Origin of the sequence: Collinsella sp. AM28-11LB (assembly GCF_003469895.1) — a bacterium.
Classification (GTDB): Bacteria; Actinomycetota; Coriobacteriia; order Coriobacteriales; family Coriobacteriaceae; genus Collinsella.
Genome location: NZ_QSKJ01000005.1, coordinates 57672 through 162863, shown reverse-complemented (window position 1 = coordinate 162863; position 105192 = coordinate 57672). Strand labels below are relative to the sequence as shown.

Annotated in this window: 95 protein-coding genes, 7 tRNA genes and 1 riboswitch (1 of these 103 cut by a window edge); of the genes, 80 read left to right on the top strand and 22 right to left on the bottom strand. The window is 59.9% G+C overall.

From position 1 onward, the window contains the following. The first annotated feature begins 250 nt into the window (after positions 1-250). Positions 251-443: riboswitch (FMN riboswitch) on the top strand. 5 nt (positions 444-448) lie between these two features. The 9 genes from DW732_RS05200 to DW732_RS05160 all read left to right on the top strand — a co-directional run bounded on the left by DW732_RS05200 (position 449) and on the right by DW732_RS05160 (position 9949). Beyond that, the gene (locus DW732_RS05200) at positions 449-1039 is read left to right on the top strand and encodes an ECF transporter S component (protein ID WP_118098990.1); all 591 of its coding nucleotides are present in this window, start codon (positions 449-451) and stop codon (positions 1037-1039) included. Continuing rightward, positions 1036-2940: an energy-coupling factor transporter ATPase gene (locus DW732_RS05195; RefSeq protein WP_118098989.1), complete on the top strand. Its 1905-nt coding sequence runs from the start codon at positions 1036-1038 to the stop codon at positions 2938-2940. Before DW732_RS05200 ends, DW732_RS05195 begins: the two co-directional genes overlap by 4 nt. Further along, positions 2940-3740, top strand: coding sequence for an energy-coupling factor transporter transmembrane protein EcfT (locus DW732_RS05190; RefSeq protein ID WP_118098988.1), 801 nt, complete (start codon positions 2940-2942; stop codon positions 3738-3740). Before DW732_RS05195 ends, DW732_RS05190 begins: the two co-directional genes overlap by 1 nt. A gap of 30 nt (positions 3741-3770) precedes the next feature. Next, positions 3771-4217: a pyridoxamine 5'-phosphate oxidase family protein gene (locus tag DW732_RS05185; RefSeq protein WP_118098987.1), complete on the top strand. Its 447-nt coding sequence runs from the start codon at positions 3771-3773 to the stop codon at positions 4215-4217. Positions 4218-4393: 176 nt separating this feature from the next. After that, positions 4394-4804 (top strand): pyridoxamine 5'-phosphate oxidase family protein, encoded by a 411-nt coding sequence (locus DW732_RS05180; protein ID WP_117743817.1) that lies wholly within the window; start codon positions 4394-4396, stop codon positions 4802-4804. Between the two features lie 259 nt (positions 4805-5063). Then, positions 5064-6134, top strand: a complete 1071-nt coding sequence (gene argC / locus DW732_RS05175; RefSeq protein WP_118098986.1) for an N-acetyl-gamma-glutamyl-phosphate reductase — start codon at positions 5064-5066, stop codon at positions 6132-6134. 134 nt (positions 6135-6268) lie between these two features. Further along, complete coding sequence (gene argJ / locus DW732_RS05170; RefSeq protein ID WP_199569754.1) at positions 6269-7534, top strand: bifunctional glutamate N-acetyltransferase/amino-acid acetyltransferase ArgJ; 1266 nt, start codon at positions 6269-6271, stop codon at positions 7532-7534. 81 nt (positions 7535-7615) lie between these two features. After that, positions 7616-8596: an acetylglutamate kinase gene (argB, locus tag DW732_RS05165; protein WP_118098984.1), complete on the top strand. Its 981-nt coding sequence runs from the start codon at positions 7616-7618 to the stop codon at positions 8594-8596. Between the two features lie 69 nt (positions 8597-8665). Continuing rightward, positions 8666-9949 (top strand): aminotransferase class III-fold pyridoxal phosphate-dependent enzyme, encoded by a 1284-nt coding sequence (locus DW732_RS05160; RefSeq protein ID WP_118098983.1) that lies wholly within the window; start codon positions 8666-8668, stop codon positions 9947-9949. 613 nt (positions 9950-10562) lie between these two features. Here the strand turns inward: DW732_RS05160 and DW732_RS05155 are convergent. Continuing rightward, positions 10563-10638 (bottom strand) — tRNA-Val (locus DW732_RS05155). Between the two features lie 189 nt (positions 10639-10827). On the opposite strand from DW732_RS05155, the gene asnB reads away from it, so the two are divergent. The 16 genes from asnB (at position 10828) to DW732_RS05075 (ending at position 28645) form a co-directional block, all read left to right on the top strand. After that, positions 10828-12708, top strand: a complete 1881-nt coding sequence (asnB, locus tag DW732_RS05150) for an asparagine synthase (glutamine-hydrolyzing) (protein WP_118098982.1) — start codon at positions 10828-10830, stop codon at positions 12706-12708. A gap of 112 nt (positions 12709-12820) precedes the next feature. Next, positions 12821-14383: a Mur ligase family protein gene (locus DW732_RS05145; protein ID WP_118098981.1), complete on the top strand. Its 1563-nt coding sequence runs from the start codon at positions 12821-12823 to the stop codon at positions 14381-14383. A 111-nt stretch (positions 14384-14494) separates the two neighbouring features. Then, positions 14495-15406: an HAD family hydrolase gene (locus tag DW732_RS05140; RefSeq protein WP_117763501.1), complete on the top strand. Its 912-nt coding sequence runs from the start codon at positions 14495-14497 to the stop codon at positions 15404-15406. Between the two features lie 51 nt (positions 15407-15457). Next, complete coding sequence (murI, locus tag DW732_RS05135) at positions 15458-16342, top strand: glutamate racemase (protein WP_118098980.1); 885 nt, start codon at positions 15458-15460, stop codon at positions 16340-16342. 55 nt (positions 16343-16397) lie between these two features. Beyond that, positions 16398-17123 carry a ribonuclease PH gene (rph, locus tag DW732_RS05130; protein WP_117734286.1) on the top strand — a complete coding sequence of 242 codons (726 nt, stop codon included), beginning with the start codon at positions 16398-16400 and terminating at the stop codon, positions 17121-17123. Positions 17124-17265: 142 nt separating this feature from the next. After that, positions 17266-17907, top strand: a complete 642-nt coding sequence (gene rdgB / locus DW732_RS05125; protein ID WP_022094898.1) for an RdgB/HAM1 family non-canonical purine NTP pyrophosphatase — start codon at positions 17266-17268, stop codon at positions 17905-17907. A gap of 3 nt (positions 17908-17910) precedes the next feature. After that, the gene (gene dtd, locus DW732_RS05120) at positions 17911-18357 is read left to right on the top strand and encodes a D-aminoacyl-tRNA deacylase (protein WP_118098979.1); all 447 of its coding nucleotides are present in this window, start codon (positions 17911-17913) and stop codon (positions 18355-18357) included. Positions 18358-18540: 183 nt separating this feature from the next. After that, positions 18541-18837 carry a Veg family protein gene (locus DW732_RS05115; protein ID WP_006234957.1) on the top strand — a complete coding sequence of 99 codons (297 nt, stop codon included), beginning with the start codon at positions 18541-18543 and terminating at the stop codon, positions 18835-18837. A gap of 2 nt (positions 18838-18839) precedes the next feature. Beyond that, positions 18840-19736 (top strand): 4-(cytidine 5'-diphospho)-2-C-methyl-D-erythritol kinase, encoded by an 897-nt coding sequence (ispE, locus tag DW732_RS05110; protein WP_233539367.1) that lies wholly within the window; start codon positions 18840-18842, stop codon positions 19734-19736. A 49-nt stretch (positions 19737-19785) separates the two neighbouring features. Further along, positions 19786-19862 (top strand) — tRNA-Pro (locus DW732_RS05105). Between the two features lie 112 nt (positions 19863-19974). Beyond that, positions 19975-20250 carry a twin-arginine translocase TatA/TatE family subunit gene (tatA, locus tag DW732_RS05100; RefSeq protein WP_022094895.1) on the top strand — a complete coding sequence of 92 codons (276 nt, stop codon included), beginning with the start codon at positions 19975-19977 and terminating at the stop codon, positions 20248-20250. 106 nt (positions 20251-20356) lie between these two features. Continuing rightward, positions 20357-20827 carry a transcription elongation factor GreA gene (greA, locus tag DW732_RS05095; protein WP_006234960.1) on the top strand — a complete coding sequence of 157 codons (471 nt, stop codon included), beginning with the start codon at positions 20357-20359 and terminating at the stop codon, positions 20825-20827. 79 nt (positions 20828-20906) lie between these two features. Further along, positions 20907-22871 carry a lysine--tRNA ligase gene (lysS, locus tag DW732_RS05090; protein ID WP_118098978.1) on the top strand — a complete coding sequence of 655 codons (1965 nt, stop codon included), beginning with the start codon at positions 20907-20909 and terminating at the stop codon, positions 22869-22871. Between the two features lie 568 nt (positions 22872-23439). Next, complete coding sequence (locus DW732_RS05085; RefSeq protein WP_117743101.1) at positions 23440-24033, top strand: DUF2798 domain-containing protein; 594 nt, start codon at positions 23440-23442, stop codon at positions 24031-24033. Positions 24034-24218: 185 nt separating this feature from the next. Next, the gene (locus tag DW732_RS05080) at positions 24219-26861 is read left to right on the top strand and encodes an ATP-dependent Clp protease ATP-binding subunit (protein ID WP_118098977.1); all 2643 of its coding nucleotides are present in this window, start codon (positions 24219-24221) and stop codon (positions 26859-26861) included. A gap of 326 nt (positions 26862-27187) precedes the next feature. After that, positions 27188-28645 (top strand): aminoacyl-histidine dipeptidase, encoded by a 1458-nt coding sequence (locus tag DW732_RS05075; protein ID WP_117734292.1) that lies wholly within the window; start codon positions 27188-27190, stop codon positions 28643-28645. Between the two features lie 126 nt (positions 28646-28771). Here DW732_RS05075 and DW732_RS05070 read toward each other — a convergent pair whose 3' ends face one another. The 3 genes from DW732_RS05070 to DW732_RS05060 all read right to left on the bottom strand — a co-directional run bounded on the left by DW732_RS05070 (position 28772) and on the right by DW732_RS05060 (position 31215). Continuing rightward, positions 28772-30076, bottom strand: coding sequence for a type II toxin-antitoxin system HipA family toxin (locus DW732_RS05070; RefSeq protein WP_117734293.1), 1305 nt, complete (start codon positions 30074-30076; stop codon positions 28772-28774). Further along, complete coding sequence (locus tag DW732_RS05065; RefSeq protein ID WP_158567357.1) at positions 30077-30508, bottom strand: helix-turn-helix domain-containing protein; 432 nt, start codon at positions 30506-30508, stop codon at positions 30077-30079. It abuts the gene before it with no gap. Positions 30509-30636: 128 nt separating this feature from the next. After that, a complete protein-coding gene (locus DW732_RS05060; RefSeq protein WP_118098975.1) occupies positions 30637-31215 on the bottom strand; it encodes a manganese efflux pump MntP family protein in 579 nt (192 codons plus the stop codon). Positions 31216-31463: 248 nt separating this feature from the next. Between DW732_RS05060 and disA the strand changes: the two genes are divergently transcribed. The 6 genes from disA to DW732_RS05030 all read left to right on the top strand — a co-directional run bounded on the left by disA (position 31464) and on the right by DW732_RS05030 (position 36931). Continuing rightward, positions 31464-32504, top strand: coding sequence for a DNA integrity scanning diadenylate cyclase DisA (gene disA, locus DW732_RS05055; protein ID WP_369796797.1), 1041 nt, complete (start codon positions 31464-31466; stop codon positions 32502-32504). Beyond that, the gene (ispD, locus tag DW732_RS05050; protein WP_117629251.1) at positions 32504-33232 is read left to right on the top strand and encodes a 2-C-methyl-D-erythritol 4-phosphate cytidylyltransferase; all 729 of its coding nucleotides are present in this window, start codon (positions 32504-32506) and stop codon (positions 33230-33232) included. The genes disA and ispD overlap by 1 nt, the downstream gene beginning before the upstream one ends. After that, on the top strand, positions 33222-33716 hold the full coding sequence (ispF, locus tag DW732_RS05045; protein ID WP_006234975.1) for a 2-C-methyl-D-erythritol 2,4-cyclodiphosphate synthase: 495 nt from the start codon (positions 33222-33224) through the stop codon (positions 33714-33716). The genes ispD and ispF overlap by 11 nt, the downstream gene beginning before the upstream one ends. A 3-nt stretch (positions 33717-33719) precedes the next feature. Next, on the top strand, positions 33720-35186 hold the full coding sequence (gene cysS, locus DW732_RS05040) for a cysteine--tRNA ligase (protein WP_117743095.1): 1467 nt from the start codon (positions 33720-33722) through the stop codon (positions 35184-35186). A gap of 143 nt (positions 35187-35329) precedes the next feature. Further along, positions 35330-36250 carry a 23S rRNA (guanosine(2251)-2'-O)-methyltransferase RlmB gene (gene rlmB, locus DW732_RS05035; RefSeq protein ID WP_118098974.1) on the top strand — a complete coding sequence of 307 codons (921 nt, stop codon included), beginning with the start codon at positions 35330-35332 and terminating at the stop codon, positions 36248-36250. Between the two features lie 3 nt (positions 36251-36253). Then, entirely contained in the window at positions 36254-36931 is a 678-nt protein-coding gene (locus tag DW732_RS05030) for an NYN domain-containing protein (protein ID WP_055285223.1), read from the top strand. Positions 36932-36958: 27 nt separating this feature from the next. Here DW732_RS05030 and DW732_RS05025 read toward each other — a convergent pair whose 3' ends face one another. Then, positions 36959-38299, bottom strand: a complete 1341-nt coding sequence (locus DW732_RS05025) for a DNA-binding protein (protein ID WP_118098973.1) — start codon at positions 38297-38299, stop codon at positions 36959-36961. Between the two features lie 223 nt (positions 38300-38522). Here DW732_RS05025 and DW732_RS05020 point away from each other — a divergent pair. Continuing rightward, positions 38523-38597 (top strand) — tRNA-Thr (locus DW732_RS05020). Positions 38598-39129: 532 nt separating this feature from the next. On the opposite strand, the gene DW732_RS05015 is transcribed toward DW732_RS05020, so the two are convergent. Together DW732_RS05015 and DW732_RS05010 are read right to left on the bottom strand one after the other, a co-directional pair. After that, positions 39130-40530 carry a PTS transporter subunit EIIC gene (locus tag DW732_RS05015; RefSeq protein ID WP_118098972.1) on the bottom strand — a complete coding sequence of 467 codons (1401 nt, stop codon included), beginning with the start codon at positions 40528-40530 and terminating at the stop codon, positions 39130-39132. A 9-nt stretch (positions 40531-40539) separates the two neighbouring features. Beyond that, positions 40540-41958, bottom strand: a complete 1419-nt coding sequence (locus DW732_RS05010) for a glycoside hydrolase family 1 protein (RefSeq protein WP_118098971.1) — start codon at positions 41956-41958, stop codon at positions 40540-40542. 151 nt (positions 41959-42109) lie between these two features. Between DW732_RS05010 and DW732_RS05005 the strand changes: the two genes are divergently transcribed. From DW732_RS05005 to DW732_RS04945, 13 genes are all read left to right on the top strand, one after another. After that, the gene (locus tag DW732_RS05005) at positions 42110-42943 is read left to right on the top strand and encodes a MurR/RpiR family transcriptional regulator (RefSeq protein WP_158567356.1); all 834 of its coding nucleotides are present in this window, start codon (positions 42110-42112) and stop codon (positions 42941-42943) included. Between the two features lie 431 nt (positions 42944-43374). Then, positions 43375-43456 (top strand) — tRNA-Tyr (locus DW732_RS05000). Positions 43457-43466: 10 nt separating this feature from the next. Continuing rightward, positions 43467-43542, top strand: a tRNA-Thr gene (locus DW732_RS04995). A gap of 3 nt (positions 43543-43545) precedes the next feature. Beyond that, a tRNA-Met gene (locus DW732_RS04990) sits at positions 43546-43622 on the top strand. A 96-nt stretch (positions 43623-43718) separates the two neighbouring features. Then, positions 43719-44909 (top strand): elongation factor Tu, encoded by a 1191-nt coding sequence (gene tuf / locus DW732_RS04985; RefSeq protein ID WP_117563790.1) that lies wholly within the window; start codon positions 43719-43721, stop codon positions 44907-44909. 279 nt (positions 44910-45188) lie between these two features. Continuing rightward, complete coding sequence (gene rpmG, locus DW732_RS04980) at positions 45189-45338, top strand: 50S ribosomal protein L33 (RefSeq protein WP_102372646.1); 150 nt, start codon at positions 45189-45191, stop codon at positions 45336-45338. A gap of 13 nt (positions 45339-45351) precedes the next feature. Continuing rightward, a tRNA-Trp gene (locus DW732_RS04975) sits at positions 45352-45427 on the top strand. 75 nt (positions 45428-45502) lie between these two features. Beyond that, positions 45503-45841 carry a preprotein translocase subunit SecE gene (gene secE / locus DW732_RS04970; RefSeq protein ID WP_117583102.1) on the top strand — a complete coding sequence of 113 codons (339 nt, stop codon included), beginning with the start codon at positions 45503-45505 and terminating at the stop codon, positions 45839-45841. Positions 45842-45844: 3 nt separating this feature from the next. Beyond that, positions 45845-46381 carry a transcription termination/antitermination protein NusG gene (nusG, locus tag DW732_RS04965; protein ID WP_099432095.1) on the top strand — a complete coding sequence of 179 codons (537 nt, stop codon included), beginning with the start codon at positions 45845-45847 and terminating at the stop codon, positions 46379-46381. A 120-nt stretch (positions 46382-46501) separates the two neighbouring features. Next, positions 46502-46930, top strand: a complete 429-nt coding sequence (gene rplK / locus DW732_RS04960) for a 50S ribosomal protein L11 (RefSeq protein ID WP_022093893.1) — start codon at positions 46502-46504, stop codon at positions 46928-46930. 117 nt (positions 46931-47047) lie between these two features. Continuing rightward, complete coding sequence (gene rplA / locus DW732_RS04955; protein ID WP_117734301.1) at positions 47048-47755, top strand: 50S ribosomal protein L1; 708 nt, start codon at positions 47048-47050, stop codon at positions 47753-47755. 435 nt (positions 47756-48190) lie between these two features. Beyond that, positions 48191-48499, top strand: coding sequence for a hypothetical protein (locus DW732_RS04950; protein WP_233539366.1), 309 nt, complete (start codon positions 48191-48193; stop codon positions 48497-48499). Positions 48500-48538: 39 nt separating this feature from the next. Then, positions 48539-49300 (top strand): isocitrate/isopropylmalate family dehydrogenase, encoded by a 762-nt coding sequence (locus tag DW732_RS04945; RefSeq protein WP_118098969.1) that lies wholly within the window; start codon positions 48539-48541, stop codon positions 49298-49300. 49 nt (positions 49301-49349) lie between these two features. On the opposite strand, the gene DW732_RS04940 is transcribed toward DW732_RS04945, so the two are convergent. From DW732_RS04940 to DW732_RS04895, 10 genes are all read right to left on the bottom strand, one after another. Continuing rightward, positions 49350-50060, bottom strand: coding sequence for a metallophosphoesterase family protein (locus tag DW732_RS04940; RefSeq protein WP_118098968.1), 711 nt, complete (start codon positions 50058-50060; stop codon positions 49350-49352). Next, the gene (locus DW732_RS04935) at positions 50057-51973 is read right to left on the bottom strand and encodes a BMP family ABC transporter substrate-binding protein (RefSeq protein WP_118098967.1); all 1917 of its coding nucleotides are present in this window, start codon (positions 51971-51973) and stop codon (positions 50057-50059) included. Before DW732_RS04935 ends, DW732_RS04940 begins: the two co-directional genes overlap by 4 nt. 93 nt (positions 51974-52066) lie before the next feature. Next, positions 52067-52834, bottom strand: coding sequence for a mechanosensitive ion channel family protein (locus DW732_RS04930; RefSeq protein ID WP_117734305.1), 768 nt, complete (start codon positions 52832-52834; stop codon positions 52067-52069). 128 nt (positions 52835-52962) lie between these two features. Next, complete coding sequence (locus DW732_RS04925; protein WP_118098966.1) at positions 52963-54993, bottom strand: bifunctional UDP-sugar hydrolase/5'-nucleotidase; 2031 nt, start codon at positions 54991-54993, stop codon at positions 52963-52965. 72 nt (positions 54994-55065) lie between these two features. Continuing rightward, positions 55066-55860, bottom strand: a complete 795-nt coding sequence (locus tag DW732_RS04920; RefSeq protein WP_118098965.1) for an ABC transporter ATP-binding protein — start codon at positions 55858-55860, stop codon at positions 55066-55068. After that, complete coding sequence (locus DW732_RS04915) at positions 55853-56776, bottom strand: ABC transporter permease (protein ID WP_117743087.1); 924 nt, start codon at positions 56774-56776, stop codon at positions 55853-55855. The genes DW732_RS04920 and DW732_RS04915 overlap by 8 nt, the downstream gene beginning before the upstream one ends. A gap of 204 nt (positions 56777-56980) precedes the next feature. After that, positions 56981-57961, bottom strand: a complete 981-nt coding sequence (locus DW732_RS04910) for an ABC transporter substrate-binding protein (protein WP_118098964.1) — start codon at positions 57959-57961, stop codon at positions 56981-56983. 160 nt (positions 57962-58121) lie between these two features. Next, positions 58122-58910 (bottom strand): hypothetical protein, encoded by a 789-nt coding sequence (locus DW732_RS04905; RefSeq protein WP_118098963.1) that lies wholly within the window; start codon positions 58908-58910, stop codon positions 58122-58124. A gap of 249 nt (positions 58911-59159) precedes the next feature. Next, the gene (gene asnS / locus DW732_RS04900; RefSeq protein ID WP_117743084.1) at positions 59160-60563 is read right to left on the bottom strand and encodes an asparagine--tRNA ligase; all 1404 of its coding nucleotides are present in this window, start codon (positions 60561-60563) and stop codon (positions 59160-59162) included. A gap of 181 nt (positions 60564-60744) precedes the next feature. Beyond that, on the bottom strand, positions 60745-61308 hold the full coding sequence (locus DW732_RS04895; RefSeq protein ID WP_117743083.1) for a PTS glucose transporter subunit IIA: 564 nt from the start codon (positions 61306-61308) through the stop codon (positions 60745-60747). Between the two features lie 248 nt (positions 61309-61556). Here DW732_RS04895 and DW732_RS04890 point away from each other — a divergent pair, with 248 nt between their 5' ends. Beyond that, a complete protein-coding gene (locus DW732_RS04890; protein WP_117798555.1) occupies positions 61557-62459 on the top strand; it encodes an alpha/beta hydrolase in 903 nt (300 codons plus the stop codon). A gap of 113 nt (positions 62460-62572) precedes the next feature. Here the strand turns inward: DW732_RS04890 and DW732_RS04885 are convergent, their stop codons facing one another. Continuing rightward, complete coding sequence (locus DW732_RS04885) at positions 62573-63223, bottom strand: GntR family transcriptional regulator (protein WP_117635365.1); 651 nt, start codon at positions 63221-63223, stop codon at positions 62573-62575. Between the two features lie 254 nt (positions 63224-63477). Between DW732_RS04885 and DW732_RS04880 the strand changes: the two genes are divergently transcribed. The 6 genes from DW732_RS04880 (at position 63478) to DW732_RS04855 (ending at position 71900) form a co-directional block, all read left to right on the top strand. After that, positions 63478-64254: a dimethylarginine dimethylaminohydrolase family protein gene (locus DW732_RS04880; protein ID WP_117635364.1), complete on the top strand. Its 777-nt coding sequence runs from the start codon at positions 63478-63480 to the stop codon at positions 64252-64254. Positions 64255-64362: 108 nt separating this feature from the next. Then, a complete protein-coding gene (locus tag DW732_RS04875) occupies positions 64363-65826 on the top strand; it encodes a basic amino acid/polyamine antiporter (protein ID WP_118098962.1) in 1464 nt (487 codons plus the stop codon). A gap of 269 nt (positions 65827-66095) precedes the next feature. Beyond that, positions 66096-68507 carry a ferrous iron transport protein B gene (gene feoB / locus DW732_RS04870; RefSeq protein WP_118098961.1) on the top strand — a complete coding sequence of 804 codons (2412 nt, stop codon included), beginning with the start codon at positions 66096-66098 and terminating at the stop codon, positions 68505-68507. Positions 68508-68631: 124 nt separating this feature from the next. Further along, entirely contained in the window at positions 68632-69828 is a 1197-nt protein-coding gene (locus DW732_RS04865; RefSeq protein ID WP_118098960.1) for an MFS transporter, read from the top strand. A gap of 128 nt (positions 69829-69956) precedes the next feature. Beyond that, positions 69957-71333 carry an alpha-amylase family glycosyl hydrolase gene (locus tag DW732_RS04860; protein ID WP_118098959.1) on the top strand — a complete coding sequence of 459 codons (1377 nt, stop codon included), beginning with the start codon at positions 69957-69959 and terminating at the stop codon, positions 71331-71333. A gap of 3 nt (positions 71334-71336) precedes the next feature. After that, the gene (locus DW732_RS04855; protein WP_117734317.1) at positions 71337-71900 is read left to right on the top strand and encodes a uracil-DNA glycosylase family protein; all 564 of its coding nucleotides are present in this window, start codon (positions 71337-71339) and stop codon (positions 71898-71900) included. 1 nt (position 71901) lies between these two features. Here DW732_RS04855 and DW732_RS04850 read toward each other — a convergent pair whose 3' ends face one another. Next, positions 71902-72564: a hypothetical protein gene (locus tag DW732_RS04850; protein ID WP_118098958.1), complete on the bottom strand. Its 663-nt coding sequence runs from the start codon at positions 72562-72564 to the stop codon at positions 71902-71904. 105 nt (positions 72565-72669) lie between these two features. On the opposite strand from DW732_RS04850, the gene DW732_RS04845 reads away from it, so the two are divergent. The 27 genes from DW732_RS04845 to DW732_RS04715 all read left to right on the top strand — a co-directional run bounded on the left by DW732_RS04845 (position 72670) and on the right by DW732_RS04715 (position 100660). Continuing rightward, positions 72670-73794 carry a pyridoxal phosphate-dependent aminotransferase gene (locus DW732_RS04845; protein WP_233539365.1) on the top strand — a complete coding sequence of 375 codons (1125 nt, stop codon included), beginning with the start codon at positions 72670-72672 and terminating at the stop codon, positions 73792-73794. Between the two features lie 508 nt (positions 73795-74302). After that, positions 74303-74824, top strand: a complete 522-nt coding sequence (gene rplJ, locus DW732_RS04840) for a 50S ribosomal protein L10 (protein ID WP_118098956.1) — start codon at positions 74303-74305, stop codon at positions 74822-74824. A 102-nt stretch (positions 74825-74926) separates the two neighbouring features. Beyond that, entirely contained in the window at positions 74927-75304 is a 378-nt protein-coding gene (gene rplL / locus DW732_RS04835; RefSeq protein WP_006235005.1) for a 50S ribosomal protein L7/L12, read from the top strand. A 314-nt stretch (positions 75305-75618) separates the two neighbouring features. After that, positions 75619-76527, top strand: a complete 909-nt coding sequence (locus tag DW732_RS04830) for a UTP--glucose-1-phosphate uridylyltransferase (protein WP_117734321.1) — start codon at positions 75619-75621, stop codon at positions 76525-76527. 370 nt (positions 76528-76897) lie between these two features. Next, positions 76898-80326 (top strand): DNA-directed RNA polymerase subunit beta, encoded by a 3429-nt coding sequence (locus DW732_RS04825; RefSeq protein ID WP_233539369.1) that lies wholly within the window; start codon positions 76898-76900, stop codon positions 80324-80326. A 6-nt stretch (positions 80327-80332) separates the two neighbouring features. After that, positions 80333-84808, top strand: coding sequence for a DNA-directed RNA polymerase subunit beta' (locus DW732_RS04820; protein WP_199569748.1), 4476 nt, complete (start codon positions 80333-80335; stop codon positions 84806-84808). A gap of 438 nt (positions 84809-85246) precedes the next feature. Then, positions 85247-85624, top strand: coding sequence for a 30S ribosomal protein S12 (gene rpsL / locus DW732_RS04815; protein WP_006235012.1), 378 nt, complete (start codon positions 85247-85249; stop codon positions 85622-85624). A 74-nt stretch (positions 85625-85698) separates the two neighbouring features. After that, a complete protein-coding gene (gene rpsG / locus DW732_RS04810; protein WP_006235013.1) occupies positions 85699-86172 on the top strand; it encodes a 30S ribosomal protein S7 in 474 nt (157 codons plus the stop codon). 19 nt (positions 86173-86191) lie between these two features. Further along, positions 86192-88291 (top strand): elongation factor G, encoded by a 2100-nt coding sequence (fusA, locus tag DW732_RS04805; protein ID WP_118098954.1) that lies wholly within the window; start codon positions 86192-86194, stop codon positions 88289-88291. A 60-nt stretch (positions 88292-88351) separates the two neighbouring features. Then, positions 88352-88660: a 30S ribosomal protein S10 gene (gene rpsJ / locus DW732_RS04800; RefSeq protein WP_022094184.1), complete on the top strand. Its 309-nt coding sequence runs from the start codon at positions 88352-88354 to the stop codon at positions 88658-88660. Positions 88661-88799: 139 nt separating this feature from the next. Then, the gene (locus DW732_RS04795) at positions 88800-89954 is read left to right on the top strand and encodes a cation diffusion facilitator family transporter (RefSeq protein ID WP_118098953.1); all 1155 of its coding nucleotides are present in this window, start codon (positions 88800-88802) and stop codon (positions 89952-89954) included. A 39-nt stretch (positions 89955-89993) separates the two neighbouring features. Then, a complete protein-coding gene (locus DW732_RS04790) occupies positions 89994-90620 on the top strand; it encodes a histidine phosphatase family protein (RefSeq protein WP_158567355.1) in 627 nt (208 codons plus the stop codon). Between the two features lie 456 nt (positions 90621-91076). Beyond that, a complete protein-coding gene (rplC, locus tag DW732_RS04785; RefSeq protein WP_089572481.1) occupies positions 91077-91697 on the top strand; it encodes a 50S ribosomal protein L3 in 621 nt (206 codons plus the stop codon). Positions 91698-91743: 46 nt separating this feature from the next. Beyond that, the gene (gene rplD / locus DW732_RS04780) at positions 91744-92370 is read left to right on the top strand and encodes a 50S ribosomal protein L4 (RefSeq protein ID WP_006235032.1); all 627 of its coding nucleotides are present in this window, start codon (positions 91744-91746) and stop codon (positions 92368-92370) included. Next, positions 92371-92658, top strand: coding sequence for a 50S ribosomal protein L23 (gene rplW / locus DW732_RS04775; RefSeq protein WP_006235033.1), 288 nt, complete (start codon positions 92371-92373; stop codon positions 92656-92658). A gap of 179 nt (positions 92659-92837) precedes the next feature. After that, complete coding sequence (rplB, locus tag DW732_RS04770; RefSeq protein WP_055250219.1) at positions 92838-93668, top strand: 50S ribosomal protein L2; 831 nt, start codon at positions 92838-92840, stop codon at positions 93666-93668. 32 nt (positions 93669-93700) lie between these two features. Continuing rightward, positions 93701-93961: a 30S ribosomal protein S19 gene (gene rpsS / locus DW732_RS04765; protein WP_006235035.1), complete on the top strand. Its 261-nt coding sequence runs from the start codon at positions 93701-93703 to the stop codon at positions 93959-93961. Positions 93962-93975: 14 nt separating this feature from the next. After that, positions 93976-94347, top strand: coding sequence for a 50S ribosomal protein L22 (gene rplV / locus DW732_RS04760; protein ID WP_006235036.1), 372 nt, complete (start codon positions 93976-93978; stop codon positions 94345-94347). A 6-nt stretch (positions 94348-94353) separates the two neighbouring features. Then, entirely contained in the window at positions 94354-95064 is a 711-nt protein-coding gene (gene rpsC, locus DW732_RS04755; protein WP_006235037.1) for a 30S ribosomal protein S3, read from the top strand. Further along, positions 95064-95501, top strand: coding sequence for a 50S ribosomal protein L16 (rplP, locus tag DW732_RS04750; RefSeq protein WP_117734329.1), 438 nt, complete (start codon positions 95064-95066; stop codon positions 95499-95501). The genes rpsC and rplP overlap by 1 nt, the downstream gene beginning before the upstream one ends. Beyond that, positions 95501-95716, top strand: coding sequence for a 50S ribosomal protein L29 (gene rpmC / locus DW732_RS04745; protein ID WP_006235039.1), 216 nt, complete (start codon positions 95501-95503; stop codon positions 95714-95716). The genes rplP and rpmC overlap by 1 nt, the downstream gene beginning before the upstream one ends. A gap of 16 nt (positions 95717-95732) precedes the next feature. Then, positions 95733-95993, top strand: a complete 261-nt coding sequence (rpsQ, locus tag DW732_RS04740; RefSeq protein ID WP_118098951.1) for a 30S ribosomal protein S17 — start codon at positions 95733-95735, stop codon at positions 95991-95993. A gap of 118 nt (positions 95994-96111) precedes the next feature. Beyond that, positions 96112-96480, top strand: coding sequence for a 50S ribosomal protein L14 (rplN, locus tag DW732_RS04735; protein ID WP_117734331.1), 369 nt, complete (start codon positions 96112-96114; stop codon positions 96478-96480). Between the two features lie 13 nt (positions 96481-96493). Then, on the top strand, positions 96494-96799 hold the full coding sequence (rplX, locus tag DW732_RS04730; RefSeq protein WP_099432059.1) for a 50S ribosomal protein L24: 306 nt from the start codon (positions 96494-96496) through the stop codon (positions 96797-96799). Positions 96800-97157: 358 nt separating this feature from the next. Next, positions 97158-98237: a Gfo/Idh/MocA family protein gene (locus tag DW732_RS04725; RefSeq protein ID WP_118098950.1), complete on the top strand. Its 1080-nt coding sequence runs from the start codon at positions 97158-97160 to the stop codon at positions 98235-98237. A 3-nt stretch (positions 98238-98240) separates the two neighbouring features. Beyond that, positions 98241-98987 (top strand): DeoR/GlpR family DNA-binding transcription regulator, encoded by a 747-nt coding sequence (locus tag DW732_RS04720; protein ID WP_117734333.1) that lies wholly within the window; start codon positions 98241-98243, stop codon positions 98985-98987. 182 nt (positions 98988-99169) lie between these two features. Next, on the top strand, positions 99170-100660 hold the full coding sequence (locus DW732_RS04715) for a PTS fructose transporter subunit IIC (RefSeq protein WP_118098949.1): 1491 nt from the start codon (positions 99170-99172) through the stop codon (positions 100658-100660). 363 nt (positions 100661-101023) lie between these two features. On the opposite strand, the gene DW732_RS04710 is transcribed toward DW732_RS04715, so the two are convergent. Beyond that, positions 101024-101683: an RluA family pseudouridine synthase gene (locus DW732_RS04710; protein ID WP_233539364.1), complete on the bottom strand. Its 660-nt coding sequence runs from the start codon at positions 101681-101683 to the stop codon at positions 101024-101026. A 15-nt stretch (positions 101684-101698) separates the two neighbouring features. Beyond that, complete coding sequence (locus DW732_RS04705; protein WP_118098947.1) at positions 101699-104194, bottom strand: U32 family peptidase; 2496 nt, start codon at positions 104192-104194, stop codon at positions 101699-101701. 297 nt (positions 104195-104491) lie between these two features. Between DW732_RS04705 and DW732_RS04700 the strand changes: the two genes are divergently transcribed. After that, positions 104492-104869 (top strand): RidA family protein, encoded by a 378-nt coding sequence (locus DW732_RS04700; RefSeq protein WP_117743063.1) that lies wholly within the window; start codon positions 104492-104494, stop codon positions 104867-104869. A 220-nt stretch (positions 104870-105089) separates the two neighbouring features. Here DW732_RS04700 and DW732_RS04695 read toward each other — a convergent pair whose 3' ends face one another. Further along, positions 105090-105192: the 3' portion of a transcriptional regulator gene (locus DW732_RS04695; protein ID WP_233539363.1), read on the bottom strand. It continues 554 nt past the right edge of the window; the window shows 103 of its 657 coding nt (coding positions 555-657); the start codon falls outside the window, past its right edge; it ends in the stop codon at positions 105090-105092.

Below are 105192 nucleotides of genomic sequence, written 5' to 3'. Positions count from 1 at the left end.
TGTCCCGGTCGCTGTTTCGCGCTTTGCGCGAAAGGCGCGCTACTTTGGGGTGGGTGGGGGACGGGGTTGTTGCGGTGACTTGTCCCCTTCGCTGTTTCGCGGCTTTGCCGCGGAAAGCGCGACACTTTGGGATGGGTGGGATATATGGTCGACGCGCCACTCTGTTCTGGACGTATTTCTGCTGCGTTCCCCCCGCCATAAATTACCCTCGGCATACTTGCGCGAATACTCGCTCGTGCTACACTTGCAATTGCTGTTTCAGGGCGGGGTGAAATTCCCCACTGGCGGTAAATCGGGCGGTGTCAAAGGGGCGCCGTGGCGCAGGCGAGATGCCTGCGACCGAGCCGATGAGTCCGCGACCCGTGTGTGCGTTGGTTTGCATGCCGGCTGAACTGGTGAGATCCCAGTACCAACGGTTAGAGTCCGGATGAAAGAGGCAGGTGATCTTATGTCTGAACAGTCGCAGCATATCCATTTTGAGAACACGAATAGGTGGAGCACCAAACAGCTCGTTACCATGGCGCTGATGTGTGCCTTGAGCGCATTGTTTATGTATGTGCAGCTACCCATCCTTCCTTCGGCGCCGTTTTTGACGTATGACCCGTCGCTGGTGCCGGCGATGGTGTGTGGGTTTGCGTATGGTCCTGGTGCCGGTACCGCTGTTGCCGCTATGGCTATCGTTATCCATGCGCTCACCACGGGTGACTGGGTCGGCGCGCTTATGAACTTGGTTGCCACGCTGGGCTATATTCTCCCCGCGGCTATCGTCTACCAGAAGATGCACACCTATAAGGGTGCCGTGATTGGCCTGGTGCTCGGCGTCATTGCCGCTACAGCGCTGTCTATGGTCGCAAACCTTACCATTGGCGTTTGGTTCTGGTATGGCTCGGTCGATGTGATCGCCCCACTCATGATTCCTGCCGTGCTGCCGTTCAACCTTATCAAGACCGTGCTTAACTCGGTGTTGACGCTGGCGGTGTATAAAGCAGTCTCCAACCTCATCACGCCTAAAAAGGACCAGGTCAAAGGCCGCGCATGATTGAGTGTCGGGGCGTTTCCTTTAGCTATGACGGTGCTGCACCGGCGCTCGATGGCATCGATTTGAGCATTAAGGACGGCGAGTTTTTCTGCATCCTCGGCGGAAACGGATCGGGCAAGTCGACGTTTGCCAAGCATTTGAACGCGCTACTGCAGCCCGATGCGGGAACGGTGTGCGTCAACGGCATGGACGCGTCCGATCCCGAGCTGGTCTACGACATTCGCTCGACCGCGGGCATGGTGTTTCAGAATCCCGACGACCAGCTCGTGGCGACGCTTGTCGAGGACGATGTTGCCTTTGGTCCCGAGAACTTAGGGATGGAATCCGCCCAGATCGCACAGCGCGTGCGCGAGGCGCTGAAGGCCGTGGGTCTGGTGGGCTTTGAGCGCCACGAGACCCATGCACTTTCGGGTGGCCAAAAGCAGCGCGTGGCGCTTGCCGGCGTGCTCGCCATGGAACCGCGCGTGCTCATATTGGACGAGGCTTCTTCGATGCTCGATCCGCGTGGACACAAGGGCCTCATGAAGGCTTGCCACGCGTTGCACGATCGCGGCATGACCATCATGATGATTACGCACTTTATGGAAGAGGCCTCCGAGGCCGATCGTGTCGCGGTGTTTCGGGCGGGGCGCGTTGCCATGCTCGGTACGCCCGAGGAAATCTTGACGCGGGCGGACGAACTTGCGCAGCTCAATCTGGATATGCCAGCGTCGTGCTGCTTGGGCATGGAGCTTCGTGCGAAGGGCGTGCCCGTTCATGCGCAGGTGCGCGAGGTGGATATGGTCGCCGAGATTGCGCAGACTTATGCCGAGCGAAGTGGGGCAGGCACCGTGGGGCAGTCTTCCGCACCCCAATCGGAAATCGTTGGCGGTACGGTTTCGGCAAGCAACGAAGATGACGTACCAGAGCCCGTCATCGAACTATCCCATGTTTCGTATAGCTATTCGCTGAGCGCCCGCGAGCGTCGTCGCTGGCGCAAGCGTTCGGCTGTCGCGGACAAATCGAACAAACAAGCCCTTTGGGGAAACGACCCCAGCAGCCCGTGGGCGCTGCGCGATGTTTCGCTGACGGTGCGCCGCGGCGAGTTCCTGGGCCTTGCGGGTCATACCGGTTCGGGTAAGTCGACGCTGGTCCAGCATCTCAACGGTTTGATTCGCCCCCAGGAGGGATCCGTTCGCGCGCTGGGGCTCGATCTGTCAAACAAGAAAGACGCCGCCGCGGTTAAGGCAAAGGTCGGCGTGGTGTTTCAATATCCCGAGCGTCAGCTGTTTGCCGAAACCGTGGCGCAGGACGTGGCGTTTGGTCCGCACAACCTTGGCTTGCCGCAAGATGAAGTCGACCGTCGTGTCGAGTCATCGCTCTCGCGCGTGGGCCTCGACCTTTCCACGGTCGGCGACAAGAGCCCCTTTGAGCTTTCGGGCGGCCAGCAGCGCCGCGTGGCGTTTGCCGGCGTGCTTGCCATGGAACCCGAGGTCCTGGTGCTCGATGAACCCATGGCGGGGCTCGATCCGGCTGCGCGCAGGGATTTCCTTGAGCTTATCGATCGACTTCACCGTGATGGCCTGACCGTTGTCATGGTTTCGCACAGCATGGATGACCTGGCCAATTGCTGCGACCGTATCGTCGTAATGAACGAAGGCGCGGTGTTTGCCGAGGGAACCCCCGAGCAGGTGTTTGCGCATGCCGATGAGCTCAAGTCGATCGGCTTGGGCGTACCTGCTGCTCAGCGCATGGCGTTGGCGCTCGCGGAAGCGGGCGTGCCGCTGCGTCGCGGCGGGCTCTATACGGTTGAGTCGTTGGCCGACGAGTTGGCAGATTTGCTGATCGGTCGCTCGGACGGTTCTTCTAACGTCTCGGACAAGGCCAAATCCGAAACGGTCACGCGAGAGGAGGGTTGCTGATGGAGGCGTTTTCGTTTGGCAGCTACTATCCCGGCGATAGTGCAATCCACCGCCTGGACCCGCGAACCAAGTTGCTCTTGGGCTTTGTGTTTCTGATCACGACGCTCACGGTCAGTGGCTTCCGCGGACTGGCTCCGGTCGCATTCTTTGTCGTGCTGGTCTATGTTGTGGCTCGGGTGCCGCTGCGTCGCGTTCTATCGTCGATGGCACCGCTGCTGGCGATCGTCGCGGTGGTCGCGGTGCTCAACTTGTTTACCGATCAGAGCGGGCGCATCCTGTGGCAGCTCGGCTTTCTGCAGATAAGCGAGGGTTCGCTGCATTCCGCCGCCTTTATGACGTGCCGCCTGACCCTGATGATGGCCGGTATGAGCGCTATTACGCTCGCCACGCCGACGCTCGACCTCACCGCGGGCTTTGAGCGTCTGCTCGCACCGTTCGCGCGTGTGGGGCTTCCGGCACACGAGCTTGGCATGATTATGGGCATCGCGCTGCGGTTTATGCCGCAATTTGCCACCGAAATAAAACAGACGGCCGATGCGCAGGCCAGCCGCGGCGCGCGCGTGACGGGCGGTCCGCTCGGCGGTGTGCGCATGCTCGGCAGTGTGGCGATTCCGCTGTTCACCGGCGTGTTCCGTCATGCCGAGACGTTGTCTGCCGCCATGGATGCCCGTTGCTATCATGGCGAGCAGGGCCGCACACGTCTGCATGCGCTTGCATTTGGCCGCGGCGATGCGTTGGCGGCGGTGGTGACGGCGTTGCTGCTCATCTGCGTCATCGTCATCAATCTTCAACTTGTTTAGGCGTGATTTGAGCGCAAGAAAGGGGTCCCTATGACCGACAACGACCGCACGGCTCAGCTTGAGCGCGTCTGTTTGTATCTCAGGCGCATTCCGGCGTGGTATCTTGCCACGACCGATGTGGCCGACGGACATCAGCCCCGCGTGAGGCCGTTTTCGTTTGCCATGGTCGATGACGGCAAACTGTGGTTTTGCACGTCGCGCGACAAGGATGTGTGGGCGGAGCTGAGTGCGAATCCCAAGTTTGAGCTCTCGGGCTGGAAGCCGGGGGAATGTTGGATTGTGTTGACCGGCGAGGCCGCACTTGAGGACGACGCAGTTGCGAGCGACAAGGTGCGTCAAGCGGGTTTTAAGCACATGGTGGGCATCGGCGAGGAACACGAGAGTGCCAACGACGGCCGCCTTGCTTTCTTTTCGGTCCGCAACATTGCCGCGCGCTTCTGCGATATCGACGGCAGCGAAGAGCGTCTGGAGCTCTAGCTCACACAAACCAGGCTTCCGGGGTAGTTAATTTGGGACGGGGCTATTTTAGCTACCCCCATATGCCAGTTGACAATTATCCTGGCCAAATAATTCATTGGCAGTTAAGGGGTAGCTAAAATAGCCCCGTCCCAAATTACCTACCCATCTCAAATTAGCTAGTGGCAGGAGGAACCGTGGACGGATTGAATACGGTACTGGAGTATCTGACGTCGGTGCCGGCGTGGTATCTGGCGACGAGTGTGGACGGGCAGCCGCATGTGCGTCCGTTCTCGTTTGCACAGATTCAGGACGGCAAGCTGTGGTTTGTAACGGCGCGTACTAAAGATGTGTGGCAAGAGCTGCTGCAAAATCAGCGTTTTGAGGCCACGAGTTGGTGGCCGGGCCATGGTTGGTTGATCTTGCGCGGGCGTGCGGGTCTGGATGACCAGGCCGCTCCCGATATGCGCGAGGCAGGATGGAAACATCTTGAGCGCTTGAGCGAGCACTATGAGGGGCCTAACGACCCCACGCTCGTCTTCTTTAGCGTCGAGGATCCCGAGGCGTATATCTGCAACCACGATGAATGGGTGCCGGTCGAGCTGTAGTCAGGCTAGCTCATCTTAACAACTTAGTATCCGCATGGGCGGGCCCCGTATTGCCCGGCGCCGTAAGGAGTGCCGGTCAATACGGGGCCCGCTCCAATTTGTCAATTCCTTCAAGCAAATATGTCGGGCGTGTTTCAATGCATGAAGACGCAAACTATTTACGTAAATATGTATTCTCTGGTGCTAAAGTTTCAACCTACCTCATAACGACGACTGCGGAATGCGCATCGGTGCCTACATCGCAGACAAGGAGTCTGAAATGTCTTTGAAGGTTGGAATCGTCGGTGCGGCGGGATACGCCGGAGCCGAGCTTATTCGCCTCATTCTCGGCCATCCCGAGTTTGAGCTTGTTGCCATTACGTCCAACGCCGATGCTGGCCAGCCGCTGTCCGCGGTGTACCCGAGCTTTGCTGGCATAAGCGATCTGGTTTTTACCACGCATGACGCCCCCGAGCTCAAGAACTGTGACGCGGTCTTTCTTGCCGTGCCGCACACTGCCGCCATGGCACAGGTGCCTGCGCTGCTCGCCGCGGGAGTCTCCTGCATTGACCTCTCGGCCGACTACCGCCTGAACGATCCGGTCACCTTTGAGGCCTGGTATGCCGCCGAGCACACGAGCCCCGAGCTGCTCAAGACCCGTGCCTTTGGTCTGCCCGAGCTGTTCTGCCAGGACTTGGAGACCGCCGCATCCGACCATGCCGACGGCAAACCCGTGCTGGTCGCCTGTGCCGGTTGCTATCCCACCGCAACGAGCCTTGCCGCCGCGCCCGCCGTGCGCGCCGGCTGGGTTGCCCAGAGTGGCCCCGTGATCGTTGACGCTATCAGCGGTGTGACGGGTGCCGGTAAGTCCTGTAACGCCCGTACGCATTTTTGCAGCGCGGACGAAAACCTGGAGGCCTATGGCGTGGGCAAGCACCGTCACACGCCCGAAATTGAGCAGATCTTGGGCCTAACCGATCGCGTCGTCTTTACCCCGCACCTGGCACCGCTCAAGCGCGGTCTACTCTCTACGGTAACGATGCCGCTTACGCCACAGGCTATCGATACCTTGACCCGTGAGAACGTTGTCGACCATTACAAGCAGTTCTACGCCGGTCGCACCTTCGTGCGTGTACTCGATGCCGGTCAGCAGCCCAAGACGGCTTCGGTCGTCGGCACCAACGCCGCCCAGATCGGCCTCGCGCTCAACAAGCGCGCGGGCGTGCTGGTGGCGACGGGCGCCATCGACAATCTGTGTAAGGGTGCAGCAGGCCAGGCGGTCCAGTGCGCCAATATCGTCTTTGGTTTTGACGAGCGACGAGGCTTGCCCACAGTGGCGTGCCCGGTGTAGCACATTCGATTGTTAACGATTTGGTAGTCGGGCATCGAGTGGGGCGCCACTCTTAAGCTGGTTTCATGATCACGACTGGCATGGCGCACCAACCGATGTCCGTTTTTTGTTTGACATAAGGAGTCATAAAGACGATGAATACCGAGCTGTTTGATATCAAGATTCGCGCTATCGAGGGTGGCGTTACGGCTGCGGCTGGTTTTAAAGCCGCAGGCATCCACGCTGGGTTCCGCAAGAATCCCGAGCGCCTGGATTACGCCCTCGTCGTGCCCGATAAACCCTGTCCCGGTGCCGGCGTGTTTACCACCAATCGCTTTTGCGCGGCGCCCGTGCAGGTGAGCCGTGCCAACCTGGGCGGTGCCGACAAGGGCTACGGCATCATCGCCGGCGTTTCGGTCAACTCTGGCAATGCCAACGCCGCCACGGGTGAGACCGGCCTTGCATGCGCGCGCGAGACGTGCAGCATCGCATCGCAGGTCATCGGCTGCGAGCCCCAGCAGATTCTAGTTGCCTCAACGGGTGTGATTGGCCAGATTCTGCCGATCGACACGTTTGAGGCCGCCATTCCTGCTGCCTACGAGGCGCTCTCCGCCCACGGTGGCGCCGATGCCGCTCGCGCCATCATGACGACCGACACGCACTCTAAGGAGTACGCCGTGTCCTACGTCAGTGAGGCTGCGGGTCATGAGGACAATGTCTATACGGTAGGAGGAATGTGCAAGGGCTCGGGCATGATCATGCCCAACATGGCCACCATGATCGCGGTCATCACTACCGATGCTCCCGTTGAGCCGGCGGCACTTCATGCCCTGCTGCTCTCGACCGTCAAACAGACCTTTAACAAGGTAACGGTCGATTCCGACACCTCGACCAACGACACCTGCATCATGCTTGCCTCCGGCGCCGCCGCAGATGCCGAGCCTATCGTCGAGGGCTCCGATGCCTTTGACGAGTTGGCATTTGCCGTGCACGAGGTGTGCGAGAGCCTGGCGCGCAATATCGCCGCCGACGGCGAGGGCGCATCCAAGCTTGTTACGGTCAACGTTACCGGCGCCGTGAACGACGAGGAGGCCGATATCGCCGCTCGTGCCGTTGCCAACTCGCCGCTCGTTAAAACCTGCATCGCCGGCCACGACTGCAACTGGGGCCGCGTTGCCATGGCGCTCGGCAAGTGCGGCGTGCGGTTTAACCAGGAAGACGTTTCAATCGACATGATGGGTATGCCCGTTTGCCGCGATGGCCTGACTGTTCCCTTTGACGAGGACGAGGCCTTGCGACGTTTCGAGGCGCCCGAGATCGTGATTTCGGCCGACCTGGGCGCAGGCGACGCGGCAACGACCGTGTGGACCTGCGACCTCACGCATGAGTACATCTCCATCAACGGCGACTACCGTTCCTAGACTCCCGATGTGCCGCGCGTCCCGCTGCAATCGCGGGCAACGAGGTGCGGCGCGATTGCTACACGAAAGACGAGGCAGACTATGAAGTTCGCACGCGATTGTCGCTCGAGCGAATCCAACGAAGTTACCGCGCAGCTGCTGTTCGAGGCGCTGCCGTGGATTAAGAATCTGACCGGTAAGACGGTCGTTATCAAGTACGGTGGCGCCGCCATGGTCGACGAGCAGCTGCGTCGTGACGTGATGAGCGACATCGTCCTGCTCAAGATCATCGGCATGCGCCCTGTTATCGTGCACGGTGGCGGCAAGGCCATCAACGAGGCGCTCAGCCACTATGACATCCCCGTCGAGTTTAAGAACGGCCAGCGTGTGACCACGCCTGCCACCATGGATATCGTGCGCGAGGTGCTGGGCGGTAAGGTCAACCAGGAGCTGGTCGCGGCGCTCAACCACCATGGCAACCTGGCCGTGGGCGTGTCGGGCAGCGACGCCGGTACCCTTATCGCCGAGCCACTCGACCCAGAGCTCGGCCGCGTAGGCAAGGTCACGCACGTCAACACCGACTATATCGAGCGTTTGCTCGACAGCGAGTACATTCCCGTTATCGCCACGGTCGCGGCGGGGGAGGACGGTGGCTTCTTCAACATCAACGCCGATACCGCCGCCGGTGCCGTTGCGGCAGCGCTCCACGCGCACAAGGCGATTTTCTTGACCGACGTCGACGGCCTGTACAAGGACTTTAGCGACAAGGATTCACTTATCTCCAACCTGACGCTCGACGAGGTTAATGAGATGCTCTACGGCGGCGAGGTCGATAAGGGCATGGTCCCCAAGCTTCGTGCGGCTGTCGACGCGCTTACCGCTGGCGTGTTCCGAGCCCACATCATCAACGGCACGACGCCGCATTCGCTGCTGCTGGAGCTGCTGACCGATGCCGGCGTCGGCACCGTGATTCATTCCACCGAGACGGCTTACGAGTTCGATACGCATCCGCATCCGCTTTCGACGTTTGCTGCGCGTCTGACCGAGAACCTCGACGAGGTCGAGAAGCTTCAGACGGTCTAGCTGGCCCGCAGTTGTCGCGTCCCTGCATCCATAGCCCTGCGCCGTACGGCGCCCAACGAAAGGCATCCCATGTCACTTGCAACTCAACAATCGCTCGAATCCCATTACGTTATGCATACCTTTGGTCGCTCGCCGGTCGAGTTTGTCGAGGGCCACGGCATGCAGCTCATCGGCGACGATGGCCGTGAGTATCTTGACTTTCTCGCTGGCATCGGCGTGTGCAGCCTGGGTCATGGCGACCCGGCTGTGCTCTCGGCGCTCGAGGCTCAGACCAAAAAGCTTCTGCATGTGTCTAACTACTTTTACATCGAGCAGCGTGGCCAGGTCGCGGCGCTGCTGTCCAAGCTTGCTAACGACGACGTAGATGGTGCGCGCGTGCTTGCCGATGCCATTGCCGCCGGCGATGAGACAACAGCAGCTGCTCTTGGTGCCCCGGCTGCGGACGAGCAGGTGTGGGAGACCTTCTTTGCCAACTCCGGCGCCGAGGCCAACGAGGGCTCGATGAAGCTTGCGCGCCTGTACGCCAAGCGTGCCGGTAACGGCGGCAACACTATCGTGTGCATGCGCGGCGGCTTCCACGGCCGTACGCTCGAGACCATTGCCGCCACCATGCAGGATTGGCTGCAGGATAGTTTCCGCCCGCTGCCGGGTGGCTTTGTGGCCTGCACGCCCAACGATGTCGATGAACTGCGTGCAATCTTTGAGCAGCTGGGAAGCGAAATTTGTGCCGTGATGCTCGAGCCGATCCAGGGTGAGAGTGGCGTGCACCCCATGACCGAGGAGTTTATGGCGGCGGCGCGCGACCTAGCACGCGAAGTGGGCGCCGTGCTTATCGCCGACGAGGTCCAGTGCGGTCTGTTCCGCTCCGGCAAACCGTTCGCTTACCAGACCTATGGCGTGGAGCCCGACATCATGAGTCTTGCCAAGGGCATCGCCGACGGCGTTCCTATGGGCGCCGTGGTGGCAAAGAAAGAGATCGCCGACGTGTTTAAGCCCGGCGATCACGGTTCGACCTTTGGCGGTAGCTGCTTGGCCATCGCGGCGTGCGCCGCGACGCTCTCCGCGCTCGTGCGCGGCGATTATGCCGACCATGCTGCCAAGGTAGGCGCCTATATGGAGGCAAAGCTCGCCAAGTTACCGCACGTTACCGAGGTGCGCGGTCGCGGCTTGATGCTCGGCTGCGACTTGGATGACGCAGCAGGCGATGCGCATGATATTGTTGCCCGCGCGTTGGCCGCCGGTGCCGTGATTAACGCTACGGGTGCCCATACGCTGCGTTTCCTGCCGCCGCTCGTCTGCGAGGAAGCCGACGTGGATGGTCTGATCGAGATTCTGTCGGGTGTCTTGGGCTAACGCGGCGCAATAACTCAATTTGGACCGGGTTCCGGACTGCGGGTGTGCCATATGCGGCACGATTCAACGGTCTGGAGCCCGTTTTGCCTTAGATTTGCTAAGGCAGGGAGACCTGCTGGTCAAAAAACATCAAATATGAGTAATGTTACCGATTTGGTAGCAGCAATTTTGGACTAATAAGGCCAGATAGCAAGTCGAAATGGCGATGAATGCACGATTTTGATCCAATTGTTAGTCCCTATAATGGACATATGTTGCATAACTTAAGCAAAAACTATCTTTTTATATGTTGCAAACAAAGTAGCAGTACTCATATTTGCCGTTTTTTGACCACAGCCTTTGTGACAGACGTGCTGGCGGGTTCGAATCCCTCTGCACTGGGCCCAAAAAAGAAAGGCCCCCATCGCTGGGAGCCTTTTCAATCAAGTGGTGGGCGATGAGGGATGTCGCGTGCGGCTTCGCCGCCCGCTTCCGCTTCGGGCCTGCGGCCCTCGCGTGCTACGTTGGAAAACGCTTACGCGTTTCCTCAGCTCCGCACCCTTGCGGGTTCGAATCCCTCTGCGATGGGCCTGAAAAAGGAAAGGCCCCCATAGCTGGGAGCCTATCAAATCGCTGGTGGGCGATGAGGGATTCGAACCCCCAGCCTTGTGCGTGTAAAGCACCTGCGCTAACCGTTGCGCCAATCGCCCGTGCGGAGAGAGAGTATAGCAAAACAATTGCCTCATTCACCTCATATCCATTAAAGGTAACTGGCGCGTGTCACAGCGGAGCTGATTCAGTTGAGATTGCCTGAACATTCCGCCCCTCTTTACGCCCTCGGGTATACTCAAAAGCTACTGATTCGATTTGATGCCCAGCAACAGCAGAGGGGATAGTATATGTGCGGTTTTGTCGGTTTTGTCGGTGGGACGGATAGCCAATCCGGGGTGCTCACCAAGATGATGGACCGCATCGTCCATCGCGGTCCCGACATGGGCGGTCAGTTTATCGACGGCCGCGTTGCCCTCGGCTTCCGCCGCCTGTCGATCCTCGACCTGACCGAGGCTGGCGCCCAACCCATGGCCAACGAGGACGGTAGCGTCGTTATCGTCTTTAACGGCGAGATCTACAACTTCCAAGAACTCCGTTCCGAGCTCGAGGCCAAGGGCTACAAGTTCCACTGCGGCGCCGACACCGAGAGCCTCCTGCACGGCTACGAGGAGTGGGGCGAGGCCGTCCTCGATCGCCTGCGCGGTATGTACGCCTTCGTCATCTGGGACAAAAAGAAGAACAAGCTTTTTGGCGCCCGCGACATCTTTGGCATCAAGCCGCTCTACTACTATCCCATGGCCGATGCGGGCGACGGCGCTCCGGGCGTGCTCTTTGGTTCCGAGATCAAGAGCTTCCTGGACTACCCGCACTTCCACAAGGCGGTCAACAAAAAGGCCCTGCGTCCGTACATGACGCTGCAGTATTCGGCAACCGAGGAGACCTTCTTCGAGGGTGTCTACAAGCTGCCGCCGGCGCACTACTTTACCGTAGACATCCCGACCGGCAAGATGAACATCGAGCGCTATTGGGATTGCGATTACTCTGCCGTCGAGAAGCCGTTCGAAGAGTATGTTGATGAGCTGGATGAGGTCGTGCACGAGAGCGTCGAGGCCCATCGCATCGCCGACGTCAAGGTCGCTTCGTTCCTTTCCGGCGGCGTCGACTCCAGCTATATTGCCGCTTGTCTCATGCCCGACAAGACCTTCTCGGTGGGCTTTGATTACAAGAATTTCAACGAGACCAACTATGCCAAGGAGCTTTCCGATAAGCTCGGCGTCGAGAACGTTCGCAAGATGATTACCGCCGACGAGTTCTTCGGTGCGCTCGAGGACATCCAGTATCATATGGACGAGCCGCAGTCCAACCTGTCTTCCGTGCCGCTGTGGTTCTTGGCCGAGATGGCCCGCAAGGACGTCACCGTCGTGCTTTCGGGCGAAGGTGCCGACGAGCTCTTTGGCGGCTACGCCTACTACGAGGACACGGTTCCGGTTCGCAAGTACAAAAAGATGGTGCCGCTGCCCATCCGTCGCGCGCTCGGAAACCTGGCGTTGCACATGCCGTACTTCAAGGGCCACAACTTCCTGGTCAAGGGTGCCGAGATCCCCGAGAAGTCGTTCCTGGGACAGGCTCTGGTATGGCCGGAGCGCGAGGTCGACGGCGTGCTCAAGCCCGAGTACAACACCGGCGATGGCGCCTTCGAGCTTGCCGCTCCCATCTATGCGCGCGTGAAGGGTCAGCCCGAGCTGGTCAAGAAGCAGTACCTGGACATGAACATGTGGCTCCCGGGCGACATTCTGCTCAAGGCCGACAAGATGTGCATGGCACATTCGCTGGAGCTGCGCGTGCCCTTCTTGGACCGCAAAGTCATGGAGTTCGCCGAGCACATTCCCGACCGCTACCGCATCAACGAGAACGGCAACAAACAGGTACTCCGCCACGCTGCCAACAAGTCGTTGCCCGATGAGTGGGCCACCCGTCCCAAGGTGGGCTTCCCGGTGCCGATTGTCTACTGGCTGCGTGAGCAAAAGTGGTACGACTATGTCAAGGAGTACTTCACCGCGCCGTGGGCAAGCGAGTTCTTCGATACCGACGAGCTCATGCACCTGCTCGATCTGCACTTTGCGGGCAAGGGCGATTTCCAGCGCAAGATCTATACGCCGCTCGTGTTCCTGGTGTGGTACAAGCGCTTCTTTATCGACGAGGACCAGCCCGCTGTTCAGGCTGCCTAGCCTCGGCTTACGAACGCCTGCACGTAACGGCTCCTCCGGGAGCCGTTTTTGCGTGGGTGCGTTTCAGTTACTATAAAAACCGTCCCTGCAAAATGGCTGAGAAAGGTGAAAGATGCACCACTCGGATTCCGCGACCGTGATCACGGTCGATACGCTTGCCAAGCTTCTCGATGTGTGCGGCGAGCTGCGCGCATCAGAGCAGGTTGACGAGCGTGCCGTGACCGGCTGCTCGTTTGATTCGCGCGCGGTCTCGGCAGGTGACGTGTTCTTTTGCAAAGGTGCTGCCTTTAAGCCCGCGTTTTTGAGCATGGCGCTCGATGCGGGCGCCGTCGCATTTGTGTGCGAGGAGTCGCTGGTCGAGTCTCTGGAGCCGCTGGCGCAGGAGAACGGCGCGGCGATGCTGGTCGTGGACAGCGTGCGCACGGCTATGGCCCTGTTGCCGCCGGAGGTCTACGACCGTCCCGACCACGACGTCAAGATCGTGGGCATCACTGGTACTAAGGGAAAGACCACGGCCGCTTTTATGCTCCAGTCCATCATCAAGGCGGCGGGCGAGTCCTGCGGCATGATCGGCTCGGTGAGTACCGACGATGGTATCGAGTGCTACGAGAGCACCAACACCACGCCCGAGGCCCCCGAGGTCTGGCGCCATATCGCCAACTGCCGCACGTCCGGTCGCCAGTCCATGGTCATGGAGGTCTCGAGCCAGGCGCTCAAGTACCAGCGCGTCGAGAACTTGCCGTTTGACGTGGCGTGCTTCCTCAACATCGGCCGCGACCACATCTCGCCGATCGAACATCCCACGTTTGAGGATTATTTTGAGAGCAAACTCAGGATCTTTGACCAGGCAAAGACCGCCGTGGTGAATCTGGGCACCGAAGAGGTTGACCGTGTGCTGGAGGCAGCGTCGACGGCCGAGCACTTGGTGACCGTTGGCGTCGAGCATCCCGAGGCAAGCCTGTGGGCGAGCGACGTGCGCATGGTCGGCTTTAGCATCGAGTTCAACTTGCATGGCCTGTGTGCCGGTGAGTCCGAGGCGGGGGAGAAGGTCCTGCTGGGCATCGCGGGCGACTTTAACGTGGAGAACGCGCTGGTCGCTATCGCCGCCGCGCGCGAGATTGGCATCGGTATCGATGCCATCAAGAAGGGCCTCTCCAAACTGCGTGTGCCGGGTCGCATGGAGGTCGTGGAGTCGAAGGACGGCCGCGTGATTTGTGTCGTTGACTACGCGCACAACCAGCTTTCGTTCCGCTCGCTTTTCTCGTCGGTGAAGCGCGCGTTTCCCGTCAGCCCGGTCATCGCAGTGTTTGGTGCTGCTGGCGGCAAGGCGCAGGAGCGCCGCGAGCAGCTTCCGCGCGAGGCCGCACCATATTCCGACCTGATGATCTTTGCCAACGAGGACCCGGCTTACGAGGACCCGATGAAGGTCTGTCGCGAGCTTGCCGAACATGTTCCCGACGATACGCCGAACAAGATTATCCTCGATCGCGAAGCCGCTGTGCATGCGGCGTTCAAGGCGGCGCGCGAGGAGTACGTCAACCCCGATGCTCCCACCATTGTTTTGCTGCTGGCAAAGGGTGACGAGGAGCTCATGCACGTGGGCGACGAGTTCGTGCCCATCGAGAGCGACCTTTCACTGGCCAATCGCCTGATCGATGTTACCCAGTTTGACTAATGAACCATGATGGCGGCGGCGCCCTGAGTGCGCTGTCGCTGCAAGCGCGTTTCCCCTCAAGCGAGGCGCGCCGCCTAAGACCAGAAGCCCCTTCTACGTAATGGAGTAACCATGTCCCACAACACCCTGCCGACCGTTGCCGAGCTTTCGGGCGAGATGCGCGAGCGCTTGGCCAAGGTTAAGTACGTCTTTACCGACCTGGACGCCACCATGCTCGCGCCCGGCTCGTGCGTGCTGCGCGACAACGACGGCAACCCCTCGACCAAACTCGTCGAGGCCGTCGTGGCGCTCGCTCGCGCTGGTATTCAGGTGGTTCCCACCTCGGGCCGCAACCGTACCATGATCCACGAGGACGCTCGCGTGCTCGGCCTCAACTCCTACATTGGTGAGATGGGCGGCCTGGTCATGTACGACCTCAAAGCCAACGATTGGGAGTATCTGACCGGCGACATGCCTTACGACCCCGCCTGCGGCCTTACTCCGCACCAGGTGATCGAGCAGACCGGCGTGTGCGAGAAGATCCTTGCTCGCTGGCCGCACAAGATCGAGTACCACAACGACATGTCGACCGGCTACAAATACCGTGAGGTCACCGTCGGCATGCGTGGCGACATTCCCGATGATGAGGCCCAGGCCATTCTCGACGAGGCCGGCTGCGGTCTGGTCTGGGCCTGCAATGGCCACCTGACGCATCTGTCCAAGCCGACGACGCTCGAGCTCGATCGCGTCGAGGACGGTCGCGCCTTTAACATCAACCCGGCGGGTCTCGACAAGGGCGTGGCGGTCGCGCGCTTCTGCGAGCACCTAGGGATCGAGCGCGAGGAGACGCTCGCGCTCGGCGATTCCGAGTCCGATTTCTACATGGCCGACCACGTGGGCACGTTCTGCCTGGTCGAGAACGGTCTGACCAGCGCCGGCGCGCCCGAGTTCCTGGACGCCTGCGACAACGCCTTTGTCACCCGCGGCAAGATTGTCGACGGCTGGGTGGCAACGGCTGAGCTGCTTGTTGCGGCCCGTTCATAGCGCGACGCATCACGCGTGGCCGCATTTTTCGAGAGAGAATCTGGTGAGGTAATGTCCGATATCGAGAATCTGGCCGGGGACACGCGCCCCATCGGCGTGTTCGACTCGGGCCTGGGCGGCCTGACGGTCGCACGGGCAATTGCCACGGCGCTTCCGCACGAGTCTGTTTACTACTTTGGCGATACTAAGCGCTGCCCTTACGGCACTCGCACCGAGGATGAGGTGCGCTCGTTTGCGCTGCAGGCGGGGCGCTGGCTTTCGAGGCACGACGTCAAGATTATGGTCATCGCCTGCAACACGGCAACGGCCGCGGCGTTGCGTCTGGCCCAGCAGGTGCTCGACGTTCCTGTGATCGGCGTGATCGCGCCGGGCGCGCGTGCGGCCATCAACAGCACCCGCACGCGCCGCGTGGGCGTGCTCGCCACTAACCTCACCATCCGTTCGGGTGCCTACACGCGCGCCATCCAAGACCTGGATGCCGGCGTGGACGTGTACGGCTGCCCTGCCTCGAGTTTTGTCGAGGTCGTCGAGCACGAGCTCGCGTCGGGTGCGCACCTGCAGGAGCAGTGGCTCGAGAACGAGGATATCTTTGATACGCCTGCCGTGCGCGCGCTGGTCGGCGCCACGGTTGAGCCGCTGCGCGACCACGGTATCGATACCGTGGTGCTCGGCTGCACGCATTTTCCGCTGTTGGTGGGACCTATCCGCCATGCGCTGGGGCCTGGGGTGCGCGTCGTGAGTTCCGCCGAGGAGACCACGCGCGAGCTGACCGATATCCTCACGCGCCGCGAGCAGCTGGCGGGCGACGCCGCCGAGCCGCAGCATCGTTTTGCCACGACGGCCGATAACATTGCTGAGTTTGCGGTGGCGGGCAGCTTTATCTTTGGACAGCCGCTCAAGAGCATAGAACATATCGATATCGATGAGCTGAAATAGATGTAAGGCCACCGACCAAAGGCTCACTTTCACCTTTTGCCGAAAGGATATTTCTATGGAGTACATGCAGGTCAACCGCGCCAACGGCCGCGCCGCCGATGAGCTGCGCCCCGTTAAGCTCACCCGTGGCGTCATGAAGCACGCCCACGGCTCGTGTTTGGCCGAGTTCGGCGACACGCGCGTGCTGTGCGCCGCTACTATCGAGGAGGGCGTGCCGGGCTGGCGCAAGGGCGCCAAGGCCGGTTGGGTAACGGCGGAGTACGCCATGCTACCGGCATCGACCGGCAAGCGCTGCAAGCGCGAGCACGCCAACCGCAAAGGCCGCTCCATGGAGATCGAGCGCCTCATTGGCCGTAGCCTGCGTACCGTCGTCAACATGAAGGCGCTCGGCGAGTACACCGTCACCGTCGACTGCGACGTGATCCAGGCCGATGGTGGTACACGTACGGCAAGCATTACCGGCGCCTGGGTGGCGCTGCACGACGCCCTCGCCATGTGGGTCGAGGCAGGCAAGATCGAGCGCATCCCGCTTACCGGCCAGGTGGCTGCCATCTCCATGGGCGTTGTCGACGGCAATACGCTGCTTGACCTCGATTATTCCGAGGACAGCCATGCCGAGGTCGACATGAACCTCGTCGCCACCGACACCGGTGAGATGATCGAGCTCCAGGGCACCGGCGAGCAGGCGCCCTTCGACCGCAAACGCCTCAACGCCCTGCTCGACCTGGGCGACAAGGGTATCGCCGAGCTCATCGAGCTCCAGCGCCAAGCCCTCGCCTAACCTGCCAAAAAGGGACAGGTTTATTTTGGTAGGTTTTATCTGCGGAGACGTCTAGACACAAGACTGCCGTTGATTGAGAGGGGAGAGGCCGAGGCCTCGTCGTCCTCAACACGGCATTGCTATAGAGACAAGGAGACCACTCATGGCACTTGAGAAGATCGACATCGACACCCTCGACCCGGCGGCGACCATCGTCGTGGCAACGGGCAACGCCCATAAGCTCACCGAGATCGAGGCCATTTTGGGCAAGGTCATGCCCGAGGTGCGCTTTGTGGCGCTCGGCCAGCTGGGCGATTTTGAGGACCCCGAGGAAAACGGCACGACGTTTTTGGAGAACGCCATCATCAAGGCGCAGGCTGCCGTCGAAGAGACGGGGCTCATGGCCATTGCCGACGATTCGGGCCTGGTCGTTGACGCGCTGGACGGTGAGCCCGGTGTGTATAGCGCGCGCTACGCGGGTGTTCACGGCGACGATGCCGCCAACAATGCCAAGCTGCTCGTTAACCTGGAAGGTGTGGCGGACGAGGACCGCACCGCGCGCTTTATGAGCGTCGTTGCGCTTATCGACACGGACGGTTTGGTCACCTATGGTGAGGGCGCCTGCGAGGGCGTTATCGCACACGAGGGCCGGGGCGATCACGGCTTTGGCTACGATCCGCTGTTCCTGCCGGTCGACACGCCGGGCAAGACCATGGCTGAGCTGACGGCGGACGAGAAGAACGCCATCAGTCATCGTTTCCACGCGCTTGAGCATCTGTCCGCCAAACTGACGGGCGAGGAGTAGGCTGTGCGTGCGGTGGTGCAGCGCGTGCTCAACGCCGGCGTGACGGTCGACGGCAAGTGCGTGGGCAAAATTGGGAGCGGCTATCTGGTGCTGCTGGGCGTGGGCCACGGCGACACGCGCGCCGAGGCCGATAAGCTGTGGGGCAAGCTCCGCGGCTTGCGCATCAACGAGGACGAGAACGGCAAGACTAACTTGGCACTTGCCGATGTCGACGGCGAGGTGCTCGTGGTGTCGCAGTTCACGCTGTTCGCCGATTGCCGTCACGGCCGCCGCCCATCGTTTACGGATGCCGGCGCGCCCGATGTCGCCAACGAGCTTTACGAGTACTTTTTGACGCTCGTTGCCCAAGATGTCGAGCACGTGGCACATGGCATCTTTGGCGCCGACATGAAGGTCGACCTGGTCAACGATGGCCCGTTCACCATCGTCCTGGACACGGACAACCTTTAGGTTACTCGGTTTTACCAAACCGCGTAACAACTGGTCATGCGAGGTTGTCGTCTGGTACGTATTTGGGACGGGGCTTATTTAGCTACTTGCGTATGGTGGCAGCAGGGTGCTATAGTATTAGAGTTTTGTCTATCTTAGGGGTATTATCCCCTTTTTGAATTGCACCTTCTGGAGGCCCTGTTCATGGAAGAGATGGAAGTCAATCACGTCGACGACATCCACGAGAAGCTGACCGATATGGTGGGCGATCGCGTCAAGGTTAAGGCCAACATGGGCCGCACCCGCGTCGTCGAGCGCATGGGCACCATCAAGAGCGTCCACCCCGCCGTCTTTATCGTCGAGGTTGACGAGCGTCGCGGCCGCAAGTCGCGTCAGTCTTATCAGTATATCGATGTCCTCACCGGTCAGGTTGAGCTGTTCGACCCCGAGAGCGGCGAGCATATCTTTACCCCGCTCGGCAATCAGCTCGAGGAGCATTAACGGTGACCGATCGGTCCCTGACTCTTTCCGCGCCGGCAAAGATTAACCTCTACCTAGGGGTTCATACCGAGCGCGATGACCGCGGCTACCACAGGGTCGATTCCCTGATGGCAGCTATCGGTCTTTCCGATACCGTGACGGTCACGCCGGCACAGGCGCTGACCGTCCAGACGGTTCCGGCATCAGATTTTCCCATGCAAAAGAATACGGCGTATCGGGCTGCGGTTGCTATGGCCGAGCATTATGGTCGCGAGGCAAACATCTACGTGACGATTGAGAAGCACATTCCATTGTGCGCCGGCTTGGGCGGCCCCTCGACGGATGCGGCCGCGGTCATTGTCGCCTTGGCGGAGCTCTGGGGAATTGACCGCACCGATTCCGCGCTCGACGATATTGCGCGGGGCATTGGTGCTGACGTCCCGTTCTTTTTGCACGCGAGCCCTGCGTTCTACGTGGGTGGGGGAGACGTGCTGGCAACCGAGTACCCCGTGCTGCCCGCGACACCCGTCGTGCTGGTCAAGCCGCGGGAGGCGAGCGTTTCGACAATTGAAGCCTATCGACGTTTTGACGAGGCCCCGGTGCCTGCGGACAAGCCCGGCGCGATGGCTTCTGCCTTGCGTGCTGGTGATGCCGAGACGGCATATGCGCTCATCCATAACAACCTGGGTGTCATTTCCGCACAGATGGAGCCGCAGATTCAAACGGTTCTCGATTGGCTGCATAAACAGGACGGCGCCGTTGCTGTAGATGTGTGCGGATCGGGCGCCTGCTCGTTTGCCATGTGCGACACCGCCGCCACGGCCGAAAGGCTTGCCGGCGCTGCCCAGCAAAATGGCTGGTGGGCCTGCGCAACGGAGCTCATTTCCAACACGGTTCAGATCGACGCGCCAAAGAAATAAAAAATTATCTAGCACGTGGCGGAAATCTTTGTTACTATAGTCGAGCTAACGGGTTGTGGCTCAGTTTGGTAGAGCACTGCGTTCGGGACGCAGGGGTCGCTGGTTCAAATCCAGTCAACCCGACCAGAGCATGAGGAGGGACCGCTTCTTGCGGTCCCTTTTTTTAGCTATTGTTGTGATACCGCGATACCCGCGGTATACTCATTCGAGCTTGTCTCGCTGTATTGTGGAGGTCTACATGTTTGGACTGAGGGCTCCTGAGCTCATCATTATTCTCGTCGTTGTCCTGATCATCTTCGGGCCTAAGAACCTGCCGAAGCTCGGCAAGTCCCTCGGCTCTACCGTCAAGAATATCCGCGAGGGTATGGAGGGCGACGATAAGGCCGAGACCAAGCAGGCCGAGGAGGTCGTGGTCGAGCAGTCCGAGGAGGACAAGGAGATCGCTGAGCTCGAGGCCAAGCTCGCTGCTGCCAAGAAGAAGCAGGCAGAGGACAGCGACGCGGACGCAGAGTAGTCCCATCCCTTTGGGGTGAGCACCTGACCGGCTTGCCCGCAGGCTAGCCGGTCTTTTTCGTTTTGTTGACAGTTGATTGTTTGATCAGAGTTGGGGAGATATCCGTATGGACGCAAGCCAGATCGTACTGACCGCTGAGGGTCGCCAGAAGCTCGTCGAGGAGCTCGCTTGGCGTGAGGGCGATTACGCCAAGGAGATCGTCGAGGACATCAAGGAAGCCCGCGCGTTCGGCGACCTTTCGGAGAACTCCGAGTACGATGCCGCCAAGGACAAGCAGGCCCAGAACGCCGCTCGTATTGCCGAGATCCAGGCCATCCTCGCCAATGCTCAGGTTGCTGCCACCACGGGCGATCTGACCGTCTCCATCGGTTCCACCGTTTCTCTGATTGATCCCAACGGTGAGGTCATGGAAGTCACGCTCGTCGGTACCACCGAGACCAACTCGCTCGAGCACAAGATTTCCAACGAGTCTCCGGTTGGCCATGCCATCATCGGTCACGGCGAGGGCGACTCCGTCGAGGTCGTTACGCCTTCCGGCAAGACTCGCGTCTACACCATCGCCAAGATCGCACGCTAGACCACGGTCCCGCGTAAAGCTATGTTTTCGCTCCCTGGGACCGAATCCTGGGGAGCGTTTTAATTTGAGGAGCTAACTTATGGCAGAGAACCAGAACGCCGCCGATCAGGCATCGACGCTCAACGACGAGCGCGCCACCCGCCTGGCCAAGCGCGCCGCCCTGTTCGAGGCGGGCCAGAACCCCTATCCCGAGCACTCTGAGCTTGAGGACTACGTCGCCGATATCGAGGCTAAGTACGCCGGGCTTGCCGATGGCGAGGACACCGAGGACGTCGTGAAGATCGCCGGCCGCGTGGTCGCCAAGCGCGGTCAGGGCAAGATCATGTTCATCGTCGTGCGCGATGCGACTGCCGAGATTCAGCTGTTCTGTCGCATCAACGACATGGACGAGGCTACCTGGAATACGCTCAAGGCCCTCGACCTAGGTGACATCCTGGGCGTGACCGGCGTGGTCGTGCGCACCCAGCGCGGCCAGCTTTCCGTCGCCCCCAAGAGCGCGGCCCTGCTTTCCAAGGCCGTTCGCCCGCTGCCCGAGAAGTTCCACGGTCTTTCCGACAAGGAGACCCGCTATCGTCAGCGCTATGTTGACCTGATCGCCAACGACGACGTTCGCGAGACCTTCCGCAAGCGCTCGCAGATTCTCTCCACCTTCCGCCGCTTTATGGAGGCCGACGGCTACATGGAGGTCGAGACCCCGATCCTGCAGACCATCCAGGGCGGCGCCACGGCTAAGCCGTTCATCACGCACTTTAACGCGCTCGATCAGGAGTGCTACCTGCGTATCGCTACCGAGTTGCACCTCAAGCGCTGTATCGTCGGCGGTTTTGAGCGCGTGTTCGAGATCGGCCGTATCTTCCGTAACGAGGGCATGGACCTTACCCACAACCCCGAGTTCACCACGATGGAGGCCTACCGCGCCTTCTCCGACCTCGAGGACATGAAGGCGCTTGCCCAGGGCGTCATCAAGGCGGCCAACAAAGCCATCGGCAACCCCGAGGTCATCGAGTACCAGGGCCAGACCATCGACCTTTCTGGTGAGTGGGTCAGCCGTCCCATGACCGACATCGTCTCCGATGTGCTCGGCAAGCAGGTCACCATCGATACGCCGGTCGAGGAGCTTGCTGCCGCCGCGCGCGAGAAGGGCCTGGAGGTTAAGCCCGAGTGGACCGCCGGCAAGATTATCGCCGAGATCTACGATGAGCTGGGCGAGGACACCATCGTCAACCCCACGTTCGTGTGCGATTACCCCATCGAGGTCAGCCCGCTTGCCAAGCGCTTTGAGGACGACCCGCGCCTGACGCACCGCTTTGAGCTGGTTATTGCCGGTCATGAGTACGCCAACGCATTCTCCGAGCTCAACGACCCGGTCGACCAGGCTGAGCGCTTTGCCGCCCAGATGGCCGAGAAGGCCGGCGGCGACGATGAGGCCATGGAGTATGACGAAGACTACGTGCGCGCCCTCGAGTACGGTATGCCTCCCGCGGGCGGCATCGGCATCGGTATCGACCGCGTGGTCATGCTGCTTACCAACCAGGCTTCCATCCGCGACGTGCTGCTGTTCCCGCACATGAAGCCCGAGAAGGGTTTCCAGTCCGGTGCCGCTGCCGCCAAGGCTGCCGAGGCCGGCAACGCCGCGAGCCCGTTCGTCAAGCCGCTCAAGCCCACGGTTGATTATTCCAAGATTGCCGTTGAGCCGCTGTTTGAGGAGTTCGTCGACTTTGATACCTTCTCCAAGAGCGACTTCCGCGCCGTGAAGGTCAAGGCATGCGAGGCCGTCAAGAAGTCCAAGAAGCTGCTGAACTTTACGCTCGACGACGGCACCGGCACCGACCGTACCATCCTCTCCGGCATTCATGGCTACTATGAGCCCGAGGACCTGGTCGGCAAGACGCTGCTCGCCATCACCAATCTGCCTCCGCGCAAGATGATGGGCATCCCCAGCTGCGGCATGCTCATCAGTGCCATCCACGAGGAGGAGGGCGAGGAGCGCCTCAACCTGATCCAGCTCGACGCCTCCATCCCCGCCGGCGCAAAGATGTATTAAGAGTTACGCGGTTCTACGAACCGCGTAACCAGTTGACGCTGCGCGCCGCCCAGGGCGACAATTTATCATTCAAAAGGCAAGGCATGACCAGAAGGTCTACGCCTTGCCTTTTTCATGCCAACTTGTTCGCCCTGGACGTCGCTCGCTCTGTTGGTCCCATTACATCGGCGTTGCCATTGTTGTTGAGTAGTCGTTGGGGACGTTCTTAAACGACTGGTTATTTAAGAACGTCCAACGACTACAACGCACGAGAGTGGATAATCTCCCACTTTTGGCGCGTATGCGGACTTAAAACGGGAGATTATCCACTCTCGTGGAATGGGTGTCCGATAATCCACGCTCGTTGGGCCGATGCGGGCGCATCTGCCGTCCTGCGCGAATGACTCGGCATCTTCATAAACCCAACGCTTACGAAGCGCATGCGTTTCGTGCTAGGCTGGTTCCACCACATAAGTAGTCGCAGACGCACGTAACACGGGCGGGCGAGATGAAGTCCCAACAGCTCCATCTCGCCCGCCCGTTTTTGTTGGCGGCGCCGCGACGCAACACAGAGAGGAATCTGCCCTTTATGCCTATCAACAAACGAGAGAGCTTGCTGTTCACCTTTATCATGTGCTTTTGCATGGCGCTCTGGATGAGCATCTACAACGTTGCCCTGCAGAATGGGGCCATCAACGGCGAGGTTGTTGCCGCCGCGTGGCTCGGCTTCCCCGTTGCCTACATTTTTACCATGTGCTGCGACTGGTTTGTTGCCAGCCCCCTTGCCAAGGGTTTCGCCTTTAAATTCCTGGTTACGCCAGGCAAGAGCTCGCCGCTTGCCATGACGCTCGCCGTTAGCTCCTGCATGGTCGTTCCTATGGTCATCATCATGTCGCTCTACGGTGCGTGTGAGGGCCTGTTCCACATGCCCGGCGGCCCGCTCGCTAACCTGCAGATGCTGCCGATGATGTGGCTCATCAACATCCCGCGCAACTTTGTCATGGCCCTGCCTTGGAATCTGCTGGTGGCCGGCCCGGTTGCTCGCTATGTCTTCCGTCGAGCCTTCCCCATGGGCACGGTTTTTGAGGAGCAGCATATGGAGCTCGTGCGTATGCCGGGCGCTCCCGCTGCCGATGCAGTCAATGACGTTGCCGAGAGCATGGACGTTGAGCCCGTCTGCTAGACAGCAGCGCAAAACCAAACCGCCAAGCGGACCAGAGCGATTCCTTTTTTGTAGACGTTGTCGCGCGGCTACGGGTGGGAAAGGTCCCAACGGTTAACATATACTCCATATGGGTAAAGAGACCAAAGCGCCGCCACGAGTGGCGCTTTGCGCTTGAAAAACTAGCTCGTCTAAGAGGAACTAGCATGTTAGACCGTTTTACCGATCGCGCGCGCAAGGTCATGTCCATGGCCAAGCAAGAGGCGCTCGATCTTCATTCAAATAAGGTGGGTACCGAGCATCTGCTGCTCGCGCTCGCCAAGGAGGACGAGGGCATTGCCGCCGAGGCGTTGCGTTCGCTCGATATCTCCTCCGATGACATCATGGACACCCTCAAGGAGGTCCAGACTACCGTTCCCGAGTCCAGCGAGGAAACCGAGGCCGCCAAGCTCGCCTTTACGCCGCTCGTCATTAGCGTGATGGAGCGCTCCTTCCGTGTGGCACGCGAGAACAACCAGACCTATGTGTCGACCGAGCACTTGCTCATCGGCATTGTCGAAGAGGGTAACGGCATGGCCATGGACATCCTCATGCGCCTGGGTGTGTCGTCTGCTTCCATCAAGAAGGCCATCGAGAAGCTTACCGCCAAGGACCAGGACAAGAAGCGCCCGCTCGCTGGTGCCGGTGCCGGGCGTCCCGGTGCGGGTCTGCCGTTCTTTAGCGGCTCGGACGCCTCACAGCAAAAGGGGAGCGGCACCGACACGCTCAAGCAGTTCGCCACCAACCTCACGCAGAAGGCGCGCGACGGCAAGCTCGATCCGGTGATTGGTCGCGAAAAAGAAGTCCAGCGCATGATGGAGATCCTTTCGCGCCGCACCAAGAACAACCCGCTTATCCTGGGCGACCCCGGCGTGGGCAAGACGGCCATCGTCGAGGGCCTGGCACAGCAGATCGCCGCCGGTAACGTGCCCGAGAACCTTATGAACCAGAACATCTGGACGCTCGACCTGCCGGGCCTTGTTGCGGGTGCTAAATATCGCGGTGAGTTTGAGGAGCGCCTCAAGAACGTGATCCAGGAGGCGACCGAAGCCGACGACGTCATCCTGTTTATCGACGAGATGCACACCATCATCGGTGCCGGTTCCGCCGAGGGCTCCATCGACGCGAGCTCCATGCTCAAGCCCGTGCTTGCGCGCGGTGCCTTCCAGATTATCGGCGCCACCACGGCCGAGGAATTCCGCAAGTACCTCACCAAGGACCCGGCCTTCGAGCGCCGCTTCCAGACTATCGATGTCGAGGAGCCGAGCGTTGAGGACACGGTCAAGATTCTGACCGCGCTCAAGCCGCGCTACGAGGAGCACCACCATGTGCGCTATACGCAGGGTGCTATCGAGGCCGCCGCGAACCTTTCCAACCGCTACATCCAGGATCGCTTCCTGCCCGATAAGGCCATCGACCTCATCGACGAGGCCGGTGCCCGCGCTCGCATCGCCGCGAATCGCGCGCCCGAGCCGGTGCGCGAGGCCGAGCATCGCATCGAGGAGCTCAAGACCGCCGCGCAGGAGGCCACCGAGAGCGACGACATGAACAAGGCCGCCGAGATCACCGAGCAGCAGAAGGCTGCCGAGATTGAACTCGCCGAGGCCAAGGCTGCCTGGACCGCCGAGCTCGACGCCAGCCCGCTCACCATCGACGTGAGTCAGATTGCCGACATTGTGTCCGTGACTTCGGGCGTGCCGGTTTCCTCGCTCACTGAGAGCGAGAGCCGTCGCCTGCTGCAGACCGAAAGCGTGCTCAAGACCCGCATCATCGGCCAGGACGAGGCTGTCGAGGCCGTCGCCAAGGCAGTGCGCCGCAGCCGTTCGCCGCTCAAGGACCCGCGTCGCCCCGGCGGCAGCTTTATCTTCCTGGGTCCCACCGGCACGGGCAAGACCGAGCTTGCCAAGACGCTCGCCGAGTACCTCTTTGGCAGCAAGGACGCGCTCATCAGCTTTGATATGTCGGAGTTCGGCAGCGAGTTCGAGGTCTCCAAGCTCATCGGTAGCCCTCCGGGTTACGTGGGCCATGACGAGGGCGGCCAGCTCACCAAGGCCGTGCGCCGTCACCCGTACTCGGTTGTGCTGTTCGACGAGATCGAGAAGGCGCACCCCGACATCTTCAACATTCTGTTGCAGGTGCTGGAGGAGGGTCGTCTGACCGATAGCCAGGGCAAGACGGTCGACTTCCGCAACACGGTGATCATCATGACGTCCAACGTGGGCGCCCGCGAGATCGCACAGGATGCGAGCGTTGGCTTTGGCACCACCGGCGAGCAGGGTCTCACGTCGAGTGAGATCCGCGGCCGTGCGATGGGCGAGCTCAAGCGCCTGTTCCGCCCCGAGCTGCTCAACCGTATCGACGACATTGTGGTGTTCCAGAAGCTCTCGGGCGAGAATCTCACCAAGATCGCGTACCTGCTGGTGGACGATCTGCGCCAGCGTCTGATCGCAAACGGCATGAACATCAAGCTCACCGATGCGGCCTACGACAAGATCGTGGCCGAGGGCACTGATCTCACCAACGGCGCACGTCCGCTGCGCCGTGCTATTCAAAAGCTCATCGAGGACCCGCTATCCGAGGAGCTTCTGGCCGGCGAGTGGGGCGAGGGCGATACCGTCCTGTGCGACGTGGCCGATGGCAAGTTTGTCTTTAGCCACGGCAGGGGCGAGATCCCGGCACCGCGTCCGGCGGGCACGCTCGGTGGCGATTCCGCCCCGGCGGCACCGCACATCGGCAACGCCGCGCCTGTGAGCAGTGGCGTGAGCTCGGGCCCCGGCGGCATGATGCAAGCCGGTTCCGGCGCGCTGTAGGGCGTAACAAAAACCTTGTGTCCACGAGGGCGTTCCAAAGGAGCGCCCTTTTTCTGTTGGAAAGGCCCCTTCGTTCAAGGTAAATCTCATTAAACATACCAACGGCGTATGCATAAACGCTGATCAAGTGTTGAGGTTGATTGAAGGGTCCAACGTCCCTTCGGCACTGCCCGTCTAAGATGCTTTATCTTGATAAAGTGGCGTTTCCTCACCGTTAGCCGATGATGCAAGGGCGCTCGGCGTTTTCGACTGGTTTATGCACGCAAAGTCTGGGAATATACAAGTCGCATATCTTACTGTCTAACCAGTTGCGCCAAGGAGGCACCATGGACTACAAGATTACCGGCTATGAGCCCGCCCAGCTGTTCCATTTCTTTGAGGAGGTCAGCGCGATCCCCCGCGGGTCTGGCAACGAGAAGGGCATCAGCGATTTCCTGGTTGCGTTTGCCAAGGAGCGCGGCCTCGATGTGTATCAGGACGAGGTCTACAACGTCATCATTCGCAAGCCCGCATCTGCCGGCGCCGAGAATGCCCCGACCGTGATGCTGCAGGGCCACATCGATATGGTGTGCGACAAGTTGGGCTCCGTTGAGCACGACTTTACGACCGATGGAATCGACCTGGTCGTCAAGGATGGCGTCCTCACCGCCAACGGTACCACCCTGGGTGCCGACAACGGTATCGCCGTCGCTCTGATGCTCACTGTTCTCGATGACGATTCGATCGTTCACCCCGCCCTCGAGTGCGTATTCACCACCGACGAGGAGACTGGCCTGGTCGGCGCCGAGACGCTCGACAAGTCCCAGATTAGCGCCCGCACCATGATTAACCTTGACTCCGAGGAAGAGGGCGTTGCTACCGTCAGCTGCGCCGGCGGCGTCGTCGTTACCTACACCTGCCCGATCGCGCGCGAGCACAGGACCGGTAGTACCCTCACGCTCGACATCTCCGGCCTGCTGGGCGGTCACTCCGGCAGCGATATCCACCTGGAGCGCGGCAACGGCAACCTCATCATGGCCCGCATCATCGACCGCCTGATGGTTGCCGGCGAGCCTGCCATCGTTAGCTTTAACGGCGGCACCAAGGACAACGCCATCAACCGTGAGTGCAAGGCTGTTCTGGTCTATGCCGACCACGCTGCCGCCGAGACCGCGGCCCAGATCGCCCGTGGCATCATCGCCGACGTTACCGCCGAGCTCGAGGTCTTCGACCCCGGCTTTACCTGCACTGTCGAGATCGCCGACGACGCCGAGGTCGAGGCCATGGACCAGAAGTCCGCGCTTGCCCTCATCCGCGCCCTGCGTCTTGCCCCTAACGGCGTGATTCGCCGCAACGTCGCCACCGACGGCTCCGTCGAGGTTTCCTCCAATATCGGTGTGGTTGCCACTTCTGACGACGAGGTCAAGATCATGCTGTCTCCGCGCTCCTCGATCACCTCGTTGCAGAACGAGTTTAAGGATCGTCTGCAGACGCTCGCCGATATCCTGGGCTTCGACGCCAAGTTCGAGTTCGAGTATCCCGGCTGGAGCTATGCCGAGCATTCGCCGGTCCGCGACGTCTTTGTCGAGAGCTATCGCGAGCTCTTTGGCTCCGAGCTGCGCATCGAGTCCATTCATGCCGGCCTTGAGTGCGGCCTGTTTGCCGAGGCCCTGCACGGCCTGGACGCCATCGCCGTGGGCCCGACGCTCTCCGATGTCCACACCCCGGACGAGAGCATGGAGCTCGCTTCTGCCGAGCGCTTCTACGAGCTGCTCATCGACGTCCTCAAGCGCCTTGCCGCGTAAGGGTTGCGCTAGCAGCAGCCCGAGCCACGTGCTAGCGGATTGCAAATGACATTACGAGAGGGGGCACCCGAGCTTTTGCGACGGGTGCCCCCTCTCTTCTTTTGGGAAATGGGAAATTGCGGGCGTCTAGCCAATATCCGCCTTGATGAGGTCGAGGGTGCGCTGGCAGTTTTCGCGGACGGGGCCGAGCATATGCTCGCGCAGGTCCGCCATGCCGGGCAGGTCGGCGTATTCGTCCATGACCTCTTCCATGCAAATGGGTACCTCGTAGGCGAGGTCCATCATAGTCGCAAAGCAAAACTTCTCGGATAGCCCGGCATCGGAGAGCGCCGCCTCCAGCGCGGGGTCGCCCATACCGTGGTATCGGCGGATAGCGCCTGGACCGATGCGTCCCACACGATTTTCGCCGCCAACGCTCATAGCAAGGCGTGCCCGACGTCGCATGCTCTCATACGCCAAGCCCGATGCGACATCGTACATGGGTGCGAGCGCCGCGTTTGTGCCTTTGCCAAGGACGAGCGAGTAGTTTTTAGCGTGTGCGTCAGGCGCTCCGATAATGGCGTTATAGAACAACATATAGGTAAAAAGCACAAGATTCATGTGGTGGGGGACTGTTTTAATCAGTCGTTCTTGGATGTCTCGTGTGGTTGGTCCTCCGTCGGCGGTGTATTTCTGGCTTGGCAATACACCGAGCGCCTGGCAAAAGTCCTCCTGATGCAGCCTTTCGATATTTCCGCTGCTATTGACCATTCTGTCGTACCGTTCAACGACGAGCGCGGCTTCGTCTTCAAATGTGCAATAGGAGACGTCGGCAGTTGGAATGCCAACACGCCGAGCCGTTTTCATGCAGACGAATTCGTTTAAGGCCTGATGTTTGAACCCAACGACACCATTTTTGAAGATATGGGTAGTGGGGGATGACCCTAGACATTCGCACCATTGGCCATCATGCCAAGCTAGTGCAAATTTGCCTTGATTGCCGCCCAGGGACCAGCTTTCGTTGGAGCCCATCCATGTCTCTCTTTCGTCATCGCGAATTGCTTTGAGCTTATGAGCGATTTGAGAATTGGTAAGCGGGCGGTATGCGGAGACCCTGCCACGGACGGCGTCTAATTGATCGGTTCGACAAAACTGAACGGCCCCCGCGCAGTCAAGACCGATATGGCACAAGAGGGCGACGGGGTTGTTGGATGCAACGTCATGCTCGGCGGCAATAGCGCGACACTGCTCTTGACTGTCGGGCAAAAGGCCAAATAGGAACGGGCGGACGATGTTATGGCCATACGTGCGATTGGAAAGCGGCATTGTTAGCGATAGCGGTGCTCCGCGATAGGTTGGGGCGTATACAAAGCTGCAGAGTCCATGCTCGTCTTGCCGGAGAGTGCCTGCGATTTCGCCACAAATGAGGGTCGCAAGCTCCATCTCTGCCATTTATTTCACAACCTTACAGCCAAAGGAGAGGTCTGAAGTGTCGGAAAGGCCTTGCTCGGCTGCGATTTGGGCCAGCAAGGCACCATAGGAAGATGGCGTTCCTTGTCGGGCGGGTCGTCTGCCTACACTTGGCTTGGGCAGGGCATTCGAGTTCGCGATAGGGAGGTCCGCTATCGTCGTTGGATGTTCGGAGGGCGATGCGATGGAGTCGTTATCGCTTTGCGCAAAGAGGCCTATGCCGAGTACGTTAAAGACAGTCAGCAGCTTGTCGAGTCGAATGCCAGTGGCGTCTCCTAGCTCGAGCGATGCGAGCAGGCGCTCCGAAACACCGGCCTTTTTGGCGAGGGCGGCACGGGTGAGACCCTGAGCCTCGCGTGCCTGGCGCACGTAGATGCCAGCTTGGCGCGGTGTGGTGATGGGAAAGGTATCCACGGCGATCTCCTAACGTGCAGACTTTTGCATATCAGTATGACATGCAAAAGTCTGCATGAAAAGGCCTCATGCAAAACTCTGCATGAGGCTTTGTGCTGGCGTTGAGTTTTGAGCGATTGTGCTTGGCACTACAGCGTCAAAATCCCCAGATGCTCAAGCAAGATCTTAAGCCCGATGAGGATGAGCACGACGCCACCCACGATGGTGGCAGGCTTTTCGTAACGCGCGCCAAAGGTGTGGCCGATCGCCACGCCGGCGATGGAGAAGATAAAGGTCGTGATGCCGATGAGCGACACGGCGGGCACGATGTCGACCGAGAGCGCGGCAAATGAGATGCCCACGGCTAGGGCGTCGATTGAGGTAGCGATGGCGAGGATCAGGTACTCGCCCAGGTCAATCTTTTCGGCATCCTTGCCGTCGCCTTCATCCTCGTCCTCGGTAAATGCCTCCCACAGCATTTTGCCGCCAATGAAGGCGAGCAGGATAAAGGCGATCCAGTGGTCGATGGGGCCGATGATGCCCATGAATTGACTGCCAAGCGCCCATCCGATTACGGGCATGCCGGCCTGAAAACCGCCAAAGAACAGGCCGAGCACCACGGCGACCTTAAGGTTGATCTTTTTCATGCCGAGACCCTTGCAGATGGATACGGCAAAGGCGTCCATCGAAAGGCCAACGGCGAGCAACACGAGCTCTGCGAGTCCCATAGTCTGGCTCCATCTCTGCGGGCGAACCCGATTACGCGACTACTCCCTCATTTATATGAGACCCAATGCTATCACATGAGCAGTCAAAGGAGCCCCGTCCCAAATGAGCTACCTAAGCTGTGTTCGCTCATTCTGTAAGCATCGGATTTCGCAAGCGCCGCAGGGACAAACCGTGAGAAACTATTTAGCGTTTATGGAGCGTACACGATGGGAGCGATGCCTTGGATAAGAACGAGCTGCAAAAGCGTATGGAACAGGCTATTCGCCTGACGGCACCTGGCCAGCCGATCCGCACCGCCCTCGATATGATCATCGCCGGTCACCTTGGTGCCCTCATTTGCGTCGGTGACACCGAAAACGTGCTCGCTGCTGGTAACGACGGCTTCCCGCTCAACATTTCGTTCACCTCGAACCGTCTGTTCGAACTCTCCAAGATGGACGGCGCCATCGTTATCGACGGCGACCTCACCCAGATTCTGCGCGCCAACTTCCATCTCAATCCCGATCCCTCGCTCGCCACGAGTGAGACGGGCATGCGTCACCGTACTGCCGCTCGCATGTCGGTGCTCACCGATGCCATCGTGATCTCGGTCTCGGCCCGTCGTGCCGTCGTCAACGTGTACGTCCACGGCAAGAGTTACGAGATCCAGCCCGTCACCACCATCATGAGCTCGGTCAACCAGCTCGTCGCCACGCTTCAGACCACCCGTCAGTCGCTCGACCGCTCCTTGCTGCGCCTGACGGCCCTTGAGCTCGACGACTACGTCACGCTCGCCGACATCACCGGCATCTTCTCGAGCTTCGAGATCATGCAGCAGGCAAAGACCGAGCTTAAGGATTGCATCGTCAAGCTGGGTAATCAGGGCAAGCTCGTGCAGATGCAGCTCGAGCAGCTCGCGGGCTCCAGCATGGATACCGAATACGACTTGATGATCCGCGACTACGCAAGCGATTCCTCTGAGGCCAACGCCGAGAAGATCCGCGCCGAGCTGAGCCGCATGACGCCTAAGGACCTGTCCGACCCGCAGCACGTGGCGGCAGTTCTGGGCTATGACGACCTGGACGAGGATTCCGTCATGACGCCGCTGGGCCTGCGCACGCTTTCGCGCGTGTCCGTCGTGCGCGACGGCGTGGCCGAGAAGATCGTCGACGAGTATGGCTCGCTGCAGGAGCTCATGGACGACATCAGCGAGGACCCGGAGCGCCTGGGCGACTTTGGCGTCAACAACCCTGCCATTCTTGCGGACTCGCTGTACCGCATGAAGGGCACCAAACAGGGGAACGCATAATGGCGCCCGTATGCGCCGTGGTCGTTGCCGGCGGCAGCGGCCAGCGCTTTGGAAATCCCGGCGGCAAGCAGCTCGTTAACGTGGCGGGCCGTCCGCTCATGAGCTGGTCCATCCGCGCGTTCGATCGTAGCGACAAGGTCGGCCACATCGTGGTGGTGTGCCCTGCCGAGCGCCGCGCCGAGATGCGCCGCCTGGCCATCGATCCGTTTGACTATGACACGCCCATCAGCTTCGCCGATGCCGGCGATACCCGTCAGGATTCCACCCGTGCCGGTGTGCATGCGGTTCCGGCGGGTTTCGAATATGTCGCCATCCACGACGGCGCCCGTCCGCTCATCACGACCGAGGCCATCGATCATGCGATTGACGTGCTTGTGGGCGACCGCTCGCTCGACGGTGTCGTATGCGGTCAGCCCGCGATCGACACGCTCAAGATCGTCGACGGCGACAATATCGTCGAGACGCCGCCGCGTGAGCTCTACTGGGCCGCGCAGACACCGCAGATCTTTAGCGTCGACGCCATGAAGCGCGCCCACACCGCAGCTATCGCCGAGGGCTTTATCGGGACCGACGATTCTTCGCTGGTCGAGCGCATGGGAGGGCGCGTCCGCTGTGTCCAGAGCCCGCGCGATAACCTTAAGGTGACGGTGCCCGAGGACCTGCGTCCCGTAACCGCGATTCTGCTCGGCCGCATGGCCGAGGGAGAGGACCTTCCCCATGTTCAGTAACCTGCGCATTGGCCACGGCTACGACGTCCACCGTTTGGTGGAGGGGCGTCGATGTATCATCGGCGGGGTCGACATCCCCTACGAGCGCGGCCTGCTGGGCCACTCGGATGCCGATGTGCTTGCACACGCGCTGGCAGACGCCATTCTGGGAGCCTGCCGCGGGGGAGACATCGGCAAGCTATTCCCCGACACCGATCCCGCCTACGAGGGTGCCGATTCGATGGTGCTGCTCGCTCGCGTGATGGACTATGCGCGCGAGCTGGGCTTTGAGTTTGTCGATGCCGATTGCACCATTGCCTGTCAACAACCTAAGATCACCCCGCACCGCGATGCCATGCGCGCCAACCTTGCCCATGCCCTGGGCGTTGACGTCGAAAACGTGGGCGTCGCCGCCACTACGACCGAAAAGCTCGGTTGGGAAGGCCAAGGCGAGGGAATCGGCGCCTGGGCCGTCTGCCTGCTACAGAAAACCGTTAAGGAGTAACGAATGCGTATCTACAACAGCGCTACCCATAAAAAGGAAGAGTTCAAGCCCATCGAGTCCGGCAAGGTCCGCATGTATGTGTGCGGCCCCACGGTCTACGACAACATCCACATCGGCAATGCCCGCACGTTCATCAGCTTTGACGTGATTCGTCGCTGGCTCATCGCGAGCGGCTACGAGGTCACGTTCGCCCAGAACCTCACCGATGTCGACGACAAAATCATCAAGCGCGCCAACGAGCAGGGCCGTACGGCTGTCGAGGTCGCGACGGAGTTCTCCGACAAGTTCATCGGCGTCATGCGTGCCGCCAACGTGCTCGATCCCGATGTGCGCCCCCGCGCCACCAAGGAGATCGGCCCCATGATCGCCATGATCAAGACGCTCATCGAGCAGGGCCATGCCTACGCAGCCGATAACGGCGATGTGTACTTTGCCGTGCGCAGCGATCCCAGCTACGGTCAGGTCTCGGGCCGCAACATCGATGACCTTATGGTTGGCGCGCGCATCGAGGAGAACGAGGACAAGAACGACCCGCTCGACTTTGCCCTGTGGAAGGCCGCCAAGCCCGGCGAGCCCAGCTGGCCGAGCCCTTGGGGCGAGGGCCGTCCTGGTTGGCACACCGAGTGCGCCGCCATGGTGCATCGCTACCTGGGCACTCCGATCGACATCCACGGCGGCGGCTCCGACCTTGCCTTCCCGCATCACGAGAACGAGTGCGCCCAGGCCACCTGCGCCTGGCATCAGGGCTTCTCCAACACCTGGATGCACACAGGCATGCTGCTGGTAGACGGCGAGAAGATGTCCAAGTCGCTCGGCAACTTCTTTACGCTGGCCGAGGTCCTCGAGCAGCACTCCGCTGCCGCTCTGCGCCTGCTGATGTTGCAGACGAGCTATCGCTCGCCGCTCGACTTTTCTTGGGAGCGCCTGGAGGGTGCCGAAAACTCGCTCACGCGTATCGCCGGTACGGTCGAGAACCTGCGCTGGGCCGCGAACCATGCGACGGCCGATGCCGATGAGGCAGCATCCGAGGCGTTTGCCGCCAAGGCCGCCGAGACCCGCGCCACCTTTAAGGAGTGCATGGACGACGACTTTAACACCGCCGGCGCCATGGGTGCCGTCTTTGGCTTTGTGACCGAGTGCAACCAGTACCTGGAGCAAGCGGGCGACGCTGCCGACAAGACCGCTGCCCTGGCCGCCGCCGATACGCTGGTCGAGCTGCTCGATACGTTTGGCGTTGAGCTCCCCGAGCCCAAGGTCGAGCTGCCGCTGGGTCTGCTAGGCGTTGCCGCCGGCTTGGTCGCCTACACGGGCGACGACGTGGACGAGGCCGCTGCCAAGATTCTCGAGGCCCGCGCCGAGGCCCGCGCCGACAAGAACTGGGATCTGGCCGACGCCATCCGTGACCAGCTCAAGGACCTCGGGCTGACGATCGAGGATACGGCCGCCGGCACCCGTATTAAGAGTCTCTAGTATTTGTCGACCGTTCGAGGTGCGGCATATTGCCTTGAAAGAGGAGGGCATAGACCTGGTGGTCATGCCCGACGATTGAAAGGCAAGGTGCCGTGGCTCGGACGGTCGATTCTTGTTCGTTATCTATTTAAGGAGGCCGTTTTATGGCCGACAATCGCAAGCGTGCGTCTCGTGGCGGCAAGCAGGCTGCTTCTGGCTCGCGTCCGATTCGCCGCAATGACCGCACTGCCGCGTCCAAGGGTCAGCGCGAGCACTCCCAAGCCCAGACTGCGCGTCCGCAGCGCGAGCGTGGCCGCGATGCTGTCCAGGCTCCCAAGGGTGAGTTCATCGAAGGTCGCCGTGCTGCCGCCGAGGCACTGCGCACCGGTTTTCCCATCAAGTGCGCGCTGATTGCCGAGGGCGGGGAGCGCGATGCCGCCTTGTCGCGTCTGGTCGATGACCTCAACGCCGCGGGCGTCCGCATTAAGTATGTGCCGCGCGCGCAGCTCGACGCACTGTCGAGCCACGGCGCTCACCAGGGCATCGCGCTCGAGGTTGGCAACTTCCCTTACGCCGATGTCGCCGACATCCTCGACCGCGCGGGTGACGGACCGGCGCTCGTCGTCGTGCTCGACCATGTGACTGACGACGGCAACTTTGGTGCCATCGTGCGTTCCGCCGAGGTTGTGGGCGCGGCCGGCGTCATCATCGCCAACAAGCGCGCCGCCGGCGTGACCGTGGGCAGCTACAAGACTTCAGCCGGCGCCGTCATGCATCTGTCTATCGCGCAAGTGCCCAACATCGCCCGTGCGCTCGACGATCTTAAGGCCGCCGGCTTTTGGGTGGGCGGTGCCTCCGAGCACGCCGAGGGCAGCTGCTGGGACGCTCCCTTCGAGGGCCGCGTGGCACTTGTCATGGGTTCGGAGGGTGACGGCATCTCGCGCCTGGTGCTCGAGAAGTGCGACTTTTTGACCAAGCTCCCCCAGCGCGGTATGACCGAGAGCCTCAATGTGGCCCAGGCGACCACGGCGCTGTGCTTTGAGTGGCTGCGCCGCAACGCCGGTGAGCTCATGGGGGAGGAGTAGCGCATGTCCAAAAAGAACCGTGCCAAGTCCAAGGCTAAGCGCTTTGGTGAGGGCTCGGCCAAGCCGATTGTTTCTGCCGCGACCTATGGCGTGGGCGGCAATGCGTTTGCGCAGGCCATCGCCGATCCGGTCTCGACGGTGCACTCCAATAAGCCCGAGCTGCTGGTGGTCGACGGCTACAACGTGATTCACTGCACGCCGCGCTACGAAAAGCTCGTCTACGACCATTCCGATGATCCGTATTCCAGCGACGTCCACGATATGGCGCGCACGGCGCTCATCAACGACGTTGCCGCGTTTGCCCAGGGCCGCTACGAGGCCGTGATCGTGTTCGACGGTGCGGGCAATATCTCCAGCGAGCGCCCCAACCTGCCGGCCCGCGGCGTGCGTATCGAGTTCTCGCCGACGGGCGTCTCTGCCGATACCGTGGTGCAGAAGCTCTGCATCGAGGCGCGCGAGGAAGGCCGCGCGTGCTCCGTGGTGTCGAGCGACGGCACGATCCAGGCCGTTGTCATGGGCAAGGGCGTTACGCGCATCTCGAGCCGCATGCTGGTGGACGAGATCAAACAGATCGATAACGATGTTCACGAGGCAGAGGAAGCTCCGCAGATCAAGATGACCCTGGGTAGCCGCCTGAGCCCCGAGGCCCTGGCCAAGCTCAAGGCGTTGCGCGGACGGTAGGGGAGCTGGCGGGGCAATGCTGCTTTGCTAACTCCATTCAGCGATGTCGATCATTCTTTCGAGGCGCCACGTTAGCGCCTCTTTTAGATAAGGCAGTCTCGCTGCTAGGGCATCGTTTTTAGACAGAATCTCGATTGCCTCGTCGACAAAGCCTTTGAGTTTGTCTCCATCGAACCAGCCCATGTCCTCGACGAGCAGCATTTGTTTGGCGGGGCTTGAATGAAACTGCGCGCTGGTAAAACTGTGCTCTCCCGCCCTAAGCTCCTCAAGAGAAATGTTGCACCAGAGCGATGAGCCCGAATCGAAGATGGGGGCTGGCCTGCAGACTAGTGAGTTGACGTTTCGTACGAGGCCGAAGTTGCGCCAATGACGATCGTAGTTGGCGATGATGTCGTCGCACACGATCATGCGGTCAAGGGCATCCTTAACGCCTGTCACCCCGAGCTCCTCGCAGTTTGCTACATATCGCTCGTAGTCGGTTAGCCGTTCATCTGCGTTTGCGTGCTGGTTTACATAGAACGCAGGGACATACTCTTCTTCATCAGTTAAGAAGACATCGCATATGCTCATGGCGGAAGTGCCCGTGCCCTCGAGCGAGTAAGGCACATAATCGCAGGCGTTTAGGATGCGCCGGTGGAGCGCGGTCGCCACCAGCTCGTTATAAGGTTCTTGGTTCAGGTGCGCTCCTGCCTTATGCAGAATTCGACACCCGCCCTCGCACGTCCAGTACTTTTGAAGATTGCCGTCCGAGGTGTTATCGGGCTTTGCGGCAGCCGCTTTTCCCTCTGGGGCAAAGGGCGCAATGGACAGCGAGACGTCATCAAAGGCGTTATTGAAGAAGTTGATATCCTCCCAGGCGAGACCGGAATCTTGGGGTCTAATCCAATACTGGTCGGATAGGGAGATGCCGAGATTTCGCTGTACGAGTTCATCGGGAACATCGACTGCGGCTTCTGCAAGCAGGGAGGTTAGCCCAATGCGTGCGAGCGGGATACCGCGGCCGCGCCACCAGATGCGGAAGGAGTCGAGCGATACAGGTTTGCTGGGAGCAAAAACTCCAATAGGGGCGTGGGCACGATCGACGTCGGCGCCGATGTGGGTGAAGTCTTTCCGTGATCTGCTGTAGACCAGCTGGGCTACTTCGTGCGTGCGGTTCATGAGGGTAAATGCGATTTCGCTTTTCCCATGCCCGCGACGAGGCCGTCCCCCTCTTTTGGTTGCGGAGCGGAGTCGCGTGTCTACGCTGTCTTTGTCGATAAGCCACACGCCAGAAGCCTTGCGGGCGGTCAGCGCGCCGTTCTTAATGAGCTCCTGCACCCTGCGCGGGGTGATGCCGAGCAGCTCGGCTGCTTCCTTTGTAGTCAACATCGCGAAACCCTTCGCTAAAACGAATAGTTTTATATAGCCAATTGTAATTAAAACTATTCGTTCTGGCGAATGGTTTTAAGATTGAGGGCGCACTGACAGAAATGAACGGGCCTGGTATGCGCTGTTGCTGGATTTTGCATATTTGTATATCGCCGTGCGGCCTGTTGCGCCCCGTCCGCAATTCCATTATTCTTAACAGGCTTCGCGCGAAAGCGCCAAGTGTGCCAGTGTGGCGCAACGGTAGCGCAACTGATTTGTAATCAGTGGGTTGCAGGTTCGATTCCTGTCACTGGCTCCATGAGAGTTTCGGGCTCTGTTCCTTGTGGGACAGGGCCTGTTTCTATTTAGGTGGTGCGCCATCGGGTTAGCGCCCATCCCGTTTTTGGTTTGTCTCGTCCTCCAGTTTGTCTAAATCTGTAACACCAAGACCGATATTCGGCATCTAACTGTTACAGATTGAGATGAAACTTAGGGTGTTTTAGGAATATCTTGATCTGTAACATGTAGAAGCGGAATAGGCCTCTTGCTGTTACAGATCGAGACAAGGGCGGGCGCGGATCTGGATGTCCTGCTCGAGCGTGGATTTCTGGATACGCGAGCGAAGAAAATCTCCCGACCGGAGAACGAGCGTGGATAATTAACTTGGATAGGGAGCTAAGGTAAACACCGATTGTCTATCGACGGCTTTAGAAACAACGACCCCGATTTCATTGTGGAATCGGGGTCGTTTGTGCCTCAGGAATCCGAATGGATTGATCGAGCTCCTAAGGAACTTCTTGGGTTCTTGCTAATGGTCTGCCGAGGATGTCCCCAATGCAAACAGCGGGCATCTACTCAATATAGCTGGGGTTCTTCTTGATGATCACGCGTGCAGCGATGAAGGAGACGACGATGGCGACGATGGCGACAACGCATGCCAGCACGAAGTTGCCCATGGACCCATCGGGAGCGATAAAGATGAGTGCCGAAAGAAGGCCGGGGCATGCTCCCGCAACATACTCTTTCAGAACAAAGATGCCTGCAGGGAGTCCAGCGCAGAGCGCGCCGATTGCCGTGCCGACAAGCAGGCGGGGACGCTCGATGAGGCAACCGTAGAACGCGGGCTCGGTTACGCCACAGAGTGCGGTGACGGCAACCGTGGTGACCATACCCCTCTTCTCTTTGTTTCCCTTCATGGCAGTTGCCAGGGCGAGGCTCGTGCCGCCAATGCAGAGGTTCGAGATGAATCCAAAGATAATGGGTGCCCAACCGAGCTGCGCCAGGCTCGTAACTTCGATTGCGATGTAAGCCTTATCGAGACCGAGCATGACGAAATAGGGGTTAAGGGCTGCCAGGATCGGAGTAGCGATAAATGCCACGTTGTCCATAAGCCACGTGACGGCATCGCTCAGCGCGTAGCCCATCATGCTGCCGGCGGGGCCAAGGATAATCAGCTCGACGGGCACGACGATGATCATGGTGAGCAGCGGCTTCAAGAACAGTTTGGTAACGTCGGGAATGATCTTCTGAAGGCCGCGGTCGACAAAGTACATGAATACAACGCCCAGTACGATGGGCACTACCGTACTCGAATAGTCGTTCGTCGGGATGGGAATACCAAGAAAGTCGAGACCCTCGGCACCGCTAATGGACGAGCTGATCATGATCGCGCCCAGCAATGCGCCCATGATGGGCTGCATCTTCATGACGGCCGCGAGCTGATAACCAAGATAAACGGGTAAGAAGCTAAACGAAGCGCTAAAGATCGCCAACAGGACCTGGGCGGTTCCGCTATCGGTGCTCAATCCGCAATAATTGACCAGGAGATTCTTGATCGAAAGAATGAGTCCGCCAACGATGAGCGCCGGGACAATGGGCATGAATACCTGTGCAGAGACGTTCCCGAATTTCTCAATCAAGCTCATGGCGGTGTTACCGCTTTTAATGCCTTCTGCAAGGTCTTTGGCGGTTTGGGCATCGTCGGCAACCGTGCCACCGCCGACTTCGATTCCCGCGAAGTCGAGGAAGTCGTTGTAAGCCTCGGTGACGTTGGGGCCGATGATCACCTGAAGCTGGCCACCGCTGACTACTGCCCCGAGCGCCTGATCGGCCGATTTGGCGAGTTGGAGATCGATGATCGAGGTGTCTCGTGCGTCGATGCGAAGGCGCGTCGCACAATGAGTTACCGATGTAATGTTCTCTTTGCCGCCAACAGCCTTTAGGACTGTTTCGGACATTGCCTGATATTTCATCTCTTTCTCCTAACCTTCCTGCTCCTGATACTTCGAGATAAGGTCTCGGTACCAATACCAGCTCTTTTTGGGGGTGCGCTCCAGATTGTTCTCGAAGTCGATATGGACAAGTCCGTATCGTTTTTCGTAGCCGTTGATCCAGCTATACAGATCCATCGTCGACCAGAGGTAGTAGCCCTCAACGCGCGCGCCGTCGCGCTTAGCCCTCATCATGTGCTCGATGAACTGGCCCAGAAGCTCGATGCGGTCATCATCGTGGATCATTCCGTCTGCGTCTGGTTGCTCATAGGCGCCATGTCCGTTTTCCGTAATAAAGATGCGGGGCGCGTCATAGCGCTCGTGGACATCCATGATGGTTGAATACATGCAACCTGGGAGTATTTCGCGACCCCATTTATTGCGGGGAACATTGCTGTCGCGGGCGCTTTCAAACAAGGGCGCAATGCATTTTCCTTCGACCTTTTTGCTCAAACCGCCCTTATTGTTCGCCGAAACGGCAAGCTCTCCACCGTGCCAGTCGGTTACATACTCTCGGCAATACACGTTGAGTCCAATAAAATCGACTTTACCGTCTTTGAATTCTTCTACGTCATTTGGGGATCGATAGAGCGAGACGCCAAGTTTTTCAAGGATTTCGTCCATTTCTGGCGGCAGTTGACCCTGAAGCGCTGGTGCCAGAATCATGCGATTGGCGAAAAAGTCTGCGTATCGAAATACGTCATCAGGGTGCTCGGTTGCCGGGTCGAGTTCGACAACGCCGCCATCGTGGACGGCGCCGATGATGCCGTCGTAGCCCATTTGACGATATGTTCGGACTGCGAGTGCGCTCGCGCGCATCAGGTTGTACTGAAACTGCATGTACGACTGAACGTCGAGCGATCGATTGGGGGGATAGTTGCCCAACATGTTTACGCAGTAGCTGTAGAAATGCGGCTCGTTAACGGTAGCCCAGATTTTGACGCGGTCTCCAAAGCGCTCAAAGCAAATCTTGGCGTATTTGCAGAACCACTCTGCCATGTCGTTGTTCAGCCATCCGCCTTTGCAAGCAAGCGTGAATGGTAGATCGTAATGGAACAGCGTAACGTTGGGCTCTATGCCATTTTCGAGGCAACAATCAATGACCCGATTATAAAAATCGATACCCTCTTCATTCACTTCGCCGATACCCGTGGGGATGATTCGACTCCATGAAAGAGAGAAGCGATAGGTGTTTTGTCCGCCTTCTTTCATCATGCGGATATCTTCTTCATAGCGATGGTAGAAGTCGCAAGATACATCACCGTCAACATGGTTGATGTTCTTATTGCTTGTGTGGCTAAAGAAATCCCACTCGCCAAGGCCTTTGCCGTCTTCGTTCCAGGCACCCTCGCACTGATAAGACGCCGTGGCGGAACCCCAGAGAAACGGCATGTTGTTCACGTTGCCCATGAATCCCCTTTCCATCATTCAACACGGTGGATACGTGTGGCGGAATTACGATTAAGATGACGTCAACTGATTTGAATCATAGGAGAACGACCAAAGCTGTTTGATTCAATAAATGAACCATGATTTCGAGGAGAGCGGAAAGAGGGATCACGTGAATATCAATGACTTCGATGTGCTCAATCGCATTAGCTCCATCATCAACAGCGAGTTTGGGTCAAACGATGCCGCCATCGCTCGATATCTCATCGCTCACATTAGGCGTTCGAGCGAAATCAATGTTGCCGCAATAACCCGCGATGCATTCGTGACCCGTTCCGCTGTTCGTCGTTTCTGCAATCGATTGGGCTACCAGTCTCTTAGCGATTTGAAAGAATCATTTACTCAATCAGTCTTTCCAAGCGACTTAAGCCATCGAGAGGAGGAATTTGGCTACGAGGAGTACAGGGCAGAGCTCGACGTTCGCATGATCGAGATGTTCGCTGAGGTTGAAAGCGGCGTGTCCGATATCGCTATTAAGCACCTTGCCGACGAAATTGATGGCCATAAAAACGTTGAAATCTGGTGCACCAATAATGTGAGCGCCAATCTCGTACGATTTCAGCAGGAAATGTTTTATGCGGGCAAGATGGTTCGCATAGTTGCTGGGGCTAACGTCGCGGAATTGAAAAACATGGGAGACGTTTCGCAGTCATTGATAATTCTCGTATCGGTCTCCGGGCTATTTGCGTCACAGGCGCGTGAGTATCTTGATTGCCGTTCGGGCAGGAAGATTCTAATTACTGCGTTTAGCAACGATGACAAATCGAGGTCTTTTGACCGTGTATATCGTCTTGGTAATGCGGGAAACGGAATTGACCGACTCGGCGTTTATTCGAAATATGCCATGACTTATTTCTTCGACTTGCTATCGTCGTGTTACTTGAGTCGCTACCCCTGCACCAAGGGGGAGCCGCTCTATGGGTCTACTTTGGCCTGGCCCGAGTAGTTCGGCTCTATAGTTCTCCCGCCTAGAGAATGAGCGTGGATAATCTGCCACTTTGGCCTCAGAAACACGCCAAAAGTGGGAGATTATCCACGCTCGATGTCAAACGGGAGAAAATCCACGCTCGATTGTGCCGGTGAAGCCCGATCACGACCTATGTAATAAGCGCAAGGGATCCGTTATCGAGGGTCGAGACTGCAGACATACTCCATCACGCCAAAGTGTGCCCTTGGGAAATGACGCCGGCATTGCCAAATTCATCACTCGACATAATCAAACTCAATAAAACCACAGGTCACGGCTATATAGATACGCCCGGCACCGTGTATCTAGAGGTTTTCGTTGACAGCCCCCAAGGTGGCATCGTATTATCTTCTTCGTTCGCGGGGGCGGCGGTCCAAAAGACCAAAGAACCTGCGGATACTTGAACGATTGGGAGTTTGCCCGAGTGGTTAATGGGGACGGGCTGTAAACCCGTTGGCTCTGCCTACATAGGTTCGAATCCTATAGCTCCCACCCGTCAAGTGCCTGTATAGCTCAGTCGGTAGAGCACTTCGTTGGTAACGAAGAGGTCACCAGTTCAAGTCTGGTTGCAGGCTCCATCCGGCGGTGTAGCTCAGTTGGTTAGAGCACACGGTTCATACCCGTGGCGTCACTGGTTCGAATCCAGTCACCGCTACCATAGGTAACACGGTGGCTTCTCAATAGTATGTTGAGAGGCCACTATGGTATAAAGGCAAAGTCCCGTCCGGGGACGACCTGTTTAGAGGAGGGCTTTATGGCCAAAGAGAAGTTTGAGCGCACTAAGCCGCATGTTAACATCGGCACCATTGGTCACGTCGACCACGGCAAGACCACGCTGACCGCTGCCATCACCAAGGTTCTCTCCGAGACCGAGGGCTGCAAGGCTGACTTCACTGCGTTCGAGAACATCGACAAGGCTCCCGAGGAGCGCGAGCGCGGCATTACGATCTCCGTCTCCCACGTCGAGTACGAGACTGCTGCCCGTCACTACGCTCACGTTGACTGCCCGGGCCACGCTGACTACGTCAAGAACATGATCTCAGGTGCTGCTCAGATGGACGGCGCTATCCTGGTCATCGCCGCTACCGACGGCCCCATGGCTCAGACCCGCGAGCACATCCTGCTCGCCCGTCAGGTCGGCGTTCCCTACATCGTCGTTTTCCTGAACAAGTGCGACATGGTTGACGATGACGAGCTCATCGACCTCGTCGAGATGGAGACCCGTGAGCTCCTCTCCGAGTACGATTTCCCCGGCGACGACATCCCCGTCATCCGTGGTTCCGCTCTGGGCGCTCTCGAGGGCGACGCCAAGTGGATGGACGCTATCCGCGAGCTCATGAACGCCGTCGACGAGTACATCCCGACGCCTGCTCGTAACAACGACCTCCCCTTCCTGATGGCCGTTGAGGACGTTATGACCATCTCCGGCCGTGGTACCGTTGCTACCGGCCGTGTCGAGCGCGGTGAGCTCAAGCTCAACGAGCCCGTCGAGATCGTCGGCATCAAGGACACCCAGAACACCGTCGTTACCGGTATCGAGATGTTCCGTAAGTCCATGGACTTCTGCGAGGCTGGCGACAACGTCGGTCTGCTGCTCCGCGGCATCAAGCGCGAGGACATCGAGCGCGGCCAGGTTCTCTGCAAGCCCGGTTCGGTTACCCCGCACACCAAGTTCACCGGCGAGATCTACGTTCTGACCAAGGAGGAGGGCGGCCGTCACACCCCGTTCTTCGATGGTTATCGTCCTCAGTTCTACTTCCGTACCACCGACGTTACCGGTACGGTCAAGCTTCCCGAGGGCACCGAGATGGCTATGCCTGGTGACCACATCACCATCGAGGGCGACCTCATCCACCCGATCGCCATGGAGGAGGGCCTGCGCTTCGCTATCCGCGAGGGTGGCCACACCGTCGGTTCGGGCATCGTCTCCACGATCATTGAGTAAATTAGCTCTCTGATATAGCTGACTTAGAGAACCCGGCACTTATATGGGTGCCGGGTTCTTTTCTGCAATGGACATTGAGTCGTTGCTGGTGTCGAGAGGATCGATAATGGTCCTGGGTGCACCGTCGATTAGCTCTCGTTGGCTTCATTGATGTGTTCCAAATATGAATGGATCCACCGAGAACCAATTGACTCGAGGTTTTCGTTGACAGCCCTTACGTAGAGCTGATAAAGTACCATCTTGTGCCCGTACGGGGCGGAAATGAAAGGTTCAGGATACATGCGTACTCTAGTTACTCTTGCGTGCACTGAGTGCAAGCGCCGCAACTATACGACCACCAAGAACAAGGCGAACATGCCTGATCGTATGGAGATCAAGAAGTATTGCCCCTGGTGCCGTCACCACACGCTGCACAAAGAGACTCGCTAGTCTCTAGTCACATACGCCAGTAGTTCAATTGGTAGAGCATCGGTCTCCAAAACCGAGTGTTGAGGGTTCGAGTCCTTCCTGGCGTGCCAGTCATTATTCCGTAAGCTCCCATTGGGGGCTTACGGTTTACTCATGTATAAGCGCATTGCGCGGAGGTAACCCAAATGGCCAACAAGAAGAACAAGAAGAAGGCTCAGCAGCCGGCACCCGCCAACAACGCTGCCGCCAACTCCAAGGTTGAGGCCAAGAAGGCCGTTGCCAAGAAGAACGAGAAGGCTGCGAAGTCCAAGAAGAATGAGAAGCCTGGCTTCTTCGCCCGCACCAAGAAGTATTTCGCTTCGGTCAAGTCCGAGATGAAGCGCGTCACGTGGCCCGATAAGAAGGAGCTCGTGAACTACTCGGTCGTCGTTTGCGCTTCTCTGATCGTCGTCGGCGTCGTCATCGCTCTGCTCGATGCTGGCTTTGGCGAGGCTCTTGCTCTGTTTTCTGGATTGAGGGGCTAAACCATGTCTAAGCGTTGGTACGTCGTTCACACTTACTCTGGATACGAGAACCGCGTTAAGTCCGATCTCGAGCATCGTATCGAGACTATGGGCATGCAGGACCGTATCTTTGATATCGAGATTCCTATGGAGCGCGTCACTGAGATTAAAGAGGGTGGCAAGCGCGAGACCAAGGATTCCAAGATTTTCCCGGGTTATGTTCTGGTCCGCATGGAGATGGATGACGATGCATGGACGTGCGTTCGCAACACGCCCGGCGTTACCGGTTTCCTGGGCGGCAACGGCAAACCCGCTCCGCTTTCCCGCGACGAGTACAATAAGATGACTCGTCGTCCCGGTAAGGGCGATTCACCCAAGCGTACCTCGGTTGATATTGAGGTCGGCACGTCCGTCCGCGTCACCGATGGCCCGCTTACCGACTTTGATGGCAAAGTCTCCGAGGTTAACACCGAGGCTGGCAAGCTCAAGGTCACGCTGATGATCTTTGGCCGCGAGACGCCGGTCGAGCTCGACTTTAACCAGGTCGCTGTCATCGCTTAAGTTTTCGTCCGTTCGCGCGAGCGTGCTTCTTCTGTGACTGCTCATCTCAGGAGTGCTTCTAACACGTGCGTGCTTACGATATAGCAAGTACTTCACACTCGTGATTCGAAAGGAATGACCATGGCTGAGAAGAAGGTTGCCAACGTCATTAAGCTCCAGATTCCTGCTGGTGCCGCTAACCCCGCTCCTCCCGTCGGTCCTGCCCTGGGCGCTGCTGGCGTGAACATCATGCAGTTCTGCCAGGCTTTTAACGCCGAGACGCAGGACAAGAAGGGCGACATCATCCCCGTTGAGATCTCTGTCTACGAGGATAAGTCCTTCTCCTTCATCACCAAGACCCCGCCGGCGGCTCACCTCATCAAGAAGGAGCTGAACCTCAAGTCTGGTTCCGCTAAGCCCCAGGCCGACAAGGTTGGTCAGCTCTCCCAGGAGCAGCTCACCAAGATCGCCGAGATCAAGATGCCGGACCTCAATGCCAACGACATTGACGCCGCCAAGAAGATCATCGCCGGTACCGCCCGCTCCATGGGCGTCACCATCGCTGAGTAGCGATTTCTTTAGGTAATGACGGGTGTTCCGACCGGGGCGCCCGTTATATGTGTGCAATAGGGCACACGATACGATGTGGGAGGGCTCACGCCCGTTTAACCACAGGAGGTAATGCACATGGCTAAGCATGGTAAGAGCTATAACGCCGCTGCCGAGAAGATCGACCGCGCCACGCTCTACACCCCCCTTCAGGCTGCCAAGCTCATCAAGGAGCTCGACACCGCCAAGTTCGACGAGACCATCGAGGCCCACTTCCGTCTGGGCATCGATACTCGTAAGGCTGACCAGAACATCCGTGGTTCCATCTCCCTGCCCCACGGCACCGGCAAGACCGTTCGTGTTGCCGTCTTCGCCGAGGGCGAGAAGGCCCGCGAGGCCGAGGCTGCCGGCGCCGACATCATCGGTTCCGACGAGCTCGTCGCCCAGATCCAGAAGGGCGAGATCAACTTCGACGCCGCTATTGCTACGCCGAACATGATGGCCAAGGTTGGCCGCATCGGTAAGATCCTTGGTCCCCGTGGCCTCATGCCGAACCCCAAACTCGGCACCGTGACCATGGACGTCGCCAAGATGGTCTCCGAGCTCAAGGCTGGCCGCGTTGAGTACCGCGCCGACCGCTACGGCATCTGCCACGTGCCCCTGGGCAAGAAGTCCTTCTCTGAGCAGCAGCTCGTCGAGAACTACGCTGCCCTGTACACCGAGATCCTGCGCGTCAAGCCCTCTTCTGCTAAGGGCAAGTACGTCAAGTCCATCTCCGTGTCTTCCACCATGGGCCCTGGCGTCAAGGTCGATCCCGCTGTCCAGCGTGACTTCCTGGCTGAGTAACTGCTAGTTACTGCCTCAGCAAAGCAAGCATTGCTAAAGGAACCCAGTTCTGCCTCGTGCAGGACCGGGTTCTTTGCTATCTCGGGGCAAAACCACCACAAAGGGGACAGGCACCTTCGTGGTGCTTTTGCCTCGGTTGCTCCAAAATCCCCACTTCGCGTCGTTTCGACTGTGTTGCACTTTAGCGCGATGTAGTGAATGCCCGAGGCTGAAAGGAGCCAGACATGTTCTATAACACGCAGCAGCTCCTAGGCCTAGCGCTACTAGATGGGATAGCGCGCTAGGGTTGCAATCTCGCTATAACGATGAGTTGTACCCGGGTGCGCTATCGTCCGCTGCTTTTGGGCGTGATGAGCGACACGGGTATTTTTCTATCTTGGGGCACTCCATCTCTCCTGAAAGCCATCTGTATCTCAGGCCTATCAGGTGGAAATCATGAGTCGCAAAATCGCAATCTTTGACACTACGCTGCGCGACGGGGAGCAGCCTCCCGGCGTCAGCATGAATACTGAGGGAAATATCGTCATCGCACGTCAGCTGGTGCGCATGAACGGGGATGTGATCGAGGCGGGCTTTCCCATCTCGAGCCCCGGCGATTTTCGCTCGGTGCAGGAGATTGGCAAGATCGCGGGCGACCGGTGCACGGTATGGAGTCTCACCTGTGCGGTCGACAAGGATATCGAAGTGGCCGCAGAAGCCCTCAAGACGGCTCAGAGGCCCCGTATCCATACCGGCCTGGGGTAAGCCCCAGCCATCTGCGCGACAAGCTCCATATGACCGAGGATGAGGCTAGCATCAGTCGGTGGCCCTAAGTGGGATTCGACCGATCCGGCGGCCCCACGCCGCGAGCTTACCGGCGGCATTTACTTTGGCAAGCACGATCGTTTCTACGACGAGGACGGCGCGGGCGCTAATGGCGCTGCGGGCCAGCGTGCGGTCAATGTGATGGAGTACCGCGAGTTCGAGGTGGAGCGCATTGCCCGTCAAGCGTTCGAAGCGGCCCGCAAGCGTCGCGGTGACGTGACGAGTGTGGATAAGCGCAACGTGCTGGAGACGAGCCGCATGTGGCGCGAGGTCGTGCATCGCGTGCATGATGAAGAGTGCCCCGATGTGCAGCTCGAAGACCTGCTCGTCGATAACGCCGCTATGCAGCTCATCAACCGACCGGGCGACTTTGACGTCGTAGTTACGGAGAACATGTTCGGCGACATTCTCTCCGACGATGCTGCACAGATTACGGGCTCGCTCGGCATGCTCGCCTCTGCTTCGCTGGGCGACGGCGTTTCGCTGTTCGAGCCGAGCGCTGGCAGCGCGCCCGATATCGCAGGGCTCGGTATTGCCAATCCGCTCGCACAGATCCTGTCGGCGGCAATGCTGCTCACGTACGCGCTCGACATGGGCGAGCAGGCCGTCTTAGTCGAAAATGCTGTGGCCCATGTGCTCGACGAAGGTTGGCGTACCCGCGACATCGCCGACGCCAACACCCCTGCTGATAAGATCCTCCGCACCGCTCAGATGGGCGATAAGGTCATCGCTGCCCTGTAGCGTCGAGAGTCCGGAACCACCACAAAGGTGCCTGTCCCCTTTGTGGTGGTTACCAGGGGGTTCTGGCGGTCGAGGACTCGATGGCCTCATGGCGCTTGAGCTCGCGGCGCATGGTTTGCGAATTGAGCCAGGCTGCTTGCCAGCCACGGATGGGGTAGCGCGTCTCGTCGAGTTCAAACTGCGTATAGCCGCAGGCGTTGATGATCGTTGTCCCGCATGCGTGCTGACGCTCGCGCTGAAAATTGCAACCGTAGCTTTGGTGCACATGCCCGTGCACCATGTAGTCGGGATTCCAGGATTCGAGTGCCGTGTTAAAGCATTCGAATCCTCGATGCGGTAGATCATCCAGATCGCCCACGCCGGCGGCGGGCGCATGGGTGAGCAAGATGTTGCAGCCGCCGACCATCCTCACTTTGTGTGACAGCTTGCGCATGCGCTTGGCCATCTCGCGCTCGGTGTACATGTTGGCGCCATCTCGGTAGCGCATGGAGCCGCCAAGCCCCGCAATGCGAACGCCGCGATACACGTACACGGTGTCTTCGACACAGATGCAGCCGCCCGGTGCATGACGTGCGTAGCGGTCATCGTGGTTGCCGCGGACGTAGATGAGCGGTTTGTTGATGACCGTGACCAAAAACTCAAGATAGTCCGGGTCCAGGTCGCCGGCAGACAGAATCAGGTCGACACCCTCAAAGCGCTCCTTGCGAAAGCACTCCCAAAGGCATCGTTCTTCGGTATCTGCTATGGCAAGGATCTTCATAGGGCGGTAACCCCCGGCTCATCGTCGAGCTGCGGAATGGTGCCCACCACGTTGTCCGCCAGCCAATTCATCTCGACAATTTGCGTGCTCGGCAGTGGGGGAAAGCCCTCAATCTGCACCACGCCGTCTTGGCTATGGAGCTCGCCGCCAAATGGATTGATGGAGCCCTCGACGATGCCATTGCGGAGTAGCTGAACAAGCTTGCGCGTCTGGTAGGGTAGGCCCGGAGCATAACGGATGTCGATAACACCTGAGCTCATGCCGTACCAGTAGTTGACGGCGCGAACCTGGCTGTCGTCACTGGTCTCATCCCAGGTGCCATGCAGCAGGCTTCGCACGATAAGCTCGTAGTATCGGCCCCAGTTCCATACCGGCATGGCAATGCCGACAGCCTTGCCATCGACCAGACGGTGGAGTCCGTATGCCGTGGGGTCTTCGAGTGACTTTGACATGTCGGCGCCGGTCATGACGCTCACACCTTCGCGGCACATGGCCTCGGCAAGGCCTCCGGCGGGCACATCTCCCCAGGTCAGGATTATTTGCGCACGGGGGTCGAGCAGCGAAGCGCCAATCGCAAAGGCGTTGATCTCGCTGAGCGCGCCCGAGGCGAAGACCGACGCGTGGTAACCGATGCGGTGGTTGTCCGCCATGCTGGCGGCAAGGGCGCCCAAGAGAAATTTGGCCTCGTACATCTTGCCAAAGTACGAACGGACGCTTTGGTGGGGAAGGCCGATAGAGCAGTTGAGGAATCGCACCTGAGGATACTCGACGGCAGCCCTGAGCGTGTATTCCATCAGGCGGTGCGAGGTCGAGAAGATGACGTTTGCTCCATGTATGACAGCCGTTTCCACGGCGGCGTAGAACACGTCCGGATCGTGGCAGTTTTCGAACGCCTCGGTGCGCACGATGCCGCCAAAGTGCTCGTCAAGATATTGGCGCCCTTGATCGTGCAGGCTGTCCCAGCTCGATGTCGCACAGGGGAATTCGTGGATAAAGGCGATGCGCAGGGGGTTGGCGGCCGAGTAGACGGTCTTGCCCATAAAGAAGTTGAGCACGCCGGAGGTGGACTTGGCGGGCGACTCTTCCTCGTTGGGTTGAGGGGCTTCGACAAGATCGACCTTGTCCTCGTCACTTTTGCCGGCAATGACCAGCTCGCGCCAAATCTTGCACAGGCGGTTAACGACGATATCCGTCGGCGTATCCAGCAGGCGGTCCTGGTTGTACACATTGAGGTAGACGAGCATGGCGTCGGCGGGCGTAATGTCCAGATGGTCGCCACCTGCGCGAAGGTAGGCGCGCTTAAAGAGCAGGAAGGTGTGGCGCAGGTAGTCGACCTTTTTCTGCGGCCATTTTTCGATAAGGTTCTGACCGAGCATCTTGGCGAGCGTCTCGTAGCTTCCCTCGCGCGAGAACTCGATCTCGTATAGGGGACAGACGTGCCAAAACGCAGAGAACTCACCGTACAGGCGGCTTTCGACGGAATCCCATTTGCCGGGGTAGAGACGGGTGACCTTGGCGGAAACCGTTGGGGCGTCCAGGAATTTGAGGACACTGACGCGCTTGTTGCCCTCTTGGACGTAAAACCGATGCATGAACTCGGTTACGATGACGGGATCGCGATAGCCCTCGGTCACCTGGATGTCGTAGAGGTTGGACCACTTGCGGGCGAACTCGGTGCTAAACGGCAGCAGGGGCATAAAGTTGCACGAAAAGGCGGACTGACGGCCCTTGGTAACCGTACCGACGACCATTTCGAGCGGAATATCCCGCAGGCCGACGTTCTCTCGCTGACCTAAGGGGAGCTGAGCAACCAGGCTATCGAGGTCCGTAAGGTATGGATGCTCGCTTTGGCTGATGGCGCGACGACGCCCTTGCTCGCCGCGTTTGCGTGCTTGACGATAGGCCTCTTCCATGGTGTCTACTCCCTTAGTCGTTTAAACAACTATATATACCATGGTACCACGAATGAAAACCACCACAAAGGTGCCTGTCCCCTTTGTGGTGGTTTAGGCAATGAGGGGAGCGATGGCACGAATGCAGGCGTCGGCAGCGGTGAAAGTGGTGCTGTCGTCGCTGACGATAAAGATAATCTTTCCTTTTATGCCAAAGTCGCCGATCTCGCTAAAGAGCACGTAGGGCTCCTTGTCAAAGCCCGAGATGGGCGAGACAGCCGTTTTGGTTGCGCTCGTGAGCTCGTCTGCCAGCGCGTCAAGGGAAGCCCATTTAGACGTGTCCTTTACGGCAACGGGCACGGCCACGCGCCCAAAGGGCATCAGATGCACGAGTGTGTTCTTGGAGATGTTGGAGTTGGGCACAATGATGGTCTGTCCACAGGCATCTTCGATGGTCGTGTGGCGCCAGGTGATGTCTTGGACCACGCCGGATACGCCGCCGACCTCGATATTGTCGCCGGGTTTGATGATGCCCATAAACGTCACCTGCATGCCGCCGATAAGGTTTGAGAGCGTGTCCTGAAAGCCGAGTGAGATGGCGATGCCGCCGACGCCAAGAGCGGCGACGAGTGCGTTTGCGTTGATGCCAAAACAGTTGTCGAGGATAAAGCTGCCGCCGATCATCCAGATGACGGCGCGCGCGATGTTGATGAAGATGCTCGATGAAGGGAGCGGGTTATCGTCGCGGTTAAGCAGGTGGTGCAGGGTCTTGGACGCGACTTTGGCGGCAACGGCGGTGCCGATGGCCAAGATGCCGGCCCAGATGATGTTGTGGACCCATCGTTGTGCAAAGAAATGAAGAATTGGCTCAAACAATTCCATGTAGGGAAACCTCCTCATGATCGTCCAACCATGATACCCACCAAGAAGCCCGTCCGATCAAATTCTGACGGGCTTCTGTGCTCGATATAAGGTTTGCACGGCGGGGCTGCAAGGCCCGGCGGTGTAGCTTAGCGTCGACGCTTCCAGATAATGCCGAGAATGATGATGACGATGCCGCCGATGAGGCATGCACCGACCATAGCCAGCGTGCGGTCTCCCGTTGCGGCGAGCTTACCGGTCGTCTTCTTGGTGATGACCTTCGTGGTCGTCGTATCCGTCTGAGGCGAGGGCTCAGGCGTCGGGGCCGGTGTGGGCGTGGGGTCCACGGCGGTGGAGCCAAAGCTGATGGTGCCCGCGAGCGAGGCCATCTTGCTCTCCCAGCTGTTCTGCCCGATCAGCGCCCTTAGTGCTGACTCGCAGGTACCCCACTCGGTGTGCTTGGTGGCGTTTGCGAAGGTGGGGAAGTCGGTCGTGTTGGTGATGATGTAGTTGTTGGTGGCGACGGTATAGGTCTTGGCGGGGTCGAGCGTGCTGCCATCCTTGGTGAGTGTGGCGCTCACGATGCGCTTGCCTTCGGACTGCGTCCAATCGATTGTCACGTTGATGCCGCCGAAGGAAAGGACACTGCCGGAGTCGTCGCGCCACTTGTACATGTCTTGCGCCTCCTGCTCGGTGTGGCCGGCCGCCACGTAGGTTTGCTGAAGCTCGTAGCTGTGATTGCACTCGTCACTGATCTGCAGCGAGTGCTCGAGCGCTGCCAGGAAGTCCGCACCGGTCATGGTCCAGGTCTCCACGGTGTTGCCGTAGGGCGAGATAGCGATGACGTTGCCGGCGGTCACATCGCCCGCCGCGATGCCGCCGCGGATGCCGCCCGCGTTCTCGATGGCAAGGTCTGCGCCCGTCAGGTCAAGATAGGAGCCGCAGATCACATGTCCGATGGTCTGGGCCTTGGTGGTGTCGCCCTTCTTGCTGGGACGGAAATCGGTGGTGCGCACCATTTCCCAACCATGCGTGCCTGCGGCGTCCTCGCCGTAGTAATAATTGGTAGAACTCGTGCCGAGCACCTCGCTCGATGCGGCGCTAAAGGCATCGTCGAGCGGCTTGATCTTGTTGTTGCTGACCTCATCAAGGATGCTCTGATAGGTGGAGCCCTTGTTGGGGTCGGTCAAAAGAACGTTTACGTCCTTGGCGGTATAGAGCTTCTCGTCGCTTTTGCCTGCGTATACCGCCACCGTGTCATCGTCGGTGCTTTCGGTGCCCTTGGTGTCGTACTCGTAGGGGACGGAAAGCAGTCCCACCTCGGCAAAGGCACTGCCCGCCTCGACAACGTGGATTGTCTTGCCGTCGGCTCCCGTCACCTTCTCGTTAAGATTGATGTGCTCGTGGCCTGCGATAAGGGCATCGACGCCACGGAGCCGCGTGGCAAAGGTCTTGGCGTCGAGCGTGTGCGCGATACACACAACAACATCGCAGCCCTCCTTGCGCAGCTGCTCCGCCTCGGCGTTGATGGCGTTCGCGGCACTCGAGAAGCTGGTGCCCGCGACCAGGTCCGCGCGCAGCGAGGAACCTAGCGACTCATCCATGGCTCCGACGACGCCGACCTTAATCTTGTAGTTAAACGTGGAACTGTCCTCGCCGTCCTTCCAAGTGCGGTTGAGCGTCTTGGTGATGCTCGAGCTCCATACGCCGTTCGAGGACGTTGCATTCGCGCAAAGCATGGCGAAGGGCGTGCCGGTGGTGCTGTGGCCGGTCATGGCGCGGAGCTTGTCCGCGCCGTAGCTCCAGTCGTGGTTGCCCGGCGTGGTCGCGTCGTAGCCGTCGGCATAGAAGGTGTCCATGAGCTCGGCGATGCTTTTGCCCTCGCTCATGGTGGCGAAGGACTGTCCATGGAAGGTGTCACCCGCATCGAGCAGAAGATCGGGGGCGTTGCCCTGGGCGCTATAGAGGACTGCCAGTCCGTCAAAGCCCACAGTGCCGGTGCCCTTGCTTGCGTTGTAGCTGTACTTGTAGCTGCCGTGGATATCGTTGGTGTGCATGACGGTCACGGAGTCGTTGATCGCCTGGGGCAGATCGCTCGCAAGGGCGAGGCTGGGTGCGCCAGTGAACACGCCGGCAAGCAGCGCGGCGGTTAACGCAAGGCGGGGGACGAATCTTTTCATGGCAGTCTCCTTAGTCCTTAACAAAAACCACCACAAAGGTGCCTGTCCCCTTTGTGGTGGTTTTCTAAGTCGTTAGCTTAGCAGCATGCGGTCGTTGGCGAGCTCGCCGCCCGAGACCTCCTCGAACTTCTGCAGCAGGTCGGCGACGGTGAGCGACTTTTTCTCGTTGCCTACCACATCGTAGATCACGTGGCCCTCGTGCATCATAATCAGACGGTTGCCCAGACGGATGGCGTCGTTCATGTTGTGTGTGACCATGAGTGTGGTCAGGTGGTTCTCGTCGACGATTTCCTCGGTCAGGTTGAGCACCTTCGATGCCGTCTTGGGGTCGAGGGCCGCCGTGTGCTCGTCGAGCAGCAGCAGGCGCGGCTTGGTGAGCGTGGCCATCAGCAGGGTGAGTGCCTGGCGCTGGCCACCCGAGAGCAGGCCGACCTTAGCGTTGAGGCGCGTATCCAGACCAAGGTCCAGACGCTTGAGCAGCTCAACGTACTCGTCCTTCTCGGCCTTGGTGACGCCCCACGAAAGACCGCGATGCTGGCCGCGGCGCTTGGCGAGGGCCAGGTTCTCGGCGATCTGCATGTCGGCTGCGGTGCCGCGCATGGGGTCCTGGAACACACGGCCCAGGTACTTGGCGCGCTGCGACTCGCTCAGGCGCGAGATATCGGTGCCGTCGAGCTCGATAACGCCCGAATCGAGCGGATACACGCCGGCGATCATGTTGAGCAGCGTGGACTTGCCGGCGCCGTTGCCGCCAATCACGGTTACAAAGTCGCCGTCGTTAAGGGTGAGGTCGACACCGGTGAGCGCGCGCTTCTCGGTGACGGTGCCCTTGTTAAAGGTCTTCTTGACGTGTGAGAGCTTAAGCATCTGCCTCATCTCCCTTCGTGTAGGAGCTGCGGAGCTTATAGCGCTCCCAAACCACGGGCACGCACAGGGCCACGGCCACGATCACGGCGGAGAGCAGCTTCATGTCGTTGGCGTCCATGCCCAGCTGCAGCACGATGGCGCGGATAAGGAAGTACACCACGGAGCCAAAGACGGCGGAGGCAAGACGGACGCTAAACTGCGTGAGTCCGCCGGGCAGCAGGCGACCGAGCACTTCGCCGATGACGATGGCGGCAAGGCCGATAACGATGGCGCCTGTGCCCATGCCAATGTCGGCATACTTTTGGCTCTGGCAGATAAGCGCACCCGAAAGGCCGATGAGGGCGTTGGAGAGCACGAGAGCGATCATCTTGGTGGAGTTGGTGTTAACGCCCAAGGCGCGGATCATGTACTCGTTGTTGCCGGTGGCGCGCAGTGCGGAGCCGATCTCGGTACCAAAGAACCAGTACAGGATGGCAACGATGGCCACGGCGAGCAGGATGCCCAAGATGATGGCAACGGTGGACTGCGGCAGACCGGTCATATTGCTGACGGCCGAGAACACGGTGCCCTTGGCAAGGATGGGCGTATTGGATTTGCCCATGATGCGCAGGTTGACGGACCACAGGCTAATTTGGGTGAGGATTCCAGCGAGGATCGCGGGAATCTCGAAGACGGTGGTCAGAATGCCCGTGACCGCGCCCGCGATGGCGCCGGCGCACATGCCGGCCAGCACGGCGAGCAGCGGGTCGACGTTATTGTTGACGATGAGTACGGCGCAGACACAGCCGCCGAGGGCAAAGCTGCCGTCGCAGGTCATATCGGGGATGTCGAGCAGGCGGAACGTGATAAACACGCCAAGCACCATAATGCCCCAGAGGACGCCCTGCGAAACGGCGCCCTGCAATGCAATGAGCATGCTTCATACCTCCTAGGATAGGGTGGACACGTGAGTCACCATGATAGCGGTAACAATGTATAAAAGAGCTGCGGACGGTTGTTTTGTCTCATCCGAAACAAGCAGGGCGAACGCCGGTCTTTAGCGTTCGCCCCAAGGACTCAGATATTGAATAACGCAGCTATGGCGCGAGAACGAACCCTAGATGTGTTACGGCGCATGGTGCTACTCGTCCAGGGCGGAAAGGTCGATGCCCAGCGCCTCGGCCATCTCGTCGTTCTTGACGACGACCAAGTCCTTGCTCGAGAGGTGCTCGACAGCCATATCCTCGGGCTTGGCCTCGCCCTTCAGGATCTTAACGGCCATCTCGCCCGCGGCATAGCCCAGGTCCTCATAGTTGATGGAGAGGGTGAACAGACCGCCGGCCTTGCACATGCCCTCCTCGCCGGTAACGAAGGGGAGCTTGTTCTCCTTGCAGATCTGACCGACCTGCGAAGCGCCCGCGGCGATGGTGTTGTCGGTGGGGGAGTAGAGCGCGTCGACCTTGCCCACGGCGGACTCGACGACGGACTGGATCTCGTTGGAGCTCGAGACGGTGAAGTCGGTGTACTCCAGGCCAAGCTTGTCGAGTTCCTTCTTGGCGGCCTTGATTTGGACGTCGGAGTTGGACTCGGCGGTGCAGTAGAGCAGGCCGACCTTCTTTACGTCGGGCAGGACCTTCTGCATCATCTCGAGTTGCTCGGCGACCGGGGTAAGGTCGGAGGCGCCGGTGACGTTGGTGCCGGGCCTGTCGTTGTCCTGGACCAGGCCGGAGGCGGCGTAGTCGGTGATGGCGCAGCCCACGATGGGGATATCCGCCGTGGCACCGGCAGCAGCCTGTGCGGCGGGCGTGGCGATGGCGTAGATCAGGTCGACGCCATCGCCCACGAACTTGTCGGCGATGGACTTACACGTGGACTGGTCGTTCTGGGCGTTCTTCTGGTCGATCTTGACCTTAAGGCCGCTTTTCTTGATGGCCTTGACAAAGCCGTTGTTGGCGGCATCGAGTGCGGAGTGCTCGGTGAGCTGCAGAACGCCGATGGTGTAGTCGGAACCGGCGGCAGCAGAGCCGGAACCAGAGTTGCCGCCGCATCCGGCGAGCGGGGCGAGCGCGAGCAGGCCGGCGGAGACCAGAAGGCTCCTGCGGCTGATGGTGATGCCCTTCATATCATTACCCCCAGTATAAAAATGGCTGGAAACACTGCACTGGGACAAAGTGCAAGTGGAACTATAGTAACGCCGATGTCCATTTTTACAACAGCCTGGCGGGTTTTTTAATACAGAACCGGATAGGCGGTACGGGTAGTCGAATGGGTGACAGAGATGCTTATGCGGCGGAGACGGCGTCATCATCCTCGTCCAGGGCGGCAAAGAGTTTCTTGCCGTCAAGGAGGCGCGTGCTGACGTTTCTCATACGGGTGATCTCGACGGTGCGCAGCGTATCGTCGGTGCCTCGGGCGTCGTAGACCGTTCCCAGCAGATACGAGATGCCATCGCGCTGCCTGATGGCAAAGGGTCGGAGCGTCATCCGCACCGCTTCGGTTTCGCCACGGGCGAGGGTACTCGAGATATCAAAGCTGACGGTCGTTCCGTGGTCGATGGCCTGCTCGACGAGCTCGCACGTGTCGATGCGCTTGATGGGCGTGCGTGTTGCCTTGGTAGCCTTGCTGCTTGCGCTTGGAGCGGGTTCGGGTGTATCGAGGTAGTCGCGAACGTCGGCACTCGCCATGGCAACTAAATGCTGCGCCATGCTCTTGCGGATAGCGATAGGCGTGGAGCGGTTGCGCATGACCATGCCGTGGAGCCGGATGATCTCTTCATCGGTGAGCGGGCGGGTAAGAAGTTTGTAGCCCACGCCGCGTTTGTAGTCGATTTCGTATCCGGCGTGACGAAGCGCGGATATCGAGGTGTAGATGCTGCGCCGCGCCGCCGAGATGGGCATGCGGGTGGGGTCATCGGGATGGGCGAGGTGCTCGATTAACTCATCGGAAAGCAATGCCTTGTCTTCGCCGGTGTTTTCGCTCAAGAGCTGCAGGATGCGCACGGCGCGATAGGCCGCCATCGAGGCGGCGCCTCTGGTCGTGGTCTCATAGTTTTCAACAACGGCTTCGGTCATAACGCCCACGTCCTTTCCATTTTGGGTGGCGACGGTACGGAGCCTAGGACGCGGGGCTTGCCTAGGGGCGCAAGGCGCTCTGGGCGGTCGGTAGTTGTCGGCAAGCGGCGGGTCGAGTTTTCAACAGCCCTGCTCAACTAACCAAAAACTTGCCAAAAGCTTGACGGATGCTGTTGAAAAAAGCGCCCCTCGGCTTGCCGAGAGGCGCTGACGCGATGTGCTGTAACGCGCTGGGTGGCGCTGTGGCGATTAGAAGTCGGCGTTGCCCACGGTACGCGGGTGCGGCAGGACGTCGCGGATGTTGCCCACGCCGGTGAGGTACATCACCAAGCGCTCGAAGCCCAGACCGTAGCCGGCGTGCTTGCAGGAACCGTAGCGGCGCAGGTCAAGGTAGTACTTGTATTGCTCGGGATTCATACCCAGGTCCTTGATGCGGGCCTCGAGCAGATCCAGGCGCTCCTCGCGCTGGGAGCCGCCGATAATCTCGCCGATACCGGGAACCAGGCAGTCGGCGGCGGCGACGGTCTTGCCGTCCTCGTTCATGCGCATGTAGAACGCCTTGATCTCGGCAGGGTAGTCGGTTACGAAGGTCGGGCGCTTAAAGTGTTCCTCGGTCAGGAAACGCTCGTGCTCGGTCTGCAGGTCGATGCCCCAGCTGACGGGGTAGTCGAACTGGTGACCCGCGGCGACTGCCTGCTCCAGGATCTCGACGGCCTCGGTGTAGGTAACGCGGGCAAAGTCGGAGTTTGCCACGTGGTTCAGGCGCTCGACCAGGCCCTTGTCCACAAACTTGTTGAGCATGTTGAGCTCGTCGGGGCAGGTGGCCATAACGTCCTTAAGGACGTACTTGAGCATGGCCTCGGCGTTATCCATGTAGTCGTTAAGGTCGGCAAAGGCCATCTCGGGCTCGATCATCCAAAACTCGGCGGCGTGACGCGTGGTGTTGGAGTTTTCGGCGCGGAAGGTGGGGCCAAAGGTGTACACGTCGCCAAAGGCCATGGCAAAGTTCTCGGCATTGAGCTGACCGGACACGGTGAGGCTCGCATGCTTACCAAAGAAGTCCTGGCTCCAGTCGACCTCGCCGGACTCGGTGAGGGGCGGATTTTTGGGGTCGAGCGTGGTCACGCGGAACATCTCGCCGGCACCCTCGCAGTCACTCGTGGTGATGATGGGGGTGTTGACGTAGACAAAGCCCTGCTCCTGGAAGAACCGGTGGATGGCGGCAGCCGCGACAGAGCGGATGCGGAACACGGCGCGGAACAGGTTAGTGCGCGGGCGCAGGTGCTGCTGGGTGCGCAGGAACTCGACGGTTGCGCGCTTCTTCTGCAGCGGGTAATCCGGGGCGCTGACGCCCTCGATCTCGATGGAGGTGGCAGAAAGCTCGAAGGGCTGGGGCGCATCGGGGGTCAGCTTGACGGTGCCAGTGCAAATGAGTGCGGCCGAGACGTTTTGGTGGGCGATCTCGTCGTAGTTGTCGAGCGCCTCGCGGTTCATGACGACCTGCAGGTCGCGGAAGCAGCTGCCGTCGTTGAGCGTAACAAAGCCAAAGTTCTTCATGTCGCGGACGGACTTGACCCAGCCGGCGACAGTGACGGTCTGGCCGCCGAGCGACTCGGCATCGGCATAGAGCTGCGCGATTTTGGTGCGGTTCACGTATCCTCCCATAGCGGTTGAATGATAGTTATCCATACAGTTCGATATTCTAGCAGCTCGGCTCATTTGGGCTATACAGATAAGGCATTGGCGGGATGGTTTTTCAAACGAAAAGCGCCCGCGGCCAAATGGTCGCGGGCGCTTGACGAGGTGCCTTTTGGCTGTGTGGCACGGGGCCTGGCTACTTGGTCTTGGCTACCAGCAGCGGGTCGCCAAGCTTGACGAGCGGGTTGCCGCCGATAAGCGTTCCAGACTCGCCGACATGGTCGATGCTCTTAAGACGATCGAGCTCGGAGACGATGACGGTCACGATGTCCTCGTGACCGGCGGCCTTAATAGCCTCGCGGTCGAAGCTGATGAGCGGCTGGCCTGCCTTGACCACATCGCCCATCTCGACAAAGCGGGCAAAACCCTTGCCGTTCATTTCCACGGTGCCCAGGCCAACATGGATGAACACGCGAAGACCGTCCTCGGTGATCATGCCGATGGAGTGGTTGGTGACGGTGGTGGCGCCGATGCGGCCGTTGGCGGGCGCATAGATGGTGCCGGTGATGGGCTCGATGCCATAGCCCTGACCGAGCATGCCCGCGGCGATGGTCTCGTCGGGAACCTCGTCCAGATTGACGAGTACGCCGTTGACAGGGGCATAGATGACGCCTTCGCGGGTAGCGAAGCTTGCTGAGGGCGGAACGGACGCCTCGCCCGACGAAGTGAACGTGGACTTGAGCGAATCGAGCAGACCCATAGTTGCCTCCAACGTATCAAGCGCGCCTGTTGCACGCGTGTAATGTAGCCGGAAACGTTACGTATGTGTTTCCCGGCACGGTCAGCGTCCCTATTTTACGCTGTGAAACGATAGTGCTGAGCTGGGATTATGTGATATATCAGTTGAAAGGGAACTTATTGCGGGAGTGTTTCTGCGCCGTGGGTCCAACTGGGGTACGCTTGAGGACGAAAAAATAGTGCGCACGAATTGCGCGAAGGGAGCACCAATTGATTATCGAGAGTCATGCGCTGTGGGGCGAGGAGCCGACTGAGGAGTATCCGGCGACGTTTACCTATTTGGGCGCCGAGCCGCTGCCCGATAAGCCTAATGGTCGTCGCCCGGCAGCGATCATCTGCGGCGGAGGCGCGTTTACGCACATCGCTCCGCATGAGCAAGATCCGGTGGCGTTTGCGTTTTTGGATCACGGGTACCAGGCTTTTGTGCTCAACTATGTGACAAGCGGCACGGGCGACGTGAGTTTTCCGCACCCGCAGGCCGATCTTGCCAAGATGGTCGCCACGGTGCGCGCTAATGCCGACGAATGGCATGTCGACCCCAAGCGCGTGTGCGTCGTGGGCTTTTCGGCGGGCGGCATGATTTGTGCCTCGTTAGCAACGCAGTGGAAGACCGGTCCCTTTGCGGCGCTTGCCGGGGTGCGTCCGGATGATATTCGCCCCGATGCCGTGGTGCTGGGCTATCCATTGCTCGACCTTGCCTATGTGCGCGACATGCAGACGTGCGATCCGCGCATTGACCTGCGCGTGCCCAAGACGGGCGGCAAGACGGGACGTGATTTGCTTAACGACTACCTGTCGATGGTGACGGGCGGTGAGGCAACCGACGAACACTTGGCCGACATCTGCCCCACCACGCATGTTTCGCGCCAGATGCCGCCGACCTTTGTGTGGGGCGTGTCCGACGACAAGACGGCGCCGATCGCGCAGGTCTACCCGTTTGCGCAGCGCATGGCCGAGGAGGGCGTCGCATGCGAGATGCACGTCTTTGACCAGGGCGGCCACGGCCTTTCGCTCGGTAACGCCAACACCGCAGTCGACAACGAGGACAAGCAGGTGGCGGTCCGTCCTTGGATTCGTCTAGCCTTCCGCTTCCTCGAGCGCCACGGGTTTTAGACCGCGCAGCACGAGAGTGGATAATCTCCCATTTTTTGGTCTGCTTTTCGACAAAAATGGGAGATTATCCACTCTCGTGAGGTGGACATTTGAAAGCTACCTTTGTTGCTTTTCTACCAAACGGTGAACTGGGCGTTGTCCGTGTTCCAATGGACATCGCGAACGTAGTCTCGCACGCCCACTGCATCTCGCGCTTCGAACAGCTCAAGAATATGAGCATGCTCGGCATTGGCTATGCCCAGGAGTTTGCACGCCGTCTCCTGGTCGACGGTCTCGTAATCGCGCTTGATAAAACAGCGTTCGAGTTGCGAAATCATGTCGCGTAGACGGTCGTTGCCGCAGCGGTTAAAGTACGTCAGGTGAAAGTCTCGCTGAATGTCGTCGTACTTTCGGATAAGACCGCCCTGGATCGCAAGGTCCATGGACCCAACCAAAAACTTTAGCTGCATGATGTCCTCTTCGGTCAGGAGGGGGCAGGCGAGATATGCTGCCTGCCCGTCGAGCGGCCCCATAATCTCAAAGACCTCAACGGCATTTTGCTGATCGAATCCACGGACGCGGAATCCGCGGCGGGGGAGATTGTCCAGATAGCCATCGCTTGCTAGCTGGATGAGCGCTTCGCGAACCGGCGTGCGCGAAACGCCCATGGCATCGCAGATCGCTTGCTCGCTCACGCGGTCGCCGGCCGAAAGCTCGCCGGCGTCTATACGACTCGAAATGTAGTCGTATACATGGTCCTTCAAGGGCCTTCTGAGTGTTTCCATGAACTTATAACCCTTAACTGTATATTTTCAATTCTTAATACGTTTCGCTTGAATAGGCTAATTGAATTATAGAACGACCAGCTAAATCGCGCTACTTAATCAGAAGAAGCAAAAAAACGCTTACCGAGAAAAACCTACCGCTCAGGATTGTATACAATATACAAAACAGCAAAGACACCCTAAGATAAAGCCGCCGGAAGGAAGGCGGGCGCGAGGAAGTCCGCCCTCTACTAAGAGATCCAAGGAGGATCATCATGACCAAGTTCAGCCACGTCATTATCCGTCGTCCCGGCAAGTCCTTGAGCAATGGCATCACGAGCGCTCCCGAGCTTGGCCAGCCCATCTACGAGCGCGCTATCGAGGAGCATTACGATTACGAGCACGCACTCGAGCAGTGCGGCGTTGACGTGTCGGTGCTGCCGGCTCTCGAGCAGTATCCCGACAGCTGCTTCGTCGAGGATCCGGCCGTTATCACTCGCTGCGGCGCCATCATTACCAACCCCGGCGCCGACAGCCGTAATGGCGAGAAGGACGAGATCGAGCCGGTCGTCCGTCGCTTCTTTGACGACGAGCATGTGAAGCACATCGTTTCCCCCGGCACGCTCGACGGCGGCGACGTCATGATGGTCGGCGACCACTTCTACGTCGGTCGCTCCGCTCGCACCAACGAAGAGGGTATCCGCCAGTTCTGCGAGATTCTCGAGGGCTGGGGCCTCGAGGGCTCCGAGGTGCCGCTGGAGGAGGTCCTGCACCTCAAGACGGGCGTCAACTACATCGAGGACAACAACATGCTCGTCTCCGGTGAGTTTATCGATAAGCCCGACTTTGCCCAGTACAACAAGATCGTCGTGCCCGAGGACGAGGCTTACGGCGCCAACTGCATCTGGGTCAACGGTACGGTCATCGTTGCCGAGGGCTATCCGACCGTGCTCAAGGCCGTGCAGGATCTGGGCTACAAGACGCTTGTTGTCGATACCTCCGAGTACCGCAAGGTCGACGGCGGCCTCTCCTGCCTGTCCCTGCGCTTCTAATGCGGTCGCTGTACTAGCTTAATGATCGCTTGACCGATGGCCCGGCACCCGATTCGGGACGTCCGGGCCATCTTTATGCGGTCGTCTGATGGAGGGGGTGCACATATAATGGCCTCTAAAACTCGTAACGACGAGATGATCGACCCCAATGGTCTTGATCTTTTCCGTCTGACCATGATGGTTATCACCGCGAGCATTTGCGGCGGTATCTTTTCTCTTGCCGGCGATATGGCGGCAGGCGGAGCCAATACCGGCGCGGTCATTATCTCGTGGGGAATTTGCTTTATTGGCGTCTTTGCGCTGATGATGGTGTTCAACGGTCTGTCTCAGGCTCGTCCTGACCTGACCGGCGGCATCTATGCATATGCTGCGGCCGGCTTTGGCGATTACATTGGATTCAACTCCGCTTGGGGCTACTGGATCAGCGCGTGCCTTTCCAACGTGAGCTTTGCGCTCTTGCTGTTTAGCGCGCTGGGCTATTTCTTCCCCGCATTTGGCGCGGGCAACAATCTGCTTTCCATCGTCTGCGCCAGCGTGTTTCTGTGGTTCCTTACCGCCCTTGTGCTTCGTGGCGTCAAGGAGGCTGCGGGCATCAACACGATCGTCACGTTAGCGAAGTTGGTACCATTGGGGCTCTTTGTGCTGAGCATCGTGCTCCTGGGTAAGTTCGATGTCGATATCTTTATGGATAACTTTTGGGGCGAGCCGGCTGGTCCTGGTTTTGGCGAGCAGGTTGTCTCGACCATGATTGCCCTTGTCTGGGTCTTCACGGGCATCGAGGGCGCCGTCGTCATCTCGGGCCGCGCAAAGTATGTGCGCGACGTCGGTCGCTCGACGGCGCTTGGATTTGCGGCCGTGTTCACGCTGTATCTGATTATCTCGATGCTGTCGCTCGGCATTATGCCGCGCGCGGAGATGGCGCAGCTTGCAACGCCCTCCATGGCGGGAATTCTCGAGCGCGCAATCGGTCCGGTTGGCGCTGCCATCGTAAACCTTGGCGTTATCCTCTCGCTGGTCGGCGCAATGCTGGGTTACGTCATCATTGCATCCGAGACGCCGTTCGAGGCGGCGCGCCAGGGTTCCTTCCCGTTGGCGTTTGCTAAGACGAACAAGCATGATGCCCCGGTGGTGACGATTCTCGTGAGCTCCGGAATCACGCAGCTCTTCTTGATCGTGTCGTATGTGGCGGCGAGCACGTACCAGTTCTTCTATAGCTGCGCGGTTAACACGATTCTGGTTCCGTATGTCTGCTCGGCTGCCTATTACATGGTGATCGGCTGGAAGAGGGAGCATCTGGACGGGCCGCATGCGCCAAGTGTCGGCAAGGCGCGCTTCTTCGGTACGCTCGGCTTTATCTACACGTTGTTCCTTGTGTGGTCGACGGGTCTCCAGGGCGTCATGATCTCGACGATCCTATTTGCCCCGGCCATTCCCGTCTACATTGTGGGCGAGCGCGGGCGCGGCAAGCAGGTGCTTCCGCATATGCACGACAAGCTGATCGCAGCAGTGGTCATTGTCGTGGCGATTATCTCGCTGTATATGCACTTTGCCGGCATTGCGCCGATTGTCTAAGACTATGGCGAACTGTATTGCTTGGTAAGCCGACGGAGACATCGCGTGTCGGTGTTGCTCGGTATTCCATAACTGACGTGGGCCTCTGTAACGTGCTTCTGTGAGTGCCCACCAGGCCCGCGCGGGTGACATTAGTTGCTTGCGCGGGCTTTTGCTGCTTGGGTGCAATGGGGGCAGCTTAGCTTGCACCGATCTGTCGATTGAACATCGTTGCATGTTCGCGCTATCATGCATGGTTAAAATTGGTTAGCCATGGCAAACGGTTAGCCATGGTGAACATAAAAACAACGCCCTGTGGGCGCCGGGGGAGGAACACGGACGTGAAGCTCGATACACTCGAGATTGGAAAGGACGCCGTTGTCGCATCGGTGGCATCGGACGATCAGGCACTCCGACAGCATATTTTGGACATGGGTCTAACGCCGGGCACCGAAGTCACCATGATGAAGTACGCCCCTATGGGCGACCCGCTCGAGATTCGTCTGCGTGGCTACGAGCTGACGCTGCGCAAGGATGATGCCGCTCGTATTGAGCTCGTAGGTATTCATGACACCGATACGGGTCCGCGCGTGAACGCCGCTATTGGCACAACGGAGCACCCGGCCCTCGGCGAGGGAACGTATTCGCCCCGCGCGGCAAAGACGGCCGTGCCCGAGGGCGCGCCGCTGCACTTTGCCCTCGCCGGCAACCAAAACTGCGGTAAGACCACGCTGTTCAACCAGCTGACGGGCTCCAACCAGCATGTCGGTAACTTTCCCGGCGTGACGGTCGACCGCAAAGACGGCACCATTCGTAACCACCCCGAGGCGAGCGTTACCGACCTGCCCGGTATTTACTCCCTGTCGCCGTACACGGGCGAAGAGATTGTGAGCCGCCAGTTTATCCTGGACGAGCATCCCGACGCCATCATCGACATCATCGACGCTACTAATATTGAACGCAACCTGTACCTGACGCTGCAGCTTATGGAACTCGATCGCCCCATGGTCATCGCGCTCAACATGATGGACGAGGTGACGGCCAACGGCGGCGCCGTGGACGTCAACCTGCTCGAGAGCTTGTTGGGCGTGCCTGTTGTCCCCATTAGCGCTGCCCGCAACGAGGGCATCGGCGAGTTGGTGGATCATGCCTTGCACGTGGCGCGGTTCCGTGAGCGCCCCGGTCGCCTGGACTTCTGTGCGCCCGATGGCTCGGACGGCGGTGCGCTGCATCGCTGCATCCACGGCATTGCCAACCTTATCGAGGATCATGCCGCGACGGCGCACATTCCCGTGCGTTTTGCGGCGACCAAGCTGGTTGAGGGCGACGAGCTGGTAACCGAGGCGCTCCACCTAGACCGCAACGAACTCGACGCCATCGAGCACATCATTACCCAGATGGAGGGCGAGGCGGGCACCGACCGTCTGTCCGCGCTGGCCGACATGCGCTTTAGCTTTATCGGCGACGTGTGCGGGCGCTGCGTTGTCAAGCCGCACGAGAGCCGCGAGCACGTGCGTTCCGTCAAGATCGACCGCATCCTGACGGGTCGCTACACGGCCATTCCGGCGTTCCTGGTGATCATGGGCCTCGTCTTTTGGTTGACGTTTGGCGTGATCGGCGCGGCGTTGCAGGGCCTCATGGAGGACGGCATCGCTGCCATCATCGCCTCGGCCGATGCGGGTCTCAAGGTGTTCGGCACCAACGACGTGGTGCGCTCGCTGGCTGTCGACGGCGTGCTCACAGGCGTGGGCAGCGTGCTCACCTTCCTGCCGATCATCGTCGTGCTCTTCTTGTTCCTCTCTATTTTGGAGGACTCGGGCTACATGGCGCGCGTGGCCTTTGTCATGGATAAGGTGCTGCGCCGCTTTGGCCTGTCGGGTCGCAGCTTCGTGCCCATGCTCGTCGGTTTTGGCTGCACCGTGCCGGCTATCATGTCGACCCGCACGTTGCCGTCCGAGCACGACCGCAAGATGACGGTCATGCTCACGCCGTTTATGAGCTGCTCGGCCAAGCTGCCGGTCTACGGTCTGCTGTGCGGGGCGTTTTTCCCACAGGCGACGGTTCCCGCTATGGTCTCGCTTTATCTGATCGGCATTGCGGTTGGTTGCATCGCGGCTTTGGTGCTTAACCGCACGGCATTTAAGGGCGACCCGGTGCCGTTTATCATGGAGCTTCCCAATTACCGCCTACCGAGCGTCAAGACGACGGTGATGCTGGCATGGGATAAGGCCAAGGACTTTATTACCAAGGCCTTTACCATTATCTTTGCCGCTACCGTGGTCATCTGGTTCCTTCAGACGTTCGACATTCGCTTTAATGTGGTCGCCGATCAGTCGCAGAGCCTACTTGCCGGTCTGGGTAGCATTATCGCACCGGCGCTGACGCCGCTTGGGTTTGGCGACTGGCGTGCATCCACGGCGCTTGTTACTGGACTTATCGCCAAGGAGAGCGTTATCTCGACCCTCACGGTGCTTTTGGGTACAACCTCGCCCGCGGCACTGTCGACCATGTTCTCGCCGTTTACCGCCTACGTGTTCCTGGTCTTTACACTGCTGTACCCGCCTTGTGTGGCGGCAATCGGCGCCGTCAAGAGCGAGTTGGGCGCGCGCTATGCCGTGGCCGTGTTCGCGTTTCAAGTGATAGTCGCCTGGATCGTGGCATTTGTCGTGCATTCGGCGGGCATATTGCTGGGGTTGGCTTAGTTATGTATTGACGGCGCAACCTCTGTGTATCGAATTGTTTTCGGCCCTGCATCTGTACTGACGGATGCGGGGCCGTTGCTATATAATCGCCCACCGCTCAAGATAATCGGAGAGGTTTTCCTATATGGCTCAAACAAAGCAAGATGGCATCTCGCTCAAGCAGTGGCTCCCGCTTATCGGGCTCGCCTGTTGCGCGTTCGTGTTCAACACGTCGGAGTTTATGCCCATCGGCCTTTTGACTGATATCGCCGCGTCGTTCTCGCTCACCGAGGCCCAAGCCGGCATCATGATCTCGGTCTATGCCTGGGGCGTCATGCTGCTGTCGCTGCCGCTTATGGTGTTTGCCTCGCGCTTTGAGTTCAAGCGTATGCTGCTCGGTGTGCTCGCCGTGTTTTCTCTGGGTCAGTTCCTGTCTGCTGTGGCACCGACATATCCCATCCTGGTCTGTGCGCGCCTGGTGGTCGCTTGCGCACATGCCGTGTTCTGGTCGGTCGCCTCGATTATGGCCTCGCGCCTGGTTGACGCCCGCCACGGGGCGCTCGCCATCAGCATGATCGCCACGGGCTCGTCTATCGCGCAGATTTTCGGCCTGCCCCTCGGTCGTGCCATCGGCCTGGCCGTGGGCTGGCGCATGACGTTTGCCGTGGTCGGGGCCTTCTCTGCCGCCGCGGTGGTGTACCAGGCCGCGGTGTTCCCGGCCATGCCGGCGGGTGAGCGCTTTACCGTTAAGCAGCTGCCCGAGCTGCTCAAGAACCCGTTCCTGATTGCGCTCTACGCGGTCACGGTCTTTATGGCGACCGGCTACTACGCGGGTTACAGCTATATCGAGCCGTTCCTGGCACAGGTCGCGCACGTCGACGCAGGCGCCATCACCATGACGCTGACGGCGTTTGGCTGCTCCGGTCTGGTGGGCAGCTGGCTGTTTGGCCGCCTGTTCGATGGGCACCGGTTCCCGTTCTTGGCTATTACGCTCTCCGGCGTGCCGGCGGCCCTGCTGCTCATGGGTTCGGCCGCATCGTCGCTCGCGGCAGTGCTTGCCGTCTGCGCACTATGGGGCTGCTGCGCCACGGCCTTTAACGTGGCGTTTCAGGCCGAGCTCATCAAGTACACGCCGGCGGACTCGTCGGCCGTCGCCATGTCGATCTTCTCGGGCCTGTTTAACCTTGGTATCGGCACGGGCACCGCGATCGGCGGAGCCGTGGTGTCGGGCCCCGGTATCGCCTGGATCGGCTACGCGGGCGGCACGATTGCCGTCGTGGGCGTCATCCTCGCTATCACCGTGCTGTTCCCGGCCATACGCCGCGCAAAGCCTGTCGCCTAACCACACCCCCTCATCAGTTGCGGCGGAATGCGGACTGGATTGGGTAGCTAAAAAAGCCCCGTCCCAAATTAGTTACCCTGCTGGGCATACAATGGATGTCGTTGTGTTGAGCTTACCGGGAGGCTGTTATGTGGGCATACGAGACGACGTTCTATCAGATCTATCCGCTGGGCTTTTGCGGGGCTCCGCGCGAAAACGCCGCGCCTGTTGCCGAGGATGAGCTCTTCCAAGCTGCCGGTACCGCGCCCAATCCCGATGCCCCCATCATGAAAATCGCCCAATGGGCCGATTACCTGCAGGAGTTCGGTATCGGTGCCGTGTTGATCAACCCTCCGCTTGAGTCCGATAGCCATGGCTACGATACGCGCAGCCTGCGCCATATCGACCGCCGCCTGGGTGGAGATGCCGATTTTGCCGCCGTATGCGAGACACTGCACGCCCATGGCATCCGCGTGGTGCTCGATGCGGTCTTCAACCATGTGGGCCGTGGCTTTTGGGCCTTCCGCGATGTGCAGGAGCGCAAGTGGGACTCGCCCTACAAGGACTGGTTCCACATTAGCTTTGACGGCGAATCCTGCTATGGCGACGGCTTTTGGTACGAGGGCTGGGAGGGCCATTTTGAGCTCGTGAAGCTCAACCTGCAAAATCCTGCCGTAGTCGATTACCTGCTCGAGTCTGTGCGCCGTTGGGCCGATGACTTTGGCATCGACGGCCTGCGCCTGGACGTCGCCTACATGCTCGACCGCGACTTTATGCGCCGCCTGCACTCCTTTACCCGCGAGCTCAAGCCCGACTTTGTACTGATCGGCGAGACGCTCCACGGCGACTACAACCAGATCGTCAACGACGAGATGCTCGACTCCTGCACCAACTACGAGTGCTACAAGGGCCTGTATTCCAGCTTTAACTCAGTCAATATGTTCGAGATCGCCCATTCGCTGCATCGCCAGTTTGGCGGCGACCCGTGGTGCATCTACCGCGGTAAACACCTGCTGAGCTTTGTCGACAACCACGACGTACCGCGCCTGGCGAGCATTCTCACCGACAAGCGCTGTCTGCGTCCCGCCTATGCCATGCTGCTTGGTATGCCGGGCATTCCGTGCGTCTACTATGGCAGCGAGTGGGGGATTGCCGGCGAAAAGGGCGGACCCGATGGCGACTGGGCGCTGCGACCCGCACTCGACGAGCCCGCGCCTAACGAGCTGACAGGCTTTATTGCGCAGCTTGCACACCTGCGCTCGACAAACGATGCGGCGGCACGCGCTCTCAACTACGGCGCGTACCGTAACGTGGTGATTCAAAACAAGCAGCTGCTGTTCGAGCGTGCCTGCGACGACGCCACGGTGCTCGTGGCGGTGAATGCCGTGGACGAGACCTATTCCTTTACAGCCGGCGAGCTCAACGGGTCCTTTGTCGACCTGCTTGCCGACGTCGCGCCCACGGTCGAGCTGGCGGGCACGCTTGAGCTTGCGCCCTATGAGGTGCGTTATCTGCTGAGGGTCTAGCCCATGCCTGCGTCTGACGAGGGCTATCAACATATTGAGCATGGGTTTGAGCCCGTGTTCGACCGGCACTCGCGCGTTTTGGTGCTCGGGTCGTTCCCCTCGGTGCTTTCGCGCGCCAATGCCTTTTACTATGGCAACCCTCAGAACCGCTTTTGGCGCGTGATAGCGGCATGCCTCGGTGCGCCTGTGCCACCCAATGAGGGCGATCCTTTGGCGGACGGTACGCCGGCGACACTCGACGCCTCGATTGCCGCCAAGCGATTCATGCTCCTCGACGGCGGCGTAGCCCTGTGGGATGTGATCGAGAGCTGCGATATCAAGGGCTCGAGTGACGCTAGTATTCGTAACGTCGTGCCGGCACACATCGAGCTCATCACCAGCAACGTGTCCATTGAGCAGGTAATATGCAACGGTGGCACGGCGGGGCGCCTCTACAAGCGCTATCTACAGGAGCGGACGGGCCTGCCCGCTGTCATATTGCCGTCAACAAGTCCCGCTAACGCGGCCTGGCGCCTGGAGCGCCTCGTTGAGTGCTGGCGCGAGGCCGTTGACTGGGGTGCTCGATAATTTAGATAGTTGATTGAGCACGGGTGCCGAGACGTTTGATGATGGCGTGCCAGATTGGCGTGGGCACGGCGGGCTTGGCGAAAACCACGCCATCTGCTGTGACATCCCCGGTGTCGCCGCCGCCGAGTCGTTGGGCGTGCTCAACCGAGCAGCCCATGCGCACGGCGCCTACCAGCTTATCCATCGCTTCGGAAAACGGCCGTCGCAGAAGTCCCATGCGTGGGGAATGGTGAAGCGCCGCGATGCCGCTGCCGGCACAGATGACAACGCCGCCGCACCACGTTAGCCTACGGAGTTCGCAAGCTTGGCGCAGGCACTCGATATACCGGTGCGCCTCCTCGGTGCGCCCACAGGTGGCTTGAACGACGACATAGACGCGCGTTCCCGTATTGCCAAAGCGATCGAGTGCTTGTTGAGCGGCGGATGCCGCCTCATCGTTGGGCTTATCCGTAATCGCGAGCACAATGCCATCGACGGCGGCATCGGCGTCATTCGCATTCAAGTCGACCGGGCGGGGGAGCGCGGTGCCGGAAAGCCGGGCATAGGCCGCGATGGCATCCTGAAGATCCCAAAGCAAAAACTCAAGATCGGCGCTATTGAGAATACTGACGTATGCAATCTTCTGCAGTGTTTTGGGCTTATTGCCCTGCGGATCTGTTTCCATGCCGCCTCCTTTCCGGTTCGTTTCCGTTTAGGTTACACCGTCTGGCGGCGCCTCGCCGCGCTATCCTAGTGCAACCCTTACGAAAGGAACGCCATGCGCCTGCCCATGAATACCTCGCTTGCCACGCTCAAGCCTTCCGGCATCCGTCGGATCAACGCGCTCGCCGCTCAGCACCCGGGGTGCATCGCACTCGCGCTTGGCGAGCCCGATTTTCCCACGCCCGATGTGATCAGCGCCGAGGTGGCCGCCTCGCTGGACCGCGGTGACACGCACTATCCGCCCAACAACGGCCGCCCCGCCCTGCGCGAGGCGCTGTCTGCCTACATGGACGACGCGGGTCTTACGTTTTCTGCCGACGAGGTCATCCTGACCGACGGCGCGACCGAGGCCCTGTCGGCAACGTTCATGGCTATGCTCAACCCTGGTGACGAGGTCATTATCCCCACACCGGCCTTTGGCCTGTACGAGAGCATCGTTGTGGCCAACCACGCCAAAGCAGTCTTTTTGGATACAGAGCCCGCACAGTTTCAGATTGACGAGCACGCGCTTCGTGCCTGCGTGACGCCGGCGACCAAGGCCATCGTCATCTGCTCGCCCAACAATCCAACGGGCTGCATCCTCAACGCGGCCTCGCTCGACGCCGTGGCACGCGTGGCGGAGCAGACGGGCATCTACGTGGTCTGCGACGACGTATACAACCGCCTGGTCTATGTGGATGGCTACGAGCGGTTTGCCCAGCGACACCCGGAGCTGCGTGATCAGACGGTGGTCATCGAGAGCTTTTCCAAACCCTGGGCCATGACCGGCTGGCGCTTGGGCTGGCTCGCAGCCGCAGCCCCCGTCATCGCCGAGATCGCAAAAGCTCACCAATACTTAGTATCGAGTGCCGTCTCCTTCGAAATGGACGCCGCAGCCAGAGCCCTCACCGTCGACCCAACCCCCATGCTCGAAGTCTACCGAGACCGCCGCGAGCGCGTACTCGCAGCCTTAGACGCCATGGGCCTCGACGCAGTAGAACCAGCAGGAGCCTTCTACGCCTTCCCCAGCATCAAACAGTACGGCCTAACCAGCGAAGAGTTCTGCATCAAAGCCATCAAAGAAGCAAACGTAGCCCTAGTCCCCGGAGACTGCTTCGGCTGCGAAGGCCACATCCGCCTAAGCTACTGCGTCTCCGACAAAGACCTAGACGAAGGCCTAAATCGCCTGTCCGCCTTCATTTCGACTTTGTAGTCCTCAGGGATGCAACACATCAGCCCACCGACATAAATAAGGGTTATGCGTGGGGCGCGTCGCTCAACGGACACGAGGATTCGCAGCAAAGGCAACGTAGCTCCGGCCGGGAGGGGCAGGGCGAGTTTTCCGTAGATTCCGCACGAGCCGAAGGCCACTTAATGTGGCCTTCGTGCGAGCCCAGGACTTGACCGAGCGGAAAACTCGCCCTGCCCCTCCCGGTCGGAGCGTATGCAGGGTTTGTGTACGAATCCTCGCGCCCGTTGACCGACGCCGGGGTCCCCGCCATAATACTTTCGGTTCACGCACGAATCCGCTGCCAGAGACAGCCGGTGCAAACGGGCATTGCTCGCGAGCTTAATGGGATATCCCGCCAGCCGAGGTGGTCGAGTAGATATGTCTTCTCGCCCCCGTCGCTCATGCAGCGCGGGGGCTTTCTTTTTGGACATGCCCCCGTCACGTCCTTGTGGCGGACCGTGCCCGGAAAGAATTCGAGGAGGTGTAATTCATGCCCCAGCAGTACAAAATCGAGAAGGTTGCAGAGATTGAGTCCCGTATCGCCGAGAACGCCGGTCTGTTCGTCGTCAACTACAACGGTCTGACGGTTAAGCAGGCTCAGGAGCTGCGTCATCAGCTTCGCGAGTGCGGCGCCGAGATGAAGGTCTACAAGAACAACCTGGTCAAGATCGCTCTCAAGAACCAGGAGCAGCCCGAGCTCGACGAGATTCTCGCCGGCCCCGTCGCTTATGTGTTCTACGAGACCGAGCCGGTCGAGGCCGCTAAGGCCCTCAAGGACTTCTCTGCTAAGTCCAAGGGCGTCCTTGAGATCAAGGGCGGTATCTCCGACGGCAAGGCCGTTTCCGCTGATGATGTTAAGGCTATCGCCGAGCTGCCCACCAAGGATCAGCTTCTCGGCCAGATCGCCGGTCTCATCTCCGGTTTCGCTCGCGACATCGCTGTCTGCGTCAACGGCGTTTCCTCTGGTCTCGCTCGTTCGATCCAGCAGGTCTCCGAGCAGAAGGCAGCCTAGTCGCTGTTTTCACCTGCGGCGGCAACGCCGCACCCCTGGCGCATTCGCGCCGTGTTTTAACTGATCTCCGTGCACAGACACGGAAACCGAAAGGACTTAGAAATGGCTAAGCTTACCACCGATGAGATCATCGATGCTCTTAAGGAAATGACCCTTCTCGAGGCTTCCGAGCTCGTCAAGGCTATCGAGGACACCTTCGGCGTTTCCGCCGCTGCTCCTGCCGCTGTTGTCGCCGCTCCCGCTGCTGGCGCTGCTGAGGCCGAGGAGAAGACCGAGTTTGACGTCGTGCTCGAGGGCTTCGGCGACAACAAGATTCAGGTCATCAAGGCCGTCCGTGAGCTCACCAACCTTGGCCTGAAGGAGGCCAAGGAGGTCGTCGAGGGCGCTCCCAAGGCTGTTCTCGAGGGTGCCAAGAAGGAGGACGCCGAGGCTGCCAAGGAGAAGCTCGAGGCTGCTGGCGCTGCTGTCACCCTCAAGTAATCAGGCTTTCTCGCCAGATTTCTTTGCAGACGGGGTTCGCATTGCGAGCCCCGTCTTTTTTGTTTTTCGGTCCCTCGGCATCGGTTGCTCAAACTACCATGTTCTGTGATTTGCGTCGTAGCGGGTGCCCTGCCGTTGGACAATAAAATTGCACCATTCGAGCAATAATTTGCGTTGACCTGCTGAAGAATTGTCTCTGCCTTGTAGCGACATATAGTTCCAGCGGTAAGATGCTTGGGTATCGCAATTTGGTCTGCGGCTGTGTGCCGCACGCATGGGGCGCTTTTGCGCCTGCGAAAGGATCTTTGAATAACATGAAGGCAATCATCCCCGCCGCCGGTCTTGGCACGCGTTTTCTGCCTGGCACTAAGTGCACGCCCAAAGAGATGCTGCCGGTGCTCGACAAGCCCGTCATTCAGTACGTCGTCGAGGAGGCGCTCGAGCCCGAGGAGGTCGACGATGCCATCATCGTTACCTCTCCCGGTAAGCCCGAGCTGCTGAGCTACTTCCAGCCCGATCGCTCGCTCGAGAACCTGCTGCGCGAGCGCGGCAAGAACGCCTATGCCGATGCCGTAGCCCACGCTGGCGGTATGCCGGTCGATTTCCGTTATCAGTACGAGCCCAAGGGCCTCGGCCATGCTATCCGCTCTGCTGCCGACGCCGTGGCAGGGGAGAACTTCCTTGTTCTTCTGGGCGACTACGTTGTGCCCAACCGCGACATCTGCGACAAGATGCTCGCCGTCTCCAAGGAGCACGGTGGCGCTTCGGTTATCGCCGTCGCTGCTTGCTCGCCCGAGGAGGTCAGCCGCTACGGCGTGATCGCCGGTGAGCGCGTCGGTTCGCTCGAGGGTGCCGAGGACGTTGCCGATGCTGAGCCGGGCGCTGTCTGGCGTATCGGCGGTCTGGTCGAGAAGCCCGCCCCCGAGGCGGCTCCGTCCAACCTGTACATCGTCGGCCGCTACCTGCTGAGCCCGCTGGTCATGGACCTGCTTGCCGACCAGCAGGCCGGTAAGGGTGGCGAGATCCAGCTGACCGACGCCATGGCCCGTTCGCTCGACCGCGAGGCAATGTATGCCGTCGTCATCGACCCGCTGTCGGGCTACGACACCGGCACTCCCTCTGGCTGGATGGCAACCAACGCCCTCATGGCAGCAAGCGACCCCCGCTTTGCCGATGCCTTCTGGGACGCCATCGACGAGCGCGGCGGTCTTAAGCGCAACTAGCACGTGCCACGGGTGCGGACTTCGGTTCGCACCCGTTTTTTGTTCGCGGGCCATGTAAGCCGTTGCGGGAGGCCGTCGTTGTCCTGCAGGGGAGTGTGTGTTCACAGAAAATATATGAACGCATGTTCGATACAACACCATCTACCTGCTCGTTTTCTGTTGAAAAACTTTGCTACTCCAAAAACTCAATCGCGTCAAGGCTTTTCTTGCCCAACGGTCGGTACCTGATAAACTATTAGGTTGCGATAACTGGCGAAGCTATGCCTCGCCAACCCACCGAGCATTTCCGTGAAGGAGGAAAAACCTGGTGACCTACGCATACACTGCCACTGAGCGCAAGCGCGTCAGCTTCGGGAAAATCCCGGAGGCCATGGAGCTCCCCAACCTTATCTCTGTTCAAAGGGAATCCTTTGAGCGTTTTAAGGACGAGGGCCTTCGTGAGGCGTTCAAGGAATCCAGCCCCATCCAGAGCCAGAACCATGTTCTCGAGGTTACCTTCGGCGAGCATCAGTTCGGCGACCCCGCGCACACTGTCGAGGAGTGCCGCGAGAAGGATATGACCTATCAGGCTCCGCTTCTGACCGACGTCCGTCTCACCAACAAGGAGACCGGCGAGATCAAGGAGCAGCTCGTCTTTATGGGCGACTTCCCCATGATGACCGATCAGGGCACCTTTATCATCAACGGTACCGAGCGTATCGTCGTCTCGCAGCTCGTCCGCTCCCCGGGCGTGTACTACAGCTCCGAGATGGATTCGGGCAAGCAGATCTACAAGGCCCAGATCATTCCGTCCCGCGGTGCCTGGCTTGAGTTTGAGGTCGACAAGCGCGATCAGCTCATGGTCTCCATCGACCGTAAGCGCAAGCAGAGCGCCACGATGTTCCTGCGCGCCCTTGGCATCGCCGTCACCAACGACGACATCATCGAGCTGCTCGGCAACTCCGATGTGATCAAGCGCACCCTCGAGCGCGATACCGCCCTCACTCGCGAGGACGCCCTCATCGAGATCTACCGTCGCCTGCGCCCGGGCGAGCCTCCCACCGTGGACGCTTCCCGCAGCCTGCTCGAGGGCCTGCTCTTCAACCCGCAGCGCTACGATCTGGCCCGCGTCGGTCGTTACAAGGTCAACAAGAAGCTCAACCTCACCACCGAGGAAGAGGTCACGGTGCTCACCGACGAGGATATCGTCGCGACGCTGCGCTACCTGCTGTCCCTCGCTGCCGGCGAGCAGGGCTTCAAGGTCGACGACATCGACCACTTTGGCAACCGCCGCATCCGCACCGTCGGCGAGCTTGTCGCCAACCAGTTCCGTATTGGCATGAGCCGTATGGAGCGCGTCGTCCGTGAGCGCATGAGCTCCCAGGACATCGACGAGATCACCCCGCAGTCGCTCATCAACATCCGCCCGATCGTGGCCTCCATCAAGGAGTTCTTCGGTTCCTCGCAGCTCTCGCAGTTCATGGACCAGGCGAACCCCCTGACCGGTCTGACCCACAAGCGCCGTCTGTCCGCACTCGGCCCTGGCGGTCTTGCCGGCCACAAGTCGGGCTCCAGCCGCCGCACCAACGTGCCGACGGCCGTCCGCGACGTTCACAACTCGCACTACAGCCGCATGTGCCCGATCGAGACCCCCGAAGGCCCCAACATCGGCCTGATCGGCTCGCTTGCCCTCTACGCCCGCGTCAACGAGTACGGCTTCATCGAGGCTCCGTTCCGTCGCGTCGAGAACGGCGTTGCCACCGACCAGATCGACTGGATGACCGCTGACGAGGAAGAGAAGCACGTCATCGCGCCGGCCAACACGCCGCTCGATCCCAAGACCAACGAGTTCATCACAACCGATGCCGAGGGCAAGATCGTTCGTCCGCACACCGTGATCGCCCGTACCCGCGACTTCGACGGCTCCTTCGGTGCTCCCGCCGACGTGCCTGTCGAGGACGTCGACTACATGGACGTCTCGCCGCGTCAGATGCTCTCCGTCGCAGCCACGCTGATTCCGTTCCTGGAGCACGACGACGCCAAGCGTACGCTGATGGGCGCTAACATGCAGCGTCAGGCCGTGCCGCTGGTTCACCCTGCCGCTCCCTATGTCGGTACCGGCATGGAGCGTCGCGCCGCCCTGGACTCCGGCGAGGTCACCCTGGCCAAGAACGCCGGCGAGGTCATCTTTGCCGACGCCGCCAAGATCATCGTCAAGCATGCCGGCGGCATGGACGAGTATCACCTGGCCAAGTACCAGCGCTCCAACCAGTCCACCTGCATCAACCACCGTCCGCTCGTGCGTGTCGGTGACACCGTTGAGCAGGGCGAGCCCCTGGCTGACGGTCCTTCGACCGATCATGGCGAGCTCGCACTGGGTCAGAACCTCACTGTGGCCTACATGCCGTGGGAAGGCTTCAACTACGAGGACGGTATCGTCGTGTCCGAGCGCCTGGTGGCCGAGGACCTGCTGACGACCATCAACATCACCCGTCACGAGATCGACGCTCGCGACACCAAGCTCGGCCCCGAGGAGATTACCCGCGAGATCCCGAACCTCTCCGAGGACATGCTTGCCAACCTCGACGAGGACGGCATCATCCGCATCGGCGCCGAGGTCGGCCCTGGCGACATCCTGGTCGGCAAGGTCACGCCTAAGGGCGAGAGCGCTCTGACCGCCGAGGAGCGCCTGCTGCGCGCCATCTTCGGTGCCAAGGCCCACGACGTCCGCGACACCTCCCTCAAGATGCCTCACGGCGCTTACGGCCGCGTCATCGACGTCGTCCGCTTTAGCCGCGAGAACGGCGACGACCTGGCTCCCGGCGTCAACGAGCAGGTGCGCGTCTACGTCGCCCAGCGTCGTAAGATCCAGCAGGGCGATAAGATCGCCGGCCGCCACGGCAACAAGGGTGTTATCTGTAACGTTCTGCCGGTCGAGGACATGCCCTACATGGCTGACGGTACCCCGATCGACGTTATCCTCAACCCGCTGGGCGTTCCTTCGCGTATGAACGTCGGCCAGCTGCTCGAGTGCCACCTTGGCTGGGCTGCTGCCTGCGGTTGGGATACCGAGCAGGCCGACTCCGACAAGTATGTCCCCGGCCCGTTCTTCACCGCGACGCCCGTCTTCGACGGCGCCAAGGAGGACGAGATCGCCGAGGTCATCCGTCGTGCCAACAAGAACATGCTCAACAAGGCCACCGCTGCCTTTGGCGATCACATGCGCCCCGAGTTCGTCACCCAGCTTGACGAGCGCGGCAAGACCCGCCTGTTCGACGGCCGCACCGGCGAGGAGTTCCGCGAGCCCATTACCGTTGGTACGTCCTACATCCTCAAGCTCGGCCACATGGTCGACGACAAGATCCACGCTCGTTCGACTGGCCCTTACAGCCTGGTTACCCAGCAGCCTCTGGGCGGCAAGGCTCAGTTCGGCGGCCAGCGCTTCGGCGAGATGGAAGTTTGGGCACTGTACGCTTACGGTGCTTCCAACGTCCTGCAGGAGATCCTGACCGTCAAATCCGACGATACCGTGGGCCGCGTCAAGACCTACGAGTCCATCGTCAAGGGCGAGAACGTTCCTGTCCCGGGTATCCCCGAGTCCTTCAAGGTTCTCGTTAAGGAGATTCGCTCCCTCGCGCTGGACATCGAGCCCATGCACGATGCCGACGAGGACGCCTCCGCCCCTGTGACCGCCGAGGAGACCTCTGCTCTCGACGACCTGGCTGCGCTTGCTGGCATTGACGCCGACGTCGAGGCCCAGGATGCCGAGACCGCCGAGGCACCCGAGGCCGTCGCCGCCACGACCACTGATAAGGAGTAGTTGACTGTGGCAGATTTCGAAGCTACTGATTTTGACTCGGTAAAGATCTCCCTTGCCTCCGCCGACCAGATCCGTTCCTGGTCGCACGGTGAGGTCAAGAAGCCGGAGACCATCAATTACCGTACCCTCAAGCCCGAGAAGGACGGCCTGTTCTGCGAGAAGATCTTCGGTCCCGCCAAGGACTGGGAGTGCTCCTGCGGCAAGTACAAGGGCATCCGCTTTAAGGGCATCGTCTGCGAGCGCTGCGGCGTCGAGGTCACCTCGGCCAAGGTGCGTCGCGACCGCATGGGCCACATCGAGCTCGCCGCTCCGGTGTCCCACATCTGGTACTTCAAGAGCCCCACGAGCTTCCCGATGAGCCGTATGCTCGACATCAAGTCCAAGGACCTCGAGAAGGTTCTGTACTTTGCCAGCTACATCATCACCGAGGTTGACTACGAGGCTCGCGAGGCCGACGCCGACGACCTGCGCGAGGAGCTCGCTGCCGATCTGGAAGAGATCGATGCCGAGTGCGCCCGCCAGATCGAGTCCCTCAAGGAGCAGGGCGACCCCGAGAACTTTGACGAGTTCTCCGACGAGGAACCGCTGACCCCTGAGGAGATCGCCTCTGGCATCGTCGACATCGAGGAAGAGTGCAAGGACGAGAAGCAGCTCCGCACGGACGCCTTCAACGCCTTCATGAAGCTCACCGAGCGCGACCTCATCTCCGATGAGCCGCTGTTCCGCGAGATGACCCGCTACTACTCCATGTACTTCAAGGGTGGCATGGGTGCCGAGGCCGTCCGCGACCTGCTCGCTGCCATCGACCTTCCTTCCGAGGCCGAGAAGCTTAAGGCCATCATCGCCGACGAGGATTCCCAGAAGCAGAAGCGCGAGAAGGCCGTTAAGCGCCTCGAGGTCGTTGACGCCTTCCTGAAGGGCGGCAACAGCCCCGCGAACATGATCCTGGACGTCATCCCGGTCATTCCGCCCGATCTGCGCCCGATGGTCCAGCTCGACGGCGGCCGCTTCGCTGCGTCCGACCTCAACGACCTGTATCGTCGCGTGATCAACCGTAACAACCGACTCAAGCGCCTGCTCGACCTGGACGCCCCCGCGATCATCGTGAACAACGAGAAGCGCATGCTCCAGGAGTCCGTGGACGCCCTGTTCGACAACGGCCGTCGTGGTCGCCCGGTCTCTGGCCGTGGCGGTCGCCCGCTCAAGTCGCTCGCCGAGGCCCTCAAGGGCAAGCAGGGTCGTTTCCGTCAGAACCTGCTGGGTAAGCGTGTCGACTACTCCGGCCGTTCGGTTATCGTTACCGACCCCAAGCTGCTGCTGCACCAGTGCGGTCTGCCTAAGACCATGGCGCTGGAGCTCTTCAAGCCCTTCGTCATGAAGCGCCTGGTCGAGCTCGGCAAGGTCGAGAACATCAAGGGCGCCAAGCGCGCTATCGACCGCGGTGCCACCTTTGTGTGGGACATCCTCGAAGAGGTCATCGACGGCCGCGTCGTACTGCTCAACCGTGCACCGACTCTGCACCGTCTGTCCATCCAGGCCTTTGAGCCGGTGCTGGTCGAGGGCAAGGCTATCCACCTGCACCCGCTGGTCTGCTCGCCCTTCAACGCCGACTTCGACGGCGACCAGATGTCTGTCCACGTGCCGCTGTCCAGCCAGGCTCAGGCCGAGGCTCGCGTGCTCATGCTCTCTGCGAACAACCTGCGCTCGCCGGCATCCGGCAAGCCGGTCAACATTCCCTCGCAGGACATGATCATCGGTGTGTACTACCTGACCCAGGTTCGCGACGGCCTGCCGGGCGAGAACCACGTGTTCTCGAGCTTCGACGACGCGCTGCACGCCTATGACTGCCGCTCCGAGGTCGACATGCAGGCCAAGATTCAGGTCCGCGTGTCCGCCGAGAACGCCAACGTCATCAACGAGGACGGCACCCGTATCTTCCGCGTCAAGAACGGCAAGAACGAGTTCGTCGACTTCGACGTCACCGGCAACAAGACCGCGCGCTTCGAGACCTCTATCGGCCGCATCATCTTCAACCGCCAGTGCCTGCCCGAAGACTACGAGTTCATGAACTACAAGATGGTCAAGGGCGACGTGGCCAAGCTGGTTGCAGACTGCTGCGATCGCTACCCCGAGGCCAAGGTCGGTCCGATCCTCGACGCCATCAAGTACTCCGGCTTCCACTACGCTACCCGCGCCGGCCTCACCATTTCGGTGTGGGACGCTCTCATCCCTGCCGAGAAGCAGGAGCTGCTCGACCGCGCCCAGGCCAACGTCGACCAGATCAACGAGTACTTCGAGGAGGGCTTCATCAACGAGACGGAGCGCCACATCGAAGTCGTTAACGAGTGGACCGCTTGTACCGATAAGGTTGCAGCGCTCATGCTCGACATGTTCGACGAGGAGAACCCGCTGTACATGATGGCCGACTCCGGCGCCCGTGGTTCTAAGACCCAGCTGCGTCAGCTCGGCGGCATGCGTGGCCTGATGGCAGACATGTCCGGCGAGACGATCGACCTTCCCATTAAGGCGAACTTCCGCGAGGGCCTGCTGCCACTCGAGTACTTCATTTCGACCTACGGCGCCCGTAAGGGCCTGGTCGATACCGCATCCCACACCTCGGACTCTGGTTACCTGACCCGTCGTCTGGTCGACGTGGCCCAGGACGTCATCGTCCGCGAGGAGGACTGCGGTACGCACGAGGGCGTTACCTACAACCTCATCATCCCCGGCACCACCGACCTCAACACCGACCTCGTCGGCCGTTGCTTCATCCAGGACGTCGTGGCTCCCGATGGCACCGTGCTCTTTGAACAGGACGGCTACATCGAGAAGGTTGCCGACATCCAGAAGATGGTCGATGCGGGCCTCAAGAAGGTCAAGCTCCGCGCGCTGCTCACCTGCCGCTCCAAGTACGGCGTGTGTCAGAAGTGCTACGGTTGGGATCTTTCCACCCGTCGTCCGGTCGCCATCGGTACTGCCGTCGGCATTATTGCCGCCCAGTCCATCGGCGAGCCCGGTACGCAGCTTACGATGCGTACCATTCACTCCGGCGGCGTCGCTGGCGTCGACGATATTACGCAGGGTCTGCCTACGGTCAGCCGTATGTTCGATATCGTCGGCAACGTCAACGAGAAGATTCTGGGTCGCGAGGCCGAGCTGGCTCCGTACTCCGGTCACCTCTCGATTAAGCCCGAGAAGTCCGAGTACGTGCTGACGCTCACCGACTCCGAGGATCACACCCGTGTTCTCGACGAGCGTCGCGTCCCCGCTTCGGTGCGCTTCATGCCCGAGATCGAGGACGGCTGCGAGGTTCGCGCCGGCGACCAGATCACCAAGGGCTTCGTCAACTTCCGCAACCTGCGCAAGCTGACCGACATCGAGTCGACGATGCACACCTTCGTCGAGAGCGTTAAGGACGTCTACACCAGCCAGGGCGTCGACCTGAACGACAAGCACATCGAGGTGCTCGCACGTCAGATGCTGCGTCGCGTTCAGATCACCAACCCCGGCGACTCCAAGTACCTGCTTGGTCAGTACGTCGACCGCTATGAGTTCGCCGACGAGGTTGAGCGCGTTGCCCGCCTGGGCGGTCAGGCTCCCGTGGCCGAGCCCGTCATCCTGGGTACGCTCAAGGTCGCGTCCAACATCGACTCCTGGCTGTCGAGCGCTTCGTTCATCCGTACCGCTGGCGTCCTTACCGAGGCTGCCATCGAGGGCAAGGTCGACCACCTGCTCGACCTTAAGTCCAACGTCATCGTCGGTAAGAAGATCCCGGCTGGTACCGGCCTCAAGCCGTACGCCAACGCCAAGCTGACGTATCGCACGGCCGACGGCTACGTGGACATCGACGGCCCGGCTTCGCCCAACGCCAAGTCGCTGCCCGAGTGGGCTCCTGTGGAGCTCAAGGACCTGGACGAGCAGCTCCCGCAGCAGCTCGACTGGGCCGGCTACGATGAGTTCGGTGGTGCTGACGGTTCGTTCACCCGCAACGGCCACACCATCTCCGCCGAGAAGGCTCGCCTGTACCTGTTCGACGACCTGGGCGTGTCGCAGCGCTGGACCAACAAGTTCAGCGAGGTCGGCATCGAGACGGTCGGCGACTTGGTCGGCAAGTCCGAGGAGGATCTGCTGCGCATCGATGGTATCGGTGCCAAGGCGATCGAGGAGCTCCGTGACGGTCTGGAGGCCCACGACCTGCTCTACATCCTCGAGAACAACGACGACGTCGCCGACGAGGAAGACCTCTCGCAGCTGCTGCAGATGGTCTTTAGCCCCGACGGTCCGGACGACATCCTGCTGGGCACCTCCGCTCCGACGCATCACGCCGACGACGAGGAGGAGCTCCTGGGCGCTCCGATCGACGACAAGAAGGCTCCCGCCAATGGTGCCATCAACGAGGACATGGCTTCCCTCGACGAGCTGCTCAACCAGCTCGTAGACACCGACGACGCCGAAGAGGCCAAGGACAACGACGAGGAGTAATTTCCTAGTACGTTAACCGCCCTTCCAAAGACCCGCTTCCCAACAGGGGAGCGGGTCTTTTTTGGTGAGGAACGTTGCCCCGACGAGCACGTCGGATTCCCGGAACGGGCGGCCCGCTGTTTAAGTTTGTCGCGAGTTCCGCACGCAAAGGAAAGCACTTAATGTGCTTTCCGTCTTGCGCAGGACTGTAGAGCAGCAAACTTAACCAGCGGGCCGCCCGGACCGGGAGTCCAACCCCGCGCACAGGAGGGGATTCCGTTTGTGTAGGCTTTGCGGAAATGTGCCAATTTTGGGATACGCCCGGCGGCGTGGTCTGTTGACGGCACAGCTAACGCCACGTATCCTATCGAACTGCGTGTTTCGTAGGGGGATGCTGACCCCTCGATTCAAGCCGTTGCACTTTACAGAAAGCTGGAATCATTCGAGAAGGAGTACGCTTTGCCTACTATTAACCAGCTGGTTCGCCAGGGCCGCCGTTCCGTGCCCAAGAAGTCCAAGAACGCTGCTCTGCAGCACAACTCCCAGAAGCGTGGCGTGTGCACCCGCGTCTTCACCACGAGCCCCAAGAAGCCGAACTCGGCTCTTCGTAAGGTTGCCCGTGTTCGCCTCGTCAACGGCATCGAAGTTACCGCTTACATCCCGGGTGAGGGCCACAACCTGCAGGAGCACTCCATCGTGCTCGTCCGTGGCGGTCGTGTCCGTGACCTCCCTGGTGTCCGTTATCACGTCATCCGTGGCGCCTATGACGCTGCTCCGGTCCAGAACCGTATGCAGGCCCGTTCCAAGTACGGTGCTAAGCGCCCCAAGGCCAAATAAGCCAGATAACGTTTTGATACTTTCGCCGTGTGCCGTCTTGAGCGCCGCACGGTAGACACTTAAGGAGATTTCACATGCCGCGTCGTGCAGCAGCTAATCGTCGTGAGGTTCAGCCTGACGCCGTTTACAACAACCGCCTGGTGACTCAGCTCATCAACAAGGTCCTTCTTGACGGCAAGAAGGCCACCGCTGAGCGCATCGTTTACACCGCTTTCGAGATCGTTGCCGAGAAGTCCGAGGGCGGCGACGCTCTCGCTACCTTCAAGAAGGCTATGGACAACGTCAAGCCCACGCTCGAGGTTAAGCCCAAGCGTGTCGGTGGCGCTACCTATCAGGTCCCGATGGAGGTCAACTCCCGTCGTTCCACCGCTCTGGGTATCCGCTGGATCGTCAACTTCTCCCGCGCTCGCAAGGAGAAGACCATGGCCGAGCGTCTCGCCAACGAGATCCTCGACGCTTCCAACGGCCTGGGCGCTTCCGTCAAGAAGCGTGAGGACGTCTTCAAGATGGCCGAGGCCAACCGCGCGTTCTCTCACTATCGTTGGTAAGTTAAGGTAAGGAACTAACATGGCTAAGCCTAAGTACAAGCTTTCCGATACCCGTAACATCGGCATTATGGCCCACATCGATGCCGGTAAGACCACCACGACCGAGCGTATTCTTTACTACACCGGTAAGACCCACAAGATCGGTGAGGTCCATGAGGGCGCTGCCACCATGGACTGGATGGTTCAGGAGCAGGAGCGCGGCGTAACCATTACCTCCGCTGCTACCACCTGCTTCTGGAACAAGGACGGTAAGGACTACCGCATCCAGATCATCGACACCCCGGGCCACGTTGACTTCACCGCCGAGGTCGAGCGCTGCCTGCGCGTCCTCGATGGCGCTGTCGCCGTCTTCGACGCCGTTGCCGGCGTTCAGCCCCAGTCTGAGACCGTTTGGCGTCAGGCTTCTACCTTCAACGTCCCCCGCATCGCCTTCATCAACAAGTATGACCGCGTGGGCGCTGACTTCTTCAACGCTATCGAGACCATGAAGGATCGTCTCGACGCTAACGCCGTGGCCGCTCAGGTCCCGATGGGCGCCGAGGACAACTTCTGGGGCGTCATCGACCTCGTCACCATGACCGCTTGGGACTTTAAGGCCGACGAGAAGGGCATGACCTACCCCGAGCCGATGGACGAGATCCCGGCTGAGTTCGCTGACATCGTTGCCACCAAGCGCGAGGAGCTCCTCGACGCCGCTGCCAGCTTTGATGACGAGCTCATGGAGAAGATCCTCATGGAGGAGGACTTCACCGTCGAGGAGCTCAAGGCCGCTCTGCGCAAGGGCGTTCTGGCCAACGAGCTCAACCTCGTCTTCGTGGGTTCCGCCTACAAGAACAAGGGCGTTCAGGAGCTGCTCGACGCTGTTGTCGACTACCTGCCCAGCCCGCTCGACGTCAAGGCCGTCACCGGTACCGATCCGGACACCGGCGAGGAGATCGAGCGTCATCCTGACTTCGACGAGCCCTTCTCCGGCCTGGTCTTCAAGATCATGACCGACCCGTTCGTCGGTAAGCTCACCTACGTCCGCGTTTACTCCGGTCGTGCCGAGTCCGGCTCCTACGTTGTCAACGCTTCCAACGGTCAGCGCGAGCGCCTCGGCCGCATCCTCGAGATGAACGCCGCCGAGCGTATCGACCGTGATGACGCTGCCGCCGGCGACATCGTCGCTTGCGTCGGCTTCAAGAACTCCACCACCGGTGACACCCTGTGCGCCGAGGGCAAGGAGATCGTCCTCGAGAAGATCGAGTTCGCCAAGCCCGTTATCGACGTTGCCATTGAGCCCAAGTCCAAGGCCGAGCAGGACAAGATGTCTCTGGCTCTGACCAAGCTCGCCGAGGAGGACCCGACCTTTACGGTGTCCACCAACCACGAGACCGGTCAGACCATCATCGCCGGCATGGGCGAGCTGCACCTCGAGATCATCGTCGACCGTCTGCTCCGCGAGTTCAAGGTTGACGCTAACGTTGGTAAGCCCCAGGTTGCCTACCGCGAGACCGCTGGTCACGACGTCGAGAAGGCTGAGGGCAAGTTCGTCCGTCAGTCCGGTGGTCGCGGTCAGTACGGCCATGCCGTCATCAAGCTCGAGAAGATGGAGGAGGGCTTCGGCTACGAGTTCGTCAACGCTATCGTCGGCGGTGTCGTGCCCAAGGAGTACATCCCGTCCATCGACAAGGGCATCCAGGAGGCCCTGAACACCGGTGTTATCGCCGGCTTCCCGGTCCTCGACGTTAAGGTCACCCTGTTCGACGGTTCTTACCACGAGGTCGACTCCTCCGAGGCCGCCTTCAAGATCGCCGGTTCCATGGCTATCAAGGACGCTCTCAAGAAGTCTGACCCGCAGCTGCTCGAGCCGATAATGGCTGTCGAGGTCGAGACCCCCGAGCAGTACATGGGCGACGTTATGGGCAACCTCTCCGGTCGCCGCGGCAAGATCGAGGGCATGGAAGATCGCAAGAACAGCAAGCTCATCCGTGCCAAGGTGCCGCTGGGCGAGATGTTCGGTTACGCTACCGACCTTCGCTCCCAGACCCAGGGCCGTGCATCCTACACGATGCAGTTCGACTCTTATGAGCCCGCGCCCAAGTCCATCGTGGACGAGGTCATGAGCAAGAACGCCTAAGTTCGAGCTCCCTGTTACGTAATCCGCGAGAACATCTCTCGCACTCTTTGGAGGTTTAAGTTGGCTACCCAGAAGATCCGCATTCGCCTCAAGGGCTATGATCACGAGGTCGTCGATCAGTCCGCGAAGCTCATCGTCGAGACCGCTCAGAAGACCGGTGCTCGCGTTTCCGGTCCTGTCCCCCTGCCCACCGAGCGCAACCTGTACACGGTCATCCGCTCGCCGCACGTGAACAAGGACTCCCGTGAGCAGTTCGAGATGCGCACCCACAAGCGCCTCATCGACATCCTCGACCCCACCTCGGGCACCGTTGATTCGCTCATGCGTCTCGACCTTCCCGCTGGTGTCGATATCGACATCAAGCTCTAAGCTTTTTGCTCGATCGCACGATTGATAAGGCCGCAGCCCTTTGGGTTGCGGCCTTTTTGTATCGATGCTGTAAAGGGTCTACACTACTGAGCTATTCGACAAACGGGTGTATGAGTAACGCTGTTGGGGGCAGGTAAAGATGGCCGAGTGGATTGTTAAACGAGCACAAGGTGACCGTGCGCGCGTGGGCACGTTGACGGGCGTGGTGTGCATTATCGCCAATGTGGCACTTTGCGCTGCAAAGGGCGTAATTGGCGTGCTGTCGGGGTCGGTTTCAATCGTGGCGGACGCCATGAACAACCTGTCCGACGCCAGCTCAAACATCGTGAGCGTGCTTGGCTTTAAGCTGGCGAGTAAGCCGGCGGACCCTGAGCATCCTTACGGACATGGACGCTACGAGTATCTCTCGGGCCTGGTCGTGGCGGCGCTCGTGCTGCTCATCGGCCTTGAGCTAATCAAATCCTCGGTTGAACGCATCATCCATCCCGAGCCAGTTGAGTTCTCGCTTGCCCTGGTTGCGGTCCTGCTGCTTTCGATGGTCATTAAGCTGTGGATGGCGGCCCTCAACCAAAAGCTCGGCGACCGTATTGAGTCCGAGACGCTGCATGCGACGGCTCAGGATTCCAAGAACGATGTTCTTGCCACGGGTGCTGTGCTGGCATGTGCGATTGTTTCTCAGGTGACGCATGTCAATCTTGATGCCTGGGTCGGCCTTGCCGTTGGCGCCTATATTGGCTGGAGCGGCTTTGAGCTTATCCAAGATACGGTGAGCCCGCTTTTGGGCCAAGCACCCGACCCCAAACTGGTCAAGCATATCCGTGGCAAGATCATGAGTTATCCCGGTGTTTTGGGCGTGCATGACCTGATGGTTCACGATTACGGTCCGGGCAGGAAGTTTGCGAGCGCCCACGCCGAGATGGCAGCTGAGGTCAGTCCACTAGAGAGCCATGACACGCTCGATAACATCGAACAGTCGTTTAAGGACGAAGACGGCATGATCGTCACGCTCCATTACGACCCCATCGTGACCGACGACCCCAAGGTGGCGAGCATGCGTTTGTGCATTAACGCTATGGCTCAACAGATCGATAGCCGCCTTTCGATTCACGACTTGCGCTGCGTGCCGGGCCCTACGCACACCAACGTGATCTTTGACTGCGTGCGTCCCTCGGATCTGCAGATGAGTGCCGAAGACGTAAAGCACACGCTGGCCCAGAGGGTCGAATCCGAATATCCTAAGTCGATTGCCAAGATTACGATTGACGAAGACTACGTAGGCCATGCCCACGAGTAGGGCTGTGTCGGCAAAGTAATGTATGCAGAAGGGGAGAACATGAAGAGGCTGTATCTGCTCCGCCATGGCCAGACGGAATTCAACGTCAAAAAGCTGGTCCAGGGCCGCTGCGATTCACCGTTGACCGACCTAGGCCGCAAACAAGCGGGAATGGCGGCCGCATGGCTCAAGGGCCACGACGTCGTCCCCGACAAAGCGGTCTCATCGCCCTTAGGCCGAGCTATGGACACGGCAAGTCTCGTCGCAACCGAACTCCTCGGCTCGGACGCAGTCGTCGAACCCTGCGAAGGCATCATCGAGCGCAGCTACGGTACCTTCGAAGAAGGCCCCCACGATGCCCTTCCCACCGACGTCTGGGATCCGGGCGAGGATTTGGTCCCCTTTGGAGGAGAGGGAAGCAAAGCGTTGCAAGAACGCATGGTAGCCACCCTCACCAATCTCATAAGCGCCGAGGATATCGAGACCCTCCTAGCAGTAAGCCACGGCAGCGCCAGCCGCCAATTCATCAAGGCCGCAGCCCCAGAGGGCTTTGAGCTCCCAGCAAAACTCCCCAACTGTGCCATCATGATCTTCGATTTCGATGAGGCGAAGCCACAAGCAGAAGGCGAGCCAATGCAATGCAAGTTCACCCTCCAGCAAATAGTGGACCCCCAACAAGGTAATTAGCTGAGCGAGCAGGGTTAAGCAGACATCAACGTGTCGTCTCCCGAGCTTTGGCGGAGGGGCGGGCCCGAGACTAATTAAGGTTGTCGCGAGTTCCGCACGAACAGGAGAGCACTTAATGTGCTCTCCGTCGTGAGCAGGACTGTAGAGCAGCAACCTTAATTAGTCTCGGGCCCGCCCCTCCGCCAAAGCCCAGGCGACTCCACGCACTTTACCTGCGTAAACAATGTGAGTGAAATATGAATCTCGATGGATACGCCCGCAGCCGTGTATACTAAACAGCTGTGTGAAACCAGGGGAGTATTCTGGCTGGACAAAATGCCTGCTTAATAGGGTTGTCAGGTAGTTCGGGCACAATACAAGGCTGGGGAGCACGTTGTGTAAGTAGTGGTCCTCTAGGGGCGTACGCTCGGTGGTGTACGCATTGTCCCAAGACCACGCGAGAGTTGGGATCATATCTTGATCAGCATGATTCTCGGCCGCAAGATTGGCATGACCCAGGTTTGGGACGAGAACGACAACGTCGTTCCCGTCACGGTCATCCAGGCTGGCCCCTGCGCTGTCTCGCAGGTTAAAACTCAGGCAACCGACGGCTATGACGCCGTCCAGATCGGTTTCGGCGACATCAAGGCCAAGAACGTGAACAAGCCCATGGCTGGTCACTTCGCCAAGGCTGGCGTCGAGCCTGTCCGCTTCCTTCGTGAGGTCCGCGTCGAGAACGGCGAGGAGCACAAGGTCGGCGAGGTCGTTACCGTCGCTGATTTCGCCGATGTCGAGAAGGTCGACGTCATCGGCACCTCCAAGGGTAAGGGCTTCCAGGGTCGCATCAAGCGCTGGGGTCAGCGCCGCGGTCCTATGACGCATGGTTCTCACTTCCAGCGTCACCCCGGTTCTATCGGTCAGTGCGCCTATCCTGCGCGCGTCCTCAAGGGCGTCAAGATGGCCGGTCACATGGGTAACGAGCGCGTTACCGTCAAGAACCTTTCCGTTGTCCGCATCGATGCCGAGCAGAACCTCATCTTGGTCAAGGGCGCTGTCCCGGGTGCCAAGAATGGTCTCGTCGCCATCCGTATGGCCTAAGGGCCCAGCCCATTTAGCCCAGCGTCATACCAAGGAGAACACTTAAATGGCAAAGTTTGAAGTAAAGAACAGCGAGGGCAAGAAGGTCGCCGAGGCCGAGCTCGCCGCTGAGGTGTACGGCATCGAGCCGAACATCCACGTTATGCACCACATCGTCAAGTGCCAGATGGCCTCTTGGCGTCAGGGCACCCAGTCTGCTAAGGGTCGCTCTGAGGTTTCCGGTGGCGGCAAGAAGCCTTGGCGTCAGAAGGGTACTGGCCGTGCCCGCCAGGGTTCCATCCGTGCTGCCCAGTGGCGTCACGGTGGCGTCGTCTTCGCCCCCAAGCCCCGTTCCTACGCTAAGCGTATGAACAACAAGGAGGTCAAGCTGGCTATGCGCTCCGCGCTGTCCGCCAAGCTGGCCGATGGCGAGCTCGTGCTCGTCGACGACTACGGCTTCGAGAAGCCTTCCACCAAGGCTGCCGTTGCCATGCTCAAGGCTCTCGGCCTTGAGGGCAAGCGTCTGACCATCATCGTTCGCGATGAGGACGTCAACGCCTACCTGTCGTTCCGCAACATTCCCAAGACGTTCATCATCACCGCCGACGAGGCCAACACCTACGATCTCGTCAACAACAACGCTGTGCTGATGCCCGCCGACATCGCCGCTCACTTCGGGGAGGTGCTTGCATAAATGACCGCCCACGAGATCATCATCCGTCCGATCGTGTCCGAGCGTTCCTTCTCCGGCATGGAGCAGAACAAGTACACGTTCGAGGTCGCCAAGGATGCTAACAAGTATCAGATCAAGGACGCTGTCGAGGAGATCTTCGGAGTCAAGGTCGTTCGCGTGAACACCCTGACGGTCAAGCCCAAGACCAAGCGCGTGCGCTATGTCGCCGGCAAGACCCGTTCTTGGAAGAAGGCCATCGTCACGCTGGCCGAGGGCGACACCATCGAGGTCTTTGGCAACCAGGCCTAAGACTCGCTGCTGTTGAGTGAGCTCATGCCTCCCAAATAGGGGAGGCGAGAGCTCAAGGTTTTGGGCGTATAAAATGGACACGCCCGGAACCGTGTATACGTCCGGTGTCATCGCACCCGAGGCAGAACCTCGAATCCCTGTCTGCGATGGCTAACGGATTCCTATTGAAAGGGATTGTAATGGCTGTAAAGCACCTTAAGCCGACCTCCGCTGGTAGGCGTTGGCAGACGATCTCCGACTTCTCCGAGATCACCTGCACCAAGCCCGAGAAGTCTCTTCTCGAGCCCCTGCCCAAGAAGGCCGGTCGTAACAACAACGGCCGCATCACCACCCGCCACCAGGGCGGCGGCGTGAAGCGTCGTTACCGCGTGATCGACTTCAAGCGCAACAAGGACGGCGTGCCCGCCAAGGTTGCCACGATCGAGTACGATCCGAACCGTTCCGCTCGCATCGCTCTGCTGCACTACGCTGACGGTGAGAAGCGCTACATCCTGGCCCCCAAGGGCCTCGAGGTCGGTCAGACCATCATGTCCGGTTCTGACGCCGACATCAAGCCGGGCAACGCTCTGCCCCTCGCCGACATCCCCGTCGGTACGCTCATCCACGCCGTCGAGTTCCAGCCGGGCAAGGGCGCTGCTATCGCCCGTTCCGCCGGTAACTCCTGCCAGCTGATGGGTAAGGAGGGCAAGTACGCTATCGTCCGTATGCCTTCCTCCGAGATGCGCCGCATCCTCGTTACCTGCCGCGCCACCGTCGGTGAGGTCGGCAACGCCGATCACGCCAACATCGTCATCGGCAAGGCCGGCCGTAAGCGTCACATGAACGTGCGTCCGACCGTCCGCGGTACCGTCATGAACCCTGTCGACCACCCGCACGGCGGTGGCGAGGGCAAGAACCACACCTCTGGTCGTCCCTCTGTTACCCCCTGGGGTAAGCCGACGAAGGGCCTTCGTACGCGCAAGAAGAAGAAGGTCTCGAACCAGCACATCATTCGTCGCCGTAAGAAGTAATTTCGGATACCGAGTTTTAGGAGAAAGCACTTATGAGCAGAAGTCTCAAAAAGGGCCCGTTCGTGGAGACTCGCCTTCTCTCGCGTATCACCGCGATGAACGAGGCTGGCAAGAAGGACGTCGTGAAGACCTGGTCCCGCGCGTCCACTATCTTCCCCGAGATGGTTGGTCACACCATCGCCGTCCACGACGGCCGCAAGCATGTGCCCGTGTATGTTACCGAGTCCATGGTTGGTCACAAGCTCGGCGAGTTCGCGCCGACTCGTACGTTCCGTGGCCACAAGGCCAAATAGGGGGTTAACCGTAAATGGCAACTAAGTCTATTGAAACTGAGGCCACCGAGGTTCGCGCCGTCGCTAAGTACGTGCGTGTTTCCCCCAGCAAGGCCCGCCTGGTGGTCGATCTGATCCGCCGCAAGCCTGTCGCTCAGGCCTTCGACATCCTCCACTTCTGCGACCGCGCTGTCGCCGTGGATGTCGAGAAGGTTCTCCGTTCCGCCGTTGCGAACGCCGAGAACAACAACGGTCTGCGTGCCGACAACCTGGTTGTCGCCGCTGCCTATGTTGACGAGGGTCCGACGCTTAAGCGCATCCGTCCCCGCGCCAAGGGTTCCGCTTCTCGTATTCTGAAGCGTACTTCCCACATCACCGTCGTCGTTGCTCCTCGAAAGGAGGCGTAAAGCTGTATGGGTCAGAAAGTCTACCCCACCGGCTTCCGTCTTGGCATTACCGAGAACTGGCGCTCCCGTTGGTTCGCAGAGAAGGATTACGCTAAGACCCTCGGTAACGATCTCGAGATTCGCAAGTACCTCGAGAAGCGTCTTTCCCGCGCAGCTGTCTCCCGCGTCGAGATCGAGCGCGCTGGCGACAAGGTGAAGGTCATCATCCTCACCGCTCGCCCCGGCGTTGTCATCGGTAAGAAGGGTGCCGAGATCGATACCCTCCGCACCGAGCTCGAGAAGGTCGCTGGCGTCTCCAAGGGCCAGCTCTCCGTCGACGTTGTCGAGATCAAGCGCCCCGAGCTCGACGCCAACCTCGTTGCTCAGTCTATCGCCGAGCAGCTCGAGGGCCGCGTTGCCTTCCGTCGCGCTATGCGCAAGGCTGTCCAGTCCGCCCGCAAGGCCGGCGCCAAGGGCATCCGTATCCAGTGCTCCGGTCGTCTCGGCGGTGCCGAGATGGGCCGTCGTGAGTGGTACCGCGAGGGTCGCGTGCCTCTGCACACCCTCCGTGCCAAGATCGACTACGGCACGGCTGTCGCCAGCACCACCATGGGCGCTTGCGGCGTGAAGGTCTGGATCTACCTGGGCGAGAAGCTCCCGGGCCAGCCTGTTCCCAACCCTGCACTCGAGGGCTCTTCCCGTCCTCGTCGTCGTAACTCCGAGAGGAGGGGTCAGTAGTGCTTGCCCCTAAGCGTATTCTTCACCGCAAGGTGCAGCGTGGCTCCATGAAGGGCCAGGCCAAGGGTAATACCGAGCTGCATTTCGGCGAGTTTGGTATCCAGGCTCTCGAGGCCCATTGGATCACCAACCGTCAGATCGAGGCCGCTCGTATTGCCATGACCCGCTACATGAAGCGTGGCGGTCGTGTCTACATCACGATCTTCCCCGATAAGCCCATCACCAAGAAGCCTGCGGAGACCCGCATGGGCTCCGGTAAGGGTAACCCCGAGGAGTGGGTGGCCGTCGTCAAGCCCGGCCGCATTATGTTCGAGGTCAAGGGCGTGCCCGAGGAGGTCGCTCGCGAGGCTCTGCGTCTGGCGCAGCACAAGCTCCCCATCAAGACCAAGATCGTCGCTAAGCCTGCCGCTAAAGAGACGGCCGAGGAGGAGAACTAATGAAGCCCGCAGAGATTCGTGAGCTCTCGGACGCTCAGCTCGTTGAGAAGCTGAAGGAAATGCGCGCCGAGCTCTTTAACCTTCGTTTCCAGATGGCCACCAGCCAGCTGGACAACACCGCTCGCGTTAACACCGTGAAGAAGGACATTGCTCGTGTCCTCACGGAGCAGCGCGCCCGCGAGATCGCAGCGGAGAAGTCCGCTGTCGCCGAGTAGGACCTAAGGAGAGAACATGACTGATTCGCGTAACACGCGTAAGGTCCGTACGGGTGTCGTTACCTCTGTCTCCGGTGCCAAGACCATCGTCGTCACCATCACCGAGCGCAAGCGTCACCCCAAGTACGGCAAGATGATGACCAGCTCCAAGAAGCTGCACGCTCACGACGAGGAGTGCACGGCTGGCGTGGGCGACACCGTCCGCGTTATGGAGACCCGTCCTATGTCCAAGATGAAGCGTTGGCGCCTCATCGAGGTCGTCGAGCGCGCTAAATAAGCAGTCGCTCTTACGACTTGTACGTTTCCGAAGATGTGCGTATGCCTGGCTTGCATACCACGGGCCGTATAAAGGCTGCGCACCTCTCTTCGGTTCTTAGTTCGGAGGAACATCTACCATGATTCAGATGCAAACCATGCTGAACGTCGCCGACAACTCCGGCGCTCGCAAGATTCGCTGCATCAAGGTGCTTGGCGGTTCCAAGCGTCGTTATGCAGGCATCGGCGATGTGTTCATCGGTGCTGTCCAGGAGGCTACCCCTGGCGCCAACGTCAAGAAGAAGGACGTTGTCCGTTGCGTCGTCGTTCGCACCGTTAAGGAGATCCGCCGCAAGGATGGCTCCTACATTCGCTTTGATGACAACGCCTGCGTCGTCATCAACAACGATGGTTCGCCCGTCGGCACCCGTATCTTCGGGCCCGTCGCTCGCGAGCTTCGTGACAAGAAGTACATGAAGATCGTCTCGCTCGCTCCCGAGACCCTGTAGTTAGGGGAGATATATGTATATCAAGAAGGGCGATAAGGTCCAGGTTCTCTCTGGTAAGGATCGCGGCAAGCAGGGCGTTATCCTGCGTGCTCTCCCCGCCGAGAACAAGGTCGTTGTCGAGGGCGTTTCGGTCGTCAAGAAGGCCGTCAAGCCCAACGCTGCCAACCAGCAGGGCGGCATCGTTTCGCAGGAGGCTCCCATCGACGCCTCCAACGTTAATCTCGTCTGCCCCGAGTGCGGTAAGGTTACCCGCGTCGGTCACGAGAAGGACGGCAAGAACAAGCTGCGCGTCTGCAAGAAGTGCGGCCACAAGTTCTAAGCTGCCCGCAACATCAAGTTGCTAGCAAAGGTCCGGATGCCCCACGGCACCCGGGCCTTTTTTGATCCCCACTCATTGGGGACATACTTAAATGAGTTACTCATTGGGGACAGACTTACATGAGTACCCTAACTGGGTAAGCATAAATGAGCGGGTCGTGCTGTATAAATTGCTTGTGTGCGCGTTTATGCGCGTTAGATTGCGTTTAATTACGCACCTATGCGTATATATGTGCCGTTTACGGGGCAATAATGACCGTTTAGCGGTGAGATACGCAAAAACGCGCACAGACGCGCGTGTTTGTGCGAATATAGAGCTGTCAGAAATGCAAGACGTTCTATGACACAGGAGACACATAATGGCAGATTCTAAGCAGGCTCCACTCGACGCCGCGGCAGCCGCCAAAGCAGCATTCGCTTCGGTCCAGGACAAGCCGTTCCCCGAGGACATCTTTACGGCTCCCGAGCTCCGTTGGGCTGTGATCGGTTGCGGCGTTATTGCCAACCAGATGGCCCAATCTCTCGCTCTTGCCGGCCGCAAGCTTGCGGGTGTCGCCAACCGCACGCTGTTCAAGGCTCAAGCTTTTGCTGAGCAGTATGGCATCGAGAAGGTCTATGAAACGGTCGAGGACCTCTACGCCGATCCGGACATCGACGCCGTCTATATCACCACGCCGCACAACACGCATATTACCTATCTGCGTGCCGCGTTGGCCGCCGGCAAGCACGTGCTCTGCGAGAAGGCCATTACCCTCAACTCCGCCGAGCTCGACGAGGCCCGCGCCATTGCCGCCGAACACAACGTGGTCCTTATGGATGCCACCACGGTGCTCCACATGCCGCTGTATCAGGAGCTGCGCCGTCGCATGGATGCAGGCGACTTTGGCCGTATGAACCTCGCCCAGCTCAACTTTGGTAGCTATAAGGAGTACGGTGATCTGACCAATCGCTTCTACAACCGCAACCTTGCTGGCGGTGCCATGCTCGACATTGGCGTGTATGCTCTTTCGGTCATGCGCCTGTTCATGGCCAGCCAGCCAACCGAAATTGTTTCGCTTGGCAACACCTGCGAGACCGGCGTTGACGTTGCAGGCGGCATCGTCTGCCGTAATGCCGAACAGCAGCTGGGTGTGGTGAGCCTCACGCTCCACTCCAAGCAGCCCAAGCGCTCGGTCATCAGCTTCGACAAGTGCTATATCGAGGTCAACGAATATCCGCGCGCCGATCACGCGACCATCGTGTGGACTGCAGACGGCCACCGCGAGGAGGTCACCGCGGGCACCGAGGCTTACGCCCTGTGCTACGAGATGGCTGACCTCGAGCAGGCCGTTGCCGGCGATGATTCCAAGCGCGAACTTCTGGATTATGCTTCTGATGTTATGGAGCTTATGACCAAGCTCCGCGCCGATTGGGGAGTCGTCTACCCCGAGGAGGAGTAAGCGATGCTTGCGGAAGATAGGCTCAATGCGATCGTGTTGATGGTTCAGCAGGCCGGCTCTGTAACGGTGCCAGAGCTTGCCGATGCCCTGGGCGTGACGGCTTCTACCATTCGTCGCGACCTTCAGACGCTCGACCGAGCACATCGCATCGCCAAGGTGCACGGTGGCGCGACGAGTCTTGAGCGTGCACACGTGACGCGCGACCTGACGATTAGCGAGCGCAGCGACCTCCATAACGACGACAAGGAGCGCATCTGCGCTCGCGCCGCGGCGCTCGTGGAGCCCGAGAGCTTTGTGTACATCGATTCGGGTTCGACGACGCTCAGGCTCATCGAACATCTTCCGCATCTCGAAGGGGTCACCTATGTGACCGATTCCGTGCTCCATGCCCAGCATCTCGCTGTACGCGGCATGAGAACCGTGGTGCTGGGCGGCGAGCTCAAGCCCGAGACCGAGGCGCTCGTTGGCCCCGATGCCCTGGCAGCCCTAGATCGCTACAACTTCAACTGCGGCTTTTGGGGTTCTAACGGTATCGCCGCCGAGCAGGGCTTCACGACGCCCGATATCGAGGAAGCGCAAGTCAAGCGTATCTCGATGCGCCATACGGCTAAACGCTTCGTAATCTCGGATGCCAGTAAATTTGGCATGGTGGCACCCGTCAAATTCGCAGACTTCCGCGACGCAGCGATTATCACCGCAGGCGAGGTCCCCGCCAAGTACCAGGCAATGGAGAACGTCATCATCGCTTAAGGGTGCATTCTTCACGTCAGTTTTCCACCTAGAACCGTGCGCCTGCGGGCACATCGGGCGCACGGTCTGGCTTAATAACAGATCTTCATAGGTCTGAGCAATATCTCGTTTACAAGGCAATATGCAGGTTTTGACCCTTCCGTGCGGGAGGGGTGGGGTCTGCTCGTTCAAAAGGAGGAGAAATGTCGGCTTTGGATCAGAAAACAGGGGGAGGGGCATACGACGTGGTTGCGATCACGGCGTGCCCCACGGGCATTGCGCACACGTTTATGGCGGCCAAAGGTCTGGAGGATCAAGCAGCCAAGATGGGCGTGAGCATTAAGGTCGAAACTCAGGGTTCGGGCGGCGCTAAAAATGTGCTGACCGCGGCGGACATCGCTGGTGCCAGGGGTGTCATCATTGCGGCGGATAAAAATGTCGAGCTCGATCGCTTCGATGGCAAACCGGTTTACTCCTGTGCGGTGACGCGTGGCATTAATGACGCCGAGGAGCTTATTAATATTGCGCTTGCGGGCAATGCTCCTATTCATCATGTGTCCGGCGGCGCCGCGGTACAGGCGGCTGCCGAGGGCGAATCCGAGGGGTTGGGTCGTAGGGTCTACAAGGACCTCATGAACGGCGTTTCGCACATGCTCCCCTTTGTCGTTGGCGGCGGCATCCTTATGGCGCTTTCGTTTCTGTTGGACCAGGCGGGTTTGGGCACGAGCGCATACGGCCATAGCACTCCGGTCGCGGCCTTCTTTAACCTTGCGGGCAACCAGGCGTTCAACTTTATGCTCCCCATCCTTGCGGGCTACATTGCCATGTCCATTGCCGATCGTCCGGGCCTGGCCGCGGGCTTTGTGGGCGGCTGGATTGCAAAGCAGGGCTTTACGCTGGGCTACCTCACGACAGCCATGGATGCGGACGCGCAGGCGCAGCTCGTCTCCGCGGGCTTCCTCGGTGCGCTGTTGGTCGGTTTTGCCGCCGGTATTATCGTCAATGCGCTCAAGAAGGCTGCAAGCGTGCTACCCGAGTCGCTCGATGGCATCAAGCCCATGCTCATCTACCCCGTCCTGGGCATTCTCTTTACGAGCCTCTTTATGATGGCCGTTAACCCGATCATGGGTGTTATCAACACCGCCATTAGCGGCGCGCTCAATGGCCTTTCGGGCACGAGCATCGTTCTTTTGGGCATTATCTGCGCCGGTATGCAGGCGACCGACATGGGTGGTCCCATCAACAAGGCCGCATATGTCTTTGGCACCGCGGCCCTTGCCGAGCAAACGCTGCAGGGCAACATGATCATGGCTGCCGTCATGGCGGGCGGTATGGTGCCGCCGCTGGTCATCGCGCTTTCCACCACGTTCTTTAAGAACCGTTGGACCGAGGCCGATCGTAAGGCGGGTCTGGTGAACTACATCATGGGTCTGTCGTTTATCACCGAGGGCGCCATTCCCTTTGCCGCGGCCGATCCGCTTCGCGTACTGCCCGCCTGCATCCTGGGTTCTGCGACCGCTGGCGGCCTGTCGATGCTCTTTGGTTGCGCGAGCCCCGCTCCGCACGGTGGCGCCTGGGTTATCGCGGTCATCACAAACCCGGTGCAGTATCTGCTGGCCCTTGCTATCGGTGCCGTGGTCGGCTGCTTGGTCCTGAGCTTCCTTAAGAAGCCTCTCGACAAGGTTGCCGAGTAGCGGGAACGAAAAAGTTTTGCCAATGGAAAGGCGGCAACGTTCATGTGCGGCGTTGCCGTCTTTGCTGTCGGGGGATTTGTCTCGATCTGTAACAGGAGGAGGGGACTATGGGCTCCAGCTGTTACAGGTCGAGATACTTTTTCTGGTGACTCCATAATGTCTCAATCTGTAACATCTGTGACCGATTTTGCCGAGTTACTGTTACAGATTGAGATTTTTCCTTAAGGGGGATTTGAATGTCTCAATCTATAACAGATAGACCGGAAAACGGTTTCTAACTGTTACAGATCGAGACGTTTTGGGACCGCGGCTGAGCCATTGCGGCAAAACCACCACAAAGGTGCCTGTCCCCATTGTGGTGGTTTAGGGCTCCCAGGGGCAGGGGGCCTCGATGTGGATGTGCTCGCCGGTTACGGGATGCGTAAAGGACACGCTGTGGGCGTGGAGCATGAGGCCGCAAGGACGCGGCGTGCCGTACAGGTCGTCGCCAACCAGGGGATGACGCTCGCTTGCCAGGTGCACGCGGATCTGGTGTTTGCGGCCGGTGAGCAGCTCGACATCTATATACGAGCGCGTGGGCAGGCCTCGGCGGCTCTTGAGGCGCTTGAGCACCTTGACACGCGTCTGAGACGCCTTACCGCTGGCGCCAACGCGCATCTTACGGCTGTCGTGGCGGTCGCGGGCGATTGGCTTGTCGATGAGCTTTTCATTCCAGTCGATCTTGCCCTCGGCGAGCGCCAGGTAGTGCTTTTCGAAAGCGTGGTCGATGACCATCTGGTCAAAGGCGGGCTGCGTCTGCTTGTCGAGCGAGAACAGCACCACGCCGGTGGTGTCGCGGTCCAGGCGGTTGAGCGGCTGCATGTCGGTCGCGGCAAAGCCGTCGCCCATCGCCAGCAGCAGGTCGCTGGCGTAGTCGGTGAGCGTGCGCTCGCCGGTGCCGTCGCCGTGGACGATCATGCCGGCGGGCTTGTCGATGGCCATGAGCCAAGCGTCGCAGTAGAGGACTTGAGGTTCTTCGTTCACGTGTAAGCCTTTCGGTTAGCTGATTCCCACAAACATGCAGCCCGAGGTCGCCCCGCGTAGGCGGGCGGCGGGCTTGCGGCCGGCTTGTGCTGCCTCGACGGCGCGACGGACGCGCGCGACGGCGCGGCCCACCTCGTCGACATCCAGAAGTGTCCCGTCGACCATAAGACGGCGCACGCCGGCATCGAGCAGCTGCGGCACCTGCGGCGTGAGGTCGATGGGGTAGGCGTCGTACAGGCGCGAGCGGCCGTGAATGTCGGTGCGCACGGGCATGACCTTGCCATCGATGTTCTTGAGCGAGAGCTTGCGGGCACGCAGGCGGCAGTTGGCGCAATCGTGGATGCACCCGTTGGCAACCTGCAGAATGCAGTGCTCGCTCGTCATAACGCGCGGGCGGCCGAACACGGTGATGCCCAAGGCTGCAGGCGCGGCGGTGCCAAGCGAGACGATCTCGTCGAGTGTGATCTCGGGCGAGAGCCAAAACGCGCCGGCTCCGCGCTCGGCAAGTGCCTCCATGCAAGGCACGTTGTGCACGGGCAGGCAAGAGCGGACCTCCGCCGTGGCGCCAACCTGGGCGGCCAGGGCAAGCTCAGAGATGTTGCCAATAGCGACCGTGGCACCGGCAACAACCCACGGGTCAATGCGCGCGTGGTCAACGGCGCGGCAGACCTCGTCGAGTACGGGCACGATACCCTGCTCAAATGCATCGGTGGGGGAGAGCCCGGCCGCATCGAGTACGTCGGTGGTCATGTAGATGCGCGTTGCGCCCTCCGCGCGGGCTGCCTCGGCAGCCTCGAGCGTGGTGACGGTGGCGCAGATTTGCGGCTCATCACGGTAGTGTGCGGGCGCGGGGCGGGAATCATTGGTTACAATCGCCGGCAGCTCGAGCGTGCGGGCACGCTCCTCATACGGCGCCAGAATGGCCTCCTCCAGCGCCTTGCAGGCGGCGGTGCGCACCTTGTGCACAGCGGAGAAGCCCATGCCGCAGCCCTCATCGAGTGCCACATCAAAGCTCGCGGCCTCAAAGGGCGAGGAACCCATGCGGCCCACATGCTCTACCAGATCGGACGCCTCGACGGCGCGGGTCTTGGCGGCCTCGACGGTAAAGCCCGTGGCGGTAGCGGTGAGCGCGGGGTCGTCGCAACAAGTAAGCGTGACGGTAAACGGTTCGCCCAGACGCGCCACGACGGTAACATCCACGGCGCGGCGGCGCAGCACGTCGCGCTTGAGCGCGGCACCAGCAGCGTCAATGGCACGCTGGCTTCGAATCACGCGCACACGGCACCCTTCGGGCATGCTGCGAGGCACACGGCACTCGATGACGTCGCCGGCGGCGGCATCATCGGCGGCGATGGTGGTCAGGAACTGGTCGAACTCATCGTCGTGACGAAGCTCCAACAGATCGCCCTTGCCGACGGGCTCAAACAGCTCAATGCGGGCGATGGCGGCGCGGCGACGGCGGTCGTCGGGCTTAAGGCCGCGCACGTCGCAATTTGCCAGACGACTGCCCAGTACCGTGCCCACGATCTGGCCGCGGTTGTTGGAGCGCTCGTAGCTCATCATCTCGTCGCCCGAGGTGCCATCCTGGTAGGCATGCGTAAAGTCGCGGTTAAAGCAGCGCTTGAGCTGGCGCTGGCGAGCGGCTTGTTCGTCCTTGGAGGTCGAAACATCGGCCAGCATATCGTCAATTTGATGACGATACACATCGACGATGGAATACACGTAATCGGGGGCCTTCATGCGGCCTTCGAGCTTGAGCGACGCGGCACCGGCGTCATACAGGCGGCGCACGAGCTGCGAGGTGTTGGTGTCGCGCGGGCACAGCGCGCGCTCGCGCCCGGCAGGGGAGAGCGTGCGGCCGCCCTCGTCGATCAGCTCGTAGGGCAGGCGGCAGGGCTGGGCACACATACCGCGGTTGGCCGAGCGGCCCGCCATGGCAAAGCTCGAGAGCAGGCACAGGCCCGAGTAGCAAAAGCAGATGGCGCCGTGGCTAAAGACCTCGAGGTCGACATCGGGCGCGGCGTCGTGGATAGCGGCGATCTCGTCGATGGAGAGCTCACGCGAGAGGGTTACGCGGTCGGCGCCCTGCTCGCGGCACCAGATGGTTCCGCGGTCGTCATGGATATTCGCCTGGGTCGAGATGTGCGTCTCGATGCTCGGCATGGTGCGCTTGACCTCAAAGAACAGGCCCCAGTCCTGGATGATAAAGGCATCGGCGCCCAGCGTGGAGCAGCGATGGATGAGCTGCAGCGCATCATCCATTTCGGACTGCTTGATGACGATGTTCACCGTGACGTAGACGCGCGAACCGGCCAGGTGCGCGGCGCGGCAAGCCTGTTCAAAGGCCTCGTCGGTAAAGTTGGTCGCCTTGCGGCGGGCATTGAAGCTGCCCATGCCGCAGTAGATGGCATCGGCCCCGGCGGCGAGTGCGGCGGCAAAGGGCTCCGGGCCTCCGGCTGGGGCCAAAAGCTCGGGCCTGCGGTTGGTGGTTCGGCTGGCGGTTGCGGTCATATCCTGCCTTTCAAAATGCTCAGATACTCAAAAGTATAGTGGCGCCGCCGCGGCAGGAGATGCCCGTGGCCCAAGCGGGATAAAGTCTTCAGCAGCTTGGGGCTTCTGTCCCAGAAGAGAACCGTTCGGCGGTTCGGAGAAACCGTTAGGCAATAAATCTTTCTCGCACAATAATAAAATTCTTGCACAGCGCGAAAACCTTGGTTACCATCCAATCAAGCGCGGCATTCAGACCGAATTGTGCCTCCCGGTATGAATGCCGCGCTCCCGTTCCCTTTTGCTTGTAAGGAGAAGAGCATGAGCAAGAGCGTTGTTTCTTCTGATAACGCACCGGCCGCCATCGGCCCGTATTCCCCCGGTATCCAGACCGGCAACATGGTGTTCCTGTCCGGCCAGCTGGGCATTGACCCTGCGACCGGCAAGATGCCCGAGGGTGTCGAGGCCCAGGCCAAGCAGTCTCTCGCTAACGTTGAGGCCCTGCTGACCGCTGCCGGCGCCACGTTTGCCGATGTCGTCAAGACCACGGTCTACCTGGCCGACATTGCCGACTTCGCTGCTGTGAACGAGATCTACGCCTCCAAGTTCGAGGCTCCGTTCCCCGCGCGCAGCGCCTTCCAGGTTGCTGCCCTTCCGGCTGGCGGTCTCGTTGAGATCGAGGTCATCGCCGCTCTCTAAGATGTAGGCGAAAACAAGCCATGACATGCAAAAGAACCCTGCAGCGCGTGCGAAGCTGCAGGGTTCTTTGTGTCAGGGGTAGTCTTTTTGGGACGGGGCTATTTTAGCTACCCCTACATGCAAGATTGATTTTACTTGCGGCTCATCGAGATCACGGGCAGAGGGAGGGTAGCTAAAATAGCCCCGTCCCAAAAAGACTACCCGCGCTCCATTCTGCTCGTTAGCCCTTCTTGCGGACCTTTTGCAGGTAGCGGTATACGCTGGGCTCAGAGATGCCCAGCGCGGAGGCGGCGCAGGCCACGGCGCCCTTGAGCATAAACACG

Coding starts and splice junctions, on each gene's coding strand:
- DW732_RS05200 (WP_118098990.1), top strand. CDS start 449: ATGTCTGAACAGTCGCAGCATATCCATTTTGAGAACACGAATAGGTGG.
- DW732_RS05195 (WP_118098989.1), top strand. CDS start 1,036: ATGATTGAGTGTCGGGGCGTTTCCTTTAGCTATGACGGTGCTGCACCG.
- DW732_RS05190 (WP_118098988.1), top strand. CDS start 2,940: ATGGAGGCGTTTTCGTTTGGCAGCTACTATCCCGGCGATAGTGCAATC.
- DW732_RS05185 (WP_118098987.1), top strand. CDS start 3,771: ATGACCGACAACGACCGCACGGCTCAGCTTGAGCGCGTCTGTTTGTAT.
- argC (WP_118098986.1), top strand. CDS start 5,064: ATGTCTTTGAAGGTTGGAATCGTCGGTGCGGCGGGATACGCCGGAGCC.
- argJ (WP_199569754.1), top strand. CDS start 6,269: ATGAATACCGAGCTGTTTGATATCAAGATTCGCGCTATCGAGGGTGGC.
- argB (WP_118098984.1), top strand. CDS start 7,616: ATGAAGTTCGCACGCGATTGTCGCTCGAGCGAATCCAACGAAGTTACC.
- DW732_RS05160 (WP_118098983.1), top strand. CDS start 8,666: ATGTCACTTGCAACTCAACAATCGCTCGAATCCCATTACGTTATGCAT.
- asnB (WP_118098982.1), top strand. CDS start 10,828: ATGTGCGGTTTTGTCGGTTTTGTCGGTGGGACGGATAGCCAATCCGGG.
- DW732_RS05145 (WP_118098981.1), top strand. CDS start 12,821: ATGCACCACTCGGATTCCGCGACCGTGATCACGGTCGATACGCTTGCC.
- DW732_RS05140 (WP_117763501.1), top strand. CDS start 14,495: ATGTCCCACAACACCCTGCCGACCGTTGCCGAGCTTTCGGGCGAGATG.
- murI (WP_118098980.1), top strand. CDS start 15,458: ATGTCCGATATCGAGAATCTGGCCGGGGACACGCGCCCCATCGGCGTG.
- rph (WP_117734286.1), top strand. CDS start 16,398: ATGGAGTACATGCAGGTCAACCGCGCCAACGGCCGCGCCGCCGATGAG.
- rdgB (WP_022094898.1), top strand. CDS start 17,266: ATGGCACTTGAGAAGATCGACATCGACACCCTCGACCCGGCGGCGACC.
- DW732_RS05115 (WP_006234957.1), top strand. CDS start 18,541: ATGGAAGAGATGGAAGTCAATCACGTCGACGACATCCACGAGAAGCTG.
- tatA (WP_022094895.1), top strand. CDS start 19,975: ATGTTTGGACTGAGGGCTCCTGAGCTCATCATTATTCTCGTCGTTGTC.
- greA (WP_006234960.1), top strand. CDS start 20,357: ATGGACGCAAGCCAGATCGTACTGACCGCTGAGGGTCGCCAGAAGCTC.
- lysS (WP_118098978.1), top strand. CDS start 20,907: ATGGCAGAGAACCAGAACGCCGCCGATCAGGCATCGACGCTCAACGAC.
- DW732_RS05085 (WP_117743101.1), top strand. CDS start 23,440: ATGCCTATCAACAAACGAGAGAGCTTGCTGTTCACCTTTATCATGTGC.
- DW732_RS05080 (WP_118098977.1), top strand. CDS start 24,219: ATGTTAGACCGTTTTACCGATCGCGCGCGCAAGGTCATGTCCATGGCC.
- DW732_RS05075 (WP_117734292.1), top strand. CDS start 27,188: ATGGACTACAAGATTACCGGCTATGAGCCCGCCCAGCTGTTCCATTTC.
- DW732_RS05070 (WP_117734293.1), bottom strand. CDS start 30,076: ATGGCAGAGATGGAGCTTGCGACCCTCATTTGTGGCGAAATCGCAGGC.
- DW732_RS05060 (WP_118098975.1), bottom strand. CDS start 31,215: ATGGGACTCGCAGAGCTCGTGTTGCTCGCCGTTGGCCTTTCGATGGAC.
- disA (WP_369796797.1), top strand. CDS start 31,464: ATGGAACAGGCTATTCGCCTGACGGCACCTGGCCAGCCGATCCGCACC.
- ispD (WP_117629251.1), top strand. CDS start 32,504: ATGGCGCCCGTATGCGCCGTGGTCGTTGCCGGCGGCAGCGGCCAGCGC.
- ispF (WP_006234975.1), top strand. CDS start 33,222: ATGTTCAGTAACCTGCGCATTGGCCACGGCTACGACGTCCACCGTTTG.
- cysS (WP_117743095.1), top strand. CDS start 33,720: ATGCGTATCTACAACAGCGCTACCCATAAAAAGGAAGAGTTCAAGCCC.
- rlmB (WP_118098974.1), top strand. CDS start 35,330: ATGGCCGACAATCGCAAGCGTGCGTCTCGTGGCGGCAAGCAGGCTGCT.
- DW732_RS05030 (WP_055285223.1), top strand. CDS start 36,254: ATGTCCAAAAAGAACCGTGCCAAGTCCAAGGCTAAGCGCTTTGGTGAG.
- DW732_RS05025 (WP_118098973.1), bottom strand. CDS start 38,299: ATGTTGACTACAAAGGAAGCAGCCGAGCTGCTCGGCATCACCCCGCGC.
- DW732_RS05015 (WP_118098972.1), bottom strand. CDS start 40,530: ATGAAATATCAGGCAATGTCCGAAACAGTCCTAAAGGCTGTTGGCGGC.
- DW732_RS05010 (WP_118098971.1), bottom strand. CDS start 41,958: ATGGGCAACGTGAACAACATGCCGTTTCTCTGGGGTTCCGCCACGGCG.
- tuf (WP_117563790.1), top strand. CDS start 43,719: ATGGCCAAAGAGAAGTTTGAGCGCACTAAGCCGCATGTTAACATCGGC.
- rpmG (WP_102372646.1), top strand. CDS start 45,189: ATGCGTACTCTAGTTACTCTTGCGTGCACTGAGTGCAAGCGCCGCAAC.
- secE (WP_117583102.1), top strand. CDS start 45,503: ATGGCCAACAAGAAGAACAAGAAGAAGGCTCAGCAGCCGGCACCCGCC.
- nusG (WP_099432095.1), top strand. CDS start 45,845: ATGTCTAAGCGTTGGTACGTCGTTCACACTTACTCTGGATACGAGAAC.
- rplK (WP_022093893.1), top strand. CDS start 46,502: ATGGCTGAGAAGAAGGTTGCCAACGTCATTAAGCTCCAGATTCCTGCT.
- rplA (WP_117734301.1), top strand. CDS start 47,048: ATGGCTAAGCATGGTAAGAGCTATAACGCCGCTGCCGAGAAGATCGAC.
- DW732_RS04950 (WP_233539366.1), top strand. CDS start 48,191: ATGAGTCGCAAAATCGCAATCTTTGACACTACGCTGCGCGACGGGGAG.
- DW732_RS04945 (WP_118098969.1), top strand. CDS start 48,539: ATGAGGCTAGCATCAGTCGGTGGCCCTAAGTGGGATTCGACCGATCCG.
- DW732_RS04940 (WP_118098968.1), bottom strand. CDS start 50,060: ATGAAGATCCTTGCCATAGCAGATACCGAAGAACGATGCCTTTGGGAG.
- DW732_RS04935 (WP_118098967.1), bottom strand. CDS start 51,973: ATGGAAGAGGCCTATCGTCAAGCACGCAAACGCGGCGAGCAAGGGCGT.
- DW732_RS04930 (WP_117734305.1), bottom strand. CDS start 52,834: ATGGAATTGTTTGAGCCAATTCTTCATTTCTTTGCACAACGATGGGTC.
- DW732_RS04925 (WP_118098966.1), bottom strand. CDS start 54,993: ATGAAAAGATTCGTCCCCCGCCTTGCGTTAACCGCCGCGCTGCTTGCC.
- DW732_RS04920 (WP_118098965.1), bottom strand. CDS start 55,860: ATGCTTAAGCTCTCACACGTCAAGAAGACCTTTAACAAGGGCACCGTC.
- DW732_RS04915 (WP_117743087.1), bottom strand. CDS start 56,776: ATGCTCATTGCATTGCAGGGCGCCGTTTCGCAGGGCGTCCTCTGGGGC.
- DW732_RS04910 (WP_118098964.1), bottom strand. CDS start 57,961: ATGAAGGGCATCACCATCAGCCGCAGGAGCCTTCTGGTCTCCGCCGGC.
- DW732_RS04905 (WP_118098963.1), bottom strand. CDS start 58,910: ATGACCGAAGCCGTTGTTGAAAACTATGAGACCACGACCAGAGGCGCC.
- DW732_RS04895 (WP_117743083.1), bottom strand. CDS start 61,308: ATGGGTCTGCTCGATTCGCTCAAGTCCACGTTCACTTCGTCGGGCGAG.
- DW732_RS04885 (WP_117635365.1), bottom strand. CDS start 63,223: ATGGAAACACTCAGAAGGCCCTTGAAGGACCATGTATACGACTACATT.
- DW732_RS04880 (WP_117635364.1), top strand. CDS start 63,478: ATGACCAAGTTCAGCCACGTCATTATCCGTCGTCCCGGCAAGTCCTTG.
- DW732_RS04875 (WP_118098962.1), top strand. CDS start 64,363: ATGGCCTCTAAAACTCGTAACGACGAGATGATCGACCCCAATGGTCTT.
- feoB (WP_118098961.1), top strand. CDS start 66,096: ATGGTGAACATAAAAACAACGCCCTGTGGGCGCCGGGGGAGGAACACG.
- DW732_RS04865 (WP_118098960.1), top strand. CDS start 68,632: ATGGCTCAAACAAAGCAAGATGGCATCTCGCTCAAGCAGTGGCTCCCG.
- DW732_RS04860 (WP_118098959.1), top strand. CDS start 69,957: ATGTGGGCATACGAGACGACGTTCTATCAGATCTATCCGCTGGGCTTT.
- DW732_RS04855 (WP_117734317.1), top strand. CDS start 71,337: ATGCCTGCGTCTGACGAGGGCTATCAACATATTGAGCATGGGTTTGAG.
- DW732_RS04850 (WP_118098958.1), bottom strand. CDS start 72,564: ATGGAAACAGATCCGCAGGGCAATAAGCCCAAAACACTGCAGAAGATT.
- DW732_RS04845 (WP_233539365.1), top strand. CDS start 72,670: ATGAATACCTCGCTTGCCACGCTCAAGCCTTCCGGCATCCGTCGGATC.
- rplJ (WP_118098956.1), top strand. CDS start 74,303: ATGCCCCAGCAGTACAAAATCGAGAAGGTTGCAGAGATTGAGTCCCGT.
- rplL (WP_006235005.1), top strand. CDS start 74,927: ATGGCTAAGCTTACCACCGATGAGATCATCGATGCTCTTAAGGAAATG.
- DW732_RS04830 (WP_117734321.1), top strand. CDS start 75,619: ATGAAGGCAATCATCCCCGCCGCCGGTCTTGGCACGCGTTTTCTGCCT.
- DW732_RS04825 (WP_233539369.1), top strand. CDS start 76,898: ATGGAGCTCCCCAACCTTATCTCTGTTCAAAGGGAATCCTTTGAGCGT.
- rpsG (WP_006235013.1), top strand. CDS start 85,699: ATGCCGCGTCGTGCAGCAGCTAATCGTCGTGAGGTTCAGCCTGACGCC.
- fusA (WP_118098954.1), top strand. CDS start 86,192: ATGGCTAAGCCTAAGTACAAGCTTTCCGATACCCGTAACATCGGCATT.
- DW732_RS04795 (WP_118098953.1), top strand. CDS start 88,800: ATGGCCGAGTGGATTGTTAAACGAGCACAAGGTGACCGTGCGCGCGTG.
- DW732_RS04790 (WP_158567355.1), top strand. CDS start 89,994: ATGAAGAGGCTGTATCTGCTCCGCCATGGCCAGACGGAATTCAACGTC.
- rplD (WP_006235032.1), top strand. CDS start 91,744: ATGGCAAAGTTTGAAGTAAAGAACAGCGAGGGCAAGAAGGTCGCCGAG.
- rplW (WP_006235033.1), top strand. CDS start 92,371: ATGACCGCCCACGAGATCATCATCCGTCCGATCGTGTCCGAGCGTTCC.
- rplB (WP_055250219.1), top strand. CDS start 92,838: ATGGCTGTAAAGCACCTTAAGCCGACCTCCGCTGGTAGGCGTTGGCAG.
- rpsS (WP_006235035.1), top strand. CDS start 93,701: ATGAGCAGAAGTCTCAAAAAGGGCCCGTTCGTGGAGACTCGCCTTCTC.
- rplV (WP_006235036.1), top strand. CDS start 93,976: ATGGCAACTAAGTCTATTGAAACTGAGGCCACCGAGGTTCGCGCCGTC.
- rpsC (WP_006235037.1), top strand. CDS start 94,354: ATGGGTCAGAAAGTCTACCCCACCGGCTTCCGTCTTGGCATTACCGAG.
- rpmC (WP_006235039.1), top strand. CDS start 95,501: ATGAAGCCCGCAGAGATTCGTGAGCTCTCGGACGCTCAGCTCGTTGAG.
- rpsQ (WP_118098951.1), top strand. CDS start 95,733: ATGACTGATTCGCGTAACACGCGTAAGGTCCGTACGGGTGTCGTTACC.
- rplN (WP_117734331.1), top strand. CDS start 96,112: ATGATTCAGATGCAAACCATGCTGAACGTCGCCGACAACTCCGGCGCT.
- rplX (WP_099432059.1), top strand. CDS start 96,494: ATGTATATCAAGAAGGGCGATAAGGTCCAGGTTCTCTCTGGTAAGGAT.
- DW732_RS04725 (WP_118098950.1), top strand. CDS start 97,158: ATGGCAGATTCTAAGCAGGCTCCACTCGACGCCGCGGCAGCCGCCAAA.
- DW732_RS04720 (WP_117734333.1), top strand. CDS start 98,241: ATGCTTGCGGAAGATAGGCTCAATGCGATCGTGTTGATGGTTCAGCAG.
- DW732_RS04715 (WP_118098949.1), top strand. CDS start 99,170: ATGTCGGCTTTGGATCAGAAAACAGGGGGAGGGGCATACGACGTGGTT.
- DW732_RS04705 (WP_118098947.1), bottom strand. CDS start 104,194: ATGACCGCAACCGCCAGCCGAACCACCAACCGCAGGCCCGAGCTTTTG.
- DW732_RS04700 (WP_117743063.1), top strand. CDS start 104,492: ATGAGCAAGAGCGTTGTTTCTTCTGATAACGCACCGGCCGCCATCGGC.